Here is a 111,639-nt window from a genome sequence, read left to right on the forward strand (position 1 = left end):
GAAGGCATTCCGCACACCGCGACCGGCAAGATCCTGAAGACCGCACTACGCGACCAGTTCAAGGATTACCGTTTCCCGAACGCGGCGGCGTAACCCTAGGTACCGCCCTCCCCCTAAAGGGCCTGAGCGCTCGACGCATTGGAGCCTCCACAACGTCATGGCCGGGCTTGTCCCGGCCATCCAGGCCTTGCCCCGCGGCACGGAGAACGTGGATGCCCGGGCATAGGCGAGCGGAAGCGACGCCGTCCTTCGGACGGCTATGCCCGGGCATGACGGTGGGGGCGCATGCGGAACCCTTGAATTTGCCCCCGGGCCGTGGTCTCAACGGCCCATCGTCGCGCCAAATCGGCCGACATCGCCCCCGAAACCCCGGCAGAGCTTCACCCGATGGCCCGCAGGTTTTCCGCTCCCTATCAGTCGGAGCCCGTGTCCAGCCTCGCGAGCTGGGCGCGTAATCTGGCCGTGTTCGCGGTGGTGGCGGTGGTGGTCTCGATCATCATCGTCCGCTTCGACTTCCTGGAGATGAGGCCGGCGCTGATGACGTTCTTCGGCGGGCTCGCGATCGCCGGCCTCTCGATCCTGTTTGGGCTCGCGGGCTTTGCCGCGATCTGGCAGAACGGCTCGCGCGGCATGGGGCGCATCCTGCTCGCCTTCCTCATCAACGGCGCGATCCTCGCTTATCCCGCTTATCTCGCCCTGCAATACCGCAAGCTGCCGCCGATCTACGACATCACCACCAACCCGATCGACCCGCCGCGCTTCGACGCGCTCGCGCATCTGCGCACCGGCGATGGCACCAACACCGCGGTCTATGCCGGCCTCTATTCGGCCGAGCAGCAGCGCCAGTTCTACCCGGACATCGAGCCGATCGAGTTGGAGATCCCCGTCGATCGGGCCTATGCGATCGCGCGCCAGCTCGTCATCAAGCGCAAATGGCTCGTCATCGACGAGCGCGAGCCGCAGCCGCCGCGCCGTATCGGCCGCATCGAGGCGGTGGCACGGACGCCGATCATGGGGTTCCGCGAGGACATCTCGATCCGGGTCGTGCCCGATGGTGACGATTCCCGCGTCGATATCCGCTCGGCGTCGCGCTATTTCGACAGTGATCTCGGCAGCAACGCCGCGCGCGTCAAAAAATTCATCGACGATCTCAACACCGCCGCCGACGCCGACGCGCTGAAACCGGTGAAGAAGACGCCGGTCGCGCCGCCGAAGGCACCGGCGAAGACGGTGAAGAAGTAGCCCGCTGTCATTCCAGGACGATGCGCAGCATCCAGCCCGGAATGACGAGAAGCTAGGCCCCCGCCATTCGATACGTTCCACCGATCACGGGATCGCCGTCCGTCGTCACCACGCCGCGCGCGACCAGATCTTCCAGATGCGCCAGGACCGAATAGCCGGCGGCCGTCGTCAGCCTGGGATCGATGCCGATATAGATCGCGCGCACCATGGTCGGGATATCGGCCTCGCCCTTGGCCAGGCGATGCAGGATCGAGGCTTCACGCGCCTTGCGGTGGCGGATCAGGAAGCGCACGAAGCGCTGGCCGTCCGGGATCTCCGGGCCGTGGCCGGAGAAATACAGATGCTCCTCGCGCGCGGCGAGGCGATCGAGCGACTCCATGTAGTCGATCATCGAGCCGTCGGGCGGCGCCACGATCGAGGTCGACCAGCCCATCACGTGATCGCCGACGAAGTTGAATTTCCGTTCGGGCCAGGCGAAGGCGAGATGATTGGCGGTGTGGCCGGGCGTCGCCACGGCCTCCAGACGCCAGCCGTCGCCTTCGACGACGTCGCCATGGGCGATCCTGATATCGGGCGCGAAATCGCGGTCGGCGCCGGACTCCGGATTGTGCTTCTCGCTCTCGAAGCGCGGGCGCGAGGCACGGTGCGGGCCCTCGGCATAGACGGGCGCGCCGGTCGCCTGCTTGATCCGTGCCGTGTTCGGCGAATGGTCGCGATGGGTGTGGGTGACGAAGATATGGCTCACCGTCTCGCCGCGCACGGCATCGAGCAGCGCCGCCGCATGCGCCTCGTCGTCCGGACCGGGATCGATGATTGCGACGTTGCCTTGGCCTACGATGTAGCTGACCGTGCCGGTGAAGGTGAACGGGCTCGGATTGTTACAGAGCACGCGCCGCACGCCGGGACGGACTTCCTCGACGACACCGGCTTTGAGCGGAAAGTTGCGGTTGAACGGGATGTCGTCGTTATCGGACATGAGGCTTCCTGTACGTACCGCCACACTCTTCGTCATACCCCGCGAAAGCGGGGTATCCAGTACGCCGCGGCGCCTGAGGCGAAGGCGAGGTCTCTGGGATACTGGATCGTCCGCTCTAGTGCGCAATTGCGCACAGGGCGGGCGATGACAGCGGAGCAAACTAGCCGCGGCCGAAGAACGCTGCGACTAGAAAAACGCCTGGATGCCCGTGATCGCACGTCCCAGGATCAGGGCGTGGACGTCGTGAGTCCCCTCGTAGGTGTTGACGGTCTCGAGGTTATGGACGTGGCGCATCACGTGGTACTCGGCCGAGATGCCGTTGCCGCCGTGCATGTCTCGCGCGACGCGGGCGATATCGAGGGCCTTGCCGCAATTGTTGCGCTTCATGATCGAGATCATCTCGGGGGCAAACTTGCCCTCGTCCATCAGACGGCCGACGCGAAGCGAACCCTGGAGGCCCAGCGCGATCTCGGTTTCCATGTCCGCCAGCTTCTTCTGCACGAGCTGGGTCGCGGCGAGCGGCTTGCCGAACTGCTTGCGATCGAGCGTGTACTGGCGGGCGCGGTGCATACAGTCCTCGGCGGCGCCGAGCGCACCCCAGGAGATACCGTAGCGGGCGCGGTTGAGGCAGCCGAACGGGCCCTTGAGGCCGGACACGTTGGGCAGCAGCGCGTCCTCGGGAACCACGACGCCATCCATCACGACCTCACCGGTGATCGAGGCGCGCAGGGACAGCTTGCCGCCGATCTTCGGCGCGGAGAGGCCCTTCATGCCCTTTTCCAGCACGAAGCCGCGGATCTGGTTGTCGTGCTCGGCCGACTTGGCCCAGACCACGAACACGTCGGCGATCGGCGCGTTCGAGATCCACATCTTGCTGCCGGTCAGGCGATAGCCGTCCGAGACCTTCTCGGCGCGGGTCTTCATGCCGGCCGGATCGGAGCCGGCGTCGGGCTCGGTGAGACCGAAGCAGCCGACCCATTCGCCGCTGGCGAGCTTCGGCAGGTACTTCTTGCGCTGGTTCTCGTCGCCATAGGCGTAGATCGGGTACATCACCAGCGAGGACTGCACCGAATTCATCGAGCGATAGCCGGAATCGACCCGCTCGATCTCGCGCGCGACGAGGCCGTAGGCGACGTAGCTCGCATTGGCACAGCCATATTCCTCAGGCAGCGTAATGCCGATCAGGCCGAGCTCGCCCATCTCGTTGAAGATCTCGCGGTCGGTCTTCTCCTCGAGATAGGCCTTGGTGACGCGCGGCAGCAGCTTGTCCTGGGCATAGGCGCGCGCGGTGTCGCGCACCATGCGCTCGTCTTCGGTGAGCTGCTCGTCGAGCAGGAACGGATCGTCCCATTGGAAAGAAGCCGCAGCCGGCTTGTCCTTGGTCTGAGGGCGCACGCTCATGAAACGTCCTTTCGTCTGGTTCCGTCAAAATTTGCCCGACAAAGTAAAGCGCCGCGGCAACAAGTGCAATTGCGTTGCAGATGGATGGCTCTGCGTGGACCCCGGGGATGCGCAGCGCGCGCCCCCGGAATGACAGCGCTAGCTTTCAAGCTGCTCGTTGGCGACGATCTCGATGCCGAAGCCTGACAGGCCCTTGTAGTCGTGCACCGATGAGGTGAGGTGGCGGATCGAGGTGACGCCGAGATCGCGCAGGATCTGCGCGCCGACACCGACCTCGCGCCACTGGCGGTTGCGGTCCGCCTCGCTCGCGCTCTCATCGGGCAGCGGAGCAACGGGGACACCGGCGGCGCCGTCACGCAGGTAAACCAAGACGCCACGGCCGGACTTCTTGAAGTGCTCGAGCACCGCCGCCATGCGCTTGTGGCCGGTGAAGATGTCCTTGACGATGTTGGGCTTGTGGAAGCGCGTCAGCACGTTCTTGCCGTCGCCGACGCCGTTATAGACGAACGCGACGTGGGCGATGGAATCGAACGGCGAGCGGTAGGCATAGCCCTGAAGCGGCCCGATCGGGCTGTCAGTGACGAAGGTCGAGACCCGCTCGATCAGCTTCTCGCGCACCTGGCGATAGGCGATCATGTCGGCGATGGTGACGTGCTTGAGCTTGTGCCTGGCGGCGAACTGCGCAACCTGCTCGCCCTTCATCACGCTGCCGTCGTCGTTCATCAACTCGCTGATGACGCCGACCGGCGGCAGGCCGGAGAGCTTGCACAGGTCGACCGCGGCCTCGGTATGGCCGGAGCGCAAGAGCACGCCGCCGTCCTTGGCAATCAGCGGGAAGATGTGGCCCGGACGGGCGAAATCGTTGGCGCCGACATTGGGATTGGACAGCGCGCGGCAGCACGAGGCGCGTTCTTCGGCCGAGATGCCCGTGCCGCCGTCGGGCTTGTAGTCGATCGAGACCGTGAATGCGGTGGTGTGCGCGGAATCGTTGTGGGCCACCATCGGATCGAGCCGGAGGCGGCGCGCGTCCTCGGTGGTCACGGGCGCGCAGACGATGCCGGAGGTATGGCGGATGATGAACGCCATCTTCTCGGCGGTACAGAGCGAGGCGGCGACGATCAGATCGCCCTCGCCCTCGCGGTCCTCGTCGTCGGTGACGACCACGAGCTCACCCCGGGCAAAGGCCTGCAAGACTTCCTGAACGTTATCGGGCATTTCCCAATCTCTATCGGTTATGGCCGGGAGGCTTAGCCGGACGCCTTAGCCGGACTTGGCCCCAAGCGCTAGTGTCCTGGACGCAACCGCATATGCCTGATGGCGGGCCGGCCCGCGGGTCTGAGGCTTGCACCGAAGATACCAAGGATATAGGCGCACGCGGCCCGGACGGAAAGCGGCCGCGCCGCCTTCAGGGCAGCACTTCGCGCCGCTCGCCGAGCCGGACATCGAGTTCGGCCCGCTTGTCGGGCAGCAGCCCGGCCTGGGCGGCTTCGATCACGGTAAACAGCTCATGAGCGTCGCTGAGCCGGGTCACGGTGACGTAGCTGGCGCCGGCCGCGTAGAGCTCGCCCACATCCGATAGGAGATCGGCCGTGGCCACGATCATGGCGGTCGGGTTGAGGGTGCGGACGTGGCGGACCAGCTTCTCGTTGCTGGCGCCCTTGAGAAGGGCGTCCGGCACGCTGAGGATGATCATCTCGGACTTGCCGACGCCGGCATGGAGCAGCGTGTCGGCGCTGCTGATGTCACCATAGATCACGTGCAGGCCGCGCGACAGCAGCGTCTTGTACACATTGGGATTGAAGTCGATCACGGTGATCTGCTCGAGCAGCACCGGCGCCTGTCGTTCGATCTCGGCCAGCAGCGCGCTCGCCGCACGGAAAAAGCCGAGGATGACGATGCGGCGGGCCTCGCCATGGCCGCCCTCGTGCCCCTCCTCGGCGTGGCCGTTGCCATGGTCGAGGTCGCGCAGGCCGATCCGCTTCAGAGGGCCGATCGCCCAGCGGGTGATCTCGTCGCTGCGGGTCATCACGAAGGTCGAGAGCACCGCCAGCACCACGAAGGCAAAGGAGGCCGCATTCGCCGTTTCGGCCGCGATATGATGGTCGGCGACGCCGGTCTGGATCACCACCAGCGAGAACTCGGAGATCTGCGCGAGGTTAAGGGCCGGCAACAGGCTGGCGCGCAGGCCCTGCTTCATCAGGTAGAGCGGGGCGAAGGTGGTGACGAGGCGGCTCACCACCGTGAACGCCGCGATCATCAAGGCAAGCCCGATCACGGAGAGGCCCGGCACGGGAATGGTCATGCCGAGCGCGACAAAGAACAGCGTGATGAAGAAGTCGCGGAGCGTGGTGACCTTGGCGGTGACGTCGAGGGCGTAAGGGAAGGTCGACAGCGAGACGCCGGCGATCAGCGCACCCATCTCGCGAGACAGTGAGAGCCGCTCCGCGGTCTCGGCGACGAGGAAACACCAGGCGAGCGCGCCAAGCAGGATCAACTCGGGGCGACGGGCAATCTGATGGAATAGGCGCGGCAGCACATAGCGGCTGACCAGCAGTGCGGCAGCGACCAGCACCGCGACACGGCCGATCGACAGCAGGATGACGCTGATCTCGAGATTGGCGAGGCTCGGCTGCACCGCCAGGAACAGGATGGCGAAGATGTCCTGGAGCACCAGCACACCGAGCGTGATGCGGCCGGGCAGCGTGTCGAGCTCGCGTTTCTCGTAGAGCACCTTGACGATGATCACGGTGCTCGACAGCGCGCAGGCGACACAGAGATAGACCGCATCGAAATGCCCACCGCCGAGCGACAAGCCGATGCCGACGAAGAACAGCACCCCGAGCAGGCAGCCGCCGATGAGCTGGCCGCCCGCCGCGAACAGGATCACCTTTCCCGCCCGCACGATCTTCTTCAGGTCGATCTCGAGCCCGATCATGAACAGCATGAAGATCAGGCCGAGCTCGGAAATGACGCTGATCGATTCCTGCGATTTGACCCAGCCGGCACCGAATGGACCTATGCAGAAGCCGGCGATAAGGTAGGCCAGGATCAGCGGCTGCCGCGAGAAATGGGCGAGCAGGCCCAGCATCCAGGCAAACAGAATACAGAGAGTGATGTCGCGAATGAGTTCGTGCATACCAAATTGGTCCGTTTTGCCGCACCCTAGAGCCGGGTTGCGGCGCGGCAAGCGAGCAATTCGTCACATGCGAGCAGGGCTTTTCGCAGCAATGCTGCTATGTCCCGTCGCCTCTGCCGCGCCCGCAGCCGCGCAATCCAAGGTCAATATCGAACAAAACTTTGCCGATTCGCTCACCACACTGCCGAAGGAGGAACTCGCCGTCTCCGGCGGGTTCTATGTGCCCGCCTATTCCAGCGTCGCGATGAGCCAGGGCAAACTACGTGTCGACTTCTCGGTGACGCTGAGCGTTCACAACGCCTCCGAGACCCAGCCGCTGGTGGTCAAACGCATCGCCTATTTCGACACCGCAGGCAAGCAGGTCGAGACCTACCTGAAGGGTCAGGTGGCGCTGAAGCCTCTGGCCACCGTCTCGATCTTCATTCCGACCGACGACGTGCGCGGCGGGACCGGGGCCAACTTCCTCGTCGACTGGGCCGCAACAGGCGAGATCGCCGAGCCCGTGGTCGAAGCCTTGATGGTTGGCGGCGTCGCCAATGCGCATTACGCTTTCATCAGCCAAGGTCGTCCGACGAGGACGGCCGGCAAGAAGTAAGGCAGGCCCGCGCAAGGCCGGCCGCTCAACAAGAACAAAACGAGGAACGCTCCCATGACGTCCAGCTTCGATTTCGCGCCCCTGTTTCCCGCAGGGCTGCCGGCCCCTTCCGCGCGCTGGACGGGCCTCGCCAAGTACAGTTTCGTCGGCGGCAACAACGACTCCGAGCAGTTGCCGCTCGAAGGCCTGATCGAGGCGACCAATTCCGCCCTGCAAAAGGAAGGTCGCTCGCTTGCCACTTACGGGCTGGCGCACGGGCCGCAGGGCTACCTGCCCTTGCGCAAATTCCTGGTGACAAAACTGAAGCGCGACGCCGGCATCAACTGCACTGTCGACGATCTCCTGATCGTCTCCGGCTCGCTCCAGGCACTCGACCTCGTCAACGCGACGCTGCTGACGCGCGGCGATACCGTGATCTTCGAGCAGGACAGCTATCAGGGCTCGTTGACCCGCTTGGCGCGGCTCGGGGTCAACGTCGTCGGCATCCCCCTCGACAAGGACGGCATGCGTATGGATGTGCTGGCCTCGACGCTGGCGGATCTCAAGGGCCGCGGCATCCGGCCGAAATACATCTACACTATCCCGACCGTGCAGAACCCGACCGGCAGCATCATGCCGGAGAGCCGCCGCACCGAACTGGTGCGGCTCGCGGCCGAATATGGCGTGCCCATCTTCGAGGACGATTGCTATGCCGACCTCGTCTGGTCGGGGCAGCGACCGCAGGCGATCCACGCGATGAGCCCGAACGGCGGCGTGATCCATATCGGCTCGTTCTCGAAATCGATCGCACCGGCGCTGCGCGTCGGCTTCATCGTCGCGCCCTGGGATGTGATGTCGCGGATGCTGGCGCTGAAGACGGATGCAGGCTCCGGCGCGCTGGAGCAGATGGTGCTGGCCGCCTATTGCAAGCCGCATTTCTCAACCCACGTGCCGGCGCTGACGAAGGCGCTGCGCACCAAGCTCGATACGCTGATGGAGGCGCTGAACGAGCAGTTCGGGACGGCGGCCGAGTTCGAGGAGCCCAAGGGCGGCATCTTCCTGTGGGTGAAGCTGCCCGACCAGGTCGATACGCTGAAACTCTATCAGGCCGCGCTCGCCGCCGGCGTGTCGATCAATCCGGGCCCGGAATGGTCGACCAACAAGCCCCATTCCAGCTCGCGGCTCAGGCTGTGCTTTGCGAGCCCCTCGCATCAGCAGATCCGTGAGGGCGTCGCCGTGCTGGCCGAGGTCTGCCGCAAGGAGTTCGGCGTACCGGCCCGCAGCGCCAACGTGGAGAAGCGGGCCTAAGGCTCGCTCTAGGCCACCTGAGGCTGGCTGCCGTGGATCGCGGAGGCCAGCCGCAGCAGCAGCACGATCGAGACGTTGCCCTTGCCGGCCTCGATCTGGGCGATGTAGCGCTCGGAAATCCCGGAGCGGCGTGCCAGCTCCCGGCGCGACAGCTCGCACCGCGCCCGCGAGGACCTCAAGCGCTCGCCCAGCTCGGCCAGGAACGCGGTCTCGGAATAAGGCGGCACGGCACAGCTCCCCGGCAGTACCTCGCCCGCGAAATCCACGACTTGATTCAGCATCGGTCTCACCAACTTCGCCTTCGGGAGCGCCATCCTACCCTTGATACGACCGGCCTCATTGACGCGGATCAAATTCGCGCGCGATTGCCAGCTCGCGTGGACGATCGCGCGCGGGATGCTACACTTGGATTTGTTCGAGGCGGGGTTTTTCAGGACATGACGCGTTGTCTAGGCTGCTGGATCGCGGCGGCGATGCTGTGGATTGCGTTCACGCCAGCGGCCGGCGCCGAGACGCTTGCGGCGACGGTCGAGCAATGGGGCCTGCTGGGCTCGTGGGCAGTCGATTGCGCGGCCCGGCCGGACCGCGACAAGGGCTCGCTGTTGACTTACGAGATCAGGAAGGACGGCCGGGTGATGTACCGGCGCGATTTCGGCGAGGCCAGGGACGAGAACGAAGTGGTGTCCGCCACGGTCGAAGCCGAGGGCCTGCTCAATGTGATGGTTTACTTCCCCTCGCTGCACCAGGCGCGTGAATTCGGGCTGCTGCTGGCGAAGGATGGCAGCCTGCGCGCGATCTACAATCGCAGCGAGCGCGGTGTGTACACGATCAGGGACGGCAAATACGTCGCGACAGGCGCGCCGACACCTTCACAGCAACGCTGCGATTGAGCATCACGTTTGAGCATGATCGCTCGGAGAGCCGCTTCGCACTTTTCCGAATCGTGCTCTGTCTGAACATCCATTCAGAATTCTCTTCCAGTTCCTCCGGAACGTTCGCACACATGCGCCGTTCTCATGTGCATTGCATTGGAGGAGGACATCTTGAAGAAGCTTGGTTATGTGGTTGCGGCTCTCGGCGCGCTCGCGATCGTTGCACCGACGATGGCGAATGCCGAAACGGTGGTGATCAAGAACGGCTACCATCATGGCTACGGCGCCCGCGCCGAAATGCGCGAGCATCGCGACCACGGCTGGCATCGCGGCTGGCACCATCGCGACCGGGTCGTCGTGGTCAAGCGCGGTCACCATCACCATTGGGATTGATGCGTAGCACATCATGGAAATGGCCCCTCGCGGGGCCATTTCTTTGCGCTCTTTCTTCCTTCCCCCCTTGTGGGAGAAGGTGGCGCGAAGCGCCGGATGAGGGGTTGCTTCAGCGCATTCAATGAGAATTGGACTCGCGGATGGAGACCCCTCGCCCGTCTCGCCGCTGCGCGGCGAGCCACCCTCTCCCGCAAGGGGAGAGGGTAAGGGCGGTGCGTTCAGCGTCGAGTTTTAATCCCACACCGGCGCAAAGCCTGGATTGACGCAACGCCCGTCCTTGGGCAACGCCGCGATCTTCTTGCGGTCGGCATCGTCGAGCGTGATCTTCAGCGCATCGAGATTGGCCTGCTGGCTTTCGCGGCGCGAGGCCTTCGGGATCGCAGCGACACCGTTCTGGTCGAGCAGCCACTTGAGCGCGACCTGCGCGGCGGTCGCGTTGTGCCTGGCGCCGATCTCGGCCAGCGCCGGATCTGACGCGATGCGTCCTTGCGCCAGCGGGCAATAGGCGACCAGCGGGATCGATTTGGCGTTGAGATAGGCCAGCACCTTCGATTGATCGAGCATGGCGTGATATTCGATCTGGTTGCAGGCGATCGGCGCCTTGATGTCCTCGACCGCGATCTTGAGCAGCGCGGTGGTGAAATTGGCAACGCCGATCGCTCGCGTACGCCCCTCCTCCTTCAGCTTCATCAGGGTCTCGAACACCGCGCCCCAGTTCGCGGATTTCGACGGCCAGTGCACGAGGTAGAGATCGACGTGGTCGAGCCGGAGCTTGGTCAGACTGGCGTCGAAGGCGCGGCGGATCGCATCGGGGCTGAGATTCTCGTGCCAGACCTTGGTCGTGACATGCAGCTCGCCGCGCGGCAGCCGGGCCGCGGCGAGCGCGGCACCGATCGGCTCTTCATTGGCGTACATCTCGGCGGTGTCGATGTGGCGGTAGCCGAGCGACAGCGCGCTCTCGACCGCCGCGCGGCAGGCATCGCCCTGCATGCGGAAGGTGCCAAGGCCGAGCTTGGGCATGCTGATGCCCTGTGTCTTCAGATGATCCATGGGTCAACTCCTGACATATTTCAGCCGCCGAACACGCGGTGGGGCCGCAAGGGCAGACTCTTCGGTGATGGAAAAGAGGTGGCGGGAATAGAGACTATAGCGCAGGAGACGCGAGGCGGCCAATCAAGATCGGGTTAGTGCTGGGATGCGCGATCCGTCCCCCATCGTCATGCCCGGGCATAGCCGTCCGAAGGACGGCGTCGCTTCCGCTCGCCTATGCCCGGGCATCGACGTTCTCAGGGCCGAGCAGCAAGGCGTGGATGGCCGGGTCAAGCCCGGCCATGACAACGGAGAGAGTTGCCCACTCACGAATGCTGCGCGACCACGGCCGGGCGCGCCTGCGGCTGCGGCACGATGTCGACCGACCAGAGGTCGCGGTTGTCGACGTCTTTCAGGGTCACGGTCATCACGCCGCTCGCACCGTCGATATCGACCCTGCCGAAGAACTGCAGGCCGAAGCACGGCGCGAGATTCTCCCCCTGCGCCTCGCTGCAGCCGTTCTGGTACATCGCGACCGGGCCAAACGTATTGTCGAGCTCGCCCGGCCCCCAGGTGCCGGCATGGAGGGGTCCGGAGACGAACTCCCAGAACGGCTCAAAATCCTGGAATTGCGCCCTGTTCGGATCGTAATAATGCGCGGCGGTGTAGTGCATGTCGGCGGTGAGCCAGACGATGTTGCGGATGCCGGCGCGCTTGATGGAGCTGAGGAGATCGGCGATTTCGTGCTCACGCCGATCGGGTGCTCCGTTGCCGAGCGCGACGGCATCGAGACTGACGAGGCCGATCGGCAGGTCGGCCGCGATCACCTTCCAGGTCGCACGCGACGCGGCGAGCTCCCGCTTCAGCCATGCGAGCTGCTCGGCACCGAGGATCCAGCCGCGATGGTCCTCGCCCTTGTTCCAGCTGTCGTCACGGTAGCTGCGCATGTCGATCATGAAGACGTCGAGCAGCGGACCGTAAGCGATCTTGCGATAGACCCGGCCCTGTCGCGTGCCGATGTCGCGGATCGGCATGAAATCGAAGAAGGCACGGCGGGCGCGCGCGACCAGGCGCGGCGTGCCGTCGTCCTCATAGCCGGCGGCGTCATAGCTGCCGGTCGGCGACCAGTCGTTGGTGACCTCGTGGTCGTCCCACTGTGCGAACATCGGCACCTCCGCGTGGAAGGCGCGAAAATGCTCATCGAGATGGTTGTATTTGTAGTTGCCGCGGAATTGCGCCAGCGTGTGCGCGGCCTCGGCTTTGTCCTCGGTCACCAGATTGCGCCAGGTCTCGCCGTTCGGCAGCTTCTGCTCAGAAGGAATCGTGCAGTCGGCGTAGATGTGATCGCCGGAGTGGATGAAGAAGTCCGGGCGGTTCTCCAACATGGTGCGATAGCTGCGATAGCCGCCGCGCGAGATGTCGATGCCCCAGCCCTGCCCCGCGACGTCGCCCGACCACACGAACGAGATCGACTGCCCCGCGGCCGGCGCGGTGCGGAAACGGCCGACGCGACTTTCGCCGGCAATGCCGGTGGCGATGTCGTGGAAACGCACGCGATAGAACATGTCCTGCCCGGACGGCAGATCGTTCAACAGCAGTTTTGCGGTGAAGTCGGCATCGGGCAGCGCGTCGCGCGAAGCTGACGCTATGATCGTCTTGAAGCTCTCGACGGTCGCGCATTCCACCTGCATCCGCGCGGGCCGGTCTGCGCGCGCCCAGATCACGGCGGAGCCATCCGAGACATCGCCGGACTGAATGCCGCCTGCGATTTGCGGGCGATCGGCGGCGCGGCTGACGGATGGCTTTGCGACTGTGCCGAGCGCGGCAACGGCGAGGCTTGAAGTCGAGCGGACCAGGAACTGCCGCCGGGTCCATGCGCGCGAGGCGCGGAGCGTTGCCATTCAGGAAACCTTCGTCGAATCACGACGGAAGGTGCCTGCGCTCCTTGACTCCTATCCTGACGGTTTCTTGACTCCGCGCCTACGGTTTTACGACGCCCGGATGACGCGAGAGATCCGGCTAGTGCTTCCAGTTGCAAATGCCGCCGGTGCGGCACGGCCAGGTCTGGATGCGGGTGTCCATCGCCTGCGCGTCCAGCGGATTGCCGTGACGATGTGCAAGCTTGGTGCGCGCTGCGCCGCGTGGCTGGACGCTCTTGGCATGAGCAACCTTCGGTTCGGCCACGTGCACGCGCCGGGCGGCAACTTTCTTCGGCACGTCGATGGGTTCGGCCCGCGCCTGCGCCTCGTTGCCTCCCTTCGCCTCCAACGCAACCGGGGCGAACTGCGTCTCGGGCCCGAGCCGCTTCGGAGACAGCACCGCCTTGGAGAGATCGAGACCGAGATATTCGTCAGGCTTGTAGTCGTCAGCGCGCGCAATGCCGCCCCATGCGAGCACGAGGGCAACGGCAACTGCAAATGGAACGCTCTTCAGGACCACGGACGCCTCCTGAAATTGCTTATTTCAAGGGGTAATTTACTCCTATTTAGGAGGCGTCACGCGCAATTCCAGCGGCCAAGTGCCGCCGTGGTTAAGAAGTTTGGCGGTGTCAGGCGACCTTTCGCGCGGCACCCGTCCCGTCCAGGAACCCCATCAGGCGGCAGCGGATGATCTCTTCCGCCTCATCCATGATGCGATCGACGAGTTCCTTGCAGGAGGGGATGTCGTGGATCAGCCCTGCGACCATGCCGCAGCTCCAGGCACCCGCGTCCATCTGGCCGTCCAGCATGATCTTCGGATAGACGCCCGCGACCTGGTCGTGGATATCGTCGATGCTCAGCTTGGCGCCCTTCTCGCGCTCGATCTCGAGCAGACGATCGACGTTGGCGTTCTTCAGCACGCGCTCGGTGTTGCGCAGAGCACGCATGATCAGGCGGGTGTCGAGCTCGGTTGCCGCAACAAGCGCGTTCTTCACGTTCTGATGCACCGGTGCTTCCTTGGTGGCGATGAAGCGCGTGCCCATGTTCATGCCGGCCGCGCCCAGCGACAGCGCCGCGACGAGGCTGCGCCCGTCAGCCATGCCGCCGGAGGCCACGAACGGAATCTTCAGTTCCTCCGCCGCGCGCGGCAGCAGGATCATGTTGGGAATGTCGTCCTCGCCGGGATGGCCGCCGCACTCAAAGCCGTCGACGCTGACGGCGTCGCAGCCGATGCGCTCGGCCTTCAGGGAGTGGCGCACGGACGTGCATTTGTGGATCACCTTGATGCCGGCGGCCTTCAGCGCAGGCATGTATTGCTCTGGACTGCGCCCCGCCGTCTCCACCGCCTTGATGCCACCTTCGACGATGGCCGCGATGTACTCCGGATAAGGCGGCGCCGAGAAGGTCGGCAGGAAGGTGAGGTTCACGCCGAACGGCTTGTCCGTCATGTCGCGGCAGCGCGCGATTTCCTTCGCGAGCAATTCCGGCGTCTTCTGCGTGAGGCCCGTGATGATGCCGAGCCCGCCGGCATTGGAGACGGCAGCGGCGAGTTCGGCAAAGCCGACGAAATGCATTCCACCCTGGATGATCGGGTGCTCGATGCCGAACAGTTCGGTGATCGCGGTCTTCACGTAGGGGCCTCCCGGATTTCAGTTTGTATTGAGATCAGTCTAGCCGCAGTCTTGCTCCGCGGTCACCATTTCTCTCCGAAGGGACGGATCTCCATCTCGAAGGTCCAGGCGCTCTTCGGCTGCTGATAGAGCTGCCAATAGGCATCCGCGACAGATGACGGCGGCATCAGCAGATCGGGATTATCAAGCGCATTCGCCCCGAGCGCTTCGAGCCGGCGCTGCCGCACCCACTCGGTGTCGACGCCGGAATCGATGATGAGATGGGCGACGTGGATGTTGTTCGGCCCGAGCTCGCGCGCCATCGCCTGCGCCACCGCGCGCAGTCCGAATTTTGCGCTGGCAAAGGCAGCAAAGCCGCTGCCGCCGCGCAGGCTCGCCGTCGCGCCGGTGAAGAAGATGTTGCCGCCACCACGCGGCAGCATCAGCCGTGCCGCTTCGCGGCCGGCGAGGAAGCCGGAATAGCAGGCCATCTCCCACACTTTCCGGAACACGCGCTCGGTGGTGTCGAGGATCGGGAAATTGACGTTGGCGCCGACGTTGAAGATGCAGACTTCGAGCGGCGCGTGCTGGTCGGCGTCATTGAGGAAGGAGATGACCTCCTCCTCTTTGCGTGCATCGAGCGAGCGCGCGTGAATCTCGCCGCCGGCGGCCTCGATGTCCTTCACCAGCGGCGCCAGCTTGTCGCCGTTGCGGCGGCCAGCGAAGACCGTGAAACCTTCCGCGGAAAATTTCTTGGCGATCTCGGAGCCGATGAAATCGCCGGCCCCGATCACGGCGGCTGTCGCGTTTCGCTTGGGCAAGGTCACCTCCTCCGGTGAGAACGGTATGTGATTGGGCCGGAGGCTATAGTTCTAAAATAGAACTGTCAAACTACGGGGGTGAATGGTAACCTGCAGCGAAAATAGCGCTGATCATTCAAGTCAGTTCCTTTTTCTGACTTACTACCCTTTGCGGAGATCGCTACATGAAGTGGGACACGCTGGATGAAGAGCCCTGCTCGCTCTCCCGCACCGTCGCCGTGGTCGGCGACCGCTGGACGCTGCTGATCCTGCGCGAATGTTTTTTACGCGTGCGCCGGTTCGAGGCGTTTCAGTCCTCGCTCCAGATCACGCGGCACCTGCTCTCGGAGCGTCTGAAGAAGCTGGTGCGGTTCGGCATCCTGCGCCGCGTCCCCTATTCCGAGGCGCCCAAGCGCTACGAATACATCCTGACGCAGAAGGGCCTCGACCTCTACCCGATCATCATGGCGATGGTGCATTGGGGCGACACCCACATGGGCGACGAGCGCGGCCGCCCGCTGCTGCACCAGCACAAGACTTGCGGCAAGGAGTTCGACCCCGTGATGGTCTGCTCGGAATGCGGTGAGCCGCTGCATGCGAAACAGGTGCATGTGCATGCGGGGCCGGGGCGGAAGGAAGCGGTGGGGTAGAGTGGCGCCAAGCAAAAGGTGTCGTGCCCCGGCTCGACCGGGGCATCCAGTCGGTGGGCCGTTCCTTGCTCATGGGAGCTCGCTTTCCATGGGAGCCTACGCGAAGGGAACGCCGTAATACGAGTTGATGCCGCGGACTGCCGCGTCGTCACCCCAGTTCCAGTCGCTTCGTTCGTCGTATTTCGGCGCGCCTTCGAGCGTCTTGGCGGTAATCCCGGTGACATAGCCGCCGAGCTCCGTATCGTATTTCAGCGACTGCCAAGGCAGCGGATAGTGGTCGTTGCCGAGGCCCAGGAAACCGCCGAAGCCGAGCACGACGTAGGAGACCTTTCCGCTGACCTTGTCGATCATCACGCGTTCGATCGAACCGATCTTGTTGCGATCGGCGCCATAGACCGATGTTCCCTCGACCTTGTCGCTGCCGATCAACCTGCCCATCTCGCTGCGGTCCAACTCGCCTTGTTTCAGCATTCCAATTCTCCACTCGGCCAACGTGTGGACCAACCGGGTCGGCGAGCGAACGTTCCGGCGCATGTTCTGGTGGTCGCGTCAGACACGGAGCACGGTCGCCAGGGGCGATCAGCGAGCGGCCGCGGCCTCCGGTAGCATCAGGAAATCATGCATCGCGGCAGCTGTCTGAAGCTGATCGATGCGCGCCATAACAGAATCGCGCTGCTGTCCATCCGGCAAGCCCGACAGTTCGTGCTCGAGCCGCAGCTGCTCTGCCTTGAGACGTTGTTCGAACGTGTGGGGCTCAGATCGTCTTCGCATCTTCCGTCCTCGGTGGTTGCAGCCCCGAGCTGTTGGCCCAGCGCTCGACTTGCTCGATGACCTTCTGATGGCTCGGACGCACCGGCTTGGGCGGCTCGGGCTCTTCGGAAAGCTTGCGGGGTAACCTGACTTCCTCCGCCATGGCCTGTTCTCCCTCTCTTCTGAAAGAATGCGCCACTGCCAGAGTTGTTTCAATACTAACTTATTGATTTTACTGAATATTTTTACTCATCTGGCGATTTTTCCGACTCTTGTGGAACTCGCGCCAAACTCGTTCGTTGAGCAAACTACTCAACTTACTCACTTTGCGTGATCGACCATGAATGACCTTCGCGCCGAGCGCCTCCAGGTCATGCTCTCACCGGAAGAGCTGGCCGCCGTCGATGATTTCCGATTCAAGCACCGCATGCCGACACGCGCTGCGGCGGTCCGCGAGCTCCTCAAATTCGGGCTCGCAGCCGCGGGCATCGAGACGAGCATCGACCCGTCAGCAGGCATCAAATCAAGCGAGTTTGGTGTCTTTGGTCGCGGTCCCGAAGGACACGCGCCCGCGAAGCCCGAGGGCGACACCGAGGATTGAGTCTCCCCCAAGCAAAACGACCCCGGCACAGTGGGGTGCCAGGGCCGTCCTTGGAGATTGCTTCCGGCGCACCGGGGGCATGACAGCCGGAAGCAATCCGTCGACTCGTCGCGAAAGGATTCGTTCCTCGCGAGAACTAGCCGGTTGGCGCGTCGCCGGAATCGTCCGGCATCACGCCGGAGCCGGGTGTCTTGGTGTTTTCGTTGAGCTTGGGATCGCGCGTCGCTTCGCGTGACGGCGAGTCCTTCGAATCCGTCTTGTGCACGGCTTGCGCGCGCTGCTTGTCGCGCGGTTGATCTTCCGCCCGCTTGTCCTTGACGATGCCGTGGTCGGAATGCGCCATGATGTCCTCTCGCTTCTCCAGATGTCCTGAAGCGCTTACGCGCCGGCACAACGAATGTTCCAGCGCGCGAGGCCCGCAGCGCTAACTATGCGTGGCGTGGATCGCCGCCGATGCATTCTCCAGATGCACCTGCCGCACAGTCGTCACCGTCGCGAACGCGACCGAGACGCCAAAGGCGAGAATGAGCGAAAGAAGAGCCAGACGTGGAGCCATCGCAAAACCTCCTTCTGGAATCAAAATCAACGCGATCGACCGTTCGTGGATGATCCTGGATTGGTTGCTTGCATTCCGTGAGCAGTCTCACATGCAGATTCACAAAGATGAGAGCGCTTACGCATCCTGCGTTCGAAGGACGCGGACCTTTACGGGCGGGATTTCACCGTCCAGCCAGTCCTGCTCGTTCGCCAATGCCGTCCAGGCATCCGCCATGCGCAAATAACGCTTGTGCGTGGGCTGCCCTTCCGCGCGCTCGGCGAGTTGAAGGCAGTTGTCGGCGTTATCCCTGAAGATGTCAGACTGTTTCATAGAGAAGATGTGGGAACGGAACTCTCGCTCCGCAATCGCCCTTACCGGATCGTAACGCGAGGGGAACTTCGCACGCCATCGGTCATTGGAGATGCATGAGGATACTCGTCGCGATATTTCTGGCCTTCGTCAGCACCTCGGCGTTCGCCGACAATATCGGCGAGCGAACGGCCGGCGACCACGTGCCGACCGCAACCGATGTCATCACCGGCCTCTACACGTTCAGCCGTTTCCAGCAGGGCTTGCTGGAGAGCACCGACCTGAAAGGCAATGCGGAGGTGAAAAATCTCGCGGCCCTGCGCGCCGAGGAGGCAGGCAAGCGCGACAAGACCCTGAAGCAGATTCAGGACGCGATCGGTGCCGAGCCGCACGCTGGCAAGACGACGTCAGTGAGCGCAAGCCTCGTCGAGCCCGAAAATGCGGATGGACCAACTTACGTCAGAAGCTTCTATGCCGCGCAAATCCCCGAATACGAATCCGTCATCAGCCTGCTCGAGCGCTATCTGAAAGCGCCCGACAATCCTGCGCTCACCGCCTTCGCGCGCGAGCAATTGCCGATGCTGCGTACGCAGGTGAAAGATGCGGAGCGCACCATGGCGGACAAATAGCAGCCCTATTTGTCTTCCGGATGATGCTGCTGGCTCTCTGGCCGCTGGTCGCGGTCCCCGTGGTCAGCGAATCAGCGCGTGACGTGGCGGAGCTTGCGGCAGGGTCGCCAGTCACAGCCCCGCGCCCGCTGGGCGCGCCAGCCCCCTCGCCTAGGACGGCTCGGAGCTCTGGTGCAGTGGCCGGCCGGCTTTTTCCTGAACGGGATGGAACCATCGTCACTCCTCACCGTTATTTCGGCCGGGCTGAGCACGGCAGGTTCCAATTCCAAGCGCCGCAACGTTGGCGCTTGATTCGAATTTGGCTGACGCTCTATTTTGACAACTGCGTCACGCCTTGGATTCGGCCGACGCCGCAGGGGAATCAGTATGAGCGACCTCGATCCCGGAACTGCATCACGCTCCGGTCGTCGCGTCCCAAAGCCAAAAACCAACGGTATGTCGGACCCGGATTCGCGGCCGGAATTGCTGCTCGCCTTGCAGGCCATGCGCAGCGGCGATTTTTCGGTGCGGATGAGCGGGGACTATCTCGGCATCGACGGCAAGATCGCCGACACTTTTAATGAAATCATCGCTGCCAACCAGCGCATGGCGCAGCAGCTCGAGCTGGTCGGTCAGGTCGTGGGGCGCGAGGGCAAGACCCGCCAGCGCGTGAAGTTCGGCCTCGCCAGCGGCTCCTGGGCCGACATGGAAGGCTCCGTCAACACGCTGATCGACGACCTCCTGTGGCCGACGCGCGAAGTGACGCGCGCGGTCGCCGCGGTGGCGCAAGGCGATCTGCTCCAGACCGTCAAGCTGGACGTCGACGGCCGCCCGCTGCGCGGCGAATTCCTGCAGTCGGCGACCATCGTCAACACCATGATCAAGCAGCTCGGCGTGTTCACCTCCGAGGTGACGCGCGTGGCGCGCGAGGTCGGCACCGAAGGCAAGCTCGGCGGCCAGGCCCAGGTGCCTGAGGTGACCGGCGTCTGGAAGGATCTGACCGAGAGCGTCAACTCGATGGCGAACAACCTGACCAACCAGGTTCGCAACATCGCCGAGGTCACGATCGCTGTCGCCAACGGCGACTTGTCCAAGAAGATCACCGTCGACGTGCGCGGCGAGATCCTTCAGCTCAAGGAAGCCATCAACACGATGGTGGACCAGCTCCGCTCCTTCGCCTCCGAAGTGACGCGCGTGGCGCGCGAGGTCGGCACCGACGGCAAGCTCGGCGGCCAGGCGATCGTGCCCGGCGTCGCCGGCACCTGGAAGGACCTGACCGACTCCGTGAACGCGATGTGCGGCAACCTCACCGCCCAGGTCCGCAACATCGCCAACGTGACGACCGCCGTGGCGCGCGGCGACCTGTCGCGAAAGATCACGGTGGACGTGCGCGGCGAGATCCTGGAGCTGAAGGACACCATCAACACCATGGTGGACCAGCTCAACTCTTTCGCCTCGGAAGTGACCCGCGTGGCGCGCGAGGTCGGCACCGAAGGCAAGCTCGGCGGCCAGGCCCAGGTGCCCGGTGTCGCCGGCACCTGGAAGGACCTCACCGACAACGTCAACTTCATGGCGTCGAACCTGACCGCGCAGGTCCGCAACATCGCCGACGTCGCGACCGCGATCGCAGGCGGCGACCTGTCGAAGAAGATCACGGTGAACGTCTCGGGCGAGATCCTTCAGCTGAAGGAAACGCTCAACACCTGCGTGGACCAGCTCAATGCCTTCGCCGGCGAAGTCACGCGCGTCGCGCGCGAGGTCGGCACCGAGGGACGGCTCGGCGGCCAGGCCAACGTGCTCGGCGTCGCCGGCACCTGGAAGGACCTGACGGAAAGCGTCAACTCGATGGCGTCGAACCTGACCGCACAGGTCCGCAACATCGCCGAGGTGACGACGGCAGTCGCCGGCGGCGACTTGTCGAAGAAGATCACCGTGGACACGCGCGGCGAAATTCTGGAGCTGAAGGACACCATCAACACCATGGTGGACCAGCTCAACGCCTTCGCCGGCGAAGTCACGCGCGTCGCGCGCGAGGTCGGCACCGAAGGCAAGCTCGGCGGTCAGGCCGTCGTGCGCGGCGTCGGCGGCACCTGGAAAGACCTGACCGATTCCGTCAACTCGATGGCCTCGAACCTCACCGGCCAGGTCCGCAACATCGCCGAAGTCGCAACCGCGGTCGCCAAGGGCGACCTGTCCAAGAAGATCACCGTGATCGTGTCGGGCGAAATCCTTCAATTGAAGGAAACGCTCAACACCATGGTAGACCAGCTCAACGCCTTCGCCGGCGAAGTCACGCGCGTGGCGCGCGAGGTCGGCACCGACGGCAAGCTCGGCGGCCAGGCCGACGTGCCCGGCGTTGCCGGCACCTGGAAGGACTTGACCGACTCCGTGAACTCGATGGCGGGCAACCTCACCGCGCAGGTTCGTAACATCGCCGAGGTCGCGACCGCCATCGCCGGCGGTGATCTGTCACGCAAGATCACGGTGGACGTCCGCGGCGAGATCCTTCAGCTCAAGGACACGCTGAACACGATGGTCGACCAGCTCAACCGCTTCGCGGGCGAGGTGACGCGCGTGGCGCGCGAGGTCGGCACCGAAGGCCGCCTCGGCGGCCAGGCCAACGTGCCCGGCGTCGCCGGCACCTGGAAGGATTTGACCGACAGCGTGAACTCGATGGCGGGCAACCTCACCGCCCAGGTCCGCAACATCGCCGAAGTCACCACCGCCGTGGCGCGCGGCGACTTGTCCCGCAAGATCACCGTGGACGTGAAGGGCGAAATTCTCGAGCTCAAGAACACCATCAACACCATGGTCGATCAGCTCAACGCCTTCGCCGGCGAGGTCACGCGCGTGGCCCGCGAGGTCGGCACCGAAGGCAAGCTCGGCGGTCAGGCCGAGGTGTCCGGCGTCGCCGGCACCTGGAAGGACCTCACTGACAACGTCAACTTCATGGCCTCCAACCTGACGGCCCAGGTCCGCAACATCGCCGAGGTCGCGACCGCGATCGCCGGCGGCGACCTGTCGAAGAAGATCACGGTGGACGTGCGCGGCGAGATCTTGCTGCTCAAGGACACCCTGAACACGATGGTGGAGCAGCTCCGCTCCTTCGCCGCCGAAGTGACCCGCGTCGCGCGCGAGGTCGGCACCGAGGGCCGGCTCGGCGGTCAGGCCGTCGTGCCCGGCGTCGGCGGTACCTGGAAGGATCTCACCGACAACGTCAATTTGCTGGCCGCGAACCTCACGACGCAGGTCCGCAACATCGCCGAAGTCACGACCGCGGTCGCGCGCGGCGACTTGTCCCGCAAGATTACCGTGGACGTGAAAGGCGAGATCCTCGAGCTGAAGAACACCATCAACACCATGGTGGACCAGCTCAACGCGTTTGCCGGCGAAGTCACCCGCGTCGCGCGTGAAGTCGGCACTGAAGGCGAACTCGGCGGCCAGGCCCAGGTGCCCGGTGTGGCCGGCACCTGGAAGGACCTCACCGACACCGTCAACTTCATGGCGGCGAACCTGACCGAGCAGGTCCGCGGCATCGTCAAGGTGGTGACCGCGGTTGCGAACGGTGATTTGAAACAAAATCTCACCGTGAAATCCAAGGGCGAGGTCGCGGCGCTCGCCGACACCATCAACAACATGACCGAGACGCTCGCGACCTTCGCCGACCAGGTGACGTCGGTTGCGCGCGAGGTCGGCGTCGAGGGACGGCTCGGCGGCCAGGCCGACGTGCCCGGTGCCGCCGGCACCTGGAAGGACCTCACCGGCAACGTCAACCTGCTCGCGGCCAACCTCACCTCGCAGGTGCGCGCGATCGCGGAAGTCGCGACCGCCGTGACCAAGGGCGACCTGACACGGTCGATCCAGGTCGACGCCCGCGGCGAAGTCGCCGAGCTGAAAGACAACATCAACACCATGATCACGAACCTCCGTCTCACGACGGACGTGAACACCGAGCAGGACTGGCTGAAGACCAACCTCGCCAAATTCACCAACATGCTCCAGGGCCAGCGCGATCTCACCACGGTCGGCCGGCTGCTGCTGACCGAATTGTCGCCCCTGGTGAACGCCCATACCGGCGTGATCTACCAGGTAGAGAACGAGGATAGTCCGCGGCTCCTGCTGCTCGCCTCCTATGCCGGCGACGGCGTCTATCCCTATCAGCGCGTGCTCCCGCTCGGCGACGGCCTGATCGGCCAATGCGCCCTCGACAGACGGCCGCGCGTCATCGCCGACATTCCACCCGACGTGGTGCCGATCAACTCGGCGCTGTTCCGCGTCGCGCCAAAGAACCTCGTCGTGCTGCCGGTGCTGTTCGAAGGCCAGGTCAAGGCGGTGATCGAGCTCGCCTCGCTGACCTCGTTCACGACCTCGCAGATGACATTCCTCGAGCAGCTTACCGACTCCATCGGCATCGTGCTCAACTCGATCGAGGCGACGATGCAGACCGAGGGCCTGCTCAAGCAGTCGCAGCAGCTCGCCGGCGAGCTTCAGACCCAGCAGCGCGAATTGCAGCAGACCAACGACCAGCTCGAGCAGAAGGCGCAGCAGCTCGCCGAGCGCAACGTCGAGGTCGAGCGCAAGAACCAGGAAATCGAGCAGGCCCGCCGCGCACTGGAGGAAAAGGCGACCGAGCTCGCGCTGACCTCGAAGTACAAGTCCGAATTCCTCGCCAATATGAGCCACGAGCTGCGCACACCGCTGAACTCGATCCTGATCCTGGGACAGCAGCTCACCGACAATCCGGATGGCAACCTCTCGGCCAAGCAGGTCGAGTTCGCCCGCACCATCCATGGCGCCGGCACCGACCTGCTCAACCTCATCAGCGACATCCTGGATCTCTCCAAGATCGAATCCGGCACAGTGACGGTCGACGCCGAGGAGATTCTGACTGCGAACCTGCTCGAGACCGTCGGGCGGCCGTTCCGGCACGAGGCGGAAAACCGCAACCTGTCGTTCAAGATCGACGTCGACCCGAACCTGGCCCGCAGCATCGTCACCGACTCCAAACGCCTGCAGCAGGTCCTCAAGAACCTGCTTTCCAACGCCTTCAAATTCACCGCCGAAGGCGAGGTGCGCCTGAAGGTCGTCGCCGCGGTCGGCGGCTGGGGCACGGATCATCCGGTGCTGAACTCCGCGCCGGCGGTGATCGCGTTCGAAGTGACGGACACCGGCATCGGCATTCCCCTGGAGAAGCAGAAGCTGATCTTCGAGGCGTTCCAGCAGGCGGACGCCGGCACCAGCCGCAAATATGGCGGCACCGGCCTCGGACTTGCGATCAGCCGCGAGCTCGCGAGCCTGCTCGGCGGCGAGATCCATCTGCGCAGCGCGCCCGGCAAGGGCTCGTCCTTCACGCTCTATCTGCCGCTGAAATATTCCGGCCCGACGCTCGCGCCGCGTGCGCCCGCACCGCAGCAGTACAGTCAGCCACCGGCGTTGCAAGCGGCTGCACCCGAACAGCAGCGCGTCATCGAGCAGATTGCCGACGACCGGCTCAATCTCGAGCCCGGTGACACCATCCTGCTCATCGTCGAGGACGATCCGCATTATGCGCGCGTGCTGGTCGATCTCGCCCGCGACAAGGGCTTCAAGGTTCTGGTCGCCGCGCGCGGCGCGGAGGCGCTAGAGCTTGCGAAGCAGTACCAGCCGCGGGCCGTTTCGCTCGACGTGTTCCTGCCTGATATGCTGGGCTGGACGGTGCTGAGCCAGCTCAAGCACAATCCGCTGACCCGCCACATCCCCGTGCAGATCATCACGCTCGACGAGGACCGGCAACATGCGCTGGCCCGCGGCGCCTTCTCCTTCGTCAACAAGCCGACCACGACCGAGGGCGTCTCAGCCGCGCTGACGCAGATCAAGGAATATGCACGGCCGCGGCGCAAGCGGCTCCTGATCGTCGAGGACAACGAGGCCGAGCAGCTCTCGATCCGCGAGCTGCTGCATCACGACGACATCGAGATCGTGACGACGGATACCGGCGCAGGCGCGCTCTCGACGCTGCGCGAGGCGCCCTGCGATTGCGTGGTGCTCGACCTGCGGCTGCCCGACATGAGCGGCTTCGAGGTGCTGGACCAGATCCGCAACGACGAGAGCCTGTCGAACGTTCCGGTGGTGGTCTTCACCGGCCGCGAGCTCTCGGCGGAGGAAGATGCGGAACTCCACACCATGGCGCGCAGCATCGTGGTCAAGGGCGTGGAATCGCCGGAGCGCCTGCTCGACGAGACCGCCTTGTTCCTGCATCGCGTGATCACGGAACTGCCGGTCGAGAAGCAGCGCATGCTGGAGAAGCTGAACAGTTCCGACGAAGACCTGATCGGCAAGACCGCCCTGCTCGTCGACGACGACGCCCGCAACATCTTCGCGCTGTCGAGCGTCTTGGAACGGCGGGGCATGAAGGTGCTGACGGCCACGACCGGCCGCGAGGCGGTGACGCTGGTCGGATCCAATCCGGAGATCGCCATCGTGCTGATGGACATCATGATGCCGCAGATGGATGGCTATCAGACCATCGGCGTCATTCGCGAAAATCCGGCCTTCGCCCGCCTTCCGATCATCGCGCTGACAGCCAAGGCGATGAAGGGCGACCGTGAGAAATGCCTGGAAGCAGGCGCGTCCGACTACCTCGCCAAACCCGTCAACACCGATCAATTGCTGCTTGCAATCCGCATGTGGCTGCACCGCTGAGTTTGGATCCGCGAATGGACCACGAAAAGGTCAACATCCTCCTCGTCGACGATCAGCCGGCCAAGCTGCTCGCCTACGAGGTGATCCTGAAGGAACTCGGCGAGAACCTCGTGATCGCATCATCGGGCCGCGAGGCGCTGGAGGTGCTGCTCAAGACCGAGATCGCGGTGATCCTGGTCGACGTCTGCATGCCCGAGCTCGACGGATTCGAGCTGGCCGCGATGATCCGGGAGCATCCGCGCTTCCAGAAGACCGCGATGATCTTCATCTCCGCGATCCAGGTGAGCGACATCGACCGGTTGCGCGGCTACGAGATGGGCGCGGTCGATTACGTGCCGGTGCCTGTGGTGCCGGAGGTGCTGCGCGCCAAGATCAAGGTGTTTGCCGAACTCTACCGCAAGACGCGCGAGCTCGAACGGCTGAACCGGGAGCTCGAGGACCGCGTTCGCGCACGCACGTCCGAGCTGGAGAATTCCACCGCGAAGCTGCGCGAGAGCGAGGAGCGGCGCAGCATGGCGATCGCCGCCGGCAAGATGGGATCCTGGGACTGGGACTGGGTCAACGGCGACTGGATGTGGGACGAAGGCCAGTACCGCATCTTCGGCGTGACGCCGGAGACCTTCAATGTCACCTCGGCCAACATCCAGGCGCTGCTGTACCCTGATGACGTCGACCAGTTCAGCCAGGCGATTGCCGCGTTCAATACCGGCGCGCACGCCTATGAAGGCGAGTTTCGCGTAAGCCGGCCCGATGGCGAGGTGCGCTGGTGCGTCGGCACGGCGGCCGCGACGGTGGACCAGGGCGGCCGCGTGGTGCGCGTGAGCGGCGTCACCGTGGACATCACCGAACGCAAACGCGCGGAAGAGAGACAAAACCTGCTCGCGCGCGAGGTGGATCATCGCGCCAAGAACGCGCTGGCGCTGGCGCAATCGATCGTGCGCCTCACCCGCGCCGACGAGGTCAAGGCTTACGTCAACGCCGTCGAGGGGCGCATCAACGCGCTGGCGCGTGTGCACACGATCCTGTCGCTGTCGAGCTGGCAGGGCGCCGAACTCTCGAGGCTGATCGACGAGGAGCTCGCGCCCTACTCGCTCGGCGGCCAGATCAAGCTGGCCGGTCCGGAAGTTCAGCTGGCGCCGGCAACAGCGCAGACGCTGGCGCTGGCGTTGCATGAGCTCTTCACCAACTCGGCGAAATACGGCGCGCTCTCGACGCGGTCGGGGCGGCTCGCGATCGGCTGGCAGGTCGAGGACGACCACCTGACACTGACCTGGGACGAAACCGGCGGTCCGCTGGTGAGGACGCCGAAATCCCGTGGCTTCGGCACGCGGAGCCTGCTTGCCAGTGTGGAATCGCAACTCGGCGGACAGGCGGAATTCAACTGGCGTGCCGAAGGCCTGTTGTGCCGCCTTGAGGTGCCGCTGACGCGGAAGACCGTAGCGCCGTCGGCCGCGAGCAAGTTCGACGCGGCTCCGTCCGAACCCCTTCAGCGGGCTTCAGGCTAGAGCGTTTGCGAGCGAAGTGGGCCCCGGTTCGCGCGGAAAGAGAAGAATCTGAAGCTTCGGCCCTGATTCACTCAGAACCGATCATGCTCTAGCGCGTCGCGGCGACCCTCATGCGCTGCATCGCCTGCGGTTCGTCAGCGACACGTCCTTCCAGCCAGGCTTCCGTTTGCGAAAGCTCGCGTAGCGCCCGCGCGTAACGGCGGGCTGCGCTCCGCTCGGCGCCGCGCGGCAGCCTGCGCGCCTTGCGCAGCATGTCCGCAGCCGCATTGCGATAGGCCAGCGAGCGATAGAGAAAGACGACCTTACCCATATCGAAGGTTCCCGTGTTGATGGCATTCATCCTCGCAAGACCGCCATGAACGTCGGATGAAGCGGGGAATGACAAAATCGTCATGACAATGGAACCCGCAATCGTCGCATGCGTTTTATGCCACACCGCGAGGCGGTTCCATGCGCGGGAAAAAGTCGCCGAGCCTCATCTCTCCGACCGGCGTCATCAAGCTGATGACGCATGCGATGATGGGCGCAGCCCTCGGCCTTGTCTTCGGTCTCGCCCTCGTCCTGTTCAATCCGGCCGTCGCAAATCTGCTGAGCCACAGCGGACATTCGGGCGCCATGGTCTTCATCATCACACTGGTGACGACGTTCGCGATCGGCGCGACGCTCACGGGCCTCGTGTTCATCCTCGCCGAGGACAAGGAATTTTGAAGCGCTCGTGACGCGCAGCGGGCGCTTTCGTCCGGAACTCCTGCGGCAAACGGCGGTTGGCTGCCTGCGTCAATTCAACTCAGGGAGTTCCCGCGCATGAAAACCACCAAGCTCGCTCTTACCGTGATGTTGGCAACTGGCCTCGCCGCCGCTCCATTCGCCGTGCAGGCCAAGTCGCATAAGGCCAAGCATGGATCCGCGATGTCCTCGTCGCAGACCACGGGCGCCAACACCAAGTCCTCCAAGGGCGCTGATCCCTCCGGTCAAGGTGGTTCTGGCCCCGGCTCCGACCAAGGCGGCACCATGACGAACAACAAGGGCGGCATGAGCAACACCAAGTGAGCTCCGGCGCCGACAATCAAAGGCCTCGCGGTGACGCGGGGCCTTTCGCTTTGAGCTGGAGCCTGGAGCTGGATTGGGAATCCTTCCAGCATCAGATCGCTAAAGCGGCCGTCCCGCAGCATTCGCCTTCACGAGATGCTCGAGCTGTGCACGTTTGCGTGCGATCAGGAGCTGGGCTGCGGCATCGTCGAGACCCTCGCGCTGCAATTGCCGGATGGCGGAGCCGAGTTCGAGAATTTCGGCGCGCAGTTTTAGAATCCGGTACGTGTCCGGGTCTTCCACCACCGCAGGCTCCCAAAATTCTCAGCGGCGCGCGATCACGCGCAGCGGACTACCGGATGTCGTTGCAGGACGAAGGCGTACCCGCTCGCGGACGTCAGGCAGGACATCGCCGCCACCGGCCGCCTTCCATTCGCCGATCAGCAGGTTGATTTTCCGGCGCAGATCCATCTGCGCCAGGGCCTTTTCTGTGCAGTCGCGGTCGCGATCGACGAGGTCGCGCACAGACACCTCGATGTCGGCCATCTCGAGCCTCAAGGCGCTGATTTTGCGTCGAATTTCATTAATTCTGTTGTCCATGGCTTGTTAGAACAAAATAAGAACATATAGTCAAGTGACGATTTGAGAACGGAGAGGCCAGATGCAGGTTCAGGGCAAATACGACGCCAGGGTTTTCCTCACGGAGCAGATGACGAGAGCGCAGGGGCTGAGGCTGAAGCGTCTGAGCGAGGAGGCCTATCAGCCCACCCAATACGATCGAGCTCTGTCCTCGACTGAGGCTGCGCGCCGCATTCGAGCGCTGGAAGACGAGATCGAGTTGGCGAACTCCTTCTGAGGAGCGCGGCCAGCGCATTTGGAACGTAGGGTCAGTGATGCGGTTCTTTCCCGTGGCCAAGGGAGAGAGTCGATGGCACGCAAGGCAAAGAAGCGCCGCTACTCACGCAGCGCCGGCGGTGATGTCGAGCGCGAGATGCGCCGCTATAAGAAGGGCACCGCGAAAAGCGGCCCCGGCGGTCGTGGCGGACGCGTGAAGAGTCGCAAGCAGGCGATCGCAATCGGCCTGTCGGAAGCGCGCGCGAAGGGCAAGAAGGTCCCGAAGAAGGCGTCGAAGCGGAAAACGTCCAAGAAGAAGACAGCCAAGAAGACGGCCAGGAAGACGACCAAGACAACGAAGAAGACCGCGAAGCGCAAGTCCAGCAAGCGGTAACGCCGATCCGGGTCAGATCATGCTGCCCGGCATGAAGCAGCGGATCGAAATCCCGAACGCAGTCTTCACCGGCCACACCATGGTGTGGCCAGCCCGGTTTGGCTCGGTGATGACGGCCTCATCAGGCACGTCCACCCACTGCCCGTCGAGCCGCACGCGATAGTGCCCATCGTGCGATTCCCAATCGGGGTCGGATACAGCAAAGCCATCTGCATCCGAGCAGCAGGGCCCGAGATGGCTGCGCAAGCTGTCGAACCAGGGTTTCAGGGGCGAGTTGGCGTAGCGGCCATCGTCGCGCCCCAGGGCGCTTCCGGTCGTCAGGACAAGCGGCGCCACAAGCAGCGCACACCTCAGCGAGAGCTTCAATCGATCCATGTCGGCACCGATCAAATGCGAACCACCGGTTCCACAAGAAGGCCGGGCGTTCGAAGTTCCACTCCTGCAATTCGCCTGGGCGTCTTCATTGACGCCAAAGCCCAACACGTGATTCCGAACTGTGACGAGCGAACACGGCTTTTTCGGACGAACCCGTCATCAACGCTGCCGTTAACGAGAATGTTATCGGCACCTGTGGGAATCTTCCAGACGCGCACGAAAAAGGCGGCCCGCAGGCCGCCTTTTGAGTCTACCGCCGGAAGCGCGAGGCTTAGGCCAGCGGCACCGCGACGAACCGCGTCGCTTCCTGGCTCTTCACCTGCAACAGCACGCTGTTCTTGCCGGATGATTTGGCCTGTGCCAGCTCGGAGCGGACGTCACCGACATTGGCAACGGCCTTGCCACCGACATTGAGAATGACGTCGCCGGTCTGGATGCCGCGCTGCGCGGCGGGTCCCTGCGGATCGACCTCGGTCACGACCACGCCCTTTTGGCCCGCGCCCTGGACGTCGCCTGCCGGCGCCAGGCTGAGACCGAGGCGCGGCGTGCCGGTGTTCGGCTGCGCCTTGCCCTCGCCGGCCTTGGCCTGCCGCTCGTTCGGCAACTCGCCGAGGGCGAGTGTCACCGTCTTGCTCGCGCCTTTGTGGAAGACGTCGAGCTTCACGGACGTGCCCGGCGCCAGGGTGGCAATGGTGCGGGCGAGATCGCGGGAGTCCTTGATCGCGGTACCGTTGACGGCGGTGATGACGTCGCCCGCCTCGATGCCGGCCTTCGCCGCGGGGCTGCCGTCCTGCGGATTGTCCACGATCGCGCCGCGCGCCTCCTTGAGGCCGAGGCTGTCGGCGATCTCGGCGCTCACCGGCTGCACCTGCACGCCGAGCCAGCCGCGGGTGACCGAGCCCTTGTCCTTCAACTGCGCGACGACCAGCTTCGCGGTCGAAGCCGGAATGTCGAAGCCGATACCGACCGAACCGCCGGAGGGCGAGAAGATCGCGGTGTTCACGCCGATCACATTGCCGTTCATGTCGAAGGCCGGACCGCCGGAATTGCCCTTGTTGATCGGCGCGTCGATCTGGATGAAGTCGTCATAGGGACCGTTGCCGATGTCGCGACCGTTGGCCGAGACGATGCCGGCGGTCACGGTGCCGCCGAGGCCGAAGGGATTGCCGACCGCGACCACCCAGTCACCGATCCGCGGCTTCTGGTCGGAGAATTTAACGAACGGGAAGTCCCTCTTGCCATCGACCTTGATCAGCGCGAGATCGGTCTTCGGATCGGTGCCGACCACCTTCGCGGTGTAGCTCGTGCCGTCATCCATGGTCACCTGCACCGACTCGGCGTGATCGACGACGTGGTTGTTGGTCACGGCATAGCCGTCAGCGGAGATGAAGAAGCCGGAACCCTCGCCCGTGATCATCTGGTGGCGCTGGCGTGGCATGCCGTTCATGCCACCCGGACCGCGGAAGCCGAACTGCCGCGAAAACTGGTCGAACGGCGAATCCTCGTCCGAATCCATCCGGTTCTGTTGCAGCATCGCGCTCTTGTCATTGTCCTGGTCGATCTTGACCCGCACCGAGATGACGGCGGGTTTGACCTTGCTGACGAGATCGCCGAAGCCCGGCGGCGTCGCGGCGGCTTCCGCCGCCTGGGCCGGCCCGATGAAGGAATTCAGACCGAACTGCGAAGAGGCGGGAGAGGCAGCGAGCACGGCCACGCCAAGCGCGGCCACGGTGCCCAGCAGCGCAAGCCGGCGCGGCTTCAAGATCTTGCGGGACGTGGTGGTGTCGGAATTGACGTGATCGTTCATGTCGGAATGTCCATGTTGGGTAAGTCGCCTTGCAACCAACATGGACATCGTCACCTTACGGCGTCCCGTCCGTCCGATTAAATCTTGGCAAAGGTACCGCGAAAATCAGGGCTGCACATTTGATGCGGCTCAACGCAGGCCCCGTGCGCCGTGATAGACTGCGGCCACTGGATGATGTCCACCGGAGGCGCGCCATGTACAAAGACATTCTCGTCCACATCCCGACCGAGCGCCCGATGAGCGCGGTGATCGACGGCTCGATCTCGCTCGCGGCGAGACTCAACGCACACGTCGACGCGGTCGCCGTCGGGTACGTCGCGAGCAGCACTGCCTATGTCCTGGATGGCGGTGCCGCCGTAGCGGCGGTGTTCGAAATGGAGCGCGAGCGCGCGGTGGAGCGTGCCGAGGCCGCGTTGGCGATATTTCGGAGCGAAGCCACGAACGCCGGCATCTCCTGCACCTGCCACCCGCTCGGCGCAATCCCGGCGGACGCAGCCGGCTCGCTCGGCGAGATGGCGCGGCTCCACGATCTCAGCATCGTGCTGCAGCCCGATCCGAAGCAAGGCTTATTCGACAATGATATGCCCGGCGAGATCCTGTTCCAGGCGGGCGGACCGGTGCTGTTCCTGCCCTACACCTTTCGTGGGTCATTCAGGGCGGACCGGATCGGCATCTGCTGGGATGGCAGCCGCCTCGCCGCCCGCGCGATGCGCGACGCCGCTCCCTTCCTGGCCCGCGCCGAGGAGATCGTGATCATCACGATCAACGAAGCCGACGCGGTTCCCGACGAAGTCTCGGCAAGCCATCTGGCAAGACACCTCGGCCGGCGCGGGTTGTCGACCCGCACGGTCAGCCTGTCGGCGGCGCGCGCCGACATCCAGCCGACTATCCTGTCGCTGGCCGCCGACGAGAGCCTCGATCTCCTGGTCATGGGCGGCTACGGCCACTCAAGGCTACAGGAACGCTTCCTCGGCGGCGTCACCCGCGCCATGCTGGAAGCCATGACGGTCCCGACGCTGATGTCGCATTGATCGAGAGATGATCCGCAACGGACCGACGCGCTCACGCCGCGGCGGGGGTCTCAAATGGCGCGGTGGCGATGGCGTCGTCCTCGGGCTGCGCATTGCACGCATCGAAATGCGCCTTCAGCGCAATCTCGGCGAGATATTCGAAATGTTCGGCTTGGCCAAGGAGTTGCCAGTTCTGGAGCGGCCGATAGGCCGCCTGCTGACGACAGAGAGACGCCAAGGCCCGGTAGCGACGTACGTTCTCCATGAGACCCTCCCTCGCATTCACTGAGCTTATTGCCCTGATTTACGTCAGGCCGATGGCGGTTATGCAAAACATTTACTGCATGCGAAGCGCCCCGCGCAAGCTGGGTTAACGTCTGGGAAACGCGCAGGCCCCCATTGGTTCCTATCGGAGGACTCCACGTGGAACTCATTGGCCAGGCGTAGTGCTGGCGCGCGACGGAGATGCCGATCAGATCAAGATACCGTTCGATCGATTCTGGCCACCCGATGAGATTGCCTTGCATTTCTGCGCAGAACTCTCGCGCGCGGAAGGCCCGCTGCGCCGTGCAGCGTGCCCTGTAGAACCCCGGACGGAATGGCACGCCATAGCACAACCAGCGCGACGCCGGCTCTGCCACGCCTGTATGCCGTATTCTACCGGGTGAGCGCAGCCTCGCCGGCCCGGATCGTCTGCGCCGAACCATGTTGCAGCTTCGGAACCCTGCCGGCTTCCGCAGCAGCGCGGATGGCGGCGATGTTGCCGGCATAATCGGCGCTGCTCTTGCCGCGGAACACGGCCGATCCTGCCACGAGGGTGTCGGCGCCTGCGGCAGCCACGGCGGCGGCATTGTCGCGCGTGATGCCGCCATCGACCTCGAGCCGGATCGGCCGGTCGCCGATCATGCTTCGAATGCGCCTGATCTTCTCGATCTGAGAGTCGAGGAAGGACTGGCCGCCGAAGCCGGGATTGACCGTCATCACCAGCACGAGGTCGAGACGATCAAGTACGTATTCGATCGCGGCTTCCGGTGTAGCCGGACACAGGCTGACACCAGCCTTCTTGCCGAGCGCGCGGATGGCCTGGAGCGAGCGGTCCAGATGCGGGCCGGCCTCGGCATGAACCGTGATGACGTCGGCGCCTGCTATTGCGAACGCCTCCAGATAGGGATCAGTCGGTGCGATCATCAGATGCACGTCAAAGATCTTCGCCGTCGCCGGCCGGATCGCCTTGATGACGTCGGCGCCAAAGCTGATGTTCGGCACGAAATGTCCGTCCATGACGTCGCAGTGGATCCAGTCGGCGCCGGCAGCATCAATAGCCCTGATCTCCTCGCCGAGGCGCGCGAAATCGGCGGCCAGGATCGAAGGCGCGATGAGGATTTCTCCCGTCATGGCTTCGCACTCCTCTGCGCGTCCGCACCACCGCTGAAAACGCGGCTCGCAAGGACATCCGTCGGATCGATCGTCTCGAGATCGGCGACATCGAGCATGCGGTCGAGATCGGACACGAGGCGATCGGCCTGGCGGAGGCGGATACGATCGACCGCGTTGCGGATCGAGCGCGCGTTGGAGAAGAACGGCTGGGTCCGGCGCAGTGCGATGTATTTTTCGAAGGCCCCGCGCGCCGCCGCCGAGAAGCGGTATCCACGCTCCTTCAGCATCAGCTCGGCGATGACGAGAAGCTCGGCTTCCGCATAGTCCGGGAAGTCGATGTGGTGTGCGATGCGGGAACGGAAGCCCGGGTTGGAGGCGAAGAAGCTCGTCATCCGCTCGCCATAGCCGGCGAGGATCACGACGAGGTCCTCGCGCTGATTCTCCATCACCTGGAGCAGGATCTCGATCGCCTCCTGGCCGTAATCGCGCTCGTTGTCAGGCCGGTGCAGATAATAGGCCTCGTCGATGAACAACACGCCGCCCATCGCCTTCTTCAAGATCTCCTTCGTCTTCGGCGCGGTATGGCCGATATACTGGCCGACGAGATCATCGCGCGTCACCGAGATCACCTGCCCGCACCGCACGAAACCGAGGCCGTGCAGGATCTTTGCCATGCGCAGCGCCACCGTGGTCTTGCCCGTGCCCGGATTACCGGTGAACGACATGTGCAGTGTCGGGGGCGACGATGCCAGTCCCGCACGCTGGCGGATGCGCTCGATCAGCAGCAGTGACGCGATCTGACGCACGCGGTTCTTGACCGGCCCGAGGCCGATCAGCTCCTGCTCGAGCTGTTGCAGCGTGTCGGTGATCCCGGCCGCCTCGGCCTCCTTGCGGAGATCGAAACTGGTCTCGCTCGTTTCAGCGGTCGTCGCATGAGGGACATCAAGCATCGGCACCTCGAAGAAAAGAGCTTCGCCGCGGGGGGAGCGGCGAAGCAGTGGTCCGCCAAGGAAACGGAGCAGGGAGTGCTCCGCGCGGAGGAGAACGACTTAAGTCGACGCGTGTGCGGCCGGCCGGCGCACGGTGGTGTAGCGGATCGCACGTCCGCCTACCTCCTGCCGCACCAGGTCGAACTCGGCTTCCTGCGGCGGGCGATTGACGAGGAACGAGATCCGCACCGATTCCCAGCCATGGCTGGAGTCGAAACCGCTGATGCGGATGTAGCGGTCGCCGTAAACCCTGCGGCATTCGGCGAGCTCCATCATCACGCCGGCGGCGTCCTGGAGGTCGAACATCGGCAGGCCCCACATCTCCCAATAGGTGTTGCGGGGATGCGGATCGTCGGTGAACTCGATATTCACCGCCCAGCCATTGGCCAGGCAATACTGCACCTGCTTGGTGATCTGGTCGTCGGTCAGATCAGGCAGGAACGAGAAGCAGCCTTGGGTTAGTTTCATGTCAGAACTCCTCAAACGGTTTCCAGCGCGGTCGGCACGAAGTCCGGCGTGTCGGTGGATTGATAGTTGAAGCTGACGTCCTTCCAGACCTCGAGCGCGGCCTTCAGCGGCGTGCAGGTCTCCGCAGCCCTGGCCAGGATCTCCGGACCCTCATGGACGTAGTCGCGCCCCTCGTTGCGGGCGAGGATCATCGCTTCGAGCGCCACACGGTTGGCGATCGCGCCAGCCGCAATGCCCATGGGATGGCCGATGGTGCCGCCGCCGAATTGCAGCACGACGTCCTCGCCGAGGAGATCGAGCAGCTGGTGCATCTGGCCGGCATGGATGCCGCCGGAGGCGACCGGCATCATCTTGTTCAGGCTCGCCCAGGACTGGTCGAAGAACAGTCCATGCTCGAGCTTTGTCGGGTTGAAGTCTTCGCGGCAGACGTCGTAATAGCCGCGCGTGGTGTTGGGATCGCCTTCGAGCTTGCCGACCACCGTGCCGGCATGGATGTGGTCGACGCCGGCGAGCCGCATCCACTTCGCGATGACGCGGAACGACACGCCGTGACTCTTCTGCCGCGTATAGGTCGAGTGACCGGCGCGATGCAGATGCAGGATCATGTCGTTGCGCCGTGCCCATTTCGCCATGGACTGGATCGCGGTGTAGCCGATCACGAGATCGATCATGACGATGCACGACCCGAGCTCTTTGGCGAACTCTGCGCGCTCGTACATGTCCTCCATCGTCCCCGCGGTGATGTTTAGGTACGTGCCCTTCACCTCGCCGGAGGCAGCCTGCGCGCGATTCACGGCCTCCATGCAATAGAGGAAGCGGTCACGCCAATGCATGAAGGGCTGCGAGTTGATGTTCTCGTCGTCCTTGGTGAAGTCGAGCCCGCCCTTGAGCGCCTCGTAAACCACGCGGCCATAGTTGCGCCCGGACAAGCCGAGCTTGGGCTTCACCGTCGCGCCCAGCAACGGCCGGCCGAACTTGTCGAGCCGCTCCCGCTCGACCACGATGCCGGTCGCCGGCCCCTGGAACGTCTTCACATAGGCGACCGGGAAGCGCATGTCCTCCAGGCGCAGCGCCTTCAGCGGCTTGAAGCCGAAGACGTTGCCGATGATCGAGGCCGAGAGGTTGGCGATCGAGCCCGGCTCGAACAGGTCGAGGTCGTAGGCGATGTAGGCGAAGTACGAGCCCGGCGTGCCGGGCACCGGATCGACGCGGTAACACTTTGCGCGATACTTCTCCGCAGCGGTCAGGCGATCGGTCCACACCACCGTCCAGGTCGCGGTCGAGGATTCGCCGGCAACCGCCGCTGACGCCTCGATGGGGTCCACGCCCTCCTGCGGCGTCACGCGGAACAGCGCGATGACATCGGTGTCTTTCGGCGTGTAGTCGGGCTCCCAATAGCCCATGCGCGCGTATTCCATCGTACCCGATCGATAGCGCTCTTTGCCCCGGACGGTTCCTGCGTGTGCATTCATGGCTCTCTCCTGCTCTTCTCTCTCTGAATGATTAGGCGGCGACCGACTCGCGGGCGCCGATGCGCGGGTCGAGCTCGCCGGCGCGATAGCGCCGCGCCATCTCGCTCAAGGGAATGACCTTGATCTTGCTGGCGTGGCCCGCGGTGCCGAACTGCTCGAAGCGATCGCGGCAGAGCTCGCGCATCGCATCCATCGCAGGCTTGAGGAATTTGCGCGGATCGAACTCCGAGCGCGTTTGCGCGGCGACCTTGCGGAACACCGCGGTCATCGCCAGGCGACAATCGGTGTCGATGTTGACCTTTCGCACACCGCTCTTGATGCCGCGGACGATCTCCTCCACCGGCACGCCCCAGGTCTGCGGCATCTCACCGCCGAACTGGTTGAACATGTCCTGGAGCGGCTGCGGCACCGAAGAGGAGCCGTGCATCACGAGATGCGTGTTCGGCAGGCGGCGGTGAATCTCCTCGACCACCCGCATCGCCAGGATGTCGCCATCAGGCTTGCGGCTGAACTTGTAGGCGCCGTGGGACGTGCCCATCGCGATCGCGAGCGCATCGACCTTGGTGGCGCGGACGAAGTCGACGGCCTGGTCGGGATCGGTGAGGAGCTGGTCGTGGCTGACCTTGCCCTCGACGCCGTGGCCGTCCTCCTGCTCGCCGCCGCCATGCTCGAGCGAGCCGAGCACGCCGAGCTCGCCTTCAACGGAGGCGCCCACCCAATGCGCGAGATCGACGACGCGGCGGGTGATGTCGACATTGTAGTCGTAATCGGCGGCGGTCTTGGCGTCGGCCTTGAGCGAGCCGTCCATCATGACCGAGGTGAAGCCGTGGGCGATGGCGGAGGCGCAGGTCGCCTCGTCATTGCCGTGGTCCTGGTGCATGCAGAGCGGAATGTCCGGATAGGTCCGCTCCAGCGCGTCGATCATGTGCGAGAGCATGAGATCGCCGGCATAGCTGCGCGCGCCGCGCGAGGCCTGGATGATCACGGGCGCATCGACCTCGGCCGCGGCCTGCATGATCGCAATACCCTGCTCCATGTTGTTTATGTTGAACGCCGGCACCGCGTAGCCGTGGTTGGCGGCGTGATCGAGCAGCTGACGAAGGGTGATACGGGCCACGAAAGTTCCTCCTGTTATGGCTTGCCGGCGCGGGTGATCGTCCGCCGGGCGGCTTCGGCAACGCTTTGCGGCGTGATGCCGAATTCGCGGTAGAGCACGGGCGCCGGCGCAGAGGCGCCAAAGCCGCGCATGCCGACGAACTCGCCGTCAGTGCCGATCCAGCGATGCCAATCGCCGGCGACTGCGGCCTCGATGCCGACGCGCGGGGCGGTGCCGAGCACGCAGGCGCGGTAGTCCTCCGGCTGCTCCTCGAACAGCGCGAAGCATGGCGCGGAGACCACGGCGGCGCGGATATGTTCCGTCGCGAGCAGGCGAGCGGCTTCCAGCGCGATCGAGACTTCGGAGCCGGTCGCCATCAACGTGACGTCGCGACCGCCGTCCGGCGAGACGATGAGGTAAGCGCCGCGCGCGACACGGTTCCTGCCGCGCACGTCGCTGCGGAATGTCGGCAGCGCCTGACGCGACAGACACAGCACGGAGGGGCGATCTTCCGCCTCGAGCGCGCAGTCCCAGGCTTCCAGCGTCTCGACCGCGTCGGCGGGGCGGAACACCAGAAGATTCGGGATGACGCGTAGCGCCGCGAGATGCTCGACGGGCTGATGCGTGGGACCGTCCTCGCCAAGACCGATGGAGTCGTGGGTCATCACATGGATGACGCGCAGCCGCATCAAGGCCGCAAGACGGATCGCCGGCCGGCTGTAGTCGGAGAAGGCGAGAAAGGTGCCGCCATAGGGAATGAATCCGCCATGCAACGCGAGGCCATTCATCGCGGCGGCCATGCCGTGCTCGCGAATGCCGTAGTGGATGTAGCCGCCGGCGAACGTCCCACGCGTCACCGGAGTCTGCGCTTTGGCATGCGTGAGGTTCGAATGCGTCAGGTCCGCCGAGCCGCCGACCAGTCCGGGAATTGTCCCGGCGATGCCGTCGAGCACCTGCTGCGAGGCTTGCCGCGTCGCCAGCTTCGGACGCTCGCTGGCAAAGCGCTCGCGCAATTTCGCCGAGGCCTGGGCATAGGCCTCCGGCAGGGCAACGGCCTTGCCCTCGATGAACAGCTCGCGCTGCGCGGCCGTCGCGCATTCGTAGCGGTCGAGCCAGGCAAGACGCTCGACCTGCCCGCGCTGTCCGATCATCCGCCATGCCTTGAGGATCGGGATCGGGACCACGAAAGGCTGATAGTCCCAGCCGAGCGTCCGCCGCGCCGCCATCGTCTGCTCGGTGCCGAGCGGCGCACCATGCGCCTTCTCGGTGCCCTGGCGGTCTGGCGCGCCATAGCCGATGATGGTGCGGCAGGCGATCAGCGACGGTTTTGCGCTCTCACGCTCCTCGGCAATCGCCTGCGCAACCGCTTCGGGGTCGTGGCCGTCGACACTGCGGACCGACCAGCCGGACGCCGCAAAGCGCGCGAGCTGATCATCGGAAGTGGCCAGCGAGGTCGGCCCGTCGATGGAGATGCCGTTGTCGTCGAACAGCACGATCAGCCGGCCGAGCTGGAGATGACCGGCGAGCGAGATCGCCTCCTGGCTGATGCCTTCCATCAGGCAGCCGTCGCCCGCGATCACATAGGTGAAGTGATCGACCAGGCCGTCGCCGTGCCGTGCATTGGCCATGCGCTCGGCGAGCGCCATGCCGACCGCGGTCGCGATCCCCTGCCCCAGCGGGCCGGTCGTGGTCTCGACACCCGGCGTGTGGCCGTATTCCGGATGGCCCGGCGTCTTCGAGCCCCACTGCCGGAACGCCTTGATGTCGTCCAGGCTGACGTCGCCGCCGGTGAGATGCAGCAGCGCATAGAGCAGCATCGAACCGTGCCCCGCCGACAGCACGAAGCGGTCGCGATCCGGCCAGTTCGGGTGCGCGGAGTCGAACTTGAGGAACCGCGAGAACAGCACGGTCGCGACATCGGCCATGCCCATGGGCAGGCCGGGATGGCCGGACTGCGAGGTCTCGATCGCATCGACCGCGAGGAAACGGACTGCGTTGGCGAGATCGTTGTGTGTGACTGCCGTGATGTCGGCTTCGGCGTGGACGGAGATGTTCATCGGATTCTCTCCCTGTTCACTTCAGATTTCGCTTGCGCTCGATCAGCTGCATGATCAGCGGCGTCAGGATCAGCTGCATCGCCAGATCGAGCTTCGCGCCGGGACACACGATGGAGTTCGCGCGGGACATCCAGCTGTGGGGAAGCATCGACAGCAGATAGGGAAAGTCGATGCCGCGCGGATTCTTGAAGCGGATCACGACCATCGATTCGTCCGGCGTCGGGATCCAGCGCGCGATGAACGGATTTGAGGTGTCCACCGTCGGCACGCGCTGGAAGTTGATGTCGGTCTCGGTGAATTGCGGGCAGATGTAGTGGATGTAGTCGGGCATCCGCCGCAGGATGGTGTCGGTGACGGCCTCGGTCGAATAGCCGCGGGCGCTGCGGTCGCGGTGCAGCTTCTGGATCCATTCGAGATTGATGACCGGCACGACGCCGATCTTGAGATCGGCGTAGCGCGCGACATTGACCTTGTCGGTGACGACGGCGCCGTGCAGGCCCTCGTAGAACAACAGGTCCGAGTTTTCCGGCAGCCGCTCCCATTCGGTGAAGGTCCCGGGCGCCGTACCGTGCAGTGCGGACTCCTCGGCATCGTGGACATAGTGCCGCGTCGTCGCGGTGCCGGTCTCGCCATAGTCGCGGAAGGCACGCTCCAGCTCCTCGAACAGGTTGGTCTCGGGGCTGAAATGGCTGAAATGCTTGTTGCCGCGTTCGGCCTCATTCGCCATCTGCGTGCGCATCTCGGCACGGTCATAGCGATGGAAGGCGTCGCCCTCGATGTAGACGGCGTTGACCTTCTCGCGGAAGAAGATCTGCTCGAACGTCTTCTTGACCGAGGTGGTGCCGGCGCCGGAGGAGCCGGTGATGGAGATGATCGGATGCTTCCTGGACATGGGTCGCCTCGCTCACAGCCGGAAGAAGCCGCGCCGCGCGAACAGCGGTGCGGAGATGCTGGCGACCAGCAGCGGATCGCAATGCAGTTCCTCGACGCGCCGCACCTCGTTGCTCGAGCCCATGATCAGCGGCACGCGCTGGTGCAGGCTCTGCGCCGATAGCTCGAGGATGCGCTCGCGCCCGGTCGTGGCGGAGCCGCCGGCCTGTTCGATGATCATGGCCATCGGGTGCGCCTCGTAGGTGAGGCGCAGGCGGCCGTCGCCATAGCCGGGGCGCGCGTCCGAGGGATAGAGGAACACGCCGCCGCGGGTGAGGATTCGGTAGGCCTCCGCGACCAGCGAACCGATCCAGCGCATATTGAAATTGTGGTTGGCGGGCCCTTCGACGCCGGCAAGACATTCGTCGACGAAGGCGCGGACCGGCGTATCCCAGTGGCGGCGGTTCGACGCATTGATCGCGAACTCGTCGCAAGCCTCGGAGATCTGCACGGCGCTGCGCGCGAGGCGGAAGCAGCCTGCCTTGCGGTCGAGCGTGAAGATGTCGACGCCGTCGCCCAGCGTCAGCACCAGTGAGGTCTGCGGCCCGTAGGTGACAAACCCCGCAGCAAGCTGCGCCGAGCCGCGCTGATGGAAGGCGAGAGCCAGGTCATCCGGGGCAGGCACGATCGAGAAGATCGTGCCGACGGTCATGTTGATGTCGATGTTGGAGGAGCCGTCGAGCGGATCGATCGCGACGCAGATTTTTGCCTCGCGGTCGCCGATCTGCGGTTCGCGCATCTCCTCCGACGCCAGCGCCGCGATCGGCAGCTTGCTGAGACAGCGGCGCAGGATCGCATCCGCCTGGACGTCGAGATCGCGCTGGAGATCGCCGTCGCTGTTGCGGCCCGTGGTCAGGCCCGATGCGTCCGCGAAATCGCCGGTGGCGATGAGGTCGGCGATCTCTATCGCCGCCGCCGCGATGGCGTCGACTGCGGCTGCCACGGCCAGCGCATGCGGCGCCGTCTCGGAATACCGTTGAAGGTGGTCGTCCAACCTGAGTTGCCCGGTCATCTGCGTCCATCCCCTTGCAGGCGCCGCTTCCAGTTCCCTCCCCGCTGGAGGTCGGTGCGGTCGGTCCCAACACGAGGAGATTGACAGGGGTGGCTTAATAAGGAAAATTTCTATTTATAATGAGCGCCAAAGAATTTTCTTATAATGGCCCCGGCCATGCGGCGGCCCAGCTCCGGCATCTGACGATCCGGCAGCTCCGCTCGCTTGCGGCGCTCTCAGCGAAGGGCAGCGTCACCGCGGCCTCGAGCCAGCTCGGCCTGACCCAGCCTGCCGTCACCCAGCAGCTCCGGCAGCTTCAGGACCTCGCCGGCCTGCCGCTGGTGCAGAGGACCGGCGACGGCATGCTGCTGACGGAGGCTGGCAAGGAGGTGCTGGCGCTCGCCGAACGCGTCGAGGCCGCGATCATGGACTGCCAGGGCGCGCTCGATCTGCTCGCTGGACGGACCGGCGGCACGGTGCATCTCGGCGCGGTCTCGACCGCGAAATACTTCGTGCCGCATGCGATCGCGGCGTTCTCGAAGCGGCATCCGAAGATCGAGATCAAGCTCACGATCGGCAATCGCGAGGAGATCCGCGAGGCCATGCACGGCTACGATCTCGATTTCGCCGTGATGGGTCGGCCACCGGCCGACGTCAGCGTCGACGTGCGTCAGCTCGGGCGCAATCCGCACATCATCGTCGCGCGCAAGGGGCACTGGCTGGGGAAGGATTCCGGCCTCAACCTGACCGACCTCGTGCACGAGACCTTCCTCACCCGCGAGCCGGGGTCAGGGACGCGCACGCTGATGGAAGGCATGTTCCAGAGATCGGATCTCGAGCCGATCATCGGCATGGAGATGAGCAGCAACGAGACCATCAAGCAGGCCGTCATCGCCGGGCTCGGCATCGCCTTCATCTCGGCCCACACGGTGGCGCATGAGCTCGCCGAAGGTCGTCTCATCGTGCTCGATGTCGCGGGCCTTCCGATCGTCCGGCAATGGTACGTGATCCGCCGCAGCGACAAGGTGCTGCTGCCACCGGCGCAGGCGATGTTCGATTTCCTGGGCTCCGAGGGCTCGAACTATTTGCCCGACCTGCCCGAGTTCGGCGGGCAATAGCCTGCCGATACTCACCCCATCAGCTTCATCGCGATCGTCACGGCCAGAACGACGATGATCTGGAGCAGACGCTCCGTCGTGAAGATGCGGTTGAAGGTGGTCATCGCTTGGCCCGGCCGACGTAGGAGATCTCGATCGGCGTGTTGCTAGCACACGCGGGCGCCGAGATAACTCCGTAGTCGCCACGGATCCTGCCGGCGCGCCGAAACATGTGATCGCCTGGAACCCGACAAGTTTCGAACGATTCAAATCATCCTGCGCGGAATGGCCGCACGGTCACTTTGTTCATGCACACAGTGACTTCGCGTGCACGGATGCTCCTTGCCCCGCATCCGGCCGTGCAATGGGGAATCCGGGCGAGTTTTGAAAGAGTCAGGGAGGGCGCGATGAGCCACATCGCCGCCGCGGGAGAGCTTTTGTCTGCCGCAAGCTACATGTCCAAGCGCAATTTTTCGGGTATCGGAGGCGTGTTGACCGCGCTGATGACGTCAGCTGCGTTCTTCGCCAGTCCGCAGGCCTTTGCGCAATCCACACCCGCGCAAAGCGTGACGATTCCATCCGTCACCGTGACCGCGCCGGAAGCACAGCGCCGTACCAATCCCGCTTCGGCCGCCCGCCGGTCGAGCAGCGGGCGGACCCGCCGGACGCAAACGGCACGGCGGCCGGAGACGACCGCCGCGCCACAGCCCTTCATGCCATCGCAGGACGCGCGCACCGGGACGGTCGGCTACTTCGCCAACAGCACCTCCGTCGCCACCAAGTCGAACACGCCCATCGTCAACATCCCGCAATCGCTTTCCGTCATCACCCAGCAGCAGATCCGCGACCAGAATTATCAGGGATTGACCGATGTCACGCGCTACGTCCCGAGCGTCGCCGTCCACCAGGGCGAAGGCAATCGCGACGAGCTCGTCATCCGCGGCGTCGATTCCAGCGCCAACTTCTTCGTCAACGGCTTTCGTGACGACGTGCAATATTTCCGCGACCTGTACAACGCGCAAAGCATCGAGGTGCTGAAGGGCCCGAGCGCCCTGACCTTCGGCCGCGGCGCCGGCGGCGGCGTGCTCAACCGCCCCCTCAAGGAGGCCGATGGCACCCGCATCTACCAGGCGACGGGGCAGACGGGCTCGTGGGGCGACCGGCGCGTCACACTCGATGCAGGACAAGCCATCAATGAGAACGTCGCCGCCCGGCTGAACGTGTTCTACGAGGGCAGCGATGCGTTCCGCGACTTCAACCATCTCGAACGCTACGGCATCAACCCGACCGTTACGCTGAAGCCCGACGACTTCACCAAGATCAAGCTGTCCTACGAATATTACCACGACGGCCGCACCGCCGATCGCGGCAATCCCTCGCAGGGCCTTCCCGGCGGCGTCACGCGCTTCAATCCGACGACGCCGTTCGCGCCGAACGGCAATCTCCAGACGTTCTTCGGCAGCCCCAGCCTCAATACCGCGCAAGCCACGGTGCAGACCGGCATGGCGATCATCGAGCACGACTTCCAGAACGGACTGTCGGTGCGCAACGGCGCGATGGCGGCCGACTACCAGAAGTTCTACCAGAACGTCTATCCGACCGGCGGGCCGCTCGCCGGCGCCGTCAACGCAGCCGACACCGCGGTCAACCTTGGCGCCTATCAGCACACGACCAACCGCGACAATTTCTTCAACCAGACCGACTTCACCTACAAGGGCTGGACCGGGCCGATCGCGCACACGGTGGGCTTCGGTACCGAGTTCGGCCGCCAGACCGGTGTCGACATCCGCAACACCGGCGTCTTTCCGAACGGCACCAACACCATCGTGCAGAACCCGTTCGCACCGACCTATTTCGGGCCGGTCACCTTCGTCCACCACTTCACCGGCACCAACACCGACGGCGTCACGACACCGGATTCGAACAGTAAATATGCGTTGAACGTCGAGTCCGGCTACCTGCGCGACACCATCGAGTTCTCGCGCGCGCTCCAGCTCATCGTGGGCACGCGGTTCGACCGCTTCGAGATGTCGGCGCTGGACATGAACACCAACCTCAACCGCAATCGCACCGACAATCTGGTCTCGCCGCAAGCGGCTGTGCTCCTCAAGCCGATGGAGACGATGTCGGTCTACACCGCCTACAGCATCTCCTATTTGCCAGCCTCCGGCGACCAGTTCTCCTCGCTCAACGATGGCACGCTGATCCTGCAGCCGCAGAAGTTCGAGAACACCGAGGTCGGGATGAAGTGGAACATCAATCCGAAGCTATTGTTCTCGACCGCGATCTACAATCTCAACCGCACCAACCAGCCGATCGCCGACGGCAACAATCCCGGCTTCTTCCTGCCCTCCGGCAGCACGCTGACGCGCGGCTTCGAGGCGAGCCTTGTCGGCTACGTCACCGACCAGTGGCAGTCCACGCTCGGTTATGCCTATACCGATGCGAAGATCACCAGCGCGACGTCGGCGACCGTGGTGCCGGGCAATCGCGTGCAGCTCGTGCCGTACAATCAGTTCGCCTGGTGGAACAAGTGCCAGTTCACGCCGATGTGGGCCGCCGCGCTCGGCATCATCTATTTCGGCGATTCCTTTGCATCGTCGGATGACACGGTGAGACTGCCGAGCTTTGTGCGCTTCGATGCCGGCGTCTACGCCACGATCGATGCCAACTGGCGGGCGCAGCTCACGGTCGAGAACATCTTCAACCGCGGCTATTGGGCGTCCGCCGACGGCAACAACAACATCTCGCCCGGCCAGGGCCGCACCGTGAGGGTTCAGGCGAGCTACCGGTTCTGACGGCTATGGCGCGAACGTCTGCGTCCCATCGCGTGTCGTTCGCGCCGTTCGTCATCGATCCGAATACCTGTGATGGTTAACGATCAGGCAGCGCGCTGGACGGCGGCGTAATCCGCGCGCGCGGCGAAATAGGCTTCCAGCTCCGACAGCGCCCGCGCTTCCCACTCGCTCGCCTGCTCCAGAAGCGACCAGCTCTGGCCCGGGCGGAATGCAGCGGTCTGGCGATAGAGCGATGCGATGCCGCGATAGCGGCGCACGTTCTCAAAGATGGCGTGACCGTTCATGTTCAAAAACTCCCTCGTCATTCCCGGGGGAGAAATTGCGGCCAAATCTTTTTCGAAAAGTTAGCGGCGCGCACCAAGCTCGCGGATGGTTGCCGGACTGTTGCGCCGGCGCAACGCGCCGCTTCCGCGCGAAGCGCATTTATTGCGAATTCGTTGCCGTGCTCTCGCCCGAGGGCTTCAGCCCGCCGCGGCTGATCATTGCCATCGTCTCGCGGCAGAGATCGGCAAGGCCGATCAAGAGCACCGCGAGCAGACAGAACAGGTTGATGGAATCCGCGCCCGCGCTGGAGAGCGGCATGAACTGGAAGAACGGCGGGATGAACGCCCACCACACCAGCGGAACGGTGAGCAGCGCGGCGAACACCGCCGCCGGCGCGCCCGCGACGATTCCGAGCACGAACAGGCTGGGCAGGAACGCCGCGAAATAGAGCTTTGCGCCGAGCGCGACGCAGACGCCTTGAAGCGCGGCCGACACGGCGACGACGACAAATCCGAGCAGAAACGCCTGCCACGACCATGGCCGTACCCGCGGTACGCCAACCAGTCCCGCACGCCTCATCAGCCTCCCCCTGCCGCCCGTTAACCGGGCTCGCTTGCGACCAAAGTACTACAGCCGCAGGGAAACCGCGAGACGGAAATCGCACGGTGCTGGGCTGCGTATCCAGGGCTTGGTAAACGGCCGCGGGCACGATCGTACCGCTATTCTGTCGCCGCATAGAGCAGGCCCGCGACGGGCAGAGCAAGGCCAATGGCCGACGCCAGCGTCCAGCCGCCTTGCGCGAAGGCCCAGGCGCCGACCGCAGAGCCGGCAGCGCCGGCGGCGAAGAACGTCGCCATATAGAGGCCGTTGAGACGGCTGCGGTGCTCATGCCCGAGCGCGAAGATGGCGCGGAAGCCCAGCACGACGTTACCCTGGACACCGGTATCGATGGCGATCGCGGCCACGACCAGGCAGGCGAGATTCAGCGTCGAGCCGGCCGCACCGACATAGGTCACCAGGAAGCCGGCGGCCGCGAGCAGCATGGCGACCAGCGTCGCGATGCGGCTATGGCCGCGATCGGCGAGCCGTCCCGCGATTGGCGCGGCGAACACGCCGGCGACACCGGCGAGCGCGAACAGCGCGATGCCGCGCTGGGAGAAGCCGAATTCGCTGGCGAGCTGGAGTGGCGCCACCGTCCAGAACAGGGTGAAGGCACCGAACAGGCTGGCCTGATAGAGCGCGCGGCGCCGGAGCAGCGGCGTGGTCCGGGCCAGGTGCGGCATCGACAGCAGCAGCGTGCCGTAATGCATGCGCGCGACCGGCTTGCGCTTCGGCAGCGTCGTCCACAGCACCGCCGCGAGCACGATCATCAGCGCGGCGGACATGAAGAACACCGCGTGCCATGACAGCGCTGCCGTGACAAAGCTCGACACCGGTCGCGCCAGCATGATGCCCAGCATCAATCCGGTCGAGACATTGCCGACGACGCGGCCGCGAATGGCTTCCGGCGCAAGGTGTGCCGCGTAGGGAATGATGATCTGCACGGCGACCGAGCCGAGGCCGATGAACAGCGCGGCGATCAGGAACGGCAGCGCGTGGGTGGCGAACGCGGCGGCCAGAAGCGCCGCGGCGCCGAGCGTGATGACGGAGCAGATCAGCGCGCGGTTCTCGACGAGGTCGCCGAGCGGCACGATGAAGAGAAGCCCCACGCCGTAGCCGATCTGCGTCATGGTGACGATCAATCCAGCCGCCGCATGCGAGAGGCCGAGCGCGGCGCTGATCGGGGCGATCAGCGGCTGGGCGTAGTAGATGTTGGCGGCGACCATGCCGCAGGCCGCGGCAAGCACGAAGGTCAGCCGTTGCGACACCGCATCCGGCCCGGGTGCGGTCTCGATCGTGGCATTCATCGTCATTCCAACAGACTCCAGATATCGGGAATGATCATTCCCTAATAGGACACAAATTCAGGCGAGCAGTTTCATCGCGACGCCGACCAGGCGCTCGCCGTCGAGCGGCAGGCGCGCCTTGCCGACAACACGCATTCCCTGCGTGATGCAGATCATCAGCCGCGCGGTGTCGTCGGTCGCAACATGGGCGGGAATCGAGCCATCGGCCTGGCCCTCGCGAATGAGGCCGGCGATGAAGGCCTCGTTGGTCTCGAGCTGGGCGTTGACGCGGGCGCGGACGTGAGGATCGAGCGCGGCGAGCTCGACCGCGCCGCCGACCACGATGCAGCCGCGACGGCCCTCGATTCCCTGGGAGTGCTCGACATAGGACAGCAACATATGGCGCAGTCGCTCGCGACCGTTGGCGCCGCGCGCGGCCGCGCTGCGGGTCTGCTCCCGGCGCACCGCGGCATAGCGCTCGAAAGCGGCCAGGAACACGGCCTGCTTGTCGCGAAACGCCTTGTAGACGCTGCCGGTGGCAAGCCGCATGGCGGCGGTCAGGTCGCCGATCGAGGTGGCATGATAGCCCCGCTCGCAAAATACGCGTACGGCGCGGTCGAGCGCGGTGTCCATGTCGAATTCCCGGGGACGGCCGGGCGGACGGGCGGCAGGCTGGGGACGGAGCGCGCCTTTTTGCATTGCGGGATAATAGGGAATGATTGTTCCCGAATCAAGGCACGGAGTTGTGAATGGGGGATGGATGGAAGGCACGCTCTCTCCGCATCGTCATTGCGAGCGTAGCGACTTGTCCGCCGAAGCTTCAGCGAAGGCGGAAGCAATCCAGAATCCCTCCGCGGAAAGGCTCTGGATTGCTTCGCTGCGCTCGCAATGACGGAGTGTGAGGCATCGGCGTCGTCTTCCAAATACCACTGTCATTCCCCGCGACCCGGCTACGCCAAGGCTTCGCCGGGGCTGAGGTCCAGGGCCGCCGAAGCTTTAGCGTAGGCGGCAAGCAGGGAAGTACGCCGCGGCCTCTCGGCTCAATCACAGCCGTCTCTGGAATACTGGATCGCCCGGTCAAGCCGGGCGACGACAGCAAGTGCCTTGTCGCAGACACGCCTTCGCCTTCTCGCGGCGCATCTCGCCCGAGCTTTGCTTTGACGTTCCACCCTCGAAGCCAAGAGGGCGCAGGGAAGGCCGGGTGCTGACCTCGCACCCGCGGTCCGCTGCGCGAAAGGTAGCGCAAGGAAACCGCACAGCAGCATACAGGTGGCGCCAATCACTTGGCCTTCCCTGCGCGGTGGTCGGACGGCTTATGCCGTGCTCTCCCGGGAGCCGAATTCCTTCTGGCCTCCCTCACGCTTGCGAAAGTCACCGACAGCGCGCCGGTTGACGCGACTGCCGCATTCGCAAAGCACTTGACCGTAGCAACGACGGCCAGGACCACACGTCTATACTTTGGCATTCGGTGAAACACGCCGAAACTAACAAAACCCTTTAAAATTAGGCTTTTTCAACTAGCCTGATGCGGGCTGTTTCAGCGGGCTTCACCAAAATAAGGGCCCGGCCCTAAGCCTTTCAGCGTCCGCACGACAAACTGAAAGCCCCAAAGCCGAGCCCTTTGGTCTCAAGCCTTAGGAGCCGAAACCACATGGATAGTAGCATTGCCCCCTCCCCCGCCGGCAAGCGGGGCCGCAACAGCAGCGTCATTCTGACCGACCGCATGTGCGAGAAACGCGTTGCCAAACGGACCAAGCTCTACGACCGTAAGTGCCCTGGTCTGTACGTAAGCATCACCACGACCGGGGTGGCAACCTTCTCGTTCAAGTTCACCGACCGGGAGACCGGCAAGCAACGCACCGGCTGGCTTGGCGTCTACAATGCTGAGACCTTCACGGTCGAGGACACCCGTAGCAAGGTCTACGGCCTCAGGGCCAGGGGTGGCGAGGCGCTTGCCGAGACCTTCCGCGACCAGAAAGCTGCGAAGGCGAAGCGCGGCAAGACCGTCGCCGAGATCATCGACGAGCGCATCGCGTGGATGAAGACGTTGGTCAAGAAGCCCGATGGCGAGATGCGCCCCCGGCTCGAAAGCTGGCAAAACACCGCGAGCCACCTCGACCGCCTCATCCGCCCACGCCTCGGCAAGAAGCTGGCCATGGAGGTCACCAAGCACGACATCGCCACACTCTCGAACGACATCGTCGCAGGCAAGTTCGGCAAGCCCTCGGTCAGCAACGCGCGCCATATGCGCAAGGCGGCCTCGGGCCTGTTCACCTGGGCGGCGGAGGCAGGCCGCGACTATGTGACCGCCAGCCCCTGCGTCAACCTGCCAAAACTCGATCCCGAACATCCCCGCACCCGGGTCCTCTCCGAAGACGAGATCAAGACGTTCTGGCACGGACTGGACCGCAACGACCTTCCCTACGACCGCCGGACCCGGCTCGCACTCAAGTTCGAACTGGTCACCATGCTGCGCTCGCGGGAACTGCTCGGCGCGCATCGGGATGAGCTGTTTGACCTCGACGGCGAGCATCCGCGCTTCGACGTGCCGCTCAAGCGGGTCAAGAAGCGGCGGGTGATCCAGCAGCCGTTATCCGATCTGGCGGTCGAGATCATCAAGGAGGCGCTCGCCTCGGATGGTCAGCAGTTTGTCTTCGAGAGTCCCATGTACAAGGGCCAGCCGATCCACCGGAAAGCGATGGCCGACGCCCTGCGCGGCACCAAGCACGAGACGAACAAGGACAAAACCAAAACCGCTGGCCTCTGCGAGCTGCTCGGTCTCAAGCCGTTCACGCCCCATGACCTGCGCCGGACGGCAGCGACCCTGGCCGGCGACCTCGGCTTCGACGACGCATGGATTGCGAAGTGCCTCGACCACGCCGCGAGCAAGAAGGCCGAGCAGATCGTGCCGACGGTCACCGGCAAAGTGTACAATCACTCCAAGCGGATGAAGGAAAAGCGCGCGGTGCTGGACGGCGTCGCGGCCGAGCTGCGGCGGATCGTCGGCGGGCGGACATCGAGAAAGGACGCCAATATCGGGCTTCACGTTGCGGCCTGATCTATCGCCCCGCCTGAGCTTCGATCTGGCGGGCTTCAATCAGTAGTTCTGCGGGAGTGCGTTCAAGCAGCATTCATCACAGTCCATCTAAGTCCCGCGCCGGGAGCGGCGCGGCTGATGATGGAACCTCCATGCCTATTTCGAGGGATGACTTTGACCCCGTTGCCACAGTTGTAGACTGGCTCGACGCCTGCCGCCGTGGAGACGTCAACGCGCTGCTCGATTGTATGATGAGCGAGCGGTGCTTGAATGCGCCTGCGAAGGCGTCAGCCTGACTGGGCGAGAAGCAATCGCTGCCTACTGGTCACCTAAGCTCGAAACGAAGCGAGTACTCTCATTTTCGCTGGACGACGTGAGCCTGACGGGCCACGGCGTTCAAATCGACTATCAAAATTACGAAGGCAAGCCGGCTCGCGTCTATTTTCGGTTCGGTGTCTCAAACAAGATCATCTACACAAGCTGCGCACCCATGGCTCGGGCGGCCGCCCGAAGCTCCGTCAACTGAGATAACGGTCCGCGCGGCCGCAGAGTTGCGGCGATTGTAGCTCTATCGAGCAGCCCAGCCGGCTCGTCCCTAGCCGGCGGCACACATCAGCCCTTCGGCAGACACTCCGCTGCTTCACTTCACCTTCGCTGCTTCATCGAGACACTTGTAACCTGAGCCGCCGCGCGCCATGCACTGGTCGAAGTGTTTTGTCTGCCGCGCTGCCGTTGGTCCAGCAGGCTGCAGCTTTCCGTTCTTATCGACGCATTCGTACAGCAAGCCGGGTGTGCGCAGCGAGCAGGGCATGCACGACTGCTGGGCTTGCACCGCGCCCACTCCGACCAGCAGCAGCATCATCACAAAACAGCTTTGCTATCACATCAAAGGGGGCCGAATCGATTCGCACGGAGTCAAGACGCTGTGAATAGGTCGAATAACTGCGGGGTGTTTCCCCCGGACTCCGCGTGGCGCGCGAATCTCTTGTAGGGTGAGTAGGTCAGGCGAACTTGATTCGTCTGATGTCCGAGGCAGCTGGCGGCCGACCGGCGTGCGATGAAACGGTTCACGTCATGGCCGCCCGGCTGACGATGCGGTCGGATGCCCTTCCTTTGGATCAGACGGTTGCCCCGCGTTGCCCTCTCCGAGCACGCTGTCGAGCGATCGGACGGCGCGTTCATAAACGGGCCTCGTTGAGGTCGGCTTCGCGGCCAGGCAGCAGGGTTAAGGGAGCGATCACAGCGATACCAAGCTCCGTCCATGCAGACCAAGCCGGTAGACCCAAAGCAGAACACGACTGGTACCCGATCGTCGCGGTGCGCCGACGAAGCAGTGACGATGTCCATCGTGCTCATGTCCGAGACGTCGACTGTCCCGAATCCTGCACGGCTCAAAAGGCGAAGGCGTGCCGTCGGCGAGGATTGATCTAGATCAAGCGTCGCCGGGTTTCACGATTCAGATTCGGCGCAAATGGCTGGAGGGCATGCGCCATGGATACCGTCAGGTGGATGATCTCCACCGCTCCGGAAATCTTCCTGCTGCTTTCCATCGCCATCGGCACGGTGCTGGGCCGAGCCAAGCTTCGTGGTTTCTCAATCGGAACGACAGCCTGCATACTGGTGGTGGCCGTTCTTATCGGTCAGCTCGGAACCTTTACATTCCCGTCGCTGCTGCGCGTGCTTCTGTTCAGCCTGTTCGTGTTCACGATCGGCTACCGGTCCGGCCCCGAATTCTTCGCCTCCTTGAGCATCCGCACCCTGGCGCAGGTCGCCATGGCGCTCGTGCTCGGCGGCACGGGTCTCATCCTCGTTTTGATATTTGCATTCGCGTTCAAGCTCGATCCGGGCACGGCCTTGGGACTTGCCGCCGGTGGGCTGACGCAATCTTCCATCATCGGCACGGCGTCCGGAGCGCTCGCGCAAGTCGGCTTGTCCGGTGATGCTTTGAAGCAGCAAGAAGCAAACATCGCAGCTGGATACGCCGTCACCTATGTCCTCGGCTATATTCTCACGCTCCTTTACGTGCCGTTTGTCGCACCGAAACTGATGCGGATCGATTTGAAGGCGGAGGCGGCGAAGCTGGAGGCGGAGCTTGCCGGCGGCAACCCGCCACAGAGTGAAAATCTGCACTATCGCAAATTCCAGGCGCGCGCCTACCGGGTATCGGCCGCCGCGGGACGCACGGTCAAGGACGTCGAAGAGGAAATCGGCAGCCGCACTGTCGTCGAGCGAATCGTGCGGCAGGGAGCCGATATCGAGCCGCGCCTCGACAGCATCCTCGAACCCGGCGACGACATCGTCGTCGCCGGGCGAACCGCTGCCCTCGTCGCGGCAAAGCCGGTCATCGGCAAGGAAATCGATGCCGACGAAATCCTGAAGGCAATTCCGGGCAATGTGATCGACGTCCTCGTCGACAGCCGCCATCTCCATGGCCGATCGATCAAGGAGATCGCTGAACGCGTCGGCAACGACGCACGCGGCGTCTATCTCCGCACGCTGACCCGGATGGGCCGCGAGGTCCCGTTGGGCCCGGACACCCGCGTCTATGTCGGGGACGTCATGACGCTCGTCGGCAGCACTCGCAACATCGAGCGTGCCGCCACGAAGGTCGGGCAGATCCTGCGCTCCGGCGACCGCGCCGACATCGCCTTTCTCGCAACCGGCATCGCCGCGGGCCTCCTCGCGGGTCTCGTCAGCCTCAGGGTCGGCGGCATCCCGCTGACCTTGGGCGGCGGCGGCGCGCTGATCGCTGGCCTCGTCTGCGGCTGGATGCGGTCGCGCCGGCCGACCATCGGAGCGTTACCACGCGCGGCACAGCAGACACTGAGCGATCTCGGGCTCGGTCGGCTTCATCGCAGCCATCGGGCTCGGCAACGGAGCCGCGGCCTGGGCTGCGATACAGGCGCACGGGGCGTTGCTGGTGGGCATGGGCCTGGTCGTCACGCTGGTGCCGCTGATCGTCGCGACACTGTTTGCGCGCTATGTGTTGCACATGAATCCGGTCATCACCTGCGGGGCGCTGGCCGGCGCCATGACCGTCGATGCTGCGGTGACCGGAGCCTGCGAAGTCGCCGAGAGTCAGACCCCAGTACTCGGCGTCGCAGTGCCCTACGCCATCGGCAACGTCGTCCTGACTGTGCTCGGCCCGATCATCGTGGCGCTCACTTATACCGGCTGACGGAGGCGACGATGCGTACGCAGTTGGCCGCAATCTTCCGACCGCTCTTGACGGCTTTGGTTCTCCTTGCCGCCTTCGGCTTGCCGGCCCTCGCCGAAGACAATGTCCGTCTCCAGCGATCATCACCTTTGCAGCAGGTCGCGGCGGTCGCGTCGACGGCAAGCCCAACAACAACTGCGCGCCGGACAGACTGGTCGAAGCGACCGCGGATTTCGGCCGTACCTCGCGGGTGCCATGCTGTGGTTCTATATCGAGACGTTCTTTGGCCCGGCGTTGTTGAAGCGCATGCATGAGGCTTTCACTGCGGCCGGCGGCAGGGCCGATATCATCTGATTGCATATTTCAGTGATCGTGAGCAGCGATTTCGCGCGATCATGAGCGCCGAATTCAGACGATCGTGAGCAGCCTCGCTCCGGCCGAGGCGGTGATAGGGTCAGCGTTCTGGCTGCTCGTCAAGGGTGATGGTTTTGGCGTTGCGTTTTCGCATGCTTTCGCCAGCAAGCTGGAGGCGGTGAGCGTTGTGGACGAGGCGATCCAGAATCGCGTCGCCTAGCGTGGGATCTCCGATAACTTCGTGCCATGTGTCCACAGGGAGTTGGCTGGTTACGATGGTGGAGGAGCGGCCATGGCGATCGTCAAGGATTTCCAGTAGATCGCGCCGCTCGGCAGCGGTGAGCACCGACAATCCCCAATCATCCAAAATCAGAACCTGGGCGCGGCCAAGGGTTTTGAGCAAGCGGGCATAACGTCCATCGCCCCGCGCGAGCCCCAACGCTTCGAACAATCTTGGGACGCGGTGATAGAGGACCGAGCGATTATCTCGGCAGGCCTTGTGGCCGAGGGCACAGGCTAACCAACTTTTGCCCAATCCGGTCGCCCCGGTTATGAGCAAATTCTCGTGGCGATCGATCCAGTCGCCGCTGGCGAGCTTGGCGAAGACGGCCCGGTCGATACCCCGCGGCGTGCGCAAATCGACGTCCTCCACGCAGGCATTCTGGCGGAGCGAGGCCAGCTTGAGGCGCGTGGTGAGCCGCCTGGTGTCGCGTTCCGCCGCTTCCCGGTCGACCAGCAGGCCGATGCGATCTTCGAACGGCAAGGCTTCGAGATCAGGCGATCGTCGCTGCTCCTCGAAGGCCTTGGCCATGCCGCTCAAGCCGAGCTCGATCAGGCGTTCGTGGGTGGGATGGTTGAGCATACAGGTCTCCTTGGCTTCAGTGAAAATAATCGCGGCCGCGGATGTTGCCGTGGCGCAGGGGTTGGTGTTCGGAGGGCTCGTCGAGAAAGGTACGATCCAGACCGTTCTGGAGGATGGAGCGGATCGAGGCGACGGATCGCGCCTTGATCAGAATGCCGCGCCGGCAGGCCGCTTCGACGCGCTCCGCGCTGTAGCTTTTGACCAGTGACAGAATGCCGAGGCAGGTGCGAAAGCCTTGCTCGGGATGCGGCCGGGCCGCGATCACGGCCTGGAAGAAGGCGGCGGTCGACGGACCGATCCGCTCGCCGGCGACGATCACTCCGGCGGGCGTCCATTGACCGTAGCGCCGATGGGCGCTGGGCATATGGTCGGCGATGGTGGTGTGGCCCCGCCGGTTGGGCGCGCGGGCGTGGCTGGCGATCCTGCGGCCGTTGTGGAAGATCTCGACCGTTCTGTCATCGATGCGTGCGTCGACAAGCTCACGGATGAGCCGATACGGCGCGGAATACCAGTGTCCATCGATCTCGATATGATAGTCGGGGCCGATCCGGCATCGCTTCCAGCGTGCGAAAGCGTAAGCCTGGTCCGGCAGCTTTGTAAGCTTGGGCTTGTCGAGCTCGGCGAACAGTTCGGCGCGACTGGCGCCAAAGTCGCGCATCTGCCTTGCATTGAGTTCGACGACGAGTGTTTTGATGGCTGCGTTCAGCTCCGCCAACGAAAAGAAGCGTTGGTTGCGCAGCCGCGCCAGAATCCATCGCTGGGCGACTTGCACCGCAACTTCGACCTTTGCCTTATCTTTTGGGCGCCGCGGCCGGGCTGCGAGAATGGCCGTGCCGTAATGGCTCGCCATCTCGGCATAGGTTCGGTTGAGGCCGGGATCGTGGCGGTCGGGATTGGTGACGGCGGCCTTGAGATTGTCGCAGACTACGAATGTCGGCACGCCGCCGAGGAAGGCGAAAAGATTGATGTGGACCCGGATCCAGTCGGCGAGCCCCTCGCTTGGACAGGCCTCGGCATAGGTATAGTTGGAGGCGCCCATCGCCGCGACGAACAGCTTCATCGACTGCACTTCCCCGTTTGAGGGATCGATGACGTCGATGGTGTCGCCGGCGAAATCCACGAAAACCTTCTCGCCGCCCAGATGCGTCTGCCGCATCGAAGGCCGGGCTCGCCCCTTCCAGGCCTCGTACGTCGTGCAGAACCAGGTGTAGCCGAAGCCATCGGGATGGGTGGCGCGATACTCGTCCCACAGCAGCCGACGGGTCACGTTGCGTCGGCGCAGCTCCTTGTCGACATAGCCCCAGTCGGGAACGGCCCGCTGGGGGCTCTGCGACGCAGGCCTCGGCGCCGGGAAAAGCAGCAGCTCCAGGTCCTCGTCGCTCATTCCGGCCGGCAACGGCCACTTCAGCCCGGCAGCCCCGGCTCGGCGTAGATAGCTGTGCACGGCGCCGTTGCTGATGCCCAAGGTGCGCGCGATGGCTCGCTCCGGCAAGCCTTGAACATGTTTTAAGCGGAGAACCTCTTTGATCCGGCGCATCGACAATCTCTGGGTGGGCATCGGCCTTCCTCGTTCACTGACGAGGCAGTTCCTAAGCCGGTTGAGTTGTCGGCCGAAGCGGGCTGAGTTGCTGAAAAGCTGCTCACGATCCCGCGAAATCCGTGCTCACGATCGTCTGAAATCTCTGCTCACGATCCCCTGAAATCCGTGCTCACGATCCCGCGAAACATGCAATCTGATGCCGCCCTTCGGCAATGAGGGGCATTTCTTCGTCGGCTCGACCGACACAATTCCGATGTGGTCACCGCTCGTCGAAAAATCCCTCAACGCGCATAAATAGTTACGGAGGGTGGCGCCTGGAGACGCAACCATGATCAACGCCCCTTCAACGCCATGGCCCGGGCACGCTCGCACCTTCCTGTTGATTTTGTTCGCAGCGGCCATTGCCGGACCAGCTACGGTCCAGAACGCCGCGGCGCAAAAGCAGGCCTCTGAGGCGAAGCCCGCCGAGATCGCCCCTCGCGGGCAGCGCGAAGCCAAAGACATCACCTTCGGAGACTGGCAGAAGTCTATGTTGATCACTGTTGATCACGCTGATGACGGTGCCGAGGAACTGGACTGCCATCGCGTGCTCCCATGGCGGACTCGGCCATGCTCCTGGTTTCGTCGGTCAGCGATTGTTATCCGGCGAAGGGGATGATGAGACGCCTTGATGCAGATCAAGAGAGCGCGGCGGCCCATAGCCAACATCTCCCCGCTGCGGAGCGCGTTCGGTACGGATCCAGGCAACCGTCAGCTCCCAAGCCACCGACAGAATGATCGGTCCGATGAAGAGGCCGATGATGCCGTGGACGAGGGTTCCCCCGATCACCCCGATCAGGATGACGAGCGCGGGTGTGGTCAGGCCTCGCCCCATGACGAGCGGCTTTAGGATGTTGTCGAGCACAGATACGATCGCGAGAAACACCGTCAGCAGAAGCGCGATCGGGAATTCCTTGTCAGTCCAGATCCAGATAATGACCGGCAGGATGACGATCGTTCCGCCGATCTGCACGATCGACAGCAATAGCACCACGAACGCCAGTAGTCCCGCGCTGGCGATACCGGCCAGCTTGAACCCAATGCCGGCGAGCAAGGATTGGACGATCGCGACGCCGATCACACCCTGCGCGACCGCACGGATGGTGGTACCCGCGAGGTCCAGAAAGTGCTCGCTCTGGTCGGGCACGATCTGTGACAGAAAGTCACGACCCGCGGCCACGAGTTGCGGGCCATATGGAAACACGACGCCAGCCACGACCACGGACAGCAGGAACTTCACGGTCCCCACACCGGCATTGCCGGCAAATCCGAGCAAGGTCGTCGCGAAGGGCTTGAGATACGGCACCACTTCGCGCAGAAGCGAACGCAGATTGGTCGAGGCCTGATCCCAGAGATCGAAGAGCCGAGGCCCGACGAGGGGCCAATCCTTGATCGATTGAGGTGGCGACGGAACCAACACCTCGCCGGCGGTCATTTGGCCGGCAAGATCCCTGATCCCGTCGACTGCGCCCATGCCGAGCCACGTCGCGGGCCCAATGACAACGGCGAGACTGATAAGGGTTAGGATCGCTGCCGCAAGTTTCGGCCGGTCGCCGAGGATTTTGGCAAGGCGCTGAAACACCGGATTAAGCGCGACGGCGAGCACGACACTCCAGGCTAGGATTGGCACGAACGGACGGATCAGGAGCAGTGTCCAGACGATCAGGACCGCGAGCAACCCCAGCCGGATCACAAGCTGGATGACCTCGTCTCCGAAGATGATCTGGCGGAGTGTTCTCACGGACGCGCCTTCAGCCTTGGCCACGCATGTTGCGGGTGAGTGAGCTAGTTCCCCCTCTCGCGCGGAGGTCTTGATCCAGATCAAGCGACCACGACCGGCCGGGAGGCCCTTGGGCGGGATCGGGCAAGTGCGTCGCCCGGCCTCTCGATACCGGAGTCCGCATGTCGGTCACCAGTGCACGAGAGCACTTGCGCGACGGCAGTCCGGTCGAAGTTCGCGCGCTTCGGCCGGAGGACGAGGCCGACATGCTCGCCGCACTAGACCAAGCGAGCCCGCAGTCGTTGCAGCGCCGATTTTTTGCGATGAAGCGCCATTTCTCCGACAAGGAGCGCGCCTTCTTCATGGACGTCGATTTTAAGAATCAAATCGCCTTGGTTGCGCGCGCGGAGGAAGCAGGCCGGAAGGCTGTGGTTGGCGGCCGCCGATATATTGTCTCCGAGCCCGGCCAGGCCGAGAGGGCTTTCATGGTGGTCGATGCATGGCAGGGGCGCGGCGTTGGCTCGATGCTAATGCGGCACCTCGTCGACATCGCGAGGGAAACGGGACTGAAGGAATTGACGGCGGAAGTGGGGATGTCCCGGGTTCTGTTGAATTTCTGAAGAGGTCGGCGTTGCCCACCTTGAGCCGGTAGGCTCGGGGTGCTGATTCCACAAAGGAGAGCAACGCCATGACGAGAGATATCACACCGGCTGGTTGGCCGGCGACCGGGGCTGTGGAGAAATCATTTGCGGAAGTGCGAGCGAGCTTCGATCGGTTCTGCCTTGCGGCAGGAATCGAGGCGCTCGGCACGATGATGGAGGCGGATGTGACAGCGGCCTGCGGGCCGCGCCACGGTCGTGATGCGGCGCGGCGGGCGCACCGTTGGGGCCGAACGCGGGGGCGGATCGGTTTCCACGGCGGCAAGATCGAGGTCGATCGCCCGCGGGTCCGGGGCATGGACGGCCGCGAGGTCACGATCCCGAGCTGGGAAACGGCGGCGCAGGAGGACTGGCTCGGTCGCTGGGCGATGAACCTGATGCTGATCAATGTGTCGACGCGCCGGTTCGGCCGCGCCGTCCGGCTGCCCGAGGGTGACGTGCCGGCACCGCCCGGATCGGGGATTTCGAAGTCGGCGGCCTCGCGGAGGTTCGTGGCTCTGTCGGCGGCGCGGCTGGCCGACTTCATGGCTGCCGATCTGTCCGCGCTCGACCTTCTGGTGGTCCAAATCGACGGGCTGCATCTCGACGACGATCTCGTGCTGGTGGCCGCGATCGGGGTTGACGGCGAAGGCAACAAGCATCCGCTGGCGCTGGTGGAAGGGGCGACCGAGAATGCAGCAACGGTTCAGGCCCTGCTGGACAACCTGGTCTCGCGCGGGCTCGACCCGACGGTGCCAAGACTGTTCATCGCCGACGGCGCGAAGGCGTTGTCGAAGGCGATCCGCCGCACCTTCGGTTCGGCCGCTGCGATCCAGCGCTGCCAGATCCACAAGGCGCGCAACATCATGGAACGCCTGCCGAAAGAGCATCATGCGGCCACCCGCCGGGTGCTGCGCCAGGCCTGGGAGCTCGATGACGCCGACAAGGCTGAAAAATTGATCCGCAATCTCGCGCGTCGACTCGACCAGCAATGGCCCGGCGTTGCGGCCAGTATCCTCGAAGGCCTCGACGAAATCCTGACTGTCGTCCGGTTGAAGTTGCCGAAGGAGCTTCGCCGATCGCTCGCCTGTACCAATATCGCCGAGAACATGATGGGCACCATTCGCCGCGTCACGCGCAACGTTAAACGCTGGCGGGATGCCGGTATGGCCTTGCGATGGGTCGCGGCCGGTATGATCGAGGCCAACAAGGGCTTCCGACGATTGAAGGCGCATAAGCAATTGTCGGTTCTGCGTGCGGCCCTTCAAGCTCACCACGATCGCATGACAATCAAGTCCGTTGCCCACGTCACGAGGGCTGCGTAATATTCATTCCGGCAACGTCGACCCGACGTAGTTCAACAGCGATCGGGACATCCCCCAATCTTCGGGATTAGCCCTTGGTGACTAACGGAGCTGGCGCCGGAGCCTTGCCGATCGGGTATTTGCCGACTGGAGTTTTGCCGACGGGATATTTACCAACCGGCGCGGTCTGGACGACGGGCTGCGGACGAGGCAGATCCGCGGCAACTGCCGCTCCCACCAAAGCCAAAGACGCAGCACCCGCAATTACGAATTTCAGCATCAATCTCCCCTGAAGTTGCCCACTACCCCTTACCGAATCTGACCCTAGCCGGACGCTCTACCCACACAACAAATGGATGCCGGTGCGGACAGTCGCGCGATCCCTTTTTTGGCGAATGTTGCAGAAGGGGCACGCTTTCTTTCAGCATATTGATCTACGTGAAGGGCGGCGCCGCCGTGACGCGCAAATCGATTCGATATATTCAACAACATCACCGGGGTCGGCCTGGCATCGGCAGGCCACACACGCTGGGGCGGCGCCCTCGGTGTCGGCTGGGAGTACGGCTTCACGCCCAACTGGTCGCTCGGTATCGAATACGACCATCTCTGGATGGGGCGTGATAATGCCAGCTTCGCAGGCGTGGTTACTCCCGGAGGGTTCATCCTCACCGGCAGCGGGGTCAGCCAAGATGTTGACATGGTCACGCTTCGGTTGAATTATCGCTTCGGTGGATACGGCGCACCGGTCGCGGCCAATACTGATCTCACCAACCTTCGCAAACCAAAGCCCAGGCTCGCCGGGGCTTTTTTGTAGTTATGAATTTTCTGGCCTTTGCTACCTTGCGGTGGCCGCGTGCCGTTCTCTTCCAGTCTACCCCTGTGAACGGACATAGTCAGACCGCCCCGGCATGTCTCACAAGGGTTTCTTGGAGTGTTCTTGCCACGCAACTCCGCGGATGAGAGAAAGCAGGCCGAAGCCGCTATGGTCTGGAGTTGGCCCCGACCGTTCACGACTAAGCCAGTGGCTGGAAAACTGGTGCGGCTTGCCGGTGTCCGGTAGCCCGGCGCTGGCGGCGCGCTGTAGGGCCTTCTAATGGCCTCACCCTTGACGCCTGTTCTGTGTCGTCGTGGCGACGGATGCCTAGCACAGCGAAATGACGCGACGTGCCAACTCTACGAACCCACAGACCAAGAAAAAGGACGTGGTGTGGCTCGCGCTCAACAGTCGCGCGCCATCCGCTTCAACGAACACCTGACCGGCGGCGGCCCGACGATCTTCAAGCACTTCTGCCAGATGGGGCTGGAAGGGATCGTGTCGAAGCGGACGGCGGACTATCGAAGACGTGGCTCAAGTCGAAGAACTCGGCGAGCGAGGCGGTGCGCCGGGAGCGCGTGGAGGATGGCGTTAGTCTCGGCGCACCCCGGCCTTCATAATTCTGCCCAAATGGAAAACCCGACGAAGGCGAGTACAGCCACGCTGAGAACGATAATCGCAATCGCCCCCACTTCGATAATGGAAAGCCGTCTTGCCATGCGCCAATTTTTTCGGCAGTCGAGCGACAGCGTTGATCTGGATCATGTGCGGCGACCATCACACCCAGCAGCCGCTCCATCAGCGGCTTCGGGCAACCTTGATTGCAGAATGCCGCTAGTGACAGTTTCGGGTCGTCTCAGCCTTCGTGGTTGCACCGCTTAAGCCATCGGCGCGCTAGCAAGTCATTCCGGTCGCACATCTGCGGACGGCTCGACGGGTATGGCGGACGGTGGTTCTTGCGACGCACACACCGTTAACTCGTGTCCTACCCGCGCCGCAGGCAGCAGCGACTTCAGTGATCATGCCGTTGGGCGGAGGAGTAATCGGAGCAGGTGTCATGGCTTGCGCCGATACTGCGACCGATAAGGCGAAGCCGGCAATAGCAATCAACCTGATCATTCTGCACCTCCCTTAACCGTCCAAACATCCCGACCTCTCACGGCAGGGGATGGGTCCGGCTCTCGTGTGAAAGCATGCGAGCTTCCGGCGCTGGCCGTTGGAAGGCTTGAGATAGACCAAGGGGATGTCCCGGGTTCTGTTGAATTTCTGAAGAGGTCGGCGTTGCCCACCTTGAGCCGGTAGGCTCGGGGTGCTGATTCCACAAAGGAGAGCAACGCCATGACGAGAGATATCACACCGGCTGGTTGGCCGGCGACCGGGGCTGTGGAGAAATCATTTGCGGAAGTGCGAGCGAGCTTCGATCGGTTCTGCCTTGCGGCAGGAATCGAGGCGCTCGGCACGATGATGGAGGCGGATGTGACAGCGGCCTGCGGGCCGCGCCACGGTCGTGATGCGGCGCGGCGGGCGCACCGTTGGGGCCGAACGCGGGGGCGGATCGGTTTCCACGGCGGCAAGATCGAGGTCGGTCGCCCGCGGGTCCGGGGCATGGACGGCCGCGAGGTCACGATCCCGAGCTGGGAAACGGCGGCGCAGGAGGACTGGCTCGGTCGCTGGGCGATGAACCTGATGCTGATCAATGTGTCGACGCGCCGGTTCGGCCGCGCCGTCCGGCTGCCCGAGGGTGACGTGCCGGCACCGCCCGGATCGGGGATTTCGAAGTCGGCGGCCTCGCGGAGGTTCGTGGCTCTGTCGGCGGCGCGGCTGGCCGACTTCATGGCTGCCGATCTGTCCGCGCTCGACCTTCTGGTGGTCCAAATCGACGGGCTGCATCTCGACGACGATCTCGTGCTGGTGGCCGCGATCGGGGTTGACGGCGAAGGCAACAAGCATCCGCTGGCGCTGGTGGAAGGGGCGACCGAGAATGCAGCAACGGTTCAGGCCCTGCTGGACAACCTGGTCTCGCGCGGGCTCGACCCGACGGTGCCAAGACTGTTCATCGCCGACGGCGCGAAGGCGTTGTCGAAGGCGATCCGCCGCACCTTCGGTTCGGCCGCTGCGATCCAGCGCTGCCAGATCCACAAGGCGCGCAACATCATGGAACGCCTGCCGAAAGAGCATCATGCGGCCACCCGCCGGGTGCTGCGCCAGGCCTGGGAGCTCGATGACGCCGACAAGGCTGAAAAATTGATCCGCAATCTCGCGCGTCGACTCGACCAGCAATGGCCCGGCGTTGCGGCCAGTATCCTCGAAGGCCTCGACGAAATCCTGACTGTCGTCCGGTTGAAGTTGCCGAAGGAGCTTCGCCGATCGCTCGCCTGTACCAATATCGCCGAGAACATGATGGGCACCATTCGCCGCGTCACGCGCAACGTTAAACGCTGGCGGGATGCCGGTATGGCCTTGCGATGGGTCGCGGCCGGTATGATCGAGGCCAACAAGGGCTTCCGACGATTGAAGGCGCATAAGCAATTGTCGGTTCTGCGTGCGGCCCTTCAAGCTCACCACGATCGCATGACAATCAAGTCCGTTGCCCACGTCACGAGGGCTGCGTAATATTCATTCCGGCAACGTCGACCCGACGTAGTTCAACAGCGATCGGGACATCCCCCTTTCCGTGGTCTTGCCCGATTGGCTGTCGATCACGCCGGCCGTCGGCGAGGCCTCCCGGCCGATCGCCTCGCGCGCCAGCATCAGGAGTGCGTGGTTGATCGATTGCCACAATCCGCTGTCGCGCCATTGGTAGAAATAGTACTGCACCGTGGTCATTGGTGGAAACAGAGTGGGCGGCAGCATGCGCCACGGCAATCCGCCGCGCAGCAGATAGAGTACTGCCTCGACGATGTCGCGATAGCTCCATTTCGGGCGCCGCCCGCGATTGGCCCGCACAGGAAGCAACCTCTCCAGCACGCCCCATTCCGCATCCGTCAAGTCGCTTGGCAAACGCAGCTCCTCTCGGGCAAACTGTGCCCGGGTGATATCAGTCCACATTCTCGATCCCTTTGATGCTTCGCAACACCGATGGAATCAGAACTCGCTGATATCACTCAACTTATTTTTCGGTCGGACACTTAGAGTCTGTCCGGAAAGATTACCTTGGATTGCATAGCTTTCGCAGCATGAGTCGGATGGAGGCCAGCTTGAGAAAGGCGAGCGCCCTGTGATTGAAGCATTCCCAATCTTTGGACAGTCTTCGGCATCGCCCGAGCCAGGCAAAGGTACGCTCGACGATCCAGCGTTTGGGCAAGACGACGAAACGGTGAGCCTGATCGGAGCGTTTGACGATTTCGAGGTTCACGCGCTTCAGAGCGCTACGCAGCCCCTTCTGGAAATGTGGCCCTTGATATCCGCCGTCGGCGTAGAGCTTCAGAAGAAAGGGATAGAGGCCGAACAACGTTGCCATCAGGAGCACGCCGCCGTCGCGATCCTGGATGTCCGCCGCATGCACGATGGCGTGCATCAAGAGGCCTTGCGTGTCGACGAGAATGTGCCGCTTCTTGCCCTTGATCTTCTTGCCCGCGTCGTAGCCATGGAGATCATGAGGCCCCCTTTTTCAGCGCTTTTCACGCTCTGGCTATCGATGATGGCGGCGGTGGGAGAAGCCTCGCGCTCGGCCCTTTCGCGACATTCGACATAGAGGGCGTGATGAATTTTATCGAGCGTGCCGTTCCAGCTCCACAGATCGAAGTAGCCATACAGCGTCGAGCGCGGCGGCAGGTCCTTGGGGATCGCGCGCCACTGGCAACCTGTGCTCAGGATGTACATCAGCCCGTTGGCAATCTCGCGCAGGTCCACCGTACGCTTGTTGCCGCCGCGCTTGGCCGGCGGGATGCGAGGCGCGATCAGCGCCCACTCCTCGTCGGTCAAGTCGCTCGGATAGCGCAGGCGGCTGCGGTCGTAGCGTGCACGGTTCTCGGTAGTCCACATTGGCGGCGCGTCCCCATCGAATCAGGCCGCTCACCTTGAATCACAACCGATTCATTCGACTCAACATGTTTTGGAACAGACACTTAGAACCTCTGCGCGCTTTCAACGTGGCTGCCGATTAGGCTTGACCTAGCGCACTTGCGAAGGTTCCATTATCGATTTACTTCAACCTCATTGCCCGCTAGGCTGTCATATTGCAAATCCGAAATACAATTTTGAGGTAGCGTTATGTCGATTGCAATCGAGTTAATCGTGGATGGCTACGCAAGACTTGGCGACCGCCAGTCGCTTGAAAATCTTAGTGTCTGTTCCAAAACATGTTGAGTCGAATGAATCGGTTGTGATTCAAGGTGAGCGGCCTGATTCGATGGGGACGCGCCGCCAATGTGGACTACCGAGAACCGTGCACGCTACGACCGCAGCCGCCTGCGCTATCCGAGCGACTTGACCGACGAGGAGTGGGCGCTGATCGCGCCTCGCATCCCGCCGGCCAAGCGCGGCGGCAACAAGCGTACGGTGGACCTGCGCGAGATTGCCAACGGGCTGATGTACATCCTGAGCACAGGTTGCCAGTGGCGCGCGATCCCCAAGGACCTGCCGCCGCGCTCGACGCTGTATGGCTACTTCGATCTGTGGAGCTGGAACGGCACGCTCGATAAAATTCATCACGCCCTCTATGTCGAATGTCGCGAAAGGGCCGAGCGCGAGGCTTCTCCCACCGCCGCCATCATCGATAGCCAGAGCGTGAAAAGCGCTGAAAAAGGGGGCCTCATGATCTCCATGGCTACGACGCGGGCAAGAAGATCAAGGGCAAGAAGCGGCACATTCTCGTCGACACGCAAGGCCTCTTGATGCACGCCATCGTGCATGCGGCGGACATCCAGGATCGCGACGGCGGCGTGCTCCTGATGGCAACGTTGTTCGGCCTCTATCCCTTTCTTCTGAAGCTCTACGCCGACGGCGGATATCAAGGGCCACATTTCCAGAAGGGGCTGCGTAGCGCTCTGAAGCGCGTGAACCTCGAAATCGTCAAACGCTCCGATCAGGCTCACCGTTTCGTCGTCTTGCCCAAACGCTGGATCGTCGAGCGTACCTTTGCCTGGCTCGGGCGATGCCGAAGACTGTCCAAAGATTGGGAATGCTTCAATCACAGGGCGCTCGCCTTTCTCAAGCTGGCCTCCATCCGACTCATGCTGCGAAAGCTATGCAATCCAAGGTAATCTTTCCGGACAGACTCTTAGTACGACTGAGTCACAAAACCGCAGGCTTTATCCGGCCGGAATCAGCGATGGTTGAAGCATGGACCATCAGCCGAGGAGGCTACATGAGCGGGCGTGGCACCAAGACCAGTGAGATGCGATTTGCGACGTATTTGGAAGGGCTTGCCAGCGTCATCGGTCATGCTGATCGGAAGGCACCGCTGCGCGACTATTGCGTCGGCCTCATGGCCTGTGGCGGTCGTAAGAGCGTGGAGCCAATGGCGGCGATGACGGCTCCGGAACGGACGGCCGCCCAACATCAATCGCTGCTGCATTTCGTCGGCAGCGGCGCCTGGTCGGATGAGAAGGTGCTGGGCAAGGTACGAGAGATGGTCCTGCCGGCGATCGAACGCCAGGGCCCGATCGAAGCTTGGATCATCGATGACACCGGATTTCCCAAGCAGGGGCGACATTCGGTTGGAGTTGCACGGCAATATTGCGGGCAGCTCGGCAAGCAGGATAATTGCCAGGTGGCGGTGTCATTATCGATTGCCAATCACCACGCCAGCCTGCCTGTTGCCTACCGCCTTTATCTTCCGAAGGAATGGACTGAGGATTGCGATCGGCGGCGCAAGGTGGGCATTCCTGCCGAAGTCGGCTTCCGGACCAAGCCGGAGATCGCGCTGGAGCAGTTGCGGTGGGCCTGTGCGACCGGCCTTCCGCGTGGTGTCGTGCTGATGGACGCGGGCTATGGCAACAACAGCGATCTGCGCACGGAGATCACGGCGCTGGGATTGACCTATGTGGCGGGTCTTCTGTCGAGCACAACGGTATGGGCGCCCGGCACCGGTCCCTTGCCGCCGAAGCCATGGTCGGGCCGCGGCCGTCCCCCGAAACTGATGCGCCGCAACCGTCAGCGTCGGCCGGCCGCCGTTAAAGCGCTCGCGATCGGCCTGCCGGCCAAAGCTTGGCGCACCATCACGTGGCGGCAAGGAACGAACGAAAAGCTGAGCTCGCGCTTTGCCCGCGTGCGGGTCCGTGCCGCGCACCGTGATTATTGGCAAACCACCCAGCGGTTGGAGGAATGGTTGCTGATCGAATGGCCGAAAGGCGAGGACCAGCCTACCAAATACTGGCTCTCGACATTGCCGGAGGATGTGGCATTCCGGACTCTCGTAGAGACGGCTAAATTGCGCTGGCGCATCGAACGCGACTATCAGGAACTCAAGCAGGAGGTCGGGCTTGGCCACTTCGAGGGACGCGGCTGGCGCGGCTTTCATCATCACGCAACGATGTGCATTGCAGCCTTCGGATTCCTGATCTCCGAGCGGGAGGCGTTTCCCCCCTCAGGCGCTCGGCGCGCCCGGCCGATCCCGCTCGCTCGCGTTTCCGCGGATTACAGACCCCGCGGTTCTGCCGCTACGGACCCAACGTCACATTCCAAATTCGATCACGACGATGCGACGGCGACTCGAACAAGGGCTGGTCCGAACGTTGTCGAGATGTCCTTGTTGTGCAATCAAGTTCGCCCATTTCACAGACCACCGTTTGTGACGCAGTAAGATTAGTGTCTGTTCCAAAACATGTTGAGTCGAATGAATCGGTTGTGATTCAAGGTGAGCGGCCTGATTCGATGGGGACGCGCCGCCAATGTGGACTACCGAGAACCGTGCACGCTACGACCGCAGCCGCCTGCGCTATCCGAGCGACTTGACCGACGAGGAGTGGGCGCTGATCGCGCCTCGCATCCCGCCGGCCAAGCGCGGCGGCAACAAGCGTACGGTGGACCTGCGCGAGATTGCCAACGGGCTGATGTACATCCTGAGCACAGGTTGCCAGTGGCGCGCGATCCCCAAGGACCTGCCGCCGCGCTCGACGCTGTATGGCTACTTCGATCTGTGGAGCTGGAACGGCACGCTCGATAAAATTCATCACGCCCTCTATGTCGAATGTCGCGAAAGGGCCGAGCGCGAGGCTTCTCCCACCGCCGCCATCATCGATAGCCAGAGCGTGAAAAGCGCTGAAAAAGGGGGCCTCATGATCTCCATGGCTACGACGCGGGCAAGAAGATCAAGGGCAAGAAGCGGCACATTCTCGTCGACACGCAAGGCCTCTTGATGCACGCCATCGTGCATGCGGCGGACATCCAGGATCGCGACGGCGGCGTGCTCCTGATGGCAACGTTGTTCGGCCTCTATCCCTTTCTTCTGAAGCTCTACGCCGACGGCGGATATCAAGGGCCACATTTCCAGAAGGGGCTGCGTAGCGCTCTGAAGCGCGTGAACCTCGAAATCGTCAAACGCTCCGATCAGGCTCACCGTTTCGTCGTCTTGCCCAAACGCTGGATCGTCGAGCGTACCTTTGCCTGGCTCGGGCGATGCCGAAGACTGTCCAAAGATTGGGAATGCTTCAATCACAGGGCGCTCGCCTTTCTCAAGCTGGCCTCCATCCGACTCATGCTGCGAAAGCTATGCAATCCAAGGTAATCTTTCCGGACAGACTCTTAGACTTGTGGACGTTCGCAGCACTTCATAAGAGCTCGCGTTCTCTGAACGAGAGAGATCTGAGCAAGGGGATAGGGACGCTGAAAAGGCCTTCGATGGCTGCGCTCAGTCTCGCAGCGCTGAGCATGACGGCTCCTGCCATGGCCGCCGATATGGCCGTCAAGGCGGCACCGCCGGCACCGGTGGTGGCGATCTACAACTGGAGCGGATTCTACATTGGCGCCAACGGAGGCTGGGGGCAGAGCCATGGTTGCGTGGATTTCCTGACGCCCGCCGGGACAGTCGCAGGTGGTTGCGCTGATCGTTCGGGCGGCCTTGTTGGCGGGCAGATCGGGTACCGCTGGCAAACGAACCAGTCTGTGCTCGGCTTGGAGGCGCAGGGCGACTGGGCCGAGATCAAGAACACACGCGTCAGCTTGATCGATCCATTGATCTCAACCACAGGCAAGATTGATGGCATTGGGCTGTTCACGGCTCAATTCGGATGGGAATGGAAAGCGTCGCTGTTCTATGTGAAGGGTGGCGCTGCGGTGACGCGCAATCGCTTTGATGTCTTCAACAACCTCACCGGAGTCGGCCTGACTCCGCAGGTCACACGCGCTGGGGCGGTGCCCTCGGTGTCGGCTGGGAATACGGTTTCTCGCCGAATTGGTCGTTCGTAAGCGCGATTTTCTTCGCACGCCGGCGGTTTTGATGGATTGCCCTGGTATCGGGCGATACCGAGCCGTTCAGGCAGTGGCGGCTTTGTGGAAGTTGAAGGGCAGCAGGTCTGTAATATCGGCGTCGCCGGCGCGCTGAGGCAATTCGGTGAGGACGTGGCGCAACCACGCTAACGGCTCGACACGTGAGGCGCGGCAGGTCAGCATCAGGCTATAGACGACGGCACTGGCCTTGGCTCCGTCCACGGTATCGCTGAACAACCAACTCTTCCTGCCAGTTGCAAAAACCCTGATGTCGCGCTCCAGAAGATTGTTGTCAATCGGCATGCTGCCGTCCCCGGTGTAGCGCGTCAGATATTCCCATTGGTTTCGGGTGTAGGATACGGCGTCGCCGAGCTTGCTGTCAGGCAAGACCTTCGGGGCCATGTCATCGAGCCATACTTTGAGAGCATTGAGGATGGGGACACTATGTTGCTGGCGGAAGCGGCGAATGCAGTAGGCCTGTGTTTCACCCTTCTCCGGTATTCCGTCCCACGCCCGCCTTTCAACCCGGTAGAGCTGTTCAAAGAACCGCAGCGCTTGCTCGGGCGGACCGCCGCCCTTCTTCCTGGCTTTGAGGGCATCGACAAAGCGCCGTCGGGAGTGGGCCATGCATCCAATGTGGGTGGCCCCTTCCAGCGTGCGCCATGCGGTATAGCCGTCACTCATTACAATGCCACGGTAATCGCCGAGGAAGGCTTGCGGGTGGATTTGGCCGCGGCCCGGCTGATAATCCAGAAGAACGATCGGCTCGTGGCTGCCCTTGCCGCTGCGATAAGCCCACATGTACGATGTGCTGGTGGCCCGTTTGTCCTTCTCCTTGAGGACCTGAACCGTTGTCTCGTCGCCATGGATGAGAGGTTGTGATCTGAGCCGCAGCTTCAGGGCGTCGTAGATGCGATGCAGATGCTTCTCGCTCGAGCCAATCACCCAGTGGCCCAAAGCGCCGCGGCTGACAGGAACACCTGCACGTTCGAAGGCCTGCGCCAGGCGGTAGAGCGGCGTGCCATCGACATATTTGTGAACCAGCGCGAACGCCAGCGTCGAGGGCGTGGCAACGCTGCCCGGCAATGGTTGCGGCGGCATCGGCGCGGTCACGACAGGGGCGTGGATCCCGGTGCGATCGCTATGGCGGCACGCATATTTGAAGCGCACATTCTGTAAAACCTTCGCCTTCACCTCGATATGAAGTTGCTCGGTGACAGCCTCGCCCATGCGATGCATCTGGCCACGGCAGCAAGGACACGCCTTCTGATCGTCGGACAGGTCATACTCGACGCGCTCACGAGGTAGGTTCCCCGGCAGCGGCTTGCGGCCGCGCTTCTTTCCCATTGTGTTTTCGACGGGTGGCAAGCCCGTGTCCGGAAGTTCGGCGATATTGTTCGTTTCACTGCCGGCGTCCTCCTCATCGGAGGCCTGCTCGGCTTCATTGAAGAGACGATCAACATGCTTTTCGCTGCGCGGCGCAAAACGATGCAGGCGTGCCAGCGCCAGTTCTTCCTCGAGCTTGGCGACGCGGTCGGCGAGTTGATGGTTCTCCGCCTGCAGCGCAGCAATGCGTGCCAACAGCACTTCAACACTCGGATCGCCGGTTCGATTCATCGAATTCTTGAATCTGAACCGTACCGACGCGTCAACCGCTCAACTCGAGAGCTCAGCCGGCAACCTGATATTGCCGCACCGGATGGCGGACCATCGCATCGATATCGATGCCGTCAAGGATCCAGTGCAATTGCTCCGTCGTCAGCGTGACGATCGCCTCCTGGCGGCGCGGCCATCGGAACCTGTCTTCGGTCAGCCGCTTCAGGACCAGTACAAAGCCGGACCGATCGAAGAACAGAAGCTTCATCCGGTCGCAACGGCGATTGCAGAACGCAAAAACCGCCGGAGTGAATGGATCGAGCGCCATCGTCTCCTGGACCAGGACCGCAAGGCTGTTGATGCCAGCCCGGAAGTCGATCGGCTCACGGTGCAGATAGACCTGCAGGTCATCGCCCAGTCTAAACATCGCCCAGCGCTCCGATGATCGCCGTCAATGCATCCACATCGCCGCATTCCAGCGCGAGCTTCACGCCATTCGGCAGCGACACGCTCACTTTGGCCGGAGAACAAAAAGCTGGAGTCCCTTTGGGTTCCGAACCACGCACTTCATCGTAAGCCGGCAAATCAACCGTCGCCACGCTGTCTTTTCGCGACAGGTCCCGCTCGGACTTCCCCTCAAGCTGAACCGGGATGAACGCCGGGCGTGAGGACGGCGGCAGCGACCTGGTCGCGCTGTGCTTCTTGATCCACTTCCGAAGGAGGTTCGCGTTGACCCCATGTTCGAGTGCAAGCCTCGATACCGAAACCCCAGGCTCAAGGCAGGCCGCGACAAGACGCTCTTTCGATGCCGCCTCGTAGCGCCGGCGACCGTTCCGGCCGACAAGCCTGACCCGCAGTTTCTGATCATCGTCGCTCATCACAAGGTGTCCACCTATTTTGGTGGACACCTCATGCATCAGGACTCTCAAAAGCAAAAGGTGCGGAGAAATTCGCGCTTACGGTCGTTCGGCATCGAATACGACCATCTCTGGATGGGGCGTGACACCACGTCCTTCGCGGGCGTGGTCACGCCAGGGGGCATCACCCTTCTCGGCAACGGGGTCAGTCAGGATGTGGACATGGTCACACTTCGGTTGAACTATCGTTTCGGCGGTTATTCGGCACCGGTCACCGCTCGCTATTGAACCGTACTTCCGCGCAGATTAGAGGTCCCGGCATGGCACCGGGGCCGCTCAATTAGGAACGGCAAAGGGTCTTCGCTTCGACCCGGCTGTCAATTCTGACGATCGAAGCCGGCGAGTTGCTGCCGGTCCAACAGTACGATCTGGCGGTGGGTGGCACCGATGAAGCCGAGGATGCCAAGCTTGCGCAGATGCGATAACGCCCGCGAAACGGTTTCCAGCTTGAGTCCAAGGTAGTCCGCGATATCACGCCGTGACATTGGCAGTGCCAAAATGCCGGCGTCGGTGAGCCGCTCGTCCATCTCAAGGATGAAGGCCGCGACGCGCTCGATCGAAGTTTTGCGTCCAAGGAGCAGCATATGGTCTTCCGCATGCTTCAGATTGCTGGTGGTCATGCGGAGCAGATGCTTGGCCAGCGCGCCATCACTGCCGGAAATTACATCGAGATTCTGTCGCCGAATGAGGCGAACCGTCGTGTCCACGACGGCTTCTGCCGTAGAACGGTGCAGGCTTCCATTCTCCAGTCCGAAGATATCGCCGGAAACGTAAAAGGCGCCGATTTGCCGGCGGCCATCACGAAGCAGCTTGTAGCTTCGTACCGCGCCTGACTTGACCTGATAGACATAATCGGCGGGTTCCTTTTCGCCGTAGATCTTGTTGCACTTCCGATAGGTAAGTTGGCTCAGGCTGACGATCGGATTGGTTTCGGTCGGTATCCCCAGTTCGCAAAGGGAGTGCGGATGAGGCACCGACACTGATGTGATATGCATCAGCATTGGACCCATTCCTTAATCTTGTGATGATGGGCCTGGTATCCGTGCAATTCCGGTGCCGGGTTAGGGGCGTGCATGGTGACAATATTTTCAGGGATAGTGCATTCTCGGTATTGTCCTAAAGTTCATTGCACCAAAGAACAACAATGCCCGAGTTTGGATCTGTTTGGTTGCGGCGCTGCGGCGCAGAAATCTGCCATCGGTCTGCAGCTTAAGACCGGCGCTACGGTGATTGTTGGTGGACGTGTTCAATTTGCTCCCCGACGCTTCCCCAATCCGAGAGCCTGAACACGCCGGTCGCGGCCGCCTGCGGAGTGGGCAGAACGCGGATCAACGGCGTCTGCGTTGCAAGGACGACGATCCGCCAAACCCGGCGTGCAGTGCGCAGGTGTCTCCGTTGGCAGGGAAATGTCTGTGCGATGTACGAATAGGAGCCGCGAGACTCGGCGTTTGGATCTTATCCGGACGCCGATCACCAGGTTCTGAAGCCGAACCAGCCGAACTGTCCTTGTCGTGCCGCCAGAAGCATCTGCGGCTGGACGTTTCGCCTCGGTCGAGCCGCAACATGCAACATCTTGCGTTGTCGCTTGCGATCGACGGTTTCAGGCGGGCGTGTATCCTGTTTCGGCAGCATCGCGAAAGAATTCGCCACCGCCGGGCTCAGTGGGACGGTAACGGGCGGTTCGGCCACATCCGATGAAGTTGCGACCTCGGTCGCCTCGGCCACGGGCGCAGCGGCGACGATCACCGGCGACTGGGTATCGAAGACAATACGCTCGGGCCATTTGCGATCTGAGTGGATAAGTATGGCCGGCCGGTCCGCAGCCGCCTGATCGACGGTCGGGGCCCTCGGCAGCCAATAATCTGCAACAAAGAGCAGTGCGAGCAACACTGCTCCGACCTTCCAGAAATATGCCGCCAGTGGCATGCCGGTCGCTCCGGTGCGCCCCCGAAACATTGACCTGGGCTCTACGTCGTCTGTTACCTGCAGCAAGATGGCCACGAGCTGCTTGATATAGATCAAGCGCGTTCGATCGCTCGCGAACGCGCTCTAACTGCAGCCGGTAATGCGCGCAACTGCCTTCATGTACTTGAGATGAAGTGCGGCGTCACCTCCGTCTGACGGAGAGTTGCGAGCGGTCAGGCGATCCGAATTCAAACAGGTCTCAAGATCGAACCTGATATGCGAGCACCATCCCAGGGCGCTCTTCTCTGCCTCTTCCTTGGAGGGGCCAAACCCCACAAAGGTCTGAACGTGCCCGGCCTCGCGGGGATGTCCCGATCGCTGTTGAACTACGTCGGGTCGACGTTGCCGGAATGAATATTACGCAGCCCTCGTGACGTGGGCAACGGACTTGATTGTCATGCGATCGTGGTGAGCTTGAAGGGCCGCACGCAGAACCGACAATTGCTTATGCGCCTTCAATCGTCGGAAGCCCTTGTTGGCCTCGATCATACCGGCCGCGACCCATCGCAAGGCCATACCGGCATCCCGCCAGCGTTTAACGTTGCGCGTGACGCGGCGAATGGTGCCCATCATGTTCTCGGCGATATTGGTACAGGCGAGCGATCGGCGAAGCTCCTTCGGCAACTTCAACCGGACGACAGTCAGGATTTCGTCGAGGCCTTCGAGGATACTGGCCGCAACGCCGGGCCATTGCTGGTCGAGTCGACGCGCGAGATTGCGGATCAATTTTTCAGCCTTGTCGGCGTCATCGAGCTCCCAGGCCTGGCGCAGCACCCGGCGGGTGGCCGCATGATGCTCTTTCGGCAGGCGTTCCATGATGTTGCGCGCCTTGTGGATCTGGCAGCGCTGGATCGCAGCGGCCGAACCGAAGGTGCGGCGGATCGCCTTCGACAACGCCTTCGCGCCGTCGGCGATGAACAGTCTTGGCACCGTCGGGTCGAGCCCGCGCGAGACCAGGTTGTCCAGCAGGGCCTGAACCGTTGCTGCATTCTCGGTCGCCCCTTCCACCAGCGCCAGCGGATGCTTGTTGCCTTCGCCGTCAACCCCGATCGCGGCCACCAGCACGAGATCGTCGTCGAGATGCAGCCCGTCGATTTGGACCACCAGAAGGTCGAGCGCGGACAGATCGGCAGCCATGAAGTCGGCCAGCCGCGCCGCCGACAGAGCCACGAACCTCCGCGAGGCCGCCGACTTCGAAATCCCCGATCCGGGCGGTGCCGGCACGTCACCCTCGGGCAGCCGGACGGCGCGGCCGAACCGGCGCGTCGACACATTGATCAGCATCAGGTTCATCGCCCAGCGACCGAGCCAGTCCTCCTGCGCCGCCGTTTCCCAGCTCGGGATCGTGACCTCGCGGCCGTCCATGCCCCGGACCCGCGGGCGATCGACCTCGATCTTGCCGCCGTGGAAACCGATCCGCCCCCGCGTTCGGCCCCAACGGTGCGCCCGCCGCGCCGCATCACGACCGTGGCGCGGCCCGCAGGCCGCTGTCACATCCGCCTCCATCATCGTGCCGAGCGCCTCGATTCCTGCCGCAAGGCAGAACCGATCGAAGCTCGCTCGCACTTCCGCAAATGATTTCTCCACAGCCCCGGTCGCCGGCCAACCAGCCGGTGTGATATCTCTCGTCATGGCGTTGCTCTCCTTTGTGGAATCAGCACCCCGAGCCTACCGGCTCAAGGTGGGCAACGCCGACCTCTTCAGAAATTCAACAGAACCCGGGACATCCCCGGCCTCGCCGTCCGCCGTCGATACGAGATTGATTTCCGAGATGTAAAAGGACGAACACTGGGCGGCGCTGGTTCCCTGATTTAGATCAACGTAACCGCGCAGTGCGTCACCATTGTCGTGTGGGGCAACTCGCCTAGGAGATGGCCGATGTTGAAAATAGTAGTTGCCGGAACAACCGCACTCTTCCTTGCTGCATCCCCGATTGCCAACGCGCAAACCTCGCAAACCTCTTCTGCGACTCCGGAACGGTTAAATGCAGCCGACCGGAATACGCTGACGGACATGAGGATTGATCTGGTAAAGGCCGCGTTGCAGCTGACACCTGACCAGGAGAAATACTGGCCCGCTGTAGAGAGCGCCATTCGTGCCAGGGCGGAGGACCGGAAAGCCCGCCTTGCAAAAATCGGAGAAACAGTGGGTAGACGGGCCGACGAAAACCGTGTCGAAGCCCTGCGCAATCGTGACCCTATCACCTTCTTGCAGCGGCGCTCGGAAGCATTGGCTCAACGATCAGCCGATTTGGATAAACTCGCCGAGGCGTGGCAGCCACTCTACAAAACGCTTAATCCCGAACAGAGGCAGCGCATGGCGGCCATCGCGATTCTGGTACTCCACGATATGAGTGATGCCGTAGACCGGCGCCGTGCGCTGTCCGAGGACGAGGACTGAGCCAAAGCAGTTCAATTCGAACCTAATGCATAATGGTCGGAGCATACGCAGCTAACTGACTGTATGCCTAGACGATGTTTGCTAAGGGTCTTGGCTGTAGAAGCACACTTTTGTAGATGAGCCGATAGCAAGCCAAGACCGGCTCGGCCTCAGGCCGCGATCACATAGATCAGCGGCTTGATCCCGACGATGTTGATGACCCGTGTCAGGCCAGAACCGAGAGTGCCATCTCGGCGGCTACTTTTGGGAGCGTTCTAGTGAGGAAGTGGATCCCTCCCATGCGTGCATTCATCGTGCCGAACGGATGCTCGACTGTCTCGCGACGTTGGCGCATAGCGAGCGGGTTCAGGCATTCAGGCAATAGTGTCCATTGCCCACGATCCGCCTGCTCAACGAAGCGCCTCTCTGCTTCCCCCCGCAGAATCACGAGAGAATCATGGCAAAGCAGCAGCGTTTCCACACAGCCCACGAGCCGCAATACTTGCGGTGAGCAAAATCAAGTCGGCTCTGCCGCCAACAGCAGACCTCAGCAAGACCTCCCACACTTGTCGCGATGACCCAGGAAAAGACCTCGCTCCGGCAAAGAAAACCGAATATCTCCAGCGCAAGCAACTCTTGGTCGAGCCGAGACTGCGTCATCGCCGTAATACAAATATCCCCCGCTGTTACCATTCTGTCACGGATTTCGACGCTGCTTGTGCCCTAGTATTGAATGCCGTCTAACTTGGGGCCCCGCGGTTCGCGGAGCGCTTTGCAGTAGCCGCCACTGGTTGCAAATGCCGCCCAGAGAATTGCAATGAGATCAAACAAACCGGGAAGCCGCGTCATCAACTATGCGGCAGCGGTTGCTGCTCTCGTGCTTTGCGCTGATGTTTCGCATGCCGACCAGGGCGGTAGCTCGTTCTGGTTTCCGGGTCAGTTTGCGAGCCTCGTGGCCATGCAGCAGACACCGGGCTGGGCGCTCAGTGTCATCGATTACCATTCCGGCGTCGCCGCAACCGGGGGCGCTGCTGCGGCCAAAGAGATCCTGGCCGGCAAAATCCCCGCGAACGTCAACGTTAATCTAAATCTGAGTCTGAGCGGTCGGGCCGACCTGATCGCCCTTGCGCCATCGTATACTTTCACGACGGCGGTGCTTGGCGGGCAGTTGGTCGTAGGCATGTCCGGCCAGTACGGCAGAGCCGCCACCAGTATCGCCGGAACACTGACAGCGATAGCCGGACCGATTGTGATGACGCGCACCGGAATGCTCGAAGGCTCACTTACCTCCTACGGCGACCTCGCGCCATTCGCGCAACTGCTATGGAGCCATGGCGTCGACAATTACATGGCTTACGTCACGGGCAATATTCCCGTCGGCGACTATGATCCGACGCGGATTCCCAACATCGGGCTCGGGCACGGCGCGATCGACATTGGAGGCGCCTATACCTATTTCGACCCGGCGGCAGGAAACGAAATCTCGGGCGTCGCCGGCCTTACCTACAATTTCAGGAATCCTGATACCCTGTACCGGAGCGGCATCGATTTCCACTTCGACTGGGGCGCATCGCACTACCTCACCAAGCAGCTTTTCCTCGGCATTGTCGGATATGCCTACCAGCAAATCACCGACGATTCCGGCCAGAACCCGATCCTCGGTGGCTTCAGGTCACGCGTTTTCGGTGTCGGTCCGCAAATCGGGTACGGCTTCCCGGTCGCAGACATGCAGGGCTCCCTTAGCCTGAGGGGATACGGCGAATTCGGTGCAGCCAACCGTCCGTCAGGATGGAATACCTGGCTGACGTTCACCATTTCCCCGTCCGCGCCTGCCGCCATAGCGCGCACGAAGCATCTGGTTGTGAAATAAACCTCGTGCCAACCGGACATCGGCTGCGATCGGCCGATGTCTCAAATGGGTCAAAATGCGAAGGACTCAACGTAAGCAAGTCGGCCTCGTTGAACGGACCTCAATGAGGCGTGTCACCACTTCGCTGATGGGCCAGACCTGGACTCATCGCCGCAGCAAACGACATGCACGAACCGCAGTGATTTACTCAATCAATCGTCGGCGCGGGCGAGTGATCGAGCACTTTGATCACCGTCTCGTACCTTGTCGGCGCGCATCGCGCTCCGTTAGTAGACACCACGCCGCACGGCACGACGCGTATGGCGGTAATCGCGACGGTCGACACGACGCGCAGTCACGCGGGCGCGACGATACGTGTAGGCCTGCGCTTGATCAACGCTTAACTCCACGACGCCACGCGATGTAACCTGCGGCGAGACTGGAATCGTCGCCAACACCACTGCCGCAAACAGCAGCCCGACAATTGAGTAAGCCCTCATTGCACCTACTCCTATTATCTACCATGGCCGTCAATGTCGGCCACTGTCACCAGATGTCAATGAATATGTGCAGCGCATCGAGCGACATAGTTTTCGCCAAAGCTTTGCACATGACTGCTCCAAATACTCAGGCCAGCAGGAAAAGGCGTCGAGGGGAATGGTGCACTGCGTTCATGCGCGCTGCACAAATCATGGAATGCTCATGTCTCAATTGGGTCAAAAGCAGCGGTGGACGCCAAGTTGGATCGGCGTCCGGTTTGCCCCTGACAGCCGACATGACACGCGCTCAATCGACCTTCGGCTAAGGGGCCAACAAACCGCCGCTGCCGCAAATTCTAAGTCGCAAATTCCTTCGTTGATTGGTCAATAGCGCTTACTCAACTAGAGCGCGCACATTTCCAAATTTTCCCGACTGTTGCCGCTTAGGCACATCGAATGCTAGTCGGCTCAGCTAGGTTCGAGCTGGAACGCCGGACATCCAAAAAAGAACCGGCATCGTTCGGGTGAAACGTGGATGGAGCGAGAATAATGAGGAAGATTTTGTTAAGTGGCGTGGCCTTGCTGGCAGTGAGCATGGCGGCCCCCGCGTCGGCGGCTGATATGGCGGCACGCCCCTACACCAAGGCGCCGCCGCCGGTGGTCGCTCCGATCTATGACTGGACCGGTTTCTACATCGGCGCCAACGGCGGATGGGGCCAAAGCCACAATTGCGTGGATTTCGTCACGCTCGCAGGCACAGTTGCAAGCGGTTGCCGGGATCGGTCGGGTGGCGTTGTCGGCGGGCAGGTCGGGTATCGCTGGCAATCCAATCAATTTGTGTTCGGATTGGAAGCGCAGGGCGATTGGGCCGACCTCAGCAACACGCGCGTCAGCCTGTTCAACCCGACGCTTTCAACCACAGTTAAGACCGACGCCATCGGTCTCTTCACGGGCCAACTCGGTTGGGCGTGGAACGCGTCACTGCTCTACGTGAAGGGCGGCGCGGCCGTAACCAGCAATCGCCTGACAATATTCGACAACACCACCGGGATCGGTCTGGTCTCGGCAGATAACACGCGCTGGGGCGGCGCGCTGGGTGTCGGCTGGGAGTATGGCTTCGCACAAAACTGGTCGGTCGGTGTTGAATACGATCATCTGTGGATGGGACATGCGAACAACTCCTTCTCCGTGGCCGATCCGCGGCTTGCGGCCGTACTCAACGACCGGATCAGCCAAGACGTGGATATGGTCACTGTGCGCTTCAACTATCGCTTCGGCGGGTATGGAAAAGCTCCTGTCGCGGCGAGATACTGATCGCTCCAGTCTGCGCAAACCAAAGCCCCGGCTCGCCGGGGCTTTTTTGCGGGCTATGTATGGCTAGCGGTTGCTGCATCTTTGCAATGTCTGAGGTGGGTGAGAGCGCCGGTTTACGGATGTTGCGGCTGCTTTCGGTCAGCCCAATAAGCCGACGATAGTTGAGCGGCCTCGAACTTCTCAGGCCGGAGTTGCTGAGGTCAAAAACCGCCCAGTAGCCCTGAAAGGCGTGAATGAAACGCCAGCGATGAGTCAGTCGACCAGGCTACCGCAAACGCCCACACGAGCACTCCGAGCAAGTACGATACTCTGATCGCAGCGCCCGCTCGATCGATCCCGTTCAGACCGTCGTGGTGCACCCCTGCGACGAGACCTCCCTGCGCTGCGGCGTCCTCGACAGCGCCAGCGCGGGCATCATCCGACCGATCCTGGTGGGTCCGGAGGGAAAGATCAGAGACACGGCCGACACTCACGGGCTCGACATCGCGAGAATCGAAATCGTCGATGCGCCGCACAGCGAGGCGGCCGCCGCTAAGGCCGTCGAACTGATCCACGCTGCCCACGGCGAGATGCTGATGAAAGGCAGTCTGCACACCGACGAGCTGATGTGTAGCATCACGGCCAAGGCCGGCGGTCTACGCATGGACCGGGCCACAACCAGACATCGGCATCTGATCGATCACCTCGTTAGCGCGCAGTAGGAATGGTCCGAGCGAGTCGTTGAAAACGTAAAGCGCGTCCTGCGCGACCACTGAGCGACACCACGTCTCGCGGCGGCGGTGAGGCCCCCGCTCGGCCCGCGCGTGCGGCAACTCCTACCAACCACTCAACGGAAATCTACTGGTTCGCCCGTTCGGCGTCGGCGGTAGCCATGTATTTCGATTGGAAATGCGCAACCCGCTCGCGCCACATTCCGACGAACGCCCCCGATGTCAGCTTATCCACCGATTTCCACTCGGCTTTGACTGCCGGAAGGCTATTCCGCCAGATCGCGCGTTTGCACCATTTTTCGCGTTTCTCCCTCCCTTCGCTGGTGGCACACATGGATTTCCAAGCGATGCGATCGGGTTGGCTGATGTGCTCGGCGGCGCCTTCCCAGCCTTGTTGATGGATCAAGTAAAGATCACTCAAGGTCGGCTTCTTCTGCGTCACCCACTCGAACAGAATGCCTTCGGTAATGACCTTGTAGGCTGCCGCAATGGCATTGTCGCGGGGATCAAGAATCTGCCCGGAGCCGAATTTGTTGAACTCGTACTTGCTCAGTTGAAACAGGCCGATATACGACCCCGTGCGCTGCTTGGGGTCGAAACCGGACTCGATCTTGGCAACCGCTTTCATGAAATGGAAGTCCAGACCGAAAGCGTCGGAAGCGCGCTTGATCTCCTCGACCGGCGTTCCGACCGGGATGTCCTTGAGTGACTTTAAGACGATCTCCGCCGGTTTCTCGGCAGGAGGCAGTTCGGACCAGACGTAATAGATGAGATAGCGAAAATCCTGCGTCACCGGCGCCGAGTTGGAGGCATTGCGCGTTGTCGGCCCCGGTTGGGCGACATCATGGTGGCCCAAGTCCACCGATTCCTGCACGGGCGGTAAATCGGCCGACAGCATCTGCGACGGATCGGGCAACGCAGCCACGACGATCGATTCCGGCTTATCCGAAGCCGCCGTCGTGTCGGTGGCCGTCCCCGCCGCGGGTTCGGCGGCCGTCGCCACTTCGGCGCCAGCCACAGCAGCGTTCGCGACAACGGTGTTAGCGACAACGGCGTTGTCCATTGCGATTGCCTGCGGTTCATCCGCGAGCCTGGCGTTGGCGGCGAGCGATGCTGCGCGATCCTCGATTGGCACTGCGCCGATGTTCTCGGTGCCGGCCGAACCGAAGCCAGCCAGCCAGCCAGCCAACGATCCCCCCCGCGAGAACGACCGTTCCGCAAAACGTCGGCACCACTGCCGTAAATCGCCGCGGGTTCATCATCCCGTCGCCTCCAAAGGCCCCACCCGAGCAATGCTGCACAGCCAAGCACGCGACGGGTGAATTTTCGGGTCGAGACATGGCCGCGCAATGGCGCAAACCGCGGTTCATCATCTTTTCCACGAAGTGTTGCCCGCATGCAACGCGCCGGCGGCAAGCAATTGTTCTGCGACGTAAGCGTGTTGGGAAGTTTCGGACCCATGCGACGCATGCGGCTAGTTCGCGGCGAGCCGGTCATGGTGAATGTCGGACCAACAGGTGCGCTTGAGTGGCCGTAGTCGGGGATGCCGTCCCTTCGAGCGGTCTGTCGTTGACGATTTATGGGATCATCTGAGCGAACCGAACCCATTGCCCAAGATCAAAGCGTCCGTCGCAACGGCCCTCACACCGTACATTGATCGGCCCGGCGATCAGCGCGACGGCTATTGCCGATTGTCTTCTTCCGGCAGATTGGCCTCGTCATTGGAATTGGTCCAATTTTCGACCCACTGCGACCAGATTTGAAGACGAGGCTATGGTCGGTAACGCCACGCTTTTTGCGTTGGACCTCGCATGCAACTTCACTGCATGAGGCACTGAATGAGGAGGCAGACTCCAATAATAGCTTTCGCCGCTTTCATGCTCTCTACAGGGATCGCACACGCTCAGTTTCCGTTTTGGCCGCAGGACAGGTTCTGGCCAGGCCACTACGCTCCGTTCAAACACAAGCACTATCACCGGCAGACAAACTCTGGATCTGCGAAGAACGCTCGGCCCGAGGCCCCTCCGAAGGGCCCGCTCCAGATCATCATCTCGATCGCTGACCAACGGGTCTCGCTTTTTGACAACGGGGCACTGATCGCACGCTCGACGGTGTCCACGGGAACTCAGGGGCATCCTACACCCCTGGGCGTATTCAGCGTGATCAGCAAACAACGATGGCACCGCTCAAATATTTATAGCTCTGCCCCCATGCCCTACATGCAGCGCATCACCTGGTCAGGGATTGCGTTGCATGCCGGTGTCGTGCCTGGGCATCCGGCGTCACACGGCTGCATCCGTTTGAAAAATGACTTTGCCATTCGACTCTGGCATCTCACGAAGCGCGGCACGCGCGTGATCATTGCGCACCACGATGTCCAGCCGGTCGAGATAACCAGTCCGCACCTCTTTAAGCCGAAAGCAGTGTCCGGTTCGCCGGAATTTCAGGCTGCCACAGTCGTGGGTAAGAGCGTTAGCACAGCCGCGGCAACGCATGGATCACCGGTGTCCAAGACCGAGACTCCAGAAGCCACTAGTCTTACTGCGTCACAAATGGTGGTCTGTGAAATGGGCGAACTTGATTGCACAACAAGGACATCTCGACAACGTTCGGACCAGCCCTTGTTCGAGTCGCCGTCGCATCGTCGTGATCGAATTTGGAATGTGACGTTGGGTCCGTAGCGGCAGAACCGCGGGGTCTGTAATCCGCGGAAACGCGAGCGAGCGGGATCGGCCGGGCGCGCCGAGCGCCTGAGGGGGGAAACGCCTCCCGCTCGGAGATCAGGAATCCGAAGGCTGCAATGCACATCGTTGCGTGATGATGAAAGCCGCGCCAGCCGCGTCCCTCGAAGTGGCCAAGCCCGACCTCCTGCTTGAGTTCCTGATAGTCGCGTTCGATGCGCCAGCGCAATTTAGCCGTCTCTACGAGAGTCCGGAATGCCACATCCTCCGGCAATGTCGAGAGCCAGTATTTGGTAGGCTGGTCCTCGCCTTTCGGCCATTCGATCAGCAACCATTCCTCCAACCGCTGGGTGGTTTGCCAATAATCACGGTGCGCGGCACGGACCCGCACGCGGGCAAAGCGCGAGCTCAGCTTTTCGTTCGTTCCTTGCCGCCACGTGATGGTGCGCCAAGCTTTGGCCGGCAGGCCGATCGCGAGCGCTTTAACGGCGGCCGGCCGACGCTGACGGTTGCGGCGCATCAGTTTCGGGGGACGGCCGCGGCCCGACCATGGCTTCGGCGGCAAGGGACCGGTGCCGGGCGCCCATACCGTTGTGCTCGACAGAAGACCCGCCACATAGGTCAATCCCAGCGCCGTGATCTCCGTGCGCAGATCGCTGTTGTTGCCATAGCCCGCGTCCATCAGCACGACACCACGCGGAAGGCCGGTCGCACAGGCCCACCGCAACTGCTCCAGCGCGATCTCCGGCTTGGTCCGGAAGCCGACTTCGGCAGGAATGCCCACCTTGCGCCGCCGATCGCAATCCTCAGTCCATTCCTTCGGAAGATAAAGGCGGTAGGCAACAGGCAGGCTGGCGTGGTGATTGGCAATCGATAATGACACCGCCACCTGGCAATTATCCTGCTTGCCGAGCTGCCCGCAATATTGCCGTGCAACTCCAACCGAATGTCGCCCCTGCTTGGGAAATCCGGTGTCATCGATGATCCAAGCTTCGATCGGGCCCTGGCGTTCGATCGCCGGCAGGACCATCTCTCGTACCTTGCCCAGCACCTTCTCATCCGACCAGGCGCCGCTGCCGACGAAATGCAGCAGCGATTGATGTTGGGCGGCCGTCCGTTCCGGAGCCGTCATCGCCGCCATTGGCTCCACGCTCTTACGACCGCCACAGGCCATGAGGCCGACGCAATAGTCGCGCAGCGGTGCCTTCCGATCAGCATGACCGATGACGCTGGCAAGCCCTTCCAAATACGTCGCAAATCGCATCTCACTGGTCTTGGTGCCACGCCCGCTCATGTAGCCTCCTCGGCTGATGGTCCATGCTTCAACCATCGCTGATTCCGGCCGGATAAAGCCTGCGGTTTTGTGACTCAGTCGTACTAGTCTCCAGGTTCCAAACTCGGCTGCCGCTGAAGGCACACCCAGAAAGATGGCCCCGATCTCCGTCTTCGTGAGTCGTAAGTTGAGCAAGCTCTTCGTGCGTCAGGGCTTCTCGCCGTTGTTTGATGTTGCGGTCAAGATCGAAAATCCGGAGGAGCCCCTTGGAACGCACGTGTTTACTGCAATGGAATTCCAGAGCGAGGGAGCGGCTATTCGCTGGACCGTCGTGTCGATTCCGGACGAATTTCCTCGCATCGAGGATGCCACAAAAGAACGCGAAGCGCCCGTGAAGCAAACCGCCCTATCGGTACCGTCTCCCGATAAAGCCAACGCTGTCCTCAACCGCATCGAAATACCGCGGGATACCGTTGAGAGGATCTCTAAACTTCTGACGCCGGCCTCTTCATTGATTATTTCCGACGACGGATTTAGCCACGAGACGGGAAAAGACACGGATTTCATCGTTGTAACGCATTGATGCGGCGGCGCACCCCACCGACATACGATGCCGCTGCGCAACCCGCTGGAATTGTTCGACCGCAAATCTGGTGCAAGATTCTTGACCTCCGCACCTAACCCAAAGCAGCGCGGTCCGTTCTGGGTCAATCGCGTCGGTCTGGGCGATGACTGCGGACTTCCGCTCAACCCTCCTAAACAGACGTCGTCAGCGCCTGCTGGCAGCCTCGCAGTTGCCAGCAGCCGCTGTTAGCGTTGGGTCGGAAAATGCTTGTCCCAGTCGCAATTACTTCGGTCGTCCGTAAGCGTAGCTCTGCGGCCCTTTTGAATGGCGCTTGACGCCTATTTTGTTCGCGTGGCGCGTCGCCGCGGCTTCCTTGTGTCGGACAACGCGTTGACGGCGGCTTCGAGTGCCTTCCGGTCGACGACGTTGGGATCGAACCGCTCCGGGCCCCAGAGGCGCATGTGTCCGTGCTCGGGATGGGCGGGGTCGCTGATGGCGGCGAGGTATTCGGCATAGCCTGGCGCACCGCCGACGTCTTCCGGAGGACAACGACCGGCGGCCTCGAGCAGGAAGGGAAGCCCCTCCGTCGTGGTGTTCTCGAACCATTTTTCGAGCTTGATCACATGGTCCCAGCTGTCGCCGAAGTCATAGAGATAGTGGATCGTCTTGGCGCCGGTCTCGCGAACGATATCGCACAGCCGCGCTTTGCGGGCATCCATGGGCTGGTGACCGTAATCATTGTCGGGGTCGGGAATCCCCCAATGTGCCTCACCAGCAAAGAACTCGAAGAGGTGACTGTTCGTCCAGCCGAATGCCTCCTGAAGCGTCAGATGCAGCCGATCAAGGCGCAGGGTGACGGGTACGACAAGGCGACGCATCACCTCCGGCTTCACATCCTTGAGGGTCACCTTGATCCGGACCGCGGTCGTGTTCAGGCTCATGCCGCCAGCCTCGGATCGCGTGTATGCATCGTATAGGTCGACGCCCAGGGAAGCAGTTCGTCCAGTCGCGCTGCAGGCCAACCATTGACGAGCTTGGCGAGAACGTCAGCGAGCCAGTGCTCGGCACTGAAGCCATTGAGCTTACAGGTCTCAATGAGCGAAGCCAGCAATGCCCAATTCCCGGCGCCTTCGTCGCAACCGGCAAAAAGAGAGTTCTTGGCGTTGAGCTTGATCGGTCGCATCGCACGCTCGACAGCATTCGTGTCCATTTCGATGCGCCCATCATCAAGATAGAGCGTCAGGCCGTCCCAATGACGTAGTGCATAGCGCAAAGCCTTCGCCGTGTCGCTCTTCTGCGCAAGGTGATCGAGCTTGGCCTCAAACCACTGCTTCAAGGCTGCAACCAGAGGCCGGGTATGCGCTTGTCGGCCAGCACGGCGCTCGTCCGCAGATCGGCCGCGGAGGGCCTTCTCGACCGCGTAAAGCTGGGCGATGCGCTCAAGAGCCTCGCGGGCAACCGGAGCTGGCGCAGGCGCAGCCTCCCGCTCGATCTTCACAAACTGGCGCCGCAGATGCGACCAGCAGAAGGCGAGCGTCCCGGACAGGGCGTCCGCACGCGTCTCTCGGGTCATGGTCTTGTAAGCCTGATAGCCGTCGCAGTGGATGATGCCGCGATAGCCCTCCAGCAGCCGCAAGCCATGAACGGCGCCGCGGCCCGGTGCATAGGCATAGACTACCCCAGGCGGATCAGGTCCGGCCCAAGGCCTGTCATCGCGTGACAGCGCCCAGAAGTAGCCGGTTTTTGTTCTGCCGCGCCCCGGATCCAGCACCGGCGCCGGGGTCTCATCGACACAGAGCTTCGAGGAGGCGAGCAGAAGCTGGCGCAGACGATGCCACACGGGCTTCAATTCCTGGGCGGCATAGCCGACCCAGAAGGCGAGCGTGGAACGATCCAGCGCTATTCCGTGCGTCGCCAGCATCTGCGCCTGGCGGTAAAGCGGCAAATGCCAGTGATACTTGGCATCGATCACATGCGCGACCAGCCGCTCGGTGGGCAATCCTCCCCTGATCAATCGCTCGGGAGCCGCGTGCTGCAGGACGACGCCATGACAGGCGCGGCAGGCCAGCTTGGGACGGCGGGTGATGATGACGCGATACTGCGCCGGAACGACGTCGAGCCTCTGGCTCTCATCCTGACCAATCTCGAAGAGGTTGCCCTTACAAGACGGGCAGCAGCTCTCGGCCGGCATCATAGTCTCGATGACGCGCGGCAAATGCTCCGGCAGCTGACCACGGTTGGCTCTGCGCGCGGCAGCTCTCTTCTCGCCTGTTTTGGGATTGGCACGATTCTCGGCGGCTTCGAGAGCCGCAACGGCCTGATCGATATCCTCCAGAACAAGCTGCAGCTGATCAGCGTCCAGCTTTTCCGAGGACCGACCGAACTGCGCATCTTTCGCAAGCTTGAGCAACCGCTCGAGCCGGGCGCAGCGATCCAGCAGAGCCGCGGCAAAGGCACGCAACTCGGCTGGATCGCTCGGTAGCTCATCAGGCAAATCACTCATTGGCCCGAGCTTGCCATGCTTCGCGTCACGATGCAGCGATGATTTGCATTTTTACGCAAGCGCTTTCGGCTGCGGGATCCGAGGCGCGTGCATGCGCGTCCAATCCATGCCGGCCAGCAGTGCTGACAGCTGGGCCCCATTCATCCGCATCACACCGGCCACGATGGGTGGCCATTTGAAGCCGCTGCCATCGAGCCGCTTCCAGTACATCACAAGGCCGCTGCCATCCCAGACGACGATCTTCACCCGATCGGCGCGCTTCGCACGGAACACCACCGCCACGCCCTTCATCGGGTCATGGCCCAGCGTATCCTTCGCCAGCAGCGCCAAGCCCTCTGCACCCTTCCTGAAGTCCACAGGTTGCGTCGCCACGTAGATCATGAGGCTCGCCGGCATCGTCAGCATGAACGTGTCCGTCGCAGCGCAATGAACACATCGCTCAACGCAGCAAGGCCAGGCGCCCCGCGCACCTCCACGCGCGCGCCCTGGAACTCAACCGTAACAATGGCTGCTTCCGGCGAACCGGAGGGCTCTGCGGCCGCAGGCAACGCTAATTCCGACACCACCGGCACGAACGACAGCGTGTCCGCCGACGCCGGCAATACCAACTGGCCCAAACGCGCCCGGCGCCGCCAATCATGCACCTGCTGGGGCCGGCAGCCATGGCGACGAGCGACGTCTGTTACAACCGCCCCCGGTTCGAGGCTTTCCGCCGCAATCTGCGCCTTCAAATCATCCGGCCAGCGCTTTCGACCTGCGCCAGCGAACACTTCAATACGCGGTGACAACGGTCGTCTTATGTCGTCAGAATGGTCGTCCATTGTGAGCACCCTTCCAGAAGATGACTCTTCTAACGGTGCTCTCAAGACTCCGCACAAACAATCAGACGGGCCTCGGCGCTACGCTTACGGTCGTCCGTCATGCGGACGAAGCAGGCCTCGTGGCCACTTGGCGATTGCAGGCAGCCCGAGAAGATTGTCGGGCTCCAGAGCACATTAGTCGGGATTGTTTTGACGGTCGGCTTTGTGAGGGGGCTTTGCCGAAAATATGCATGCTTTCATCCGGAATTTTCCCTCCCTCGGTGGGTCTGCGGAAAGAATGCTTGGCATCGCGTCCTGAGGCTTCGCGTTATCGTGTCACTTCCTGTCGAGCATGAGCTTGATGGCGGTCGCAGCATAGCGATTGCCGTGCTTCGTCAGGTGACCGGCTTCCGCGAGCGTTGCCGCGATTTCGCGGAGTGATCGCTTGCCGCCCTTGGGTCTTGCGCGCGCCAGTTTACGGGCTAACTCGACCGTCTCGGGCGCTCGCTCAGCAATCGATTTGCGGCCCTCACCCGATGCAATCCGATAGAGTTCATGATCGTTGAGCGGTTCGGGGGAGGTACGCGCCCTCGCGGTAGACGATTATTCCCCGTCGCCCCAATTGGTTCGCGGTTCGCCCCGCGAAACCCAGCTGCGGTCGGGAGAAGAATTTTCTAAAAGCGAACGTGATGTGAACCCGTAGAATTACGCAAATTCGCACTTAGCCAGCACTCGCTCACCCCGAACACGTTTGGCGGCTCGCTCGCAAAGTTCCATTAGACTGACCGGACAACGGCTTCCCGCTGGCGAATGATCAAGTCCCGAACCTCAGCTCGCCCCTGTCGGACCAAGTTCATAGCCAACCGATGCGTTCTTTTCTCCCGCGAGACCTCGCCGTTAGACAAGATGAGACGTCCAAGAGCGGCATCCACGTCAGCCGGTCTCACAATGCCCAGCAAGTGTCGGCGGAAGTTAATGCGGCGCCCCCACACGGCTTCTTCCCGCTCGTCGTTCCAGTCCTCAGTATAGCGAGACGGTTGAAGACGATGGGACTGGCGAAGCGTCCGTCGGTTGCCGCCGCTCGCACCGCAGGTATCGCAGATAGGCGACGCGGCTCTGATCGAGCGGGAAGCCGTCACCTTGCCGCTGGATTACGCCTTCGGTCTCGAGCTTGCCGATGTAGGCCCCGCTGCAATCGAGGTGCAGCGTCATTGGCCCGACGCGCTGACGGTCGCAGCCCTTTGACGATGAGGGCCATCAACGGTGACGGTCTCGGACATCAGCGCCATTCCTGTTGCGTCGCGCCCGCTTTTGAAGGATCGTCGATCTTAGCGTCGCCCTCATTGTGCCATCTATCGCTCGATGAAATGACGGCGTCTCAAGACCAGAATTGGTCCTCCCGCTGCTCATCGCCTTGATACTCGCGGAAGTCGGTCGCCTTTCCGTTCTTCATCTGCCAGACGTGGATCTCCGGAAACGACGCGGACAGCCCGTTTCGTTCTGCGTTCACGGTAACCAAGGCGACAACGAGATCGTCTTCAGCCAGCACATTGTGCACATCCATGCAGAACGCGCCTCCCGAAAGCTCCATCGTGCGTTGAAAGAAGCCTCCGACCTGATCGTGACCGGTATAGTCGCCTGATAGGGGACTATGACCGGGAACGTGCCATGTGATGCCGGCGTCGAAAACCGCGAAAACCGAGGGGATGCTTCCTATCGCAAAGTCTTCGTAGGCCTTGCGGATAATCACCGAATTCAAATCGCCCATTGTTGTCTCCCCTAAAAGGGTTAGCACTCCTACGGGACTAATCGTGGGGATGTCCCGGGTTCTGTTGAATTTCTGAAGAGGTCGGCGTTGCCCACCTTGAGCCGGTAGGCTCGGGGTGCTGATTCCACAAAGGAGAGCAACGCCATGACGAGAGATATCACACCGGCTGGTTGGCCGGCGACCGGGGCTGTGGAGAAATCATTTGCGGAAGTGCGAGCGAGCTTCGATCGGTTCTGCCTTGCGGCAGGAATCGAGGCGCTCGGCACGATGATGGAGGCGGATGTGACAGCGGCCTGCGGGCCGCGCCACGGTCGTGATGCGGCGCGGCGGGCGCACCGTTGGGGCCGAACGCGGGGGCGGATCGGTTTCCACGGCGGCAAGATCGAGGTCGATCGCCCGCGGGTCCGGGGCATGGACGGCCGCGAGGTCACGATCCCGAGCTGGGAAACGGCGGCGCAGGAGGACTGGCTCGGTCGCTGGGCGATGAACCTGATGCTGATCAATGTGTCGACGCGCCGGTTCGGCCGCGCCGTCCGGCTGCCCGAGGGTGACGTGCCGGCACCGCCCGGATCGGGGATTTCGAAGTCGGCGGCCTCGCGGAGGTTCGTGGCTCTGTCGGCGGCGCGGCTGGCCGACTTCATGGCTGCCGATCTGTCCGCGCTCGACCTTCTGGTGGTCCAAATCGACGGGCTGCATCTCGACGACGATCTCGTGCTGGTGGCCGCGATCGGGGTTGACGGCGAAGGCAACAAGCATCCGCTGGCGCTGGTGGAAGGGGCGACCGAGAATGCAGCAACGGTTCAGGCCCTGCTGGACAACCTGGTCTCGCGCGGGCTCGACCCGACGGTGCCAAGACTGTTCATCGCCGACGGCGCGAAGGCGTTGTCGAAGGCGATCCGCCGCACCTTCGGTTCGGCCGCTGCGATCCAGCGCTGCCAGATCCACAAGGCGCGCAACATCATGGAACGCCTGCCGAAAGAGCATCATGCGGCCACCCGCCGGGTGCTGCGCCAGGCCTGGGAGCTCGATGACGCCGACAAGGCTGAAAAATTGATCCGCAATCTCGCGCGTCGACTCGACCAGCAATGGCCCGGCGTTGCGGCCAGTATCCTCGAAGGCCTCGACGAAATCCTGACTGTCGTCCGGTTGAAGTTGCCGAAGGAGCTTCGCCGATCGCTCGCCTGTACCAATATCGCCGAGAACATGATGGGCACCATTCGCCGCGTCACGCGCAACGTTAAACGCTGGCGGGATGCCGGTATGGCCTTGCGATGGGTCGCGGCCGGTATGATCGAGGCCAACAAGGGCTTCCGACGATTGAAGGCGCATAAGCAATTGTCGGTTCTGCGTGCGGCCCTTCAAGCTCACCACGATCGCATGACAATCAAGTCCGTTGCCCACGTCACGAGGGCTGCGTAATATTCATTCCGGCAACGTCGACCCGACGTAGTTCAACAGCGATCGGGACATCCCCCTAATCGTGGTCACTGTGACGTACAAAGCCCGAATATAGCAACCAATCGGTCGCCTCGAAATGTCTCCTCTTGGGCCCAGCGTCATTTTCATACGGAGCGAAAGTTCGTCGCTGTCAGGCCAAGGCAGACGTTCGCCTTCGCCTGCAACTGCAACAACGGATTTTCTCGCAGCAAATATCCAGACCTCCCGGCGTCGCGCGGTCCCCGCGTTTTCTACACGCCTCACAGGACCCGGACGACCTCGCGCAGCTCCGTTCAATCCGAACGTGGCAGGCGCAAAGAGCGGCGACGGCGGAGCGGCGATGAGGCACACGATGGGCTGTAAGCTTGGCGCGCGCGCCGAGATTTTCGCAAGGCGCTCGGGCGCGGCCTCGATCACTTCCGCAGCGAAGGCGCGAAGCTGATCCCGCCGCCGACAGAGCGGGACGCCTACGAGGCCGAAGCCTATCGGCTGTGGGCGATCAAGCAGCAGGGCAAGTGACCGCGACCTAGTGCAACGATATGTCCGGTGTTGGATGGAAACCGGAAGTAGTCAGCGCAGGGTCAAAACGACGCGAATGACCCCAAGCGGACTTCTGTTGATTTAGATCAACATGAGCGGCGCGAGACTTCGTTTTCTTGCGTCCTTGTGGTGGCAGCCCTCTCCAGATCCCTGTAGATCAGCATCAAGGACAACCTCGATGAGATGTAGATTGATCAGTCTGACGTTTGCTGTCTCGATAATTCCAATCGTTGCGAATGCGCAGGTAACCATTGATATGGGCAAGATCATATGTAGCCAATATCTTGCTATGCCGCAGTCACAGTCAGATAAGTTTTCTGCCTGGATGAGCGGTTGGTTCAGTTATCAGAACAACAGGACCTTTGTGGACCTTGCTTTGCATCAACAAAATATCGCCAACGTAAAGGCATGGTGCCAATACCATCCGGCGGAAAGCGTTATGTATGGCTTGCAACAATCGGTAGGCAAAAATTGACGGCTCGGGACTTTGGAGGATCGCTATGAAATGCAGGGCTCTTGTCGTTTCTGTGATTTTGATAGGCGCGGCATCAGCGCCAGCCGCGGCTCAGATCAAGCTGGACATGAACAAGATCACTTGCGGAAATTGGCTAGGATACGGTTCAGCAGACCGAGATTTCGTAAGGTATTTCATGAGCGGCTACTATAACGCGGCTGCAAATAATAATGTTTTGGACTACGACCGCCTGCAAAAGAATTCCGAAAAAGTTGTCGCCTATTGCAAAAAGCACAAATCCGAAACGCTGCCAACCGCCATTCAAAAAAGCGCCAGCTAGGTTGTGGGCCCCGACGGCGGCGTCGCGGCCGGAGTCTTGGCCGGCCACATTGTCACTCCTCGACCGAGAGTTGAACGGGCCAATGGAACTGCGCAACCGCCTCATTGTTGCGCGCATAACCGCGCGTGCTTCAATACGTCTCCTTTTGTTGGCCCCTTTCGGACTCGACAGACTTGGCTGATAATGTCCGCTCACGCGGCTGAGGCGGGCATTAAACATTCGCAGTTTGCGGCCTGCTTATGGCCAATCGGCGCACACGGAATTTGTGTACCAATTCGCATAAATAAAGCCGGGATTGCGCGATTGCAAATACGCTTGCGCGGGGCCGTCGCGCGGTCCCCGCAGGAACTCGCGCCCTCCACAGGACCCTGACGACCGATTGGTCATGGCCCCGGTCCTCTTTGACTGAGCGGGCCCGGAACAGACTTGCTCGAAGAGTGTTGGTCCTGCATCACCGCCCGGTCATAGGCTCTTATCGGTGATGTGAACGCCGGTTGCGCTTCCCGCCTTCCTCTTGAAGAAAGGAGCGCACCATGAAATGGCGTCGTTTCAAGCAACAAGTGCCGCTGCAAGATCGTCTTGCGGCATTCGCCAAGACGGCGCGCGAAGTTGCGGCGCTTCTTCCCCCCGGGGCAGGAAAAGACAAACTGCTCCGCAAGGCGTCCGGGGCCGATACGGCGGACTGGCTGAACGAAAGCTTAGGGTCAACCGCCCAGCGGCCGCCCAAAGCAACTCCATGAGGGATTATCAAGCGGCTCTTGAAAAGCTTCGGAAGGATGCTGCTGAGGCCGCGCTAATCCGCGATCTTGCCACTGTCCCGACCAAGCGGGAAATGTTCGATATGTTGGCCCTGCATCTGACCAGCCTTGCCGATCATGTTGAGCTTGCGATGATCGAAGCTTCCAAGACGGCGAAGCGGGCGTAACGCCCTCAGTGCCCACGGGCAGCGGCTCGCACCGGCAGCGCCACCGCGTCACCATCGCCAGCCGCCGCGCAACGCAAGCGCGGTTCTGTTCTTGGGACAAAAGCGCAAAATCTGCAACTTGATCGAAGCCGCGCGCTCGACCGCGCCAGCATCACGGCGCGGAAAGGCGACCGACAGCGGACGGCAACCAACGGAGCATGGATGATGATGGATAAAATCCAACGCGCCATTTTAGAAAATCAAGTCATCCTTGCCGAAGCCCTGTGGATGCTCCTGCATTCGCAAGGTATCAGTTCGGACGCAACGCTTCAGAACGTCTCCGCCCGCATCAAGGCTACCCGGAAGCTGCTCGAAGAACACAGCGAGGAGAACCCTTAGCGCGGCGTCGCCTCATCACCCGCGAGCGCGGCAGCACGTCACCGCAACGGCGACAGGCGGCCTACGGCACCGCCAAGGCCCGGCAGAAGGCCGTACAGCGCGCCGCCAGCGCCGGGCCATAGGGCGGACACCGGGAGGGGCAACAGCGCACAGACCCTCCGTTGATCTAGGTCAACGTCAGCGATCCTTTAGCGCTCATGCCATGTTCAGCCGCACCTGAGGCGGCTCCCGTCACCTTTCAGTGACGCAAGCGCGAAGAGGGAGGTCCAACATGCATCCGGAGAAGCGTCTTTCGATCAAGTCAGCGACTGTTGCCGGGATTGCTGCTAGCGCCCTGTTGGGGCTTGCAGGTGTCACGCTCAATCCAGCGCCAGCCCAGGCGGTCGTGTACTGCCAGTAGGTTGAATATCCAGTGGGTTGCGTTGCCCGGGCAGGCGTCGTGCTGAGGCCTCGTCCGGTGGCGCGCGCTGCGGTCCGTCATAACGCCGGTGGCAATGCAAATGGCGGCGTCAATCGCGTTGGGGCGGGGCGGTAAAGACTTGTTTCGCGGTCACGAGCGAGAAAGAAGCCGTCACCGCTTCGTCCCGGTGGCGGCTTTTTTATCGCCCCCGGCGCGGGCGCAGGCGACCGATACCGGGGGCGGCATCACGGCATGAAACACACTTGGTACGTCACTTTTGAAGTGCCGCCGGATGGCACGCTGTTAAGACGGCGACATCCGCGCTTAACCAAGACGTTTGAAACCGAAGCAGAAGCGAAGGATTTTGCGCGAACCAAATTCAACGAGGGATTGGTCGTCACCGCGGGGACCATGATCCCCCACATGCCGAGAACGTCAATCCCGTCTCCGGAAATTCCAGCGTGGCTTGAAGCTGACCAAGTAAATGAGAGCAGCGGGCCGACCAAAAAGTAATCTTTGACGACGTTGGCACGCTGCCGGGTGCAACTGCGCCTATTTGATCTAGATCAAGCGCCGGCTCTCGACCTCAGGTGCCATGCTCTGGGGCAACAGCAACCGGGAGCCTGACGATGAGTGAACGTTCGGAGCCGAAACAGGTCTGTCGTCGCAACGCACTCACTTTCCTTGGATACGCGGCCGTGTTTGGGCTTATGGCCTCGCCCGCAATTTTGGCGGTGTCAGAGGCGGAAGCTCAGACCACCACGGCGCCCGCCACGCCCACGACGCCGCCCGCAGACGCGCCGATGTCTGGGACAGAGCGCCGTCAGGAGCGGCGAAGCGGGCGAACAGAAAGGCGCCAGGAACGCCGGACCGGACGCACAGAACGGCGTCAAGACCGGCGCACAGGACGCGACGAGCGACGGGACGCGCGCGACGGCACCCCGACCACCACAACCACCACCGAGCAGAAAAAGTAGTCCGTTCATTCGGGCCAACCACGGCAACCGGGCCGCCTCAGCGCAGGCCCGGGAAGGCCGTACAGCGCGCGCGGATCGCAGGGCCACCGCATGGGGCGCGCCGCGATCCTCAGGCCGTTCGAGCGACTTAAGCTTCCCGAACTCCAACTCGCGCCCAACGGCAGGATGTGAAACTAGGGCCTAATAGGGCCCGGCAGGTTCGGGCGGGCCTTTCGTCGATCCGGAAACAGTCGGAATATGCCTACGTTTTCCATTACTTACGCCGTTTTCAACAGACTGAAGAAATAGCTGGCGGAAAGGACCACACGGTTTTGCCGTACGCACGGCCCGCCATTTCGCCGCAGTTTTTCCAGCCCTGTCGACGGAGCTGGAAACTTGCAGACGAGACGAACCTGACAGCGCCGCTCATCCGGCACGACGTCTTGGGCTCACGGAGAGCAATCCGCCCTGCCCTCGACCTCTCGCGCCCGACGCTGCCGCGTCCACCGCAAGCCCGGCTCGCGACAGTGACGACACAAGATCGCCCCTCTTGGTGAGCCGGGATGGACGACACATACGCCATTCCCGAATTTCGGTAAAGTGGAATATTCTTGCAGGCGCGGCTTGACACCGGCGCAGATCGGAATGACCCGGTGTTTTGCCCGACGGCCGGGCGCCGGCGGCGTGACTGGCGGCACGCCTGTGCGGAGTGGCGGCGGCATGCCCCACCGCATCAACACCATCCTGCGTCTGTGTTGCGGACGACCGGCACAGGATAGTCGGGAAACACGCCGGGCATCGGTGCGAGGTTGCCGACGTATCGGTTGGCGACGCGAAACAGGGGGATGTCCCGGGTTCTGTTGAATTTCTGAAGAGGTCGGCGTTGCCCACCTTGAGCCGGTAGGCTCGGGGTGCTGATTCCACAAAGGAGAGCAACGCCATGACGAGAGATATCACACCGGCTGGTTGGCCGGCGACCGGGGCTGTGGAGAAATCATTTGCGGAAGTGCGAGCGAGCTTCGATCGGTTCTGCCTTGCGGCAGGAATCGAGGCGCTCGGCACGATGATGGAGGCGGATGTGACAGCGGCCTGCGGGCCGCGCCACGGTCGTGATGCGGCGCGGCGGGCGCACCGTTGGGGCCGAACGCGGGGGCGGATCGGTTTCCACGGCGGCAAGATCGAGGTCGATCGCCCGCGGGTCCGGGGCATGGACGGCCGCGAGGTCACGATCCCGAGCTGGGAAACGGCGGCGCAGGAGGACTGGCTCGGTCGCTGGGCGATGAACCTGATGCTGATCAATGTGTCGACGCGCCGGTTCGGCCGCGCCGTCCGGCTGCCCGAGGGTGACGTGCCGGCACCGCCCGGATCGGGGATTTCGAAGTCGGCGGCCTCGCGGAGGTTCGTGGCTCTGTCGGCGGCGCGGCTGGCCGACTTCATGGCTGCCGATCTGTCCGCGCTCGACCTTCTGGTGGTCCAAATCGACGGGCTGCATCTCGACGACGATCTCGTGCTGGTGGCCGCGATCGGGGTTGACGGCGAAGGCAACAAGCATCCGCTGGCGCTGGTGGAAGGGGCGACCGAGAATGCAGCAACGGTTCAGGCCCTGCTGGACAACCTGGTCTCGCGCGGGCTCGACCCGACGGTGCCAAGACTGTTCATCGCCGACGGCGCGAAGGCGTTGTCGAAGGCGATCCGCCGCACCTTCGGTTCGGCCGCTGCGATCCAGCGCTGCCAGATCCACAAGGCGCGCAACATCATGGAACGCCTGCCGAAAGAGCATCATGCGGCCACCCGCCGGGTGCTGCGCCAGGCCTGGGAGCTCGATGACGCCGACAAGGCTGAAAAATTGATCCGCAATCTCGCGCGTCGACTCGACCAGCAATGGCCCGGCGTTGCGGCCAGTATCCTCGAAGGCCTCGACGAAATCCTGACTGTCGTCCGGTTGAAGTTGCCGAAGGAGCTTCGCCGATCGCTCGCCTGTACCAATATCGCCGAGAACATGATGGGCACCATTCGCCGCGTCACGCGCAACGTTAAACGCTGGCGGGATGCCGGTATGGCCTTGCGATGGGTCGCGGCCGGTATGATCGAGGCCAACAAGGGCTTCCGACGATTGAAGGCGCATAAGCAATTGTCGGTTCTGCGTGCGGCCCTTCAAGCTCACCACGATCGCATGACAATCAAGTCCGTTGCCCACGTCACGAGGGCTGCGTAATATTCATTCCGGCAACGTCGACCCGACGTAGTTCAACAGCGATCGGGACATCCCCCGAAACAGTGCGGCGACGCAGCTTGGTTCGTCGCGATGCTGTAGAGGTTGCAGATGCGGTTCGCGGACTAACGCTTCTTAAAGTCCGTTAGCTTGCGCAGGTAGTAGCCTTGTCGCTGAACGGCGAGCTTAATGTCCTCGCTGACGCTCGCTACTTTTTTCTTCTTATGCCATCTGCCTGACGCGTCGGGAAGCGGAATTGGCAAACCATTTCGCACAACCAACAGATCACGCCTGGTGTTCAGATACACATCGAACATTCTAAGGCCCCCAGCCGATTGTCAGAGTATCGCGGGGAGCAGAAATAGCAAACAACTCCGCCCGGCCTACGATGGACAAGCACGCCGCTACAGATTGCGGTGGATGGCGTGCCGGCACGCCGGCACAACGGAGGCGACGTTGGACCTGTGTCGCGACTTGAGCGTCGGTCATCATGCGTTGTCATCCGGTGGCGGCTCACCTCACTTGTCAGCCAACTCCTGTTAGACCTTGGCAATCTCTGTGCGCACCTCGAACACAACACGCTCGATGGCGCGCCGGGTCGCAAGATCGCTACGTCGCGCACCGTGCAGGATAGATGCCGTCAAAACGGTGCCAGCAATGCCGCTTTAGCCACACTTACCGGTGAGGACCTGATCTTGAAACGTAGGAGAGTACGTCATTCCGCTGACCGATCAGTCGCGAAATTATGTTGGCGAACTGAACGAGAGAAAAAATTGCGAGGAATTCCAAAATCATTTCGAAAAGCCTCCGGGTTCGAAAATTCGCTGTCGTAAAACACGCCCCAGCCCGGAGACCGCAAATCTAAAACTGTTTGTTGCGGCGTAAACGCAAAATGGAACAGTTCAACGAAGAAACAATAAATCAGTTGCCTTTCGGCAACAGCATGAGGAGATTGCAGCGTTCTCGAAAACACGCTGTCATTGCCGCGCCGTGCGCAGCATCGGCTTCACTGCGCGACGATTGCCGCCGCTCGCGCCGCAGGTATCGCAGATAAGCGACGCGGCTCTGATCGAGCGGGAAGCCGTCACCTTGCCGCTGGATTACGCCTTCGGCTTCGAGCTTGCCGATGTAGGTCCGGCTGCAATCGAGGTGCTGCGCCAGCGCCGACGCGCTGACGGTCTCGGCGCTTCTGGATCGCGGTCGAGGAACAGGCTTGGCGACGGGCGCGACGGTTTCGGTCATCAGCGTCATTCCTGCTGCATCGCGGCGGGATAGCTCACTTTCGCTTCCGGCGGCAGAGCGGACCATATCCAGATTTGCTGCTGGTCGACCTTGGGCGCGATTGCGCCTAGAGCATTTTCCGACCGGAAAGAATCGGGTGGGGATTGAACGAAGCCGCTGCCGCGGCGTAGGGGGCAAGGTGGCATAGATCGCCTCCTGGCTGAGAGGATGTGGGTGTTGGAGCCCACCCCCTCAGACAGGAGTATCGAGATGGCCGATTTGAGCCCTCTTCGCCGCCGCATGATCGAAGACATGACCGTCCGCAATCTGTCGCCGGCGACGCAAAGATCCTACATCAGCGCGGTTTCGAAGTTCAGCCGCTATTTTGGCCGATCGCCTGACCGGTTAGAGCTGGAAGACGTCCGCGCCTTCCAGGTGCATTTGGTCTCGACCGGCATCTCATGGCCGGCGCTGAACCAGATCGTCTGTGCGCTACGGTTTTTCTACGGCGTCACGCTCGGCGAGGCGCTCATCCCAGAGCGCATTCCCTATGCGCGAGAACCGCGCAAGCTGCCGGTCGTTCTCAGCGCCGACGAAGTGGTTCAGTTTCTTGAAGCGGTATCGAGCCTGAAGAGCCGCGCCGCGCTCACCACCGCCTATGCGGCCGGGCTCAGGGCCTCGGAGGTTGCGGGACTGCGGATCGAAGACATCGACAGCGCCCGCGGCGTCATCCAGGTGCGCCACGGCAAGGGCGCGAAGGATCGCAACGTGATGCTGTCGCCCCAGCTGCTGGGCATCCTGCGCACCTACTGGCGGCTCGCCCGGCCGCGGCTTTATCTGTTCCCTGGTCGTGACGAAGATCATCCGATCGATCAGACCGTGCTGCATGCCGCCTGCCGGTCGGCGGTGAAGGCTGCGGGCCTGACCAAGCGCGTCACGCTGCACACGCTGCGCCACAGCTTCGCGACACATCTTCTCGAGAACGGAACCGATATCCGGATCATCCAGGTCTTGCTCGGGCACAATAATTTGTCGTCGACAGCGCGCTACACGCAGGTCGCCACCGATACGATCCGAGCGACGCAGAGCCCGCTCGATCGCCTGTCGCTGGAGGTGACGCCACCTGGATGACCCGCAGCGGGATGCGGGTCATGACCCGCTCCGACATCCGCTCCAACAGGCCCGCCATCGAGATTGCCGATATTCTGCGCCGGCATGGCGACGCCTATCGCCGTGTACATGCCGGTCATCTGGGGCGGGTCGAGCGGCGCGTGATGAGCGCGATCGTTGCGTGCCGGACCGAGGCGCTCGGCGGCCACATGCAGGCTTGCGACGACTGCGGCACGACACGCGTTGCCTATAATTCCTGCCGCAATCGGCACTGTCCGAAGTGTCAGGGGAGAGCCCGAGCCGCGTGGCTCGCCGCGCGTCAAGCCGACCTGCTTCCGGTTCCCTATTTCCACGTCGTCTTTACACTTCCCGCACCGATCGCCGCGATCGCTTTCCAGAACAAGGCCGTCGTCTATGCCATCCTGTTCAAGGCTGCCGCCGAGGCGATGACGACGCTCGCCGCCAATCCACGCCGGCTCGGCGGTGCGATCGGCGGCGTCGCCGTCCTCCACACCTGGGGACAGACGCTGATGCATCATCCCCACGTCCATTGCGTCGTTCCGGGTGGCGGCCTCTCGCCCGATGGCGCGCGCTGGACCGCTTGCCGACCGAACTTCTTCCTGGCCGTCAAACCGTTGTCCAGACTATTTCGCACACTTTTTCTCAAACGTCTGTCGGCAGCCTTCAACTCCGGTGCCTTGCGTTTCTTCGGCGATCTCGGAGCTCTGGCCGAGCCGGCTGCCTTTGCGGCCCACCTCGACGCCATGCGACGCATCAACTGGGTTGTTTACGCCAAGCGGCCCTTCGGCGGACCCGCACAGGTCCTGGCCTATCTCGGCCGCTACACCCATCGCGTCGCGATCGCCAACAGCCGGCTCGTCGCACTCGACGACGATCATGTCGCCTTCTCATGGAAGGACTATCGCCAAAACAGCGCGACAAAGATCATGAATCTCAAGCCCGATGAGTTCATTCGCCGTTTCCTGCTTCATACGCCGCCTGACGGCTTCCACCGCATCCGCCACTTCGGCTTCATGGCCAACCGCCATCGCGCTGCCAAGCTCGCCCTTTGCCGCGAACTTCTCGATCATGAGCGAACAGCCCCAAACGATGGCCAGCCGTCGCCTGTGGATTCGGAGGCTCAAACCTGGGCCGAGGTTCCTGCCTGTCCCGATTGTGGTGGCGTCATGCGCATCATTGAGCGCTTTCGACATAGCTTCAGACGCCCCAGCCCTCGAACATCACCGTTCCGATGCGACACATCGTGAGCCAAGTCATGTCGTGCACGACGATCATCATTCGTCATTTCGCTCCCAGCGTCTCGATCATCGCGGACGATGTCGAATCCGTGCTGTCACACTGCGCGACAACAACCGTCCGATGCAGCAAAAGGCCTATCGCGATCTCAGGCGAAGCGCGTCTGATCTCAACTCTTCCAGGATGCGCACTCCTGTGTCTCTGCCTCACGCGCCGAGCCAGCAGATCGGGCATGGCGATCTCGAACAATCCCCATAGCTGCAAAACCGCGAATAGCCTCCCGCGCCTTCGTTCAATCCGGCTTCAATGAGGTCGCGTCATAAGCGCCTGCCGCGCCCTCGCGTGAGCGCGACCTCACAGAACCCTCCAGATTCCCAAAACGGCGCGAGTCAGATTCAAGCTGCATGCTGGCGAGGGAGGCCAGCATGTATGGCCAGGGCGCTTTCGGTTGATCTTCGCCAAAGGGTGGTAGCCGCGATTGACGGTGGCATGTCCTGTCGACAGGCTGCTGAGCGCTTTGGTGTCAGCGCGGCCAGTGCAATCCGCTGGCGCGGTCGCCTCAAGAAAGTTGGCGACATCGTTCCTAAACGCCAGGGCGGTGACCGCAAATCGCAGCGCATCGAAGCGCATTCGCAATTGATTCTGGAGGCGGTGACAGCGAGGCCGGATATCACGCTTGCCGAGTTGCGAGAACTGTTGAAACGTCGTGGAATATCGACTGGCATCGCGTCGCTCTGGCGTTTTTTCCAGCGCAGAAAGATCACACTTAAAAAAAGACAGCGCACGCCGCCGAGCAACGGCGCGGCGATATAAATGCCGCACGTGAGGAGTGGTTCGAAGGGCAAATCGACCTTGACCCTGAGCGTCTCGTCTTCATCGACGAAACCAGCGCCAACACCAAAATGGCGCGGCGTTACGGGCGCTCGCCACGCGGCGAGCGATGTCGTGCAGCTATCCCACACGGACATTGGAAGACGACGACGTTCACCGCTGGATTGCGCTCCGACGGTCTGATCGCGCCGCTTGTTCTGGACGGTCCAATGGATGGCGACGCTTTCCTGGCCTACGTCGAGCAATTGCTCGCCCCATCGCTGCGGCCGGGCGATACCGTTATCATGGACAACTTGCCCGCTCACAAGGTCCATGGCGTTCGAGAGGCCATCCAGGCGGTCGGAGCTAGCCTGCTCTATCTTCCGCCCTACAGTCCAGACTTCAACCCGATTGAAATGGCCTTCTCCAAACTGAAAGCGCTGTTGCGGACCGCCGCAGCCCGCACCATGCCCGATCTCTGGCAAGCAATCGCCAACGCTCTCAAACGCTTCTCACCCGAGGAATGTCAAAATTATCTCGTCGCGGCTGGTTACGACGCAACGTGATCGGAAAACGCTCTAACCGGACCTTGCCATGCGGTCTTGAACTCATTCGTTGACGAGGGCGTGTATTGCCCCGTGACCCAAATCCCTTATGTTTATTCGTAGCAGTGATCGGAGCCGGCCCATGTTTCCGTTAATTGTTGCTGCAATCCTTTATCTCAGCCTCATCTCTGCGTGCGGGCACTATACTGCGAACTATGCCGAACAGAGGGGACGCTCTAGGGCCGCCTGGTTCATCTGGGGCGGATTGTTTTATCCACTCCCCTACATTGCGTTGGCACTCTTACCGCCAGTCCGCCGGGAGACGCCGGTCTAGGTCCGCCTCGCTTGGCGGCTTTTCTTGAGTGTCGCCTTTGGGCCCATCGCGTCATTTCGCTGCAAAGCGCTCGCTGCTCGCTATCGGCGCATAGCGAACGTTCCGGCGTCCCCTGCAACTGCAACCACGCATTTTCTCGCACCAGATATTCTCAATAGGTGCGGTGGCGCGGTCCCCGCGTTTCTTTTTGCCCTCTGAAGAACCCTGACGACCGATTGCGGAGGGACCGCCCATCCTTCGACGGTCGCCGCCAGCCATTGCGGACATCACGTCATCACCACGACACGGTGCGAGCCATCGACGATGCCGCGTTCGGGGCCGACATTCGCTGGCTTTCTGACCCAAAACAACCGTAGGCATGATTCCGAGAACCATGTAGCCTCCCCTCACCGTCACGCTCTTTGCTTGCCGGAAGCTGCTGCCCACAAAACGGAGAAACGCCGAACTCTCCGCTTCTCTTCAAATTGCAGCCTTGGTGCCATTGGCAGGCGCGATCTTCAGAACCAGCCATTCACAGATCACCAGCGTGCGCGTCGCATAGGCGCGCCCGACTGGCGGACACGATCAGATCAAAGAGGGCAAAGTCATGAGCAAAAGCTTATCGCTGCTGCTGGTGCTGTTGTTCGTCACTATCGGCCATGCGCGGGCGGACCCGCTCACTGAGGACATGACGAAACTCAATGCGCAATGGGATGCAGCGATCAACGATCCAAATTTCGATGCCTTGCTGCCAATGTATGCCACCGATGCCAGTCTAATCCCGCCCGGCGCACCGCCCGTTTCGGGTGCGACTGCGATATGCGACTTCTTTGCCAAAAGGGGAACGAGCGTCAGAAATCACAAGCTTGAACTTGTTGAGGTTTTGCCAATCGGGAACTACGCATACGTGACCTCCCGCTTCAAAGCTTCCTTGGTCAAAGGCGAGGAAACGACCAAGCTGTCCGGAAGCACCGTTAAGCTTTACGAACACCAGTCCAACGGCGAATGGAAGGTTAAGTCCCACATTTTCGTTCGGGAATAGCCAGCCAAACATTACGAGCGGAATGAGCCGGGATGGGCTACACATACGCCATTTCCGAATTTCGGTAAAATGGAATATTTGGCGCGATTGGGTTGACAGCAAAGCGAAACACCCGGGCATGCCACCGTCATTCCGGAGCGCGGCGAAGCGGCGAGCTATGATGCGCAATTGCGCATCTGAGATCCCATGTCGCCGCGCAACTGCGGCCCGATGGATTCCGGGCTCAATACTGCACATCGCCCCGGAATGACGAAGGGGAGAGTGTCACCGCTTCGGCCGCCCGGCAGGCCTTCGCCCTCAGCCGACGCGCTGGCACTCTCCTTGCTGCTCGCCCGCCAATCCCTCAGACCCGCAGTGGGTCTGTTTCATAGTGAGGCGATCCCATGCAATCGACGTCCCGTTTCGAAGCGACCATCCCGACACAGCTCCACGTCCTGATCTCCGATCTGCGTTGGCGCACGCAAATGCTCGACGCCGACATTCAGGAGGAAGAGCGGAGGGCCGGAATCTCCGATCCAAACAATCTCGCCTACCCGATGCTCGCGCAGAACCTGAGAGCCCGGCGCGACAATCTCCAGGTGAGCATCGCGATCCTGGAAAGCCGCATCGAAAAGCGATCAACCGAGTGGCCGAGCGCCGCCTGACGCCGATCGTGCCGGGCCCGACCAGGTAACGCGACGGCATCTACAGAAGGGCGCGGGCGATGGGCGATAGCCCTGTCCGCGCCGGTCAACGCGCAGGAACCCGCGTTGCCCTTTTGCAACGGTTCCCCACCGTCTGAAGCCGGACAAAAGAAACTCCCATTCCAGCCACGAACCCCGCTCACAACGCCGTGAGACTAGCAGGGGAACTACGATGCGTGCACAGCGCGTTTGGAAAGTGAATGGGGCCGCCAGCATCGGGCAGCTCCAATCGAGACTGGATGACCTCAACAAGCGTCTCGGTCAGCTCGAAAGCCAGCATCCGAAGAGCTGGAGGCTCGAAGAACTGAGATCCGGCGCGCTCAGCCTGTCGCGCGAGATCGACGACATCCGCTGCGCCGAGGCGACGGCGGCCTTGAGCGAGCTCTTGCGGAAGTAGAGCGTCGGGCGATTCGAGCGACGTGCGAGGAACCAACCTTCCTCGACGCCATTGCCATGCTGAGCATGGAGCAGAATCATGACCAGGCACCTGACGCGAGCCCATCTCGCGCGCGGGGTGGCCGGCGCGGTGTCCACGCTGGTCCTGTGCGCGACGGCGGCATTCACCATCGCCCACCACTTCGCGCTGTGAGGGATTTCGCATGACGTCCGATCCCGAGGAGTCGGTGAGGCTGCAAGGTTTTGGCGAGATGACGTTGCGCACCGCCGTCGCGACACTGATGGCGCTCGCGCCGCGCGAGCGATCCGATGCCGCCATCTTCCGTGTCCGCGACGGCGTGCGTTTGGCCTCGAGCGAGATCGGCGAACTTGCCTCCGACTGGGGGATGACACCGATGGCTGAAGTCAGGTCTCCAAGCCTCGTCCCGGACCAGCACTGGCCGGACATCGTTCGCGGCATGGTGCGCGAGGCGCCACTGCCGGCACTGATGGTGGCGTTCCTGGTGGGCGTGTTGGTGGCGCGGCGGTAGTCTACTGACCTACTGTCCAGCATCGGACCATCGGCCGGCGAATGTAGAGCCATGCCGCCGCGGCAGATGCCCCTGCCCGGCCAAATCGGCCGTGGACCCGCCCCGAAAATCGTTGCAAAAAGGCGCTCCCGAGGCGCTAGCGGCCGGTCCGCCAAGCCTCTGGAAAACGTCGACTTTTGGAAGAATGGTCGGAGTGGCAGGATTCGAACCTGCGACCCCTGCGTCCCGAACGCAGTGCTCTACCGGGCTGAGCCACACTCCGACAAGAAGGCGGCTTATAGCGTCGGGTTTGACGCACCGCAAGCGGCCGGCATGAGGAATTTTGTCCCTGTGAAAACGGGTCTTGAAACGCTGATTTTACCGGCCGGCGCGGCCGGCGCGGAAGCTGCCGCCCGGATTTTGGCCGCCGGCGGGCTGGTCGCGTTTCCGACCGAGACGGTCTACGGGCTCGGCGCGGACGCCGCCAATGCCACCGCGATCGCCCATCTTTACGCCGCCAAGGGGCGGCCGGCCTTCAATCCGCTGATCGCCCATGTCGCCGATCTCGCCGCCGCGCGCCGGATCGGGCGTTTCGACGCGCGTGCGTTGAGGCTTGCGGAAGCGTTCTGGCCGGGGCCGCTGACGCTGGTGGTGCCGAAGACGGACGACTGTCCGGTGGCCGAGTTGGCCACCGCCGGGCTCGACACGGTCGCGATCCGCATTCCCGCCCATCCGGTGGCGGAGGCGATCCTGCACGCCTTCGGGGGGGCCGTGGTGGCGCCGTCGGCCAACATCTCCGGCCATGTCTCGCCGACACTGGCAGCCCATGTCGAAAGCGACCTTGCCGGACGGATCGACCTGATCGTGGACGGCGGGCCTGTTACGGTCGGCGTCGAATCGACCATTGTCGGCTGTTTCGACGCCCCGATGCTGCTCCGCCCCGGCGGGCTGTCGCGCGAGCGGATCGAGGCCGTGCTCGGCGCGCCGCTGGCGCGGCCACCTGTAGAGGCCGAGAGCGACGACAGCCAGCCGCTGGCGCCGGGCATGCTGGCCTCGCATTACGCGCCGCGCGCCAGCGTGCGGCTCAATGCGCGCGATGTGGCCGCGGGCGAAGCGCTGCTGGCGTTCGGCCCCGATCGCCTGCCGGGCCTGGAGGCCGCCGCCGCTGTCATGAATTTGTCGCCCGCGGCTGATCTCGATGAAGCCGCCACCAATCTGTTCGGCTATCTTCGCGCCCTCGATGCGAAGAGCCCGCGAGCGATCGCGGTGATGGCGGTGCCGGAAGAAGGACTTGGCGAGGCCATCAACGACCGGCTGCGCCGGGCCGCGGTCGCCCGATAGCGCATGATCCGGAAAAATGTGCAGCGGTTTTCCGATAAGATCATGCGCAAGAGATAAGAGCGAAGAAGAGACAAGAGCATGAACGTCAATAAATCTGCCACCCCGCCGCTTGCGCCCGAATTGATCGAACAATTCCGCAAGATCGTCGGCGACCGCCATGCCATCACCGGCGCGGCCGACATCGAGGCTTACGTCACCGAGGAGCGCAACCTGTTTCACGGCCGCTCGCCGCTGGTGCTGCGCCCGGGCTCGACGGCGGAAGTCTCGGCGATCTGCAAGCTCGCCTCCGCGCACGGAATCGCGCTGGTGCCGCAGGGCGGCAACACCGGGCTCGTCGGCGGCCAGACGCCGCACAACGGCGAAGTGGTGGTGTCGCTGCGCCGGCTCGACAAGATCCGCGAGGTCGACACCGCCTCCAACACCATGACCTGCGAGGCCGGCGTCGTGCTCCAGGTCGCGCAGCAGAAGGCGGCTGACGTGGACCGGCTGTTTCCGCTCTCGCTCGGCGCGGAAGGAAGCTGCACCATCGGCGGCAATCTCTCGACCAATGCCGGCGGCACCGCCGCGCTCGCCTATGGCGTCGCGCGCGAGATGGCGCTGGGGCTCGAGGTGGTGCTCGCCGACGGTCGCGTGCTCAACGTGTTGTCGAAGCTGAAGAAGGACAACACCGGCTACAATCTGCACAACCTCTTCATCGGCGCGGAAGGCACGCTCGGCATCATCACCGCGGCCACGCTCAAGCTGTTTCCGAAGCCGCGGGCGGTCGAGACCGCGTTCGTCGGGCTGAAATCGCCGGCGGCGGCGCTGAAGCTGCTGACCATCGCGCAAGGCGAAGCCGCGAACGCGCTGACGAGCTTCGAACTGCTGTCGGAGATGGCGGTCGACTTCTCGGTCCGCCACGGCATCGACGTGCGCGATCCGCTTGAGCATAAGCATCCCTGGTACGTGCTGATGGAATTGTCCGCAGCCAGCGACGATGCCCGCACGCCGCTGGAGACGATCCTGACGCGCGCCATGGAAGACGAGATCGTCGACGACGCCGTGATCGCGGCCAACCTCACCCAGCGCAACGGCTTCTGGAAGCTGCGCGAGGAGATGTCGTCGGCGCAGAAGCCGGAGGGCGGCTCGATCAAGCATGACATCTCCGTGCCGGTCGCCGCCGTGCCCGCCTTCATCGACGAAGCCAATGCCGCCGTCGTGAAACTGATCCCGGGCGCGCGGCCGGTGCCGTTCGGCCATCTCGGCGACGGCAATCTGCATTACAATGTCAGCGAGCCCATCGGCGCCAACACCGCGGATTACCTGGCGCGCTGGCACGAGATGAACGCGGTCGTGTTCGAGATCGTGCTGCGCATGGGCGGCTCGATCTCGGCCGAGCACGGCATCGGCGTGCTCAAGCGCGACGAACTGCCCGAGGTGAAGGACAAGACCGCGATCGAGCTGATGCGCTCGATCAAGGCGATGCTGGATCCGCAGGGCATCATGAATCCGGGGAAGGTGCTGTGAGCGTCTCACTTACGATCGATGCGATCACCGACGCCGATGTCGAGCCCGTCGTCGCGCTGTGGCAGCGCTGCGGCCTGACGCGGCCCTGGAACGACCCGCATGCCGACATCGCGCTGGCGCGGCGGCGCGACAATTCGACCGTGCTGATCGGCCGCGATGGCGGCGCGATCGTCGCCACCGCCATGGTCGGCCATGATGGCCATCGCGGCTGGGTCTATTACGTCGCGGTCGATCCTGATGGGCGCAAACGCGGTTTCGGTCGCGTCATCATGGCGGCTGCCGAGGACTGGCTGCGGCAGGCCGGCATTTTGAAGCTGCAGCTGCTGGTCCGCCGCGAGAACGCGCAAGCCAATGTGTTCTACCAGTCGCTGGGTCTCGAGGAATCGACCTCGGTGATGTTCCAGAAGTGGCTCGACGGCCGCGCTTCCACAACGTAGCTGGAAAACAGCAATGACCATTTCCGATCGCGTCCGCATCAAGGACGTCCGCGTGCTCTCGGACGGCTGGACCACGCTGAAGACCACGACGTTCGAGTACCGGCGCGCCAATGGCGAGTGGCAGACGCAGCACCGGGAAACCTATGAGCGCGACAACGCCGCCGCCGTGCTTCCGTATAATCGCGCACGGCGTACGGTGATTCTGGTACGCCAGTTCCGCCTGCCGGCCTTTATCCGCGGCTACGACGATCTCCTGATCGAAGCCGCCGCCGGCGTGCTGGACGATGCCTCCCCCGAGGTGCGCATCCGCGCCGAGGCCGAGGAGGAGACCGGCTATCGCCTGCACCACGTCCACAAAGTGTTCGAGGCCTTCATGAGCCCCGGCGCCATCACCGAGAAGCTGCATTTCTTCGTCGCCGAATACGAGCCGGAGATGCGGGTCAGCGACGGCGGCGGCCTCGAGCACGAAGGCGAGGACATCGAGGTGCTGGAGCTCTCGATCGACGAGGCCTTGGCAATGATCGCGGACGGCCGCATCATCGACGCCAAGGCGATCATGCTGCTGCAATACGCGGCGCTGCATATTTTCAGGTGAGTTACGCTTTCTTCCTTCTCCCCCTGTGGGAGAAGGTGGCGCGAAGCGCCGGATGAGGGGTACGCGTCCGCAAATTCAGAAAGAGCGGACTCGCGGAGAGATACCCCGCCGCTCCGCGGCGAGCCACCCTCTCCCGCAAGGGGAGAGGGGAAGACAGCGCAATCGGCTCCACTAAGCCTGCAATTCTGCCCTGCGCCGCCCCGCCCCGGTTGAGCTACCCCAAAACTATCTCTAGTCTGGTCCCAACCAAGAACCAGGAGACGCGCCCCATGTCCGCTTCGCGCGATGACGAATTCGGCTTTGCGCCCGACTACGACTCCCCCGTCCCCTATATGCAGCGCACGCGCGATTATTACACCGCGATCGGCTACGCCACGCCGTATCGCTGGGCGCATTACTCGGAGGCGCCGTTCCAGCCTCTGAAGAAACCGCTGTCGCAATCGCGCGTGACGATCATCACCACGGCCGCACCTTACGATCCCACCAAGGGCGATCAGGGGCCGGGCGCGGCGTACAATGGCGGCGCCAAATTCTACCAGGTCTATGACGGCGACACCTCGAAGCAGCACGATCTGCGCATCTCGCACATCGGCTACGACCGCAAGCACACCACGGCGACCGACAACGGCACCTGGTTTCCGCTGCCGCAGCTCTTGAAGGCATCTGCCGCAGGCCGCATCGGCGAGGTGAGCCAGCGTTTCTTCGGCGCGCCGACCAACCGCAGCCATCGCGTCACGCTCGACACCGACGCGCCAGAAATCCTGGCGCGCTGCCTCGCTGACAAGGTCGATGTCGCCGTGCTGGTGCCGAACTGCCCGGTCTGCCACCAGACCACCGCACTGGTGGCGCGGCATCTCGAGGCCAACGGCATTCCGACCGTGGTGATGGGCTGCGCCAAGGACATCATCGAGCATGCCGCCGTGCCGCGCTTCTTGTTCTCGGACTTCCCACTCGGCAATTCCGCGGGCAAGCCGCACGACGTCGCCTCGCAGGCGCAAACGCTGGAGCTCGCGCTGAAACTGCTGGAGACCGCGAGCGGTCCGCAGACCACGATGCAGTCGCCGCTGCGCTGGAGCGAGGACGCCTCCTGGAAGCTCGACTACAACAACGTCGCACAGCTCTCGCCTGAAGAGCTGGCGCGCCGCCGCGCCGAATTCGACAAGCAGAAGGAGATCGCGCGCGGCAACCGCGCCGCCTGACGTCCTCCGACAACAACAAACAAAGGGGAGAGCGACGTGACGCGACCGTTCGAGGGCGTGAAGATCCTGGACTTCACGCAAGTGCTGGCCGGCCCCTATGCGAGCTACCAGCTCGCGCTACTCGGGGCAGATGTCATCAAGGTCGAGCGGCGGGAGGGCGAGGACATGCGCCGCACGCCGCTCAGCCGCGAATGGGCCGAGCGCGGGCTCGCGCCGGCGTTCCAGGCCATCAACGGCAACAAGCGCAGCCTGACGCTCGATTTGCAAAAGCCCGACGCCATCGCGATCGTGAAGAAGCTCGTGGCGCAAGTCGACGTCGTCATGGAGAATTTTCGCCCGGGCGTGATGGACAAGCTCGGCATCGGCTACGAGGCTCTGTCGGCGATCAATCCAAAACTGATCTATTGCGCCGTGTCCGGCTTCGGCCAGACCGGCCCGGACCGCCTGCGGCCCGGCTATGACGGCAAGATGCAGGCGCTGTCGGGCATCATGGCGATCACGGGCCATCCCGAGACGGGGCCGACGCGCGCGGGCTTTGCGGTGTGCGATGTGCTCTCGGGCGCCACGGCCGCATTCGGCGTGTCGAGCGCGCTGTATCAGCGCGACCGCACCGGCAAGGGACA

The 111,639-nt window shown here is 62.8% G+C and carries 103 protein-coding genes, 1 tRNA gene and 13 pseudogenes (2 of these 117 cut by a window edge); 58 read left to right on the forward strand and 59 right to left on the reverse strand.

Features of this window, described 5'->3' with window-relative positions:
• Nucleotides 1-93 carry the final stretch of a fatty-acid--CoA ligase gene (locus HAP41_RS35020; protein ID WP_166087579.1) on the forward strand. It extends 1,536 nt beyond the left edge of the window, so only the last 93 of its 1,629 coding nucleotides appear in the window; the start codon falls outside the window, past its left edge; the stop codon is at nucleotides 91-93.
• Between the two features lie 294 nt (nucleotides 94-387).
• Nucleotides 388-1,242, forward strand: coding sequence for a DUF1499 domain-containing protein (locus tag HAP41_RS35025; protein ID WP_063984936.1), 855 nt, complete (start codon nucleotides 388-390; stop codon nucleotides 1,240-1,242).
• Between the two features lie 52 nt (nucleotides 1,243-1,294).
• Here the strand turns inward: HAP41_RS35025 and HAP41_RS35030 are convergent, their stop codons facing one another.
• From HAP41_RS35030 to HAP41_RS35045, 4 genes are all read right to left on the reverse strand, one after another.
• A complete protein-coding gene (locus HAP41_RS35030) occupies nucleotides 1,295-2,218 on the reverse strand; it encodes an MBL fold metallo-hydrolase (RefSeq protein WP_166087571.1) in 924 nt (307 codons plus the stop codon).
• Between the two features lie 186 nt (nucleotides 2,219-2,404).
• Nucleotides 2,405-3,619 carry an acyl-CoA dehydrogenase gene (locus HAP41_RS35035; RefSeq protein WP_028148218.1) on the reverse strand — a complete coding sequence of 405 codons (1,215 nt, stop codon included), beginning with the start codon at nucleotides 3,617-3,619 and terminating at the stop codon, nucleotides 2,405-2,407.
• 138 nt (nucleotides 3,620-3,757) lie between these two features.
• Nucleotides 3,758-4,834 (reverse strand): 3,4-dihydroxy-2-butanone-4-phosphate synthase, encoded by a 1,077-nt coding sequence (ribB, locus tag HAP41_RS35040; RefSeq protein ID WP_063984938.1) that lies wholly within the window; start codon nucleotides 4,832-4,834, stop codon nucleotides 3,758-3,760.
• Nucleotides 4,835-5,024: 190 nt separating this feature from the next.
• Nucleotides 5,025-6,755, reverse strand: coding sequence for a cation:proton antiporter (locus HAP41_RS35045; protein ID WP_166087561.1), 1,731 nt, complete (start codon nucleotides 6,753-6,755; stop codon nucleotides 5,025-5,027).
• Nucleotides 6,756-6,822: 67 nt separating this feature from the next.
• Here HAP41_RS35045 and HAP41_RS35050 point away from each other — a divergent pair, with 67 nt between their 5' ends.
• Entirely contained in the window at nucleotides 6,823-7,350 is a 528-nt protein-coding gene (locus HAP41_RS35050; RefSeq protein WP_166087532.1) for a DUF3124 domain-containing protein, read from the forward strand.
• Between the two features lie 54 nt (nucleotides 7,351-7,404).
• A complete protein-coding gene (locus HAP41_RS35055) occupies nucleotides 7,405-8,637 on the forward strand; it encodes an aminotransferase-like domain-containing protein (protein ID WP_166087527.1) in 1,233 nt (410 codons plus the stop codon).
• Nucleotides 8,638-8,645: 8 nt separating this feature from the next.
• Here the strand turns inward: HAP41_RS35055 and HAP41_RS35060 are convergent, their stop codons facing one another.
• A complete protein-coding gene (locus HAP41_RS35060) occupies nucleotides 8,646-8,918 on the reverse strand; it encodes a helix-turn-helix domain-containing protein (RefSeq protein WP_014497240.1) in 273 nt (90 codons plus the stop codon).
• A 156-nt stretch (nucleotides 8,919-9,074) separates the two neighbouring features.
• Between HAP41_RS35060 and HAP41_RS35065 the strand changes: the two genes are divergently transcribed.
• The gene (locus HAP41_RS35065; RefSeq protein ID WP_085401302.1) at nucleotides 9,075-9,527 is read left to right on the forward strand and encodes a hypothetical protein; all 453 of its coding nucleotides are present in this window, start codon (nucleotides 9,075-9,077) and stop codon (nucleotides 9,525-9,527) included.
• A gap of 153 nt (nucleotides 9,528-9,680) precedes the next feature.
• Nucleotides 9,681-9,902 (forward strand): hypothetical protein, encoded by a 222-nt coding sequence (locus HAP41_RS35070; protein ID WP_028158085.1) that lies wholly within the window; start codon nucleotides 9,681-9,683, stop codon nucleotides 9,900-9,902.
• 231 nt (nucleotides 9,903-10,133) lie between these two features.
• On the opposite strand, the gene HAP41_RS35075 is transcribed toward HAP41_RS35070, so the two are convergent.
• From HAP41_RS35075 to HAP41_RS35095, 5 genes are all read right to left on the reverse strand, one after another.
• On the reverse strand, nucleotides 10,134-10,952 hold the full coding sequence (locus HAP41_RS35075) for an aldo/keto reductase (RefSeq protein WP_166087508.1): 819 nt from the start codon (nucleotides 10,950-10,952) through the stop codon (nucleotides 10,134-10,136).
• Between the two features lie 305 nt (nucleotides 10,953-11,257).
• Nucleotides 11,258-12,832 carry an alkaline phosphatase D family protein gene (locus HAP41_RS35080; protein ID WP_166087499.1) on the reverse strand — a complete coding sequence of 525 codons (1,575 nt, stop codon included), beginning with the start codon at nucleotides 12,830-12,832 and terminating at the stop codon, nucleotides 11,258-11,260.
• A 118-nt stretch (nucleotides 12,833-12,950) separates the two neighbouring features.
• Complete coding sequence (locus HAP41_RS35085) at nucleotides 12,951-13,370, reverse strand: hypothetical protein (protein ID WP_166087491.1); 420 nt, start codon at nucleotides 13,368-13,370, stop codon at nucleotides 12,951-12,953.
• Nucleotides 13,371-13,479: 109 nt separating this feature from the next.
• Nucleotides 13,480-14,481 (reverse strand): NAD(P)H-dependent flavin oxidoreductase, encoded by a 1,002-nt coding sequence (locus HAP41_RS35090; RefSeq protein ID WP_166087484.1) that lies wholly within the window; start codon nucleotides 14,479-14,481, stop codon nucleotides 13,480-13,482.
• 62 nt (nucleotides 14,482-14,543) lie between these two features.
• Nucleotides 14,544-15,281, reverse strand: coding sequence for an SDR family oxidoreductase (locus HAP41_RS35095; RefSeq protein WP_063986596.1), 738 nt, complete (start codon nucleotides 15,279-15,281; stop codon nucleotides 14,544-14,546).
• A gap of 164 nt (nucleotides 15,282-15,445) precedes the next feature.
• On the opposite strand from HAP41_RS35095, the gene HAP41_RS35100 reads away from it, so the two are divergent.
• The gene (locus HAP41_RS35100; RefSeq protein WP_014497248.1) at nucleotides 15,446-15,910 is read left to right on the forward strand and encodes a winged helix-turn-helix transcriptional regulator; all 465 of its coding nucleotides are present in this window, start codon (nucleotides 15,446-15,448) and stop codon (nucleotides 15,908-15,910) included.
• A 96-nt stretch (nucleotides 15,911-16,006) separates the two neighbouring features.
• Here HAP41_RS35100 and HAP41_RS35105 read toward each other — a convergent pair whose 3' ends face one another.
• The 3 genes from HAP41_RS35105 to HAP41_RS35115 form a co-directional block, all read right to left on the reverse strand.
• A complete protein-coding gene (locus tag HAP41_RS35105; RefSeq protein ID WP_166087466.1) occupies nucleotides 16,007-16,381 on the reverse strand; it encodes a PRC-barrel domain-containing protein in 375 nt (124 codons plus the stop codon).
• A gap of 108 nt (nucleotides 16,382-16,489) precedes the next feature.
• Nucleotides 16,490-16,681, reverse strand: a complete 192-nt coding sequence (locus HAP41_RS35110) for a hypothetical protein (protein ID WP_071916075.1) — start codon at nucleotides 16,679-16,681, stop codon at nucleotides 16,490-16,492.
• Nucleotides 16,665-16,823 (reverse strand): hypothetical protein, encoded by a 159-nt coding sequence (locus HAP41_RS35115; protein WP_166087455.1) that lies wholly within the window; start codon nucleotides 16,821-16,823, stop codon nucleotides 16,665-16,667. Before HAP41_RS35115 ends, HAP41_RS35110 begins: the two co-directional genes overlap by 17 nt.
• A gap of 177 nt (nucleotides 16,824-17,000) precedes the next feature.
• On the opposite strand from HAP41_RS35115, the gene HAP41_RS35120 reads away from it, so the two are divergent.
• Complete coding sequence (locus HAP41_RS35120) at nucleotides 17,001-17,261, forward strand: hypothetical protein (RefSeq protein ID WP_028148230.1); 261 nt, start codon at nucleotides 17,001-17,003, stop codon at nucleotides 17,259-17,261.
• Nucleotides 17,262-17,397: 136 nt separating this feature from the next.
• Here the strand turns inward: HAP41_RS35120 and HAP41_RS35125 are convergent, their stop codons facing one another.
• From HAP41_RS35125 to HAP41_RS35130, 3 genes are all read right to left on the reverse strand, one after another.
• Nucleotides 17,398-17,604: a hypothetical protein gene (locus HAP41_RS35125; RefSeq protein WP_166087444.1), complete on the reverse strand. Its 207-nt coding sequence runs from the start codon at nucleotides 17,602-17,604 to the stop codon at nucleotides 17,398-17,400.
• Between the two features lie 81 nt (nucleotides 17,605-17,685).
• A complete protein-coding gene (locus HAP41_RS50145) occupies nucleotides 17,686-17,817 on the reverse strand; it encodes a hypothetical protein (protein ID WP_256376429.1) in 132 nt (43 codons plus the stop codon).
• A 117-nt stretch (nucleotides 17,818-17,934) separates the two neighbouring features.
• Complete coding sequence (locus HAP41_RS35130; RefSeq protein ID WP_063984949.1) at nucleotides 17,935-18,129, reverse strand: hypothetical protein; 195 nt, start codon at nucleotides 18,127-18,129, stop codon at nucleotides 17,935-17,937.
• 95 nt (nucleotides 18,130-18,224) lie between these two features.
• Here HAP41_RS35130 and HAP41_RS35135 point away from each other — a divergent pair, with 95 nt between their 5' ends.
• The 3 genes from HAP41_RS35135 (at nucleotide 18,225) to HAP41_RS35145 (ending at nucleotide 26,902) form a co-directional block, all read left to right on the forward strand.
• The gene (locus HAP41_RS35135) at nucleotides 18,225-18,737 is read left to right on the forward strand and encodes a DUF4142 domain-containing protein (RefSeq protein ID WP_166087435.1); all 513 of its coding nucleotides are present in this window, start codon (nucleotides 18,225-18,227) and stop codon (nucleotides 18,735-18,737) included.
• Nucleotides 18,738-19,103: 366 nt separating this feature from the next.
• The gene (locus tag HAP41_RS35140; protein ID WP_166087425.1) at nucleotides 19,104-25,397 is read left to right on the forward strand and encodes a HAMP domain-containing protein; all 6,294 of its coding nucleotides are present in this window, start codon (nucleotides 19,104-19,106) and stop codon (nucleotides 25,395-25,397) included.
• 14 nt (nucleotides 25,398-25,411) lie between these two features.
• Nucleotides 25,412-26,902 carry an HWE histidine kinase domain-containing protein gene (locus HAP41_RS35145; protein ID WP_166087420.1) on the forward strand — a complete coding sequence of 497 codons (1,491 nt, stop codon included), beginning with the start codon at nucleotides 25,412-25,414 and terminating at the stop codon, nucleotides 26,900-26,902.
• A gap of 88 nt (nucleotides 26,903-26,990) precedes the next feature.
• Here HAP41_RS35145 and HAP41_RS35150 read toward each other — a convergent pair whose 3' ends face one another.
• Nucleotides 26,991-27,212, reverse strand: coding sequence for a hypothetical protein (locus HAP41_RS35150; RefSeq protein ID WP_166105592.1), 222 nt, complete (start codon nucleotides 27,210-27,212; stop codon nucleotides 26,991-26,993).
• A gap of 140 nt (nucleotides 27,213-27,352) precedes the next feature.
• Here HAP41_RS35150 and HAP41_RS35155 point away from each other — a divergent pair, with 140 nt between their 5' ends.
• Together HAP41_RS35155 and HAP41_RS35160 are read left to right on the forward strand one after the other, a co-directional pair.
• Nucleotides 27,353-27,610 (forward strand): hypothetical protein, encoded by a 258-nt coding sequence (locus tag HAP41_RS35155; protein WP_166087407.1) that lies wholly within the window; start codon nucleotides 27,353-27,355, stop codon nucleotides 27,608-27,610.
• A 96-nt stretch (nucleotides 27,611-27,706) separates the two neighbouring features.
• Nucleotides 27,707-27,952, forward strand: coding sequence for a hypothetical protein (locus HAP41_RS35160; RefSeq protein ID WP_063984953.1), 246 nt, complete (start codon nucleotides 27,707-27,709; stop codon nucleotides 27,950-27,952).
• Nucleotides 27,953-28,051: 99 nt separating this feature from the next.
• On the opposite strand, the gene HAP41_RS35165 is transcribed toward HAP41_RS35160, so the two are convergent.
• Nucleotides 28,052-28,237 (reverse strand): hypothetical protein, encoded by a 186-nt coding sequence (locus tag HAP41_RS35165; protein ID WP_166087391.1) that lies wholly within the window; start codon nucleotides 28,235-28,237, stop codon nucleotides 28,052-28,054.
• Nucleotides 28,238-28,255: 18 nt separating this feature from the next.
• The gene (locus HAP41_RS35170; protein WP_038958668.1) at nucleotides 28,256-28,477 is read right to left on the reverse strand and encodes a hypothetical protein; all 222 of its coding nucleotides are present in this window, start codon (nucleotides 28,475-28,477) and stop codon (nucleotides 28,256-28,258) included.
• Between the two features lie 115 nt (nucleotides 28,478-28,592).
• Between HAP41_RS35170 and HAP41_RS35175 the strand changes: the two genes are divergently transcribed.
• Together HAP41_RS35175 and HAP41_RS35180 are read left to right on the forward strand one after the other, a co-directional pair.
• Nucleotides 28,593-28,787 carry a DUF3072 domain-containing protein gene (locus HAP41_RS35175; protein ID WP_028148240.1) on the forward strand — a complete coding sequence of 65 codons (195 nt, stop codon included), beginning with the start codon at nucleotides 28,593-28,595 and terminating at the stop codon, nucleotides 28,785-28,787.
• Between the two features lie 72 nt (nucleotides 28,788-28,859).
• Entirely contained in the window at nucleotides 28,860-29,159 is a 300-nt protein-coding gene (locus tag HAP41_RS35180) for a DUF6496 domain-containing protein (RefSeq protein ID WP_166087374.1), read from the forward strand.
• 12 nt (nucleotides 29,160-29,171) lie between these two features.
• On the opposite strand, the gene HAP41_RS35185 is transcribed toward HAP41_RS35180, so the two are convergent.
• Both HAP41_RS35185 and HAP41_RS35190 read right to left on the reverse strand, forming a co-directional pair.
• The gene (locus tag HAP41_RS35185) at nucleotides 29,172-29,534 is read right to left on the reverse strand and encodes a hypothetical protein (protein ID WP_028148242.1); all 363 of its coding nucleotides are present in this window, start codon (nucleotides 29,532-29,534) and stop codon (nucleotides 29,172-29,174) included.
• A 271-nt stretch (nucleotides 29,535-29,805) separates the two neighbouring features.
• Nucleotides 29,806-31,341 (reverse strand): Do family serine endopeptidase, encoded by a 1,536-nt coding sequence (locus tag HAP41_RS35190; RefSeq protein ID WP_166087358.1) that lies wholly within the window; start codon nucleotides 31,339-31,341, stop codon nucleotides 29,806-29,808.
• 194 nt (nucleotides 31,342-31,535) lie between these two features.
• Between HAP41_RS35190 and HAP41_RS35195 the strand changes: the two genes are divergently transcribed.
• Nucleotides 31,536-32,372, forward strand: coding sequence for a universal stress protein (locus tag HAP41_RS35195; RefSeq protein WP_166087347.1), 837 nt, complete (start codon nucleotides 31,536-31,538; stop codon nucleotides 32,370-32,372).
• 31 nt (nucleotides 32,373-32,403) lie between these two features.
• On the opposite strand, the gene HAP41_RS35200 is transcribed toward HAP41_RS35195, so the two are convergent.
• The 9 genes from HAP41_RS35200 to HAP41_RS35240 all read right to left on the reverse strand — a co-directional run bounded on the left by HAP41_RS35200 (nucleotide 32,404) and on the right by HAP41_RS35240 (nucleotide 41,752).
• Nucleotides 32,404-32,616, reverse strand: a complete 213-nt coding sequence (locus HAP41_RS35200) for a hypothetical protein (RefSeq protein WP_028148245.1) — start codon at nucleotides 32,614-32,616, stop codon at nucleotides 32,404-32,406.
• 392 nt (nucleotides 32,617-33,008) lie between these two features.
• Nucleotides 33,009-33,746, reverse strand: a complete 738-nt coding sequence (gene rpe / locus HAP41_RS35205) for a ribulose-phosphate 3-epimerase (protein ID WP_166087307.1) — start codon at nucleotides 33,744-33,746, stop codon at nucleotides 33,009-33,011.
• Complete coding sequence (cbbX, locus tag HAP41_RS35210) at nucleotides 33,743-34,678, reverse strand: CbbX protein (RefSeq protein WP_166087300.1); 936 nt, start codon at nucleotides 34,676-34,678, stop codon at nucleotides 33,743-33,745. Before cbbX ends, rpe begins: the two co-directional genes overlap by 4 nt.
• A gap of 99 nt (nucleotides 34,679-34,777) precedes the next feature.
• Nucleotides 34,778-35,185, reverse strand: a complete 408-nt coding sequence (locus tag HAP41_RS35215) for a ribulose bisphosphate carboxylase small subunit (protein ID WP_063984961.1) — start codon at nucleotides 35,183-35,185, stop codon at nucleotides 34,778-34,780.
• Nucleotides 35,186-35,196: 11 nt separating this feature from the next.
• Nucleotides 35,197-36,657 (reverse strand): form I ribulose bisphosphate carboxylase large subunit, encoded by a 1,461-nt coding sequence (locus HAP41_RS35220; RefSeq protein ID WP_063984962.1) that lies wholly within the window; start codon nucleotides 36,655-36,657, stop codon nucleotides 35,197-35,199.
• Nucleotides 36,658-36,688: 31 nt separating this feature from the next.
• A complete protein-coding gene (gene fba / locus HAP41_RS35225) occupies nucleotides 36,689-37,774 on the reverse strand; it encodes a class II fructose-bisphosphate aldolase (protein WP_063984963.1) in 1,086 nt (361 codons plus the stop codon).
• 14 nt (nucleotides 37,775-37,788) lie between these two features.
• A complete protein-coding gene (gene tkt / locus HAP41_RS35230) occupies nucleotides 37,789-39,810 on the reverse strand; it encodes a transketolase (protein ID WP_166087275.1) in 2,022 nt (673 codons plus the stop codon).
• Between the two features lie 16 nt (nucleotides 39,811-39,826).
• Entirely contained in the window at nucleotides 39,827-40,702 is an 876-nt protein-coding gene (locus HAP41_RS35235) for a phosphoribulokinase (RefSeq protein ID WP_166087256.1), read from the reverse strand.
• Between the two features lie 12 nt (nucleotides 40,703-40,714).
• Nucleotides 40,715-41,752, reverse strand: coding sequence for a class 1 fructose-bisphosphatase (locus HAP41_RS35240; protein ID WP_166087251.1), 1,038 nt, complete (start codon nucleotides 41,750-41,752; stop codon nucleotides 40,715-40,717).
• Between the two features lie 119 nt (nucleotides 41,753-41,871).
• On the opposite strand from HAP41_RS35240, the gene HAP41_RS35245 reads away from it, so the two are divergent.
• Together HAP41_RS35245 and HAP41_RS35250 are read left to right on the forward strand one after the other, a co-directional pair.
• Nucleotides 41,872-42,849: a LysR family transcriptional regulator gene (locus HAP41_RS35245; protein ID WP_166087234.1), complete on the forward strand. Its 978-nt coding sequence runs from the start codon at nucleotides 41,872-41,874 to the stop codon at nucleotides 42,847-42,849.
• 386 nt (nucleotides 42,850-43,235) lie between these two features.
• Nucleotides 43,236-45,626 (forward strand): TonB-dependent receptor, encoded by a 2,391-nt coding sequence (locus HAP41_RS35250; protein WP_166087231.1) that lies wholly within the window; start codon nucleotides 43,236-43,238, stop codon nucleotides 45,624-45,626.
• Between the two features lie 83 nt (nucleotides 45,627-45,709).
• Here the strand turns inward: HAP41_RS35250 and HAP41_RS35255 are convergent, their stop codons facing one another.
• The 4 genes from HAP41_RS35255 to HAP41_RS35270 all read right to left on the reverse strand — a co-directional run bounded on the left by HAP41_RS35255 (nucleotide 45,710) and on the right by HAP41_RS35270 (nucleotide 48,475).
• Nucleotides 45,710-45,910, reverse strand: a complete 201-nt coding sequence (locus HAP41_RS35255) for a hypothetical protein (protein ID WP_014497279.1) — start codon at nucleotides 45,908-45,910, stop codon at nucleotides 45,710-45,712.
• Nucleotides 45,911-46,049: 139 nt separating this feature from the next.
• Nucleotides 46,050-46,469 carry a DUF4118 domain-containing protein gene (locus tag HAP41_RS35260; RefSeq protein WP_166087212.1) on the reverse strand — a complete coding sequence of 140 codons (420 nt, stop codon included), beginning with the start codon at nucleotides 46,467-46,469 and terminating at the stop codon, nucleotides 46,050-46,052.
• A gap of 140 nt (nucleotides 46,470-46,609) precedes the next feature.
• Nucleotides 46,610-47,803 carry an MFS transporter gene (locus HAP41_RS35265; RefSeq protein WP_166087187.1) on the reverse strand — a complete coding sequence of 398 codons (1,194 nt, stop codon included), beginning with the start codon at nucleotides 47,801-47,803 and terminating at the stop codon, nucleotides 46,610-46,612.
• A gap of 51 nt (nucleotides 47,804-47,854) precedes the next feature.
• Entirely contained in the window at nucleotides 47,855-48,475 is a 621-nt protein-coding gene (locus tag HAP41_RS35270) for a TetR/AcrR family transcriptional regulator (RefSeq protein ID WP_166087150.1), read from the reverse strand.
• Between the two features lie 952 nt (nucleotides 48,476-49,427).
• Between HAP41_RS35270 and HAP41_RS35275 the strand changes: the two genes are divergently transcribed.
• Nucleotides 49,428-50,834 carry a tyrosine-type recombinase/integrase gene (locus HAP41_RS35275; RefSeq protein WP_049810262.1) on the forward strand — a complete coding sequence of 469 codons (1,407 nt, stop codon included), beginning with the start codon at nucleotides 49,428-49,430 and terminating at the stop codon, nucleotides 50,832-50,834.
• 619 nt (nucleotides 50,835-51,453) lie between these two features.
• Here the strand turns inward: HAP41_RS35275 and HAP41_RS35280 are convergent.
• Complete coding sequence (locus HAP41_RS35280) at nucleotides 51,454-51,675, reverse strand: hypothetical protein (protein WP_085405589.1); 222 nt, start codon at nucleotides 51,673-51,675, stop codon at nucleotides 51,454-51,456.
• A 629-nt stretch (nucleotides 51,676-52,304) separates the two neighbouring features.
• Here HAP41_RS35280 and HAP41_RS35285 point away from each other — a divergent pair.
• Together HAP41_RS35285 and HAP41_RS35290 are read left to right on the forward strand one after the other, a co-directional pair.
• A pseudogene (locus HAP41_RS35285) lies at nucleotides 52,305-53,991 on the forward strand (aspartate:alanine exchanger family transporter).
• Nucleotides 53,992-54,106: 115 nt separating this feature from the next.
• Nucleotides 54,107-54,315 (forward strand): annotated as a pseudogene (locus tag HAP41_RS35290) (dienelactone hydrolase); the annotation flags it as partial.
• A gap of 109 nt (nucleotides 54,316-54,424) precedes the next feature.
• Here the strand turns inward: HAP41_RS35290 and istB are convergent.
• The 4 genes from istB to HAP41_RS35315 form a co-directional block, all read right to left on the reverse strand.
• A complete protein-coding gene (gene istB, locus HAP41_RS35295; RefSeq protein WP_166063422.1) occupies nucleotides 54,425-55,186 on the reverse strand; it encodes an IS21-like element helper ATPase IstB in 762 nt (253 codons plus the stop codon).
• Between the two features lie 16 nt (nucleotides 55,187-55,202).
• Nucleotides 55,203-56,744, reverse strand: a complete 1,542-nt coding sequence (gene istA, locus HAP41_RS35300) for an IS21 family transposase (RefSeq protein WP_166063394.1) — start codon at nucleotides 56,742-56,744, stop codon at nucleotides 55,203-55,205.
• 325 nt (nucleotides 56,745-57,069) lie between these two features.
• The gene (locus tag HAP41_RS35310) at nucleotides 57,070-57,309 is read right to left on the reverse strand and encodes a hypothetical protein (RefSeq protein ID WP_166087076.1); all 240 of its coding nucleotides are present in this window, start codon (nucleotides 57,307-57,309) and stop codon (nucleotides 57,070-57,072) included.
• A 45-nt stretch (nucleotides 57,310-57,354) separates the two neighbouring features.
• A complete protein-coding gene (locus tag HAP41_RS35315; RefSeq protein WP_084795347.1) occupies nucleotides 57,355-58,506 on the reverse strand; it encodes an AI-2E family transporter in 1,152 nt (383 codons plus the stop codon).
• Nucleotides 58,507-58,667: 161 nt separating this feature from the next.
• Between HAP41_RS35315 and HAP41_RS35320 the strand changes: the two genes are divergently transcribed.
• Both HAP41_RS35320 and HAP41_RS35325 read left to right on the forward strand, forming a co-directional pair.
• On the forward strand, nucleotides 58,668-59,105 hold the full coding sequence (locus HAP41_RS35320; protein WP_224580657.1) for a GNAT family N-acetyltransferase: 438 nt from the start codon (nucleotides 58,668-58,670) through the stop codon (nucleotides 59,103-59,105).
• A 68-nt stretch (nucleotides 59,106-59,173) separates the two neighbouring features.
• A complete protein-coding gene (locus tag HAP41_RS35325; RefSeq protein WP_166064748.1) occupies nucleotides 59,174-60,448 on the forward strand; it encodes an IS256 family transposase in 1,275 nt (424 codons plus the stop codon).
• 67 nt (nucleotides 60,449-60,515) lie between these two features.
• Here the strand turns inward: HAP41_RS35325 and HAP41_RS35330 are convergent, their stop codons facing one another.
• Nucleotides 60,516-60,707 carry a hypothetical protein gene (locus HAP41_RS35330; RefSeq protein WP_080586686.1) on the reverse strand — a complete coding sequence of 64 codons (192 nt, stop codon included), beginning with the start codon at nucleotides 60,705-60,707 and terminating at the stop codon, nucleotides 60,516-60,518.
• A gap of 149 nt (nucleotides 60,708-60,856) precedes the next feature.
• On the opposite strand from HAP41_RS35330, the pseudogene HAP41_RS35335 reads away from it, so the two are divergent.
• Together HAP41_RS35335 and HAP41_RS35340 are read left to right on the forward strand one after the other, a co-directional pair.
• Nucleotides 60,857-61,241 (forward strand): annotated as a pseudogene (locus HAP41_RS35335) (outer membrane protein); the annotation flags it as partial.
• A 1,338-nt stretch (nucleotides 61,242-62,579) separates the two neighbouring features.
• The gene (locus HAP41_RS35340) at nucleotides 62,580-63,854 is read left to right on the forward strand and encodes an IS256 family transposase (protein ID WP_166080342.1); all 1,275 of its coding nucleotides are present in this window, start codon (nucleotides 62,580-62,582) and stop codon (nucleotides 63,852-63,854) included.
• Nucleotides 63,855-63,896: 42 nt separating this feature from the next.
• Here the strand turns inward: HAP41_RS35340 and HAP41_RS35345 are convergent.
• Both HAP41_RS35345 and HAP41_RS35350 read right to left on the reverse strand, forming a co-directional pair.
• Nucleotides 63,897-64,289 (reverse strand): annotated as a pseudogene (locus HAP41_RS35345) (transposase); the annotation flags it as partial.
• A gap of 100 nt (nucleotides 64,290-64,389) precedes the next feature.
• Nucleotides 64,390-65,225: pseudogene (locus HAP41_RS35350) on the reverse strand (IS5 family transposase).
• A gap of 384 nt (nucleotides 65,226-65,609) precedes the next feature.
• Here HAP41_RS35350 and HAP41_RS35355 point away from each other — a divergent pair.
• The 4 genes and pseudogenes from HAP41_RS35355 to HAP41_RS35370 form a co-directional block, all read left to right on the forward strand.
• A pseudogene (locus HAP41_RS35355) lies at nucleotides 65,610-66,445 on the forward strand (IS5 family transposase).
• A gap of 104 nt (nucleotides 66,446-66,549) precedes the next feature.
• Entirely contained in the window at nucleotides 66,550-67,986 is a 1,437-nt protein-coding gene (locus tag HAP41_RS35360; protein ID WP_166105276.1) for an IS701 family transposase, read from the forward strand.
• Nucleotides 67,987-68,074: 88 nt separating this feature from the next.
• Nucleotides 68,075-68,910: pseudogene (locus HAP41_RS35365) on the forward strand (IS5 family transposase).
• Nucleotides 68,911-69,023: 113 nt separating this feature from the next.
• Nucleotides 69,024-69,583: pseudogene (locus HAP41_RS35370) on the forward strand (outer membrane protein); the annotation flags it as partial.
• A 73-nt stretch (nucleotides 69,584-69,656) separates the two neighbouring features.
• On the opposite strand, the gene tnpC (HAP41_RS35375) reads toward HAP41_RS35370, so the two are convergent.
• Genes tnpC (HAP41_RS35375) through tnpA (HAP41_RS35385) form a run of 3 tightly spaced genes read right to left on the reverse strand, consistent with a single transcriptional unit; the run spans nucleotide 69,657 to nucleotide 72,085 of the window.
• Nucleotides 69,657-71,228, reverse strand: coding sequence for an IS66 family transposase (gene tnpC, locus HAP41_RS35375; RefSeq protein ID WP_166073793.1), 1,572 nt, complete (start codon nucleotides 71,226-71,228; stop codon nucleotides 69,657-69,659).
• A gap of 52 nt (nucleotides 71,229-71,280) precedes the next feature.
• Nucleotides 71,281-71,634, reverse strand: coding sequence for an IS66 family insertion sequence element accessory protein TnpB (gene tnpB, locus HAP41_RS35380; RefSeq protein WP_166073804.1), 354 nt, complete (start codon nucleotides 71,632-71,634; stop codon nucleotides 71,281-71,283).
• Nucleotides 71,627-72,085, reverse strand: a complete 459-nt coding sequence (tnpA, locus tag HAP41_RS35385; protein ID WP_166073826.1) for an IS66-like element accessory protein TnpA — start codon at nucleotides 72,083-72,085, stop codon at nucleotides 71,627-71,629. Before tnpA (HAP41_RS35385) ends, tnpB (HAP41_RS35380) begins: the two co-directional genes overlap by 8 nt.
• A gap of 84 nt (nucleotides 72,086-72,169) precedes the next feature.
• Between tnpA (HAP41_RS35385) and HAP41_RS35390 the strand changes: the two are divergent.
• A pseudogene (locus HAP41_RS35390) lies at nucleotides 72,170-72,352 on the forward strand (hypothetical protein); the annotation flags it as partial.
• Between the two features lie 89 nt (nucleotides 72,353-72,441).
• On the opposite strand, the gene HAP41_RS35395 reads toward HAP41_RS35390, so the two are convergent.
• From HAP41_RS35395 to HAP41_RS35405, 3 genes are all read right to left on the reverse strand, one after another.
• Nucleotides 72,442-73,125 carry a helix-turn-helix domain-containing protein gene (locus tag HAP41_RS35395; RefSeq protein WP_038945731.1) on the reverse strand — a complete coding sequence of 228 codons (684 nt, stop codon included), beginning with the start codon at nucleotides 73,123-73,125 and terminating at the stop codon, nucleotides 72,442-72,444.
• Between the two features lie 469 nt (nucleotides 73,126-73,594).
• Nucleotides 73,595-74,146 (reverse strand): hypothetical protein, encoded by a 552-nt coding sequence (locus tag HAP41_RS35400; protein WP_166087001.1) that lies wholly within the window; start codon nucleotides 74,144-74,146, stop codon nucleotides 73,595-73,597.
• A gap of 300 nt (nucleotides 74,147-74,446) precedes the next feature.
• A complete protein-coding gene (locus HAP41_RS35405) occupies nucleotides 74,447-75,721 on the reverse strand; it encodes an IS256 family transposase (RefSeq protein ID WP_166064748.1) in 1,275 nt (424 codons plus the stop codon).
• Between the two features lie 246 nt (nucleotides 75,722-75,967).
• On the opposite strand from HAP41_RS35405, the gene HAP41_RS35410 reads away from it, so the two are divergent.
• Nucleotides 75,968-76,489: a Spy/CpxP family protein refolding chaperone gene (locus HAP41_RS35410; protein ID WP_038945733.1), complete on the forward strand. Its 522-nt coding sequence runs from the start codon at nucleotides 75,968-75,970 to the stop codon at nucleotides 76,487-76,489.
• Nucleotides 76,490-76,694: 205 nt separating this feature from the next.
• Here the strand turns inward: HAP41_RS35410 and HAP41_RS50795 are convergent, their stop codons facing one another.
• Nucleotides 76,695-76,949 carry a transposase gene (locus HAP41_RS50795; protein WP_166086988.1) on the reverse strand — a complete coding sequence of 85 codons (255 nt, stop codon included), beginning with the start codon at nucleotides 76,947-76,949 and terminating at the stop codon, nucleotides 76,695-76,697.
• A 336-nt stretch (nucleotides 76,950-77,285) separates the two neighbouring features.
• Here HAP41_RS50795 and HAP41_RS35420 point away from each other — a divergent pair, with 336 nt between their 5' ends.
• The 3 genes and pseudogenes from HAP41_RS35420 to HAP41_RS35430 form a co-directional block, all read left to right on the forward strand.
• On the forward strand, nucleotides 77,286-78,338 hold the full coding sequence (locus tag HAP41_RS35420; RefSeq protein ID WP_166086967.1) for a SphA family protein: 1,053 nt from the start codon (nucleotides 77,286-77,288) through the stop codon (nucleotides 78,336-78,338).
• Nucleotides 78,339-79,345: 1,007 nt separating this feature from the next.
• A complete protein-coding gene (locus tag HAP41_RS35425) occupies nucleotides 79,346-80,110 on the forward strand; it encodes an outer membrane protein (RefSeq protein WP_038953383.1) in 765 nt (254 codons plus the stop codon).
• Between the two features lie 309 nt (nucleotides 80,111-80,419).
• Nucleotides 80,420-80,760 (forward strand): annotated as a pseudogene (locus HAP41_RS35430) (phosphate acetyl/acyltransferase); the annotation flags it as partial.
• Nucleotides 80,761-80,947: 187 nt separating this feature from the next.
• On the opposite strand, the gene HAP41_RS35435 reads toward HAP41_RS35430, so the two are convergent.
• Nucleotides 80,948-82,009: a transglycosylase gene (locus HAP41_RS35435; RefSeq protein ID WP_224580656.1), complete on the reverse strand. Its 1,062-nt coding sequence runs from the start codon at nucleotides 82,007-82,009 to the stop codon at nucleotides 80,948-80,950.
• Between the two features lie 688 nt (nucleotides 82,010-82,697).
• Here HAP41_RS35435 and HAP41_RS35440 point away from each other — a divergent pair.
• Nucleotides 82,698-83,270: pseudogene (locus tag HAP41_RS35440) on the forward strand (L,D-transpeptidase family protein); the annotation flags it as partial.
• An 88-nt stretch (nucleotides 83,271-83,358) separates the two neighbouring features.
• Here the strand turns inward: HAP41_RS35440 and HAP41_RS35445 are convergent.
• A complete protein-coding gene (locus tag HAP41_RS35445; RefSeq protein WP_166105276.1) occupies nucleotides 83,359-84,795 on the reverse strand; it encodes an IS701 family transposase in 1,437 nt (478 codons plus the stop codon).
• 166 nt (nucleotides 84,796-84,961) lie between these two features.
• Here HAP41_RS35445 and HAP41_RS35450 point away from each other — a divergent pair, with 166 nt between their 5' ends.
• Nucleotides 84,962-85,357 carry a hypothetical protein gene (locus HAP41_RS35450; RefSeq protein ID WP_224580655.1) on the forward strand — a complete coding sequence of 132 codons (396 nt, stop codon included), beginning with the start codon at nucleotides 84,962-84,964 and terminating at the stop codon, nucleotides 85,355-85,357.
• Between the two features lie 320 nt (nucleotides 85,358-85,677).
• On the opposite strand, the gene HAP41_RS35455 is transcribed toward HAP41_RS35450, so the two are convergent.
• The 4 genes from HAP41_RS35455 to tnpA (HAP41_RS35470) are packed head-to-tail and all read right to left on the reverse strand — an operon-like array spanning nucleotide 85,678 to nucleotide 88,663.
• Nucleotides 85,678-86,280 carry a plasmid pRiA4b ORF-3 family protein gene (locus HAP41_RS35455; RefSeq protein WP_166055583.1) on the reverse strand — a complete coding sequence of 201 codons (603 nt, stop codon included), beginning with the start codon at nucleotides 86,278-86,280 and terminating at the stop codon, nucleotides 85,678-85,680.
• Nucleotides 86,277-87,842, reverse strand: a complete 1,566-nt coding sequence (gene tnpC, locus HAP41_RS35460; protein WP_166086948.1) for an IS66 family transposase — start codon at nucleotides 87,840-87,842, stop codon at nucleotides 86,277-86,279. The genes HAP41_RS35455 and tnpC (HAP41_RS35460) overlap by 4 nt, the downstream gene beginning before the upstream one ends.
• Before the next feature lie 51 nt (nucleotides 87,843-87,893).
• The gene (gene tnpB / locus HAP41_RS35465) at nucleotides 87,894-88,247 is read right to left on the reverse strand and encodes an IS66 family insertion sequence element accessory protein TnpB (protein ID WP_166065968.1); all 354 of its coding nucleotides are present in this window, start codon (nucleotides 88,245-88,247) and stop codon (nucleotides 87,894-87,896) included.
• A complete protein-coding gene (gene tnpA, locus HAP41_RS35470; RefSeq protein ID WP_166055731.1) occupies nucleotides 88,241-88,663 on the reverse strand; it encodes an IS66-like element accessory protein TnpA in 423 nt (140 codons plus the stop codon). Before tnpA (HAP41_RS35470) ends, tnpB (HAP41_RS35465) begins: the two co-directional genes overlap by 7 nt.
• A gap of 1,050 nt (nucleotides 88,664-89,713) precedes the next feature.
• On the opposite strand from tnpA (HAP41_RS35470), the gene HAP41_RS35475 reads away from it, so the two are divergent.
• Nucleotides 89,714-89,887: a hypothetical protein gene (locus HAP41_RS35475; RefSeq protein WP_166086913.1), complete on the forward strand. Its 174-nt coding sequence runs from the start codon at nucleotides 89,714-89,716 to the stop codon at nucleotides 89,885-89,887.
• A 133-nt stretch (nucleotides 89,888-90,020) separates the two neighbouring features.
• Here the strand turns inward: HAP41_RS35475 and HAP41_RS35480 are convergent, their stop codons facing one another.
• Nucleotides 90,021-90,410, reverse strand: a complete 390-nt coding sequence (locus HAP41_RS35480; RefSeq protein ID WP_166086910.1) for a nuclear transport factor 2 family protein — start codon at nucleotides 90,408-90,410, stop codon at nucleotides 90,021-90,023.
• Between the two features lie 144 nt (nucleotides 90,411-90,554).
• On the opposite strand from HAP41_RS35480, the gene HAP41_RS35485 reads away from it, so the two are divergent.
• The 7 genes and pseudogenes from HAP41_RS35485 (at nucleotide 90,555) to HAP41_RS35520 (ending at nucleotide 95,397) form a co-directional block, all read left to right on the forward strand.
• Nucleotides 90,555-91,829, forward strand: a complete 1,275-nt coding sequence (locus HAP41_RS35485) for an IS256 family transposase (RefSeq protein WP_166064748.1) — start codon at nucleotides 90,555-90,557, stop codon at nucleotides 91,827-91,829.
• Between the two features lie 748 nt (nucleotides 91,830-92,577).
• The gene (locus HAP41_RS35490; RefSeq protein WP_224580654.1) at nucleotides 92,578-92,862 is read left to right on the forward strand and encodes an HdeA/HdeB family chaperone; all 285 of its coding nucleotides are present in this window, start codon (nucleotides 92,578-92,580) and stop codon (nucleotides 92,860-92,862) included.
• 25 nt (nucleotides 92,863-92,887) lie between these two features.
• Nucleotides 92,888-93,181, forward strand: coding sequence for an HdeA/HdeB family chaperone (locus tag HAP41_RS35495; protein ID WP_084795025.1), 294 nt, complete (start codon nucleotides 92,888-92,890; stop codon nucleotides 93,179-93,181).
• A 533-nt stretch (nucleotides 93,182-93,714) separates the two neighbouring features.
• Nucleotides 93,715-93,921, forward strand: coding sequence for a hypothetical protein (locus HAP41_RS35500; protein ID WP_166086840.1), 207 nt, complete (start codon nucleotides 93,715-93,717; stop codon nucleotides 93,919-93,921).
• A gap of 386 nt (nucleotides 93,922-94,307) precedes the next feature.
• On the forward strand, nucleotides 94,308-94,484 hold the full coding sequence (locus HAP41_RS35510; RefSeq protein WP_166086818.1) for a hypothetical protein: 177 nt from the start codon (nucleotides 94,308-94,310) through the stop codon (nucleotides 94,482-94,484).
• Nucleotides 94,485-94,755: 271 nt separating this feature from the next.
• A pseudogene (locus HAP41_RS35515) lies at nucleotides 94,756-95,019 on the forward strand (hypothetical protein).
• 117 nt (nucleotides 95,020-95,136) lie between these two features.
• Entirely contained in the window at nucleotides 95,137-95,397 is a 261-nt protein-coding gene (locus HAP41_RS35520) for a hypothetical protein (RefSeq protein WP_166086801.1), read from the forward strand.
• A 1,126-nt stretch (nucleotides 95,398-96,523) separates the two neighbouring features.
• Here the strand turns inward: HAP41_RS35520 and HAP41_RS50800 are convergent.
• Nucleotides 96,524-96,687 (reverse strand): annotated as a pseudogene (locus tag HAP41_RS50800) (SOS response-associated peptidase); the annotation flags it as partial.
• Between the two features lie 93 nt (nucleotides 96,688-96,780).
• Between HAP41_RS50800 and HAP41_RS35530 the strand changes: the two are divergent.
• Nucleotides 96,781-98,055, forward strand: coding sequence for an IS256 family transposase (locus tag HAP41_RS35530; protein WP_166064748.1), 1,275 nt, complete (start codon nucleotides 96,781-96,783; stop codon nucleotides 98,053-98,055).
• A gap of 918 nt (nucleotides 98,056-98,973) precedes the next feature.
• Here HAP41_RS35530 and HAP41_RS35540 read toward each other — a convergent pair.
• Nucleotides 98,974-99,294 carry a helix-turn-helix domain-containing protein gene (locus HAP41_RS35540; RefSeq protein WP_155795367.1) on the reverse strand — a complete coding sequence of 107 codons (321 nt, stop codon included), beginning with the start codon at nucleotides 99,292-99,294 and terminating at the stop codon, nucleotides 98,974-98,976.
• Between the two features lie 249 nt (nucleotides 99,295-99,543).
• Here HAP41_RS35540 and HAP41_RS35545 point away from each other — a divergent pair, with 249 nt between their 5' ends.
• The 7 genes from HAP41_RS35545 (at nucleotide 99,544) to HAP41_RS35575 (ending at nucleotide 105,959) form a co-directional block, all read left to right on the forward strand.
• The gene (locus HAP41_RS35545; RefSeq protein WP_029085027.1) at nucleotides 99,544-100,404 is read left to right on the forward strand and encodes a tyrosine-type recombinase/integrase; all 861 of its coding nucleotides are present in this window, start codon (nucleotides 99,544-99,546) and stop codon (nucleotides 100,402-100,404) included.
• 20 nt (nucleotides 100,405-100,424) lie between these two features.
• Nucleotides 100,425-101,651 (forward strand): IS91 family transposase, encoded by a 1,227-nt coding sequence (locus HAP41_RS35550; protein ID WP_166053869.1) that lies wholly within the window; start codon nucleotides 100,425-100,427, stop codon nucleotides 101,649-101,651.
• A 418-nt stretch (nucleotides 101,652-102,069) separates the two neighbouring features.
• A protein-coding gene (locus HAP41_RS35555) for an IS630 family transposase (protein WP_166063836.1) occupies nucleotides 102,070-103,016 on the forward strand; the annotation gives its coding sequence in 2 pieces (ribosomal slippage) (nucleotides 102,070-102,409 and nucleotides 102,409-103,016; 948 coding nt in all).
• An 899-nt stretch (nucleotides 103,017-103,915) separates the two neighbouring features.
• Complete coding sequence (locus tag HAP41_RS35560; protein WP_166086713.1) at nucleotides 103,916-104,350, forward strand: YybH family protein; 435 nt, start codon at nucleotides 103,916-103,918, stop codon at nucleotides 104,348-104,350.
• Between the two features lie 383 nt (nucleotides 104,351-104,733).
• A complete protein-coding gene (locus HAP41_RS35565) occupies nucleotides 104,734-104,994 on the forward strand; it encodes a hypothetical protein (protein WP_063984988.1) in 261 nt (86 codons plus the stop codon).
• Between the two features lie 211 nt (nucleotides 104,995-105,205).
• Entirely contained in the window at nucleotides 105,206-105,430 is a 225-nt protein-coding gene (locus tag HAP41_RS35570; RefSeq protein ID WP_166086707.1) for a hypothetical protein, read from the forward strand.
• 202 nt (nucleotides 105,431-105,632) lie between these two features.
• Nucleotides 105,633-105,959: a hypothetical protein gene (locus tag HAP41_RS35575; RefSeq protein ID WP_166086699.1), complete on the forward strand. Its 327-nt coding sequence runs from the start codon at nucleotides 105,633-105,635 to the stop codon at nucleotides 105,957-105,959.
• 185 nt (nucleotides 105,960-106,144) lie between these two features.
• On the opposite strand, the gene HAP41_RS35580 is transcribed toward HAP41_RS35575, so the two are convergent.
• Nucleotides 106,145-106,221: transfer RNA gene (locus HAP41_RS35580), tRNA-Pro, on the reverse strand.
• A gap of 50 nt (nucleotides 106,222-106,271) precedes the next feature.
• Between HAP41_RS35580 and HAP41_RS35585 the strand changes: the two genes are divergently transcribed.
• From HAP41_RS35585 to HAP41_RS35610, 6 genes are all read left to right on the forward strand, one after another.
• Nucleotides 106,272-107,279, forward strand: a complete 1,008-nt coding sequence (locus tag HAP41_RS35585; protein WP_166086689.1) for an L-threonylcarbamoyladenylate synthase — start codon at nucleotides 106,272-106,274, stop codon at nucleotides 107,277-107,279.
• 78 nt (nucleotides 107,280-107,357) lie between these two features.
• Nucleotides 107,358-108,785, forward strand: a complete 1,428-nt coding sequence (locus tag HAP41_RS35590; protein ID WP_166086662.1) for an FAD-binding oxidoreductase — start codon at nucleotides 107,358-107,360, stop codon at nucleotides 108,783-108,785.
• Nucleotides 108,782-109,222, forward strand: a complete 441-nt coding sequence (locus HAP41_RS35595) for a GNAT family acetyltransferase (protein ID WP_166086639.1) — start codon at nucleotides 108,782-108,784, stop codon at nucleotides 109,220-109,222. The genes HAP41_RS35590 and HAP41_RS35595 overlap by 4 nt, the downstream gene beginning before the upstream one ends.
• 13 nt (nucleotides 109,223-109,235) lie before the next feature.
• The gene (locus tag HAP41_RS35600) at nucleotides 109,236-109,817 is read left to right on the forward strand and encodes an NUDIX hydrolase (protein ID WP_166086634.1); all 582 of its coding nucleotides are present in this window, start codon (nucleotides 109,236-109,238) and stop codon (nucleotides 109,815-109,817) included.
• Nucleotides 109,818-110,086: 269 nt separating this feature from the next.
• Entirely contained in the window at nucleotides 110,087-111,016 is a 930-nt protein-coding gene (locus tag HAP41_RS35605) for a glycine/sarcosine/betaine reductase selenoprotein B family protein (RefSeq protein ID WP_166086616.1), read from the forward strand.
• A gap of 36 nt (nucleotides 111,017-111,052) precedes the next feature.
• Nucleotides 111,053-111,639: the 5' end (the start) of a CaiB/BaiF CoA transferase family protein gene (locus tag HAP41_RS35610; RefSeq protein WP_166086606.1), read on the forward strand. It continues 607 nt past the right edge of the window; the window shows 587 of its 1,194 coding nt (coding positions 1-587); the start codon lies at nucleotides 111,053-111,055; its stop codon lies beyond the right edge, outside the window.

Source organism: Bradyrhizobium barranii subsp. apii (genome assembly GCF_011516635.5).
GTDB lineage: Bacteria > Pseudomonadota > Alphaproteobacteria > Rhizobiales > Xanthobacteraceae > Bradyrhizobium > Bradyrhizobium barranii.

Excerpts from the sequence above, each read along its gene's own strand:
- HAP41_RS35155 (WP_166087407.1), top strand. The coding sequence starts at position 27,353 with ATGCGCGGGAAAAAGTCGCCGAGCCTCATCTCTCCGACCGGCGTCATC.
- HAP41_RS35280 (WP_085405589.1), bottom strand. The coding sequence starts at position 51,675 with ATGATGCTGCTGCTGGTCGGAGTGGGCGCGGTGCAAGCCCAGCAGTCG.
- HAP41_RS35125 (WP_166087444.1), bottom strand. The coding sequence starts at position 17,604 with ATGGCGCATTCCGACCACGGCATCGTCAAGGACAAGCGGGCGGAAGAT.
- tkt (WP_166087275.1), bottom strand. The coding sequence starts at position 39,810 with ATGAACATCTCCGTCCACGCCGAAGCCGACATCACGGCAGTCACACAC.
- HAP41_RS35570 (WP_166086707.1), top strand. The coding sequence starts at position 105,206 with ATGCGTGCACAGCGCGTTTGGAAAGTGAATGGGGCCGCCAGCATCGGG.
- HAP41_RS35180 (WP_166087374.1), top strand. The coding sequence starts at position 28,860 with ATGGCACGCAAGGCAAAGAAGCGCCGCTACTCACGCAGCGCCGGCGGT.
- HAP41_RS35265 (WP_166087187.1), bottom strand. The coding sequence starts at position 47,803 with ATGACGATGAATGCCACGATCGAGACCGCACCCGGGCCGGATGCGGTG.
- HAP41_RS35320 (WP_224580657.1), top strand. The coding sequence starts at position 58,668 with ATGTCGGTCACCAGTGCACGAGAGCACTTGCGCGACGGCAGTCCGGTC.
- HAP41_RS35060 (WP_014497240.1), bottom strand. The coding sequence starts at position 8,918 with ATGCTGAATCAAGTCGTGGATTTCGCGGGCGAGGTACTGCCGGGGAGC.
- HAP41_RS35275 (WP_049810262.1), top strand. The coding sequence starts at position 49,428 with ATGGATAGTAGCATTGCCCCCTCCCCCGCCGGCAAGCGGGGCCGCAAC.
- HAP41_RS35255 (WP_014497279.1), bottom strand. The coding sequence starts at position 45,910 with ATGAACGGTCACGCCATCTTTGAGAACGTGCGCCGCTATCGCGGCATC.
- HAP41_RS35330 (WP_080586686.1), bottom strand. The coding sequence starts at position 60,707 with ATGCTGAAATTCGTAATTGCGGGTGCTGCGTCTTTGGCTTTGGTGGGA.
- HAP41_RS35135 (WP_166087435.1), top strand. The coding sequence starts at position 18,225 with ATGAGGATACTCGTCGCGATATTTCTGGCCTTCGTCAGCACCTCGGCG.
- HAP41_RS35105 (WP_166087466.1), bottom strand. The coding sequence starts at position 16,381 with ATGCTGAAACAAGGCGAGTTGGACCGCAGCGAGATGGGCAGGTTGATC.
- HAP41_RS35560 (WP_166086713.1), top strand. The coding sequence starts at position 103,916 with ATGAGCAAAAGCTTATCGCTGCTGCTGGTGCTGTTGTTCGTCACTATC.
- HAP41_RS35240 (WP_166087251.1), bottom strand. The coding sequence starts at position 41,752 with ATGACCGGGCAACTCAGGTTGGACGACCACCTTCAACGGTATTCCGAG.
- HAP41_RS35325 (WP_166064748.1), top strand. The coding sequence starts at position 59,174 with ATGACGAGAGATATCACACCGGCTGGTTGGCCGGCGACCGGGGCTGTG.
- tnpB (WP_166065968.1), bottom strand. The coding sequence starts at position 88,247 with ATGCTGACGATGCCGGCGAGCCTCATGATCTACGTGGCGACGCAACCT.
- HAP41_RS35405 (WP_166064748.1), bottom strand. The coding sequence starts at position 75,721 with ATGACGAGAGATATCACACCGGCTGGTTGGCCGGCGACCGGGGCTGTG.
- tnpA (WP_166055731.1), bottom strand. The coding sequence starts at position 88,663 with ATGGACGACCATTCTGACGACATAAGACGACCGTTGTCACCGCGTATT.
- HAP41_RS35220 (WP_063984962.1), bottom strand. The coding sequence starts at position 36,657 with ATGAATGCACACGCAGGAACCGTCCGGGGCAAAGAGCGCTATCGATCG.
- tnpC (WP_166073793.1), bottom strand. The coding sequence starts at position 71,228 with ATGAATCGAACCGGCGATCCGAGTGTTGAAGTGCTGTTGGCACGCATT.
- HAP41_RS35100 (WP_014497248.1), top strand. The coding sequence starts at position 15,446 with ATGAAGTGGGACACGCTGGATGAAGAGCCCTGCTCGCTCTCCCGCACC.
- HAP41_RS35270 (WP_166087150.1), bottom strand. The coding sequence starts at position 48,475 with ATGCAAAAAGGCGCGCTCCGTCCCCAGCCTGCCGCCCGTCCGCCCGGC.
- HAP41_RS35510 (WP_166086818.1), top strand. The coding sequence starts at position 94,308 with ATGATGATGGATAAAATCCAACGCGCCATTTTAGAAAATCAAGTCATC.
- HAP41_RS35185 (WP_028148242.1), bottom strand. The coding sequence starts at position 29,534 with ATGGATCGATTGAAGCTCTCGCTGAGGTGTGCGCTGCTTGTGGCGCCG.
- HAP41_RS35340 (WP_166080342.1), top strand. The coding sequence starts at position 62,580 with ATGACGAGAGATATCACACCGGCTGGTTGGCCGGCGACCGGGGCTGTG.
- HAP41_RS35110 (WP_071916075.1), bottom strand. The coding sequence starts at position 16,681 with ATGCGAAGACGATCTGAGCCCCACACGTTCGAACAACGTCTCAAGGCA.
- HAP41_RS35025 (WP_063984936.1), top strand. The coding sequence starts at position 388 with ATGGCCCGCAGGTTTTCCGCTCCCTATCAGTCGGAGCCCGTGTCCAGC.
- HAP41_RS35035 (WP_028148218.1), bottom strand. The coding sequence starts at position 3,619 with ATGAGCGTGCGCCCTCAGACCAAGGACAAGCCGGCTGCGGCTTCTTTC.
- HAP41_RS50145 (WP_256376429.1), bottom strand. The coding sequence starts at position 17,817 with ATGGCTCCACGTCTGGCTCTTCTTTCGCTCATTCTCGCCTTTGGCGTC.
- HAP41_RS35445 (WP_166105276.1), bottom strand. The coding sequence starts at position 84,795 with ATGAGCGGGCGTGGCACCAAGACCAGTGAGATGCGATTTGCGACGTAT.
- HAP41_RS35065 (WP_085401302.1), top strand. The coding sequence starts at position 9,075 with ATGACGCGTTGTCTAGGCTGCTGGATCGCGGCGGCGATGCTGTGGATT.
- HAP41_RS35055 (WP_166087527.1), top strand. The coding sequence starts at position 7,405 with ATGACGTCCAGCTTCGATTTCGCGCCCCTGTTTCCCGCAGGGCTGCCG.
- rpe (WP_166087307.1), bottom strand. The coding sequence starts at position 33,746 with ATGACGGGAGAAATCCTCATCGCGCCTTCGATCCTGGCCGCCGATTTC.
- HAP41_RS35030 (WP_166087571.1), bottom strand. The coding sequence starts at position 2,218 with ATGTCCGATAACGACGACATCCCGTTCAACCGCAACTTTCCGCTCAAA.
- HAP41_RS35250 (WP_166087231.1), top strand. The coding sequence starts at position 43,236 with ATGAGCCACATCGCCGCCGCGGGAGAGCTTTTGTCTGCCGCAAGCTAC.
- HAP41_RS35565 (WP_063984988.1), top strand. The coding sequence starts at position 104,734 with ATGCAATCGACGTCCCGTTTCGAAGCGACCATCCCGACACAGCTCCAC.
- HAP41_RS35540 (WP_155795367.1), bottom strand. The coding sequence starts at position 99,294 with ATGACCGAAACCGTCGCGCCCGTCGCCAAGCCTGTTCCTCGACCGCGA.
- HAP41_RS35200 (WP_028148245.1), bottom strand. The coding sequence starts at position 32,616 with ATGGAGAACGTACGTCGCTACCGGGCCTTGGCGTCTCTCTGTCGTCAG.
- HAP41_RS35480 (WP_166086910.1), bottom strand. The coding sequence starts at position 90,410 with ATGGGCGATTTGAATTCGGTGATTATCCGCAAGGCCTACGAAGACTTT.
- HAP41_RS35600 (WP_166086634.1), top strand. The coding sequence starts at position 109,236 with ATGACCATTTCCGATCGCGTCCGCATCAAGGACGTCCGCGTGCTCTCG.
- HAP41_RS35585 (WP_166086689.1), top strand. The coding sequence starts at position 106,272 with ATGAGGAATTTTGTCCCTGTGAAAACGGGTCTTGAAACGCTGATTTTA.
- HAP41_RS35080 (WP_166087499.1), bottom strand. The coding sequence starts at position 12,832 with ATGGCAACGCTCCGCGCCTCGCGCGCATGGACCCGGCGGCAGTTCCTG.
- HAP41_RS35590 (WP_166086662.1), top strand. The coding sequence starts at position 107,358 with ATGAACGTCAATAAATCTGCCACCCCGCCGCTTGCGCCCGAATTGATC.
- HAP41_RS35260 (WP_166087212.1), bottom strand. The coding sequence starts at position 46,469 with ATGAGGCGTGCGGGACTGGTTGGCGTACCGCGGGTACGGCCATGGTCG.
- HAP41_RS35140 (WP_166087425.1), top strand. The coding sequence starts at position 19,104 with ATGAGCGACCTCGATCCCGGAACTGCATCACGCTCCGGTCGTCGCGTC.
- HAP41_RS35215 (WP_063984961.1), bottom strand. The coding sequence starts at position 35,185 with ATGAAACTAACCCAAGGCTGCTTCTCGTTCCTGCCTGATCTGACCGAC.
- HAP41_RS35500 (WP_166086840.1), top strand. The coding sequence starts at position 93,715 with ATGAAATGGCGTCGTTTCAAGCAACAAGTGCCGCTGCAAGATCGTCTT.
- HAP41_RS35495 (WP_084795025.1), top strand. The coding sequence starts at position 92,888 with ATGAAATGCAGGGCTCTTGTCGTTTCTGTGATTTTGATAGGCGCGGCA.
- HAP41_RS35235 (WP_166087256.1), bottom strand. The coding sequence starts at position 40,702 with ATGTCCAGGAAGCATCCGATCATCTCCATCACCGGCTCCTCCGGCGCC.
- HAP41_RS35410 (WP_038945733.1), top strand. The coding sequence starts at position 75,968 with ATGTTGAAAATAGTAGTTGCCGGAACAACCGCACTCTTCCTTGCTGCA.
- HAP41_RS35425 (WP_038953383.1), top strand. The coding sequence starts at position 79,346 with ATGAGGAAGATTTTGTTAAGTGGCGTGGCCTTGCTGGCAGTGAGCATG.
- HAP41_RS35120 (WP_028148230.1), top strand. The coding sequence starts at position 17,001 with ATGAATGACCTTCGCGCCGAGCGCCTCCAGGTCATGCTCTCACCGGAA.
- HAP41_RS35545 (WP_029085027.1), top strand. The coding sequence starts at position 99,544 with ATGGCCGATTTGAGCCCTCTTCGCCGCCGCATGATCGAAGACATGACC.
- HAP41_RS35520 (WP_166086801.1), top strand. The coding sequence starts at position 95,137 with ATGAAACACACTTGGTACGTCACTTTTGAAGTGCCGCCGGATGGCACG.
- HAP41_RS35395 (WP_038945731.1), bottom strand. The coding sequence starts at position 73,125 with ATGCTGATGCATATCACATCAGTGTCGGTGCCTCATCCGCACTCCCTT.
- tnpA (WP_166073826.1), bottom strand. The coding sequence starts at position 72,085 with ATGAGCGACGATGATCAGAAACTGCGGGTCAGGCTTGTCGGCCGGAAC.
- HAP41_RS35575 (WP_166086699.1), top strand. The coding sequence starts at position 105,633 with ATGACGTCCGATCCCGAGGAGTCGGTGAGGCTGCAAGGTTTTGGCGAG.
- HAP41_RS35550 (WP_166053869.1), top strand. The coding sequence starts at position 100,425 with ATGACCCGCTCCGACATCCGCTCCAACAGGCCCGCCATCGAGATTGCC.
- HAP41_RS35075 (WP_166087508.1), bottom strand. The coding sequence starts at position 10,952 with ATGGATCATCTGAAGACACAGGGCATCAGCATGCCCAAGCTCGGCCTT.
- tnpC (WP_166086948.1), bottom strand. The coding sequence starts at position 87,842 with ATGAGTGATTTGCCTGATGAGCTACCGAGCGATCCAGCCGAGTTGCGT.
- HAP41_RS35130 (WP_063984949.1), bottom strand. The coding sequence starts at position 18,129 with ATGAAACAGTCTGACATCTTCAGGGATAACGCCGACAACTGCCTTCAA.
- HAP41_RS35150 (WP_166105592.1), bottom strand. The coding sequence starts at position 27,212 with ATGGGTAAGGTCGTCTTTCTCTATCGCTCGCTGGCCTATCGCAATGCG.
- HAP41_RS35160 (WP_063984953.1), top strand. The coding sequence starts at position 27,707 with ATGAAAACCACCAAGCTCGCTCTTACCGTGATGTTGGCAACTGGCCTC.
- HAP41_RS35145 (WP_166087420.1), top strand. The coding sequence starts at position 25,412 with ATGGACCACGAAAAGGTCAACATCCTCCTCGTCGACGATCAGCCGGCC.
- HAP41_RS35455 (WP_166055583.1), bottom strand. The coding sequence starts at position 86,280 with ATGAGCCTGAACACGACCGCGGTCCGGATCAAGGTGACCCTCAAGGAT.
- HAP41_RS35360 (WP_166105276.1), top strand. The coding sequence starts at position 66,550 with ATGAGCGGGCGTGGCACCAAGACCAGTGAGATGCGATTTGCGACGTAT.
- HAP41_RS35530 (WP_166064748.1), top strand. The coding sequence starts at position 96,781 with ATGACGAGAGATATCACACCGGCTGGTTGGCCGGCGACCGGGGCTGTG.
- HAP41_RS35175 (WP_028148240.1), top strand. The coding sequence starts at position 28,593 with ATGCAGGTTCAGGGCAAATACGACGCCAGGGTTTTCCTCACGGAGCAG.
- HAP41_RS35190 (WP_166087358.1), bottom strand. The coding sequence starts at position 31,341 with ATGAACGATCACGTCAATTCCGACACCACCACGTCCCGCAAGATCTTG.
- HAP41_RS35050 (WP_166087532.1), top strand. The coding sequence starts at position 6,823 with ATGCGAGCAGGGCTTTTCGCAGCAATGCTGCTATGTCCCGTCGCCTCT.
- cbbX (WP_166087300.1), bottom strand. The coding sequence starts at position 34,678 with ATGCTTGATGTCCCTCATGCGACGACCGCTGAAACGAGCGAGACCAGT.
- HAP41_RS35045 (WP_166087561.1), bottom strand. The coding sequence starts at position 6,755 with ATGCACGAACTCATTCGCGACATCACTCTCTGTATTCTGTTTGCCTGG.
- HAP41_RS35310 (WP_166087076.1), bottom strand. The coding sequence starts at position 57,309 with ATGGCAGTCCAGTTCCTCGGCACCGTCATCAGCGTGATCAACAGTGAT.
- tnpB (WP_166073804.1), bottom strand. The coding sequence starts at position 71,634 with ATGTTTAGACTGGGCGATGACCTGCAGGTCTATCTGCACCGTGAGCCG.
- HAP41_RS35485 (WP_166064748.1), top strand. The coding sequence starts at position 90,555 with ATGACGAGAGATATCACACCGGCTGGTTGGCCGGCGACCGGGGCTGTG.
- istB (WP_166063422.1), bottom strand. The coding sequence starts at position 55,186 with ATGCTCAACCATCCCACCCACGAACGCCTGATCGAGCTCGGCTTGAGC.
- HAP41_RS35195 (WP_166087347.1), top strand. The coding sequence starts at position 31,536 with ATGTACAAAGACATTCTCGTCCACATCCCGACCGAGCGCCCGATGAGC.
- ribB (WP_063984938.1), bottom strand. The coding sequence starts at position 4,834 with ATGCCCGATAACGTTCAGGAAGTCTTGCAGGCCTTTGCCCGGGGTGAG.
- HAP41_RS35420 (WP_166086967.1), top strand. The coding sequence starts at position 77,286 with ATGAGATCAAACAAACCGGGAAGCCGCGTCATCAACTATGCGGCAGCG.
- HAP41_RS35115 (WP_166087455.1), bottom strand. The coding sequence starts at position 16,823 with ATGGCGGAGGAAGTCAGGTTACCCCGCAAGCTTTCCGAAGAGCCCGAG.
- HAP41_RS35170 (WP_038958668.1), bottom strand. The coding sequence starts at position 28,477 with ATGGCCGACATCGAGGTGTCTGTGCGCGACCTCGTCGATCGCGACCGC.
- HAP41_RS35605 (WP_166086616.1), top strand. The coding sequence starts at position 110,087 with ATGTCCGCTTCGCGCGATGACGAATTCGGCTTTGCGCCCGACTACGAC.
- HAP41_RS35245 (WP_166087234.1), top strand. The coding sequence starts at position 41,872 with ATGAGCGCCAAAGAATTTTCTTATAATGGCCCCGGCCATGCGGCGGCC.
- istA (WP_166063394.1), bottom strand. The coding sequence starts at position 56,744 with ATGCCCACCCAGAGATTGTCGATGCGCCGGATCAAAGAGGTTCTCCGC.